Origin of the sequence: Lysobacter sp. Hz25 (genome assembly GCF_046097045.1) — a bacterium.
Lineage (GTDB): Bacteria > Pseudomonadota > Gammaproteobacteria > Xanthomonadales > Xanthomonadaceae > Lysobacter > Lysobacter antibioticus_B.
Map to the genome: position 1 here is coordinate 4,224,707 of NZ_CP175666.1, position 111,008 is coordinate 4,335,714.

Annotated in this window: 106 protein-coding genes and 1 pseudogene; 44 read left to right on the forward strand and 63 right to left on the reverse strand. The window is 67.6% G+C overall.

Features of this window, described 5'->3' with window-relative positions:
- Positions 1-303: 303 nt before the first annotated feature.
- Positions 304-2,013 carry a LysM peptidoglycan-binding domain-containing protein gene (locus tag ACKN61_RS17275; protein WP_408950561.1) on the forward strand — a complete coding sequence of 570 codons (1,710 nt, stop codon included), beginning with the start codon at positions 304-306 and terminating at the stop codon, positions 2,011-2,013.
- A 94-nt stretch (positions 2,014-2,107) separates the two neighbouring features.
- On the opposite strand, the gene ACKN61_RS17280 is transcribed toward ACKN61_RS17275, so the two are convergent.
- The 4 genes from ACKN61_RS17280 to ACKN61_RS17295 all read right to left on the reverse strand — a co-directional run bounded on the left by ACKN61_RS17280 (position 2,108) and on the right by ACKN61_RS17295 (position 6,032).
- Positions 2,108-3,094, reverse strand: a complete 987-nt coding sequence (locus tag ACKN61_RS17280; RefSeq protein WP_408950562.1) for a hypothetical protein — start codon at positions 3,092-3,094, stop codon at positions 2,108-2,110.
- 214 nt (positions 3,095-3,308) lie between these two features.
- A complete protein-coding gene (locus ACKN61_RS17285; protein ID WP_408950563.1) occupies positions 3,309-3,758 on the reverse strand; it encodes a hypothetical protein in 450 nt (149 codons plus the stop codon).
- Between the two features lie 197 nt (positions 3,759-3,955).
- Positions 3,956-4,549 (reverse strand): class I SAM-dependent methyltransferase, encoded by a 594-nt coding sequence (locus tag ACKN61_RS17290; protein ID WP_408950564.1) that lies wholly within the window; start codon positions 4,547-4,549, stop codon positions 3,956-3,958.
- Entirely contained in the window at positions 4,518-6,032 is a 1,515-nt protein-coding gene (locus tag ACKN61_RS17295; RefSeq protein WP_408950565.1) for a PLP-dependent aminotransferase family protein, read from the reverse strand. The genes ACKN61_RS17290 and ACKN61_RS17295 overlap by 32 nt, the downstream gene beginning before the upstream one ends.
- Positions 6,033-6,303: 271 nt before the next feature.
- Between ACKN61_RS17295 and ACKN61_RS17300 the strand changes: the two genes are divergently transcribed.
- From ACKN61_RS17300 to ACKN61_RS17315, 4 genes are all read left to right on the forward strand, one after another.
- Positions 6,304-6,912 (forward strand): hypothetical protein, encoded by a 609-nt coding sequence (locus tag ACKN61_RS17300; RefSeq protein ID WP_408950566.1) that lies wholly within the window; start codon positions 6,304-6,306, stop codon positions 6,910-6,912.
- Positions 6,913-7,094: 182 nt separating this feature from the next.
- The gene (locus ACKN61_RS17305) at positions 7,095-7,886 is read left to right on the forward strand and encodes a helix-turn-helix domain-containing protein (RefSeq protein WP_408950567.1); all 792 of its coding nucleotides are present in this window, start codon (positions 7,095-7,097) and stop codon (positions 7,884-7,886) included.
- A gap of 173 nt (positions 7,887-8,059) precedes the next feature.
- Positions 8,060-8,419 (forward strand): hypothetical protein, encoded by a 360-nt coding sequence (locus ACKN61_RS17310; protein ID WP_408950568.1) that lies wholly within the window; start codon positions 8,060-8,062, stop codon positions 8,417-8,419.
- A 160-nt stretch (positions 8,420-8,579) separates the two neighbouring features.
- Entirely contained in the window at positions 8,580-9,086 is a 507-nt protein-coding gene (locus tag ACKN61_RS17315; protein ID WP_408950569.1) for a hypothetical protein, read from the forward strand.
- A gap of 458 nt (positions 9,087-9,544) precedes the next feature.
- On the opposite strand, the gene ACKN61_RS17320 is transcribed toward ACKN61_RS17315, so the two are convergent.
- Positions 9,545-10,462, reverse strand: coding sequence for a LysR substrate-binding domain-containing protein (locus ACKN61_RS17320; protein WP_408950570.1), 918 nt, complete (start codon positions 10,460-10,462; stop codon positions 9,545-9,547).
- 99 nt (positions 10,463-10,561) lie between these two features.
- Here ACKN61_RS17320 and ACKN61_RS17325 point away from each other — a divergent pair, with 99 nt between their 5' ends.
- The 3 genes from ACKN61_RS17325 to ACKN61_RS17335 all read left to right on the forward strand — a co-directional run bounded on the left by ACKN61_RS17325 (position 10,562) and on the right by ACKN61_RS17335 (position 12,795).
- Positions 10,562-11,269: a type 1 glutamine amidotransferase domain-containing protein gene (locus tag ACKN61_RS17325; protein ID WP_408950571.1), complete on the forward strand. Its 708-nt coding sequence runs from the start codon at positions 10,562-10,564 to the stop codon at positions 11,267-11,269.
- 23 nt (positions 11,270-11,292) lie between these two features.
- Complete coding sequence (locus ACKN61_RS17330) at positions 11,293-12,135, forward strand: type 1 glutamine amidotransferase domain-containing protein (RefSeq protein WP_408950572.1); 843 nt, start codon at positions 11,293-11,295, stop codon at positions 12,133-12,135.
- A 195-nt stretch (positions 12,136-12,330) separates the two neighbouring features.
- Positions 12,331-12,795 carry a carboxymuconolactone decarboxylase family protein gene (locus tag ACKN61_RS17335; protein ID WP_408950573.1) on the forward strand — a complete coding sequence of 155 codons (465 nt, stop codon included), beginning with the start codon at positions 12,331-12,333 and terminating at the stop codon, positions 12,793-12,795.
- Between the two features lie 72 nt (positions 12,796-12,867).
- Here ACKN61_RS17335 and ACKN61_RS17340 read toward each other — a convergent pair whose 3' ends face one another.
- From ACKN61_RS17340 to ACKN61_RS17360, 5 genes are all read right to left on the reverse strand, one after another.
- Complete coding sequence (locus tag ACKN61_RS17340) at positions 12,868-14,079, reverse strand: XVIPCD domain-containing protein (protein ID WP_408950574.1); 1,212 nt, start codon at positions 14,077-14,079, stop codon at positions 12,868-12,870.
- Between the two features lie 113 nt (positions 14,080-14,192).
- Positions 14,193-14,855 (reverse strand): ankyrin repeat domain-containing protein, encoded by a 663-nt coding sequence (locus ACKN61_RS17345; RefSeq protein ID WP_408950575.1) that lies wholly within the window; start codon positions 14,853-14,855, stop codon positions 14,193-14,195.
- 286 nt (positions 14,856-15,141) lie between these two features.
- Positions 15,142-16,089 (reverse strand): hypothetical protein, encoded by a 948-nt coding sequence (locus ACKN61_RS17350; RefSeq protein WP_408950576.1) that lies wholly within the window; start codon positions 16,087-16,089, stop codon positions 15,142-15,144.
- Positions 16,090-16,182: 93 nt separating this feature from the next.
- On the reverse strand, positions 16,183-17,043 hold the full coding sequence (locus tag ACKN61_RS17355; RefSeq protein WP_408950577.1) for an NAD(P)H-dependent oxidoreductase: 861 nt from the start codon (positions 17,041-17,043) through the stop codon (positions 16,183-16,185).
- A gap of 203 nt (positions 17,044-17,246) precedes the next feature.
- On the reverse strand, positions 17,247-18,539 hold the full coding sequence (locus ACKN61_RS17360; protein WP_031374330.1) for an adenylosuccinate synthase: 1,293 nt from the start codon (positions 18,537-18,539) through the stop codon (positions 17,247-17,249).
- Positions 18,540-19,513: 974 nt separating this feature from the next.
- On the opposite strand from ACKN61_RS17360, the gene ACKN61_RS17365 reads away from it, so the two are divergent.
- From ACKN61_RS17365 to ACKN61_RS17385, 5 genes are all read left to right on the forward strand, one after another.
- Complete coding sequence (locus tag ACKN61_RS17365; RefSeq protein ID WP_408950578.1) at positions 19,514-20,488, forward strand: MBL fold metallo-hydrolase; 975 nt, start codon at positions 19,514-19,516, stop codon at positions 20,486-20,488.
- Between the two features lie 864 nt (positions 20,489-21,352).
- Positions 21,353-21,823, forward strand: coding sequence for a group II truncated hemoglobin (locus ACKN61_RS17370; RefSeq protein ID WP_408950579.1), 471 nt, complete (start codon positions 21,353-21,355; stop codon positions 21,821-21,823).
- A gap of 109 nt (positions 21,824-21,932) precedes the next feature.
- Positions 21,933-22,406: a DUF6714 family protein gene (locus ACKN61_RS17375; protein ID WP_408950580.1), complete on the forward strand. Its 474-nt coding sequence runs from the start codon at positions 21,933-21,935 to the stop codon at positions 22,404-22,406.
- A gap of 104 nt (positions 22,407-22,510) precedes the next feature.
- Entirely contained in the window at positions 22,511-22,999 is a 489-nt protein-coding gene (locus ACKN61_RS17380) for a YcxB family protein (protein WP_408950581.1), read from the forward strand.
- 55 nt (positions 23,000-23,054) lie between these two features.
- Complete coding sequence (locus ACKN61_RS17385) at positions 23,055-23,576, forward strand: hypothetical protein (RefSeq protein ID WP_408950582.1); 522 nt, start codon at positions 23,055-23,057, stop codon at positions 23,574-23,576.
- Between the two features lie 142 nt (positions 23,577-23,718).
- Here the strand turns inward: ACKN61_RS17385 and ACKN61_RS17390 are convergent, their stop codons facing one another.
- The 6 genes from ACKN61_RS17390 to miaA form a co-directional block, all read right to left on the reverse strand.
- Positions 23,719-23,907 (reverse strand): DUF2065 domain-containing protein, encoded by a 189-nt coding sequence (locus tag ACKN61_RS17390; RefSeq protein WP_408950583.1) that lies wholly within the window; start codon positions 23,905-23,907, stop codon positions 23,719-23,721.
- 6 nt (positions 23,908-23,913) lie between these two features.
- On the reverse strand, positions 23,914-24,777 hold the full coding sequence (gene hflC, locus ACKN61_RS17395) for a protease modulator HflC (RefSeq protein WP_408950584.1): 864 nt from the start codon (positions 24,775-24,777) through the stop codon (positions 23,914-23,916).
- Positions 24,774-25,889, reverse strand: coding sequence for an FtsH protease activity modulator HflK (gene hflK, locus ACKN61_RS17400; protein WP_031374340.1), 1,116 nt, complete (start codon positions 25,887-25,889; stop codon positions 24,774-24,776). The genes hflC and hflK overlap by 4 nt, the downstream gene beginning before the upstream one ends.
- A 145-nt stretch (positions 25,890-26,034) precedes the next feature.
- Complete coding sequence (gene hflX, locus ACKN61_RS17405; protein ID WP_408950585.1) at positions 26,035-27,333, reverse strand: ribosome rescue GTPase HflX; 1,299 nt, start codon at positions 27,331-27,333, stop codon at positions 26,035-26,037.
- Between the two features lie 41 nt (positions 27,334-27,374).
- Positions 27,375-27,656: an RNA chaperone Hfq gene (gene hfq, locus ACKN61_RS17410; RefSeq protein WP_031374342.1), complete on the reverse strand. Its 282-nt coding sequence runs from the start codon at positions 27,654-27,656 to the stop codon at positions 27,375-27,377.
- Positions 27,657-27,837: 181 nt separating this feature from the next.
- On the reverse strand, positions 27,838-28,809 hold the full coding sequence (miaA, locus tag ACKN61_RS17415; protein WP_408950586.1) for a tRNA (adenosine(37)-N6)-dimethylallyltransferase MiaA: 972 nt from the start codon (positions 28,807-28,809) through the stop codon (positions 27,838-27,840).
- A 577-nt stretch (positions 28,810-29,386) separates the two neighbouring features.
- Between miaA and ACKN61_RS17420 the strand changes: the two genes are divergently transcribed.
- Positions 29,387-29,602: a hypothetical protein gene (locus ACKN61_RS17420; protein WP_408950587.1), complete on the forward strand. Its 216-nt coding sequence runs from the start codon at positions 29,387-29,389 to the stop codon at positions 29,600-29,602.
- A gap of 702 nt (positions 29,603-30,304) precedes the next feature.
- Here ACKN61_RS17420 and folP read toward each other — a convergent pair.
- From folP to rlmE, 3 genes are all read right to left on the reverse strand, one after another.
- A complete protein-coding gene (gene folP, locus ACKN61_RS17425; RefSeq protein ID WP_408950588.1) occupies positions 30,305-31,207 on the reverse strand; it encodes a dihydropteroate synthase in 903 nt (300 codons plus the stop codon).
- 337 nt (positions 31,208-31,544) lie between these two features.
- On the reverse strand, positions 31,545-33,452 hold the full coding sequence (ftsH, locus tag ACKN61_RS17430) for an ATP-dependent zinc metalloprotease FtsH (protein ID WP_031374345.1): 1,908 nt from the start codon (positions 33,450-33,452) through the stop codon (positions 31,545-31,547).
- A gap of 147 nt (positions 33,453-33,599) precedes the next feature.
- On the reverse strand, positions 33,600-34,247 hold the full coding sequence (gene rlmE, locus ACKN61_RS17435; protein ID WP_031374346.1) for a 23S rRNA (uridine(2552)-2'-O)-methyltransferase RlmE: 648 nt from the start codon (positions 34,245-34,247) through the stop codon (positions 33,600-33,602).
- A gap of 78 nt (positions 34,248-34,325) precedes the next feature.
- On the opposite strand from rlmE, the gene yhbY reads away from it, so the two are divergent.
- The 3 genes from yhbY (at position 34,326) to ACKN61_RS17450 (ending at position 35,755) form a co-directional block, all read left to right on the forward strand.
- Positions 34,326-34,631 (forward strand): ribosome assembly RNA-binding protein YhbY, encoded by a 306-nt coding sequence (yhbY, locus tag ACKN61_RS17440; RefSeq protein WP_408950589.1) that lies wholly within the window; start codon positions 34,326-34,328, stop codon positions 34,629-34,631.
- A gap of 105 nt (positions 34,632-34,736) precedes the next feature.
- Entirely contained in the window at positions 34,737-35,111 is a 375-nt protein-coding gene (locus tag ACKN61_RS17445) for an Mth938-like domain-containing protein (RefSeq protein ID WP_408950590.1), read from the forward strand.
- Between the two features lie 47 nt (positions 35,112-35,158).
- Positions 35,159-35,755, forward strand: a complete 597-nt coding sequence (locus tag ACKN61_RS17450) for a D-Ala-D-Ala carboxypeptidase family metallohydrolase (protein WP_408950591.1) — start codon at positions 35,159-35,161, stop codon at positions 35,753-35,755.
- 158 nt (positions 35,756-35,913) lie between these two features.
- Here the strand turns inward: ACKN61_RS17450 and ACKN61_RS17455 are convergent, their stop codons facing one another.
- The 6 genes from ACKN61_RS17455 to surE form a co-directional block, all read right to left on the reverse strand.
- Entirely contained in the window at positions 35,914-37,125 is a 1,212-nt protein-coding gene (locus tag ACKN61_RS17455) for a hypothetical protein (protein WP_408950592.1), read from the reverse strand.
- A 137-nt stretch (positions 37,126-37,262) separates the two neighbouring features.
- A complete protein-coding gene (locus ACKN61_RS17460; protein WP_408950593.1) occupies positions 37,263-37,556 on the reverse strand; it encodes a hypothetical protein in 294 nt (97 codons plus the stop codon).
- A 42-nt stretch (positions 37,557-37,598) separates the two neighbouring features.
- A complete protein-coding gene (locus ACKN61_RS17465) occupies positions 37,599-38,393 on the reverse strand; it encodes a peptidoglycan DD-metalloendopeptidase family protein (protein WP_408950594.1) in 795 nt (264 codons plus the stop codon).
- Between the two features lie 59 nt (positions 38,394-38,452).
- Entirely contained in the window at positions 38,453-39,067 is a 615-nt protein-coding gene (locus ACKN61_RS17470) for a YqaA family protein (protein ID WP_057918754.1), read from the reverse strand.
- 25 nt (positions 39,068-39,092) lie between these two features.
- Positions 39,093-39,773, reverse strand: coding sequence for a protein-L-isoaspartate(D-aspartate) O-methyltransferase (locus ACKN61_RS17475; RefSeq protein ID WP_031374354.1), 681 nt, complete (start codon positions 39,771-39,773; stop codon positions 39,093-39,095).
- On the reverse strand, positions 39,770-40,573 hold the full coding sequence (surE, locus tag ACKN61_RS17480) for a 5'/3'-nucleotidase SurE (RefSeq protein ID WP_408950595.1): 804 nt from the start codon (positions 40,571-40,573) through the stop codon (positions 39,770-39,772). Before surE ends, ACKN61_RS17475 begins: the two co-directional genes overlap by 4 nt.
- A gap of 105 nt (positions 40,574-40,678) precedes the next feature.
- On the opposite strand from surE, the gene ACKN61_RS17485 reads away from it, so the two are divergent.
- Complete coding sequence (locus ACKN61_RS17485; protein ID WP_408950596.1) at positions 40,679-41,446, forward strand: LuxR C-terminal-related transcriptional regulator; 768 nt, start codon at positions 40,679-40,681, stop codon at positions 41,444-41,446.
- Between the two features lie 305 nt (positions 41,447-41,751).
- The gene (locus ACKN61_RS17490; protein WP_408950597.1) at positions 41,752-42,333 is read left to right on the forward strand and encodes a Smr/MutS family protein; all 582 of its coding nucleotides are present in this window, start codon (positions 41,752-41,754) and stop codon (positions 42,331-42,333) included.
- 51 nt (positions 42,334-42,384) lie between these two features.
- Here the strand turns inward: ACKN61_RS17490 and ACKN61_RS17495 are convergent, their stop codons facing one another.
- The 11 genes and pseudogenes from ACKN61_RS17495 to ACKN61_RS17545 form a co-directional block, all read right to left on the reverse strand.
- Positions 42,385-42,627 carry a hypothetical protein gene (locus ACKN61_RS17495; RefSeq protein WP_408950598.1) on the reverse strand — a complete coding sequence of 81 codons (243 nt, stop codon included), beginning with the start codon at positions 42,625-42,627 and terminating at the stop codon, positions 42,385-42,387.
- Positions 42,628-42,868: 241 nt separating this feature from the next.
- The gene (gene truD / locus ACKN61_RS17500; protein WP_408950599.1) at positions 42,869-43,960 is read right to left on the reverse strand and encodes a tRNA pseudouridine(13) synthase TruD; all 1,092 of its coding nucleotides are present in this window, start codon (positions 43,958-43,960) and stop codon (positions 42,869-42,871) included.
- A complete protein-coding gene (gene ispF, locus ACKN61_RS17505; RefSeq protein WP_408950600.1) occupies positions 43,957-44,436 on the reverse strand; it encodes a 2-C-methyl-D-erythritol 2,4-cyclodiphosphate synthase in 480 nt (159 codons plus the stop codon). The genes truD and ispF overlap by 4 nt, the downstream gene beginning before the upstream one ends.
- A gap of 121 nt (positions 44,437-44,557) precedes the next feature.
- Positions 44,558-45,247: a 2-C-methyl-D-erythritol 4-phosphate cytidylyltransferase gene (gene ispD, locus ACKN61_RS17510; RefSeq protein WP_408953851.1), complete on the reverse strand. Its 690-nt coding sequence runs from the start codon at positions 45,245-45,247 to the stop codon at positions 44,558-44,560.
- A gap of 259 nt (positions 45,248-45,506) precedes the next feature.
- Positions 45,507-45,878: pseudogene (ftsB, locus tag ACKN61_RS17515) on the reverse strand (cell division protein FtsB); the annotation flags it as partial.
- 16 nt (positions 45,879-45,894) lie between these two features.
- Positions 45,895-47,181 carry a phosphopyruvate hydratase gene (gene eno / locus ACKN61_RS17520; RefSeq protein ID WP_408950601.1) on the reverse strand — a complete coding sequence of 429 codons (1,287 nt, stop codon included), beginning with the start codon at positions 47,179-47,181 and terminating at the stop codon, positions 45,895-45,897.
- Between the two features lie 268 nt (positions 47,182-47,449).
- Complete coding sequence (gene kdsA / locus ACKN61_RS17525) at positions 47,450-48,283, reverse strand: 3-deoxy-8-phosphooctulonate synthase (RefSeq protein WP_031374364.1); 834 nt, start codon at positions 48,281-48,283, stop codon at positions 47,450-47,452.
- Between the two features lie 91 nt (positions 48,284-48,374).
- Positions 48,375-48,686, reverse strand: a complete 312-nt coding sequence (locus tag ACKN61_RS17530; protein ID WP_408950602.1) for a hypothetical protein — start codon at positions 48,684-48,686, stop codon at positions 48,375-48,377.
- Positions 48,683-50,341, reverse strand: coding sequence for a CTP synthase (locus ACKN61_RS17535; protein WP_223620443.1), 1,659 nt, complete (start codon positions 50,339-50,341; stop codon positions 48,683-48,685). The genes ACKN61_RS17530 and ACKN61_RS17535 overlap by 4 nt, the downstream gene beginning before the upstream one ends.
- A 304-nt stretch (positions 50,342-50,645) precedes the next feature.
- Positions 50,646-51,032 (reverse strand): DUF488 domain-containing protein, encoded by a 387-nt coding sequence (locus tag ACKN61_RS17540; RefSeq protein ID WP_408950603.1) that lies wholly within the window; start codon positions 51,030-51,032, stop codon positions 50,646-50,648.
- 120 nt (positions 51,033-51,152) lie between these two features.
- Complete coding sequence (locus tag ACKN61_RS17545; protein WP_031374369.1) at positions 51,153-51,380, reverse strand: hypothetical protein; 228 nt, start codon at positions 51,378-51,380, stop codon at positions 51,153-51,155.
- 332 nt (positions 51,381-51,712) lie between these two features.
- Between ACKN61_RS17545 and parE the strand changes: the two genes are divergently transcribed.
- Entirely contained in the window at positions 51,713-53,632 is a 1,920-nt protein-coding gene (gene parE, locus ACKN61_RS17550; protein WP_408950604.1) for a DNA topoisomerase IV subunit B, read from the forward strand.
- Between the two features lie 557 nt (positions 53,633-54,189).
- A complete protein-coding gene (locus ACKN61_RS17555; RefSeq protein WP_408950605.1) occupies positions 54,190-54,582 on the forward strand; it encodes a hypothetical protein in 393 nt (130 codons plus the stop codon).
- 33 nt (positions 54,583-54,615) lie between these two features.
- Here the strand turns inward: ACKN61_RS17555 and ACKN61_RS17560 are convergent, their stop codons facing one another.
- Genes ACKN61_RS17560 through ACKN61_RS17580 form a run of 5 tightly spaced genes read right to left on the reverse strand, consistent with a single transcriptional unit; the run spans position 54,616 to position 61,553 of the window.
- Complete coding sequence (locus tag ACKN61_RS17560; RefSeq protein WP_408950606.1) at positions 54,616-55,878, reverse strand: winged helix-turn-helix domain-containing protein; 1,263 nt, start codon at positions 55,876-55,878, stop codon at positions 54,616-54,618.
- Positions 55,875-56,681, reverse strand: a complete 807-nt coding sequence (gene hutG, locus ACKN61_RS17565; protein ID WP_408950607.1) for an N-formylglutamate deformylase — start codon at positions 56,679-56,681, stop codon at positions 55,875-55,877. Before hutG ends, ACKN61_RS17560 begins: the two co-directional genes overlap by 4 nt.
- A 10-nt stretch (positions 56,682-56,691) precedes the next feature.
- Complete coding sequence (locus ACKN61_RS17570) at positions 56,692-58,821, reverse strand: prolyl oligopeptidase family serine peptidase (RefSeq protein WP_408950608.1); 2,130 nt, start codon at positions 58,819-58,821, stop codon at positions 56,692-56,694.
- Between the two features lie 60 nt (positions 58,822-58,881).
- A complete protein-coding gene (gorA, locus tag ACKN61_RS17575; protein ID WP_408950609.1) occupies positions 58,882-60,282 on the reverse strand; it encodes a glutathione-disulfide reductase in 1,401 nt (466 codons plus the stop codon).
- Entirely contained in the window at positions 60,279-61,553 is a 1,275-nt protein-coding gene (locus tag ACKN61_RS17580) for an NAD(P)/FAD-dependent oxidoreductase (protein ID WP_408950610.1), read from the reverse strand. The genes gorA and ACKN61_RS17580 overlap by 4 nt, the downstream gene beginning before the upstream one ends.
- 645 nt (positions 61,554-62,198) lie before the next feature.
- Between ACKN61_RS17580 and ACKN61_RS17585 the strand changes: the two genes are divergently transcribed.
- Positions 62,199-63,995, forward strand: a complete 1,797-nt coding sequence (locus ACKN61_RS17585; RefSeq protein WP_408950611.1) for a M4 family metallopeptidase — start codon at positions 62,199-62,201, stop codon at positions 63,993-63,995.
- A gap of 1,204 nt (positions 63,996-65,199) precedes the next feature.
- Here ACKN61_RS17585 and ACKN61_RS17590 read toward each other — a convergent pair.
- Together ACKN61_RS17590 and ACKN61_RS17595 are read right to left on the reverse strand one after the other, a co-directional pair.
- A complete protein-coding gene (locus tag ACKN61_RS17590) occupies positions 65,200-66,435 on the reverse strand; it encodes a DUF418 domain-containing protein (RefSeq protein WP_408950612.1) in 1,236 nt (411 codons plus the stop codon).
- Positions 66,436-66,605: 170 nt separating this feature from the next.
- Positions 66,606-67,085 carry a peptidylprolyl isomerase gene (locus ACKN61_RS17595; RefSeq protein WP_031374224.1) on the reverse strand — a complete coding sequence of 160 codons (480 nt, stop codon included), beginning with the start codon at positions 67,083-67,085 and terminating at the stop codon, positions 66,606-66,608.
- A gap of 182 nt (positions 67,086-67,267) precedes the next feature.
- Here ACKN61_RS17595 and ACKN61_RS17600 point away from each other — a divergent pair, with 182 nt between their 5' ends.
- On the forward strand, positions 67,268-67,792 hold the full coding sequence (locus ACKN61_RS17600; protein WP_031374225.1) for a C40 family peptidase: 525 nt from the start codon (positions 67,268-67,270) through the stop codon (positions 67,790-67,792).
- Positions 67,793-67,974: 182 nt separating this feature from the next.
- Entirely contained in the window at positions 67,975-68,688 is a 714-nt protein-coding gene (locus tag ACKN61_RS17605; RefSeq protein WP_051885445.1) for a C40 family peptidase, read from the forward strand.
- A 1,148-nt stretch (positions 68,689-69,836) separates the two neighbouring features.
- Here ACKN61_RS17605 and ACKN61_RS17610 read toward each other — a convergent pair.
- Complete coding sequence (locus ACKN61_RS17610; RefSeq protein ID WP_031372917.1) at positions 69,837-70,334, reverse strand: acyl-CoA thioesterase; 498 nt, start codon at positions 70,332-70,334, stop codon at positions 69,837-69,839.
- Positions 70,331-70,939 (reverse strand): NADPH-dependent FMN reductase, encoded by a 609-nt coding sequence (locus ACKN61_RS17615; protein ID WP_408950613.1) that lies wholly within the window; start codon positions 70,937-70,939, stop codon positions 70,331-70,333. Before ACKN61_RS17615 ends, ACKN61_RS17610 begins: the two co-directional genes overlap by 4 nt.
- 115 nt (positions 70,940-71,054) lie before the next feature.
- On the opposite strand from ACKN61_RS17615, the gene ACKN61_RS17620 reads away from it, so the two are divergent.
- Positions 71,055-71,468 (forward strand): hypothetical protein, encoded by a 414-nt coding sequence (locus tag ACKN61_RS17620; protein WP_408950614.1) that lies wholly within the window; start codon positions 71,055-71,057, stop codon positions 71,466-71,468.
- Positions 71,465-71,908 (forward strand): hypothetical protein, encoded by a 444-nt coding sequence (locus tag ACKN61_RS17625; RefSeq protein WP_408950615.1) that lies wholly within the window; start codon positions 71,465-71,467, stop codon positions 71,906-71,908. Before ACKN61_RS17620 ends, ACKN61_RS17625 begins: the two co-directional genes overlap by 4 nt.
- A 96-nt stretch (positions 71,909-72,004) precedes the next feature.
- Here the strand turns inward: ACKN61_RS17625 and ACKN61_RS17630 are convergent, their stop codons facing one another.
- Both ACKN61_RS17630 and ACKN61_RS17635 read right to left on the reverse strand, forming a co-directional pair.
- Entirely contained in the window at positions 72,005-73,429 is a 1,425-nt protein-coding gene (locus ACKN61_RS17630) for a M16 family metallopeptidase (protein ID WP_408950616.1), read from the reverse strand.
- 12 nt (positions 73,430-73,441) lie between these two features.
- Positions 73,442-74,854: a M16 family metallopeptidase gene (locus ACKN61_RS17635; protein ID WP_408950617.1), complete on the reverse strand. Its 1,413-nt coding sequence runs from the start codon at positions 74,852-74,854 to the stop codon at positions 73,442-73,444.
- A 204-nt stretch (positions 74,855-75,058) separates the two neighbouring features.
- Here ACKN61_RS17635 and ACKN61_RS17640 point away from each other — a divergent pair, with 204 nt between their 5' ends.
- Complete coding sequence (locus tag ACKN61_RS17640) at positions 75,059-75,547, forward strand: NUDIX hydrolase (RefSeq protein WP_408950618.1); 489 nt, start codon at positions 75,059-75,061, stop codon at positions 75,545-75,547.
- 15 nt (positions 75,548-75,562) lie between these two features.
- On the opposite strand, the gene ACKN61_RS17645 is transcribed toward ACKN61_RS17640, so the two are convergent.
- The 5 genes from ACKN61_RS17645 to ACKN61_RS17665 all read right to left on the reverse strand — a co-directional run bounded on the left by ACKN61_RS17645 (position 75,563) and on the right by ACKN61_RS17665 (position 79,395).
- On the reverse strand, positions 75,563-76,276 hold the full coding sequence (locus ACKN61_RS17645) for a hypothetical protein (protein ID WP_408950619.1): 714 nt from the start codon (positions 76,274-76,276) through the stop codon (positions 75,563-75,565).
- A 56-nt stretch (positions 76,277-76,332) separates the two neighbouring features.
- Positions 76,333-76,770 carry a GNAT family N-acetyltransferase gene (locus ACKN61_RS17650; RefSeq protein ID WP_408950620.1) on the reverse strand — a complete coding sequence of 146 codons (438 nt, stop codon included), beginning with the start codon at positions 76,768-76,770 and terminating at the stop codon, positions 76,333-76,335.
- A gap of 61 nt (positions 76,771-76,831) precedes the next feature.
- Complete coding sequence (locus tag ACKN61_RS17655; RefSeq protein ID WP_408950621.1) at positions 76,832-77,362, reverse strand: hypothetical protein; 531 nt, start codon at positions 77,360-77,362, stop codon at positions 76,832-76,834.
- A gap of 105 nt (positions 77,363-77,467) precedes the next feature.
- Complete coding sequence (locus ACKN61_RS17660; protein WP_408950622.1) at positions 77,468-78,793, reverse strand: dicarboxylate/amino acid:cation symporter; 1,326 nt, start codon at positions 78,791-78,793, stop codon at positions 77,468-77,470.
- 176 nt (positions 78,794-78,969) lie between these two features.
- Positions 78,970-79,395, reverse strand: a complete 426-nt coding sequence (locus ACKN61_RS17665; RefSeq protein WP_408950623.1) for an ArsR/SmtB family transcription factor — start codon at positions 79,393-79,395, stop codon at positions 78,970-78,972.
- 105 nt (positions 79,396-79,500) lie between these two features.
- On the opposite strand from ACKN61_RS17665, the gene ACKN61_RS17670 reads away from it, so the two are divergent.
- The 3 genes from ACKN61_RS17670 (at position 79,501) to ACKN61_RS17680 (ending at position 83,597) form a co-directional block, all read left to right on the forward strand.
- A complete protein-coding gene (locus ACKN61_RS17670; RefSeq protein WP_408950624.1) occupies positions 79,501-80,277 on the forward strand; it encodes an SDR family oxidoreductase in 777 nt (258 codons plus the stop codon).
- Between the two features lie 129 nt (positions 80,278-80,406).
- Positions 80,407-81,579: an MFS transporter gene (locus ACKN61_RS17675; protein WP_408950625.1), complete on the forward strand. Its 1,173-nt coding sequence runs from the start codon at positions 80,407-80,409 to the stop codon at positions 81,577-81,579.
- 308 nt (positions 81,580-81,887) lie between these two features.
- Positions 81,888-83,597, forward strand: coding sequence for an alkaline phosphatase (locus tag ACKN61_RS17680; protein ID WP_408950626.1), 1,710 nt, complete (start codon positions 81,888-81,890; stop codon positions 83,595-83,597).
- A gap of 315 nt (positions 83,598-83,912) precedes the next feature.
- Here the strand turns inward: ACKN61_RS17680 and ACKN61_RS17685 are convergent, their stop codons facing one another.
- Positions 83,913-84,335, reverse strand: a complete 423-nt coding sequence (locus ACKN61_RS17685; protein ID WP_408950627.1) for a CopD family protein — start codon at positions 84,333-84,335, stop codon at positions 83,913-83,915.
- A 147-nt stretch (positions 84,336-84,482) separates the two neighbouring features.
- Between ACKN61_RS17685 and ACKN61_RS17690 the strand changes: the two genes are divergently transcribed.
- From ACKN61_RS17690 to ACKN61_RS17700, 3 genes are all read left to right on the forward strand, one after another.
- Entirely contained in the window at positions 84,483-85,091 is a 609-nt protein-coding gene (locus ACKN61_RS17690; RefSeq protein WP_408950628.1) for a class I SAM-dependent DNA methyltransferase, read from the forward strand.
- Positions 85,092-85,420: 329 nt separating this feature from the next.
- Positions 85,421-86,665, forward strand: a complete 1,245-nt coding sequence (locus tag ACKN61_RS17695) for a polyhydroxyalkanoate depolymerase (RefSeq protein ID WP_408953852.1) — start codon at positions 85,421-85,423, stop codon at positions 86,663-86,665.
- A 533-nt stretch (positions 86,666-87,198) separates the two neighbouring features.
- The gene (locus tag ACKN61_RS17700; protein ID WP_408950629.1) at positions 87,199-87,591 is read left to right on the forward strand and encodes a hypothetical protein; all 393 of its coding nucleotides are present in this window, start codon (positions 87,199-87,201) and stop codon (positions 87,589-87,591) included.
- 455 nt (positions 87,592-88,046) lie between these two features.
- On the opposite strand, the gene ACKN61_RS17705 is transcribed toward ACKN61_RS17700, so the two are convergent.
- Both ACKN61_RS17705 and ACKN61_RS17710 read right to left on the reverse strand, forming a co-directional pair.
- Positions 88,047-88,979 carry a sensor domain-containing protein gene (locus tag ACKN61_RS17705; RefSeq protein ID WP_408950630.1) on the reverse strand — a complete coding sequence of 311 codons (933 nt, stop codon included), beginning with the start codon at positions 88,977-88,979 and terminating at the stop codon, positions 88,047-88,049.
- Positions 88,976-89,341 carry a PadR family transcriptional regulator gene (locus ACKN61_RS17710; RefSeq protein WP_031372897.1) on the reverse strand — a complete coding sequence of 122 codons (366 nt, stop codon included), beginning with the start codon at positions 89,339-89,341 and terminating at the stop codon, positions 88,976-88,978. The genes ACKN61_RS17705 and ACKN61_RS17710 overlap by 4 nt, the downstream gene beginning before the upstream one ends.
- A gap of 176 nt (positions 89,342-89,517) precedes the next feature.
- Between ACKN61_RS17710 and ACKN61_RS17715 the strand changes: the two genes are divergently transcribed.
- Both ACKN61_RS17715 and ACKN61_RS17720 read left to right on the forward strand, forming a co-directional pair.
- Positions 89,518-89,979 (forward strand): DUF1579 family protein, encoded by a 462-nt coding sequence (locus tag ACKN61_RS17715; protein WP_408950631.1) that lies wholly within the window; start codon positions 89,518-89,520, stop codon positions 89,977-89,979.
- Positions 89,980-89,993: 14 nt separating this feature from the next.
- The gene (locus ACKN61_RS17720) at positions 89,994-90,956 is read left to right on the forward strand and encodes a peptidylprolyl isomerase (protein ID WP_408950632.1); all 963 of its coding nucleotides are present in this window, start codon (positions 89,994-89,996) and stop codon (positions 90,954-90,956) included.
- Between the two features lie 123 nt (positions 90,957-91,079).
- Here ACKN61_RS17720 and speG read toward each other — a convergent pair whose 3' ends face one another.
- Positions 91,080-91,664, reverse strand: a complete 585-nt coding sequence (speG, locus tag ACKN61_RS17725) for a spermidine N1-acetyltransferase (RefSeq protein ID WP_408950633.1) — start codon at positions 91,662-91,664, stop codon at positions 91,080-91,082.
- Between the two features lie 148 nt (positions 91,665-91,812).
- Here speG and ACKN61_RS17730 point away from each other — a divergent pair, with 148 nt between their 5' ends.
- Positions 91,813-92,109, forward strand: coding sequence for a hypothetical protein (locus tag ACKN61_RS17730; RefSeq protein WP_031372893.1), 297 nt, complete (start codon positions 91,813-91,815; stop codon positions 92,107-92,109).
- 62 nt (positions 92,110-92,171) lie between these two features.
- On the opposite strand, the gene ACKN61_RS17735 is transcribed toward ACKN61_RS17730, so the two are convergent.
- The gene (locus ACKN61_RS17735) at positions 92,172-93,026 is read right to left on the reverse strand and encodes a DUF4349 domain-containing protein (protein ID WP_408950634.1); all 855 of its coding nucleotides are present in this window, start codon (positions 93,024-93,026) and stop codon (positions 92,172-92,174) included.
- Positions 93,027-93,648: 622 nt separating this feature from the next.
- Positions 93,649-96,306 (reverse strand): TonB-dependent receptor, encoded by a 2,658-nt coding sequence (locus tag ACKN61_RS17740; RefSeq protein ID WP_408950635.1) that lies wholly within the window; start codon positions 96,304-96,306, stop codon positions 93,649-93,651.
- 969 nt (positions 96,307-97,275) lie between these two features.
- On the opposite strand from ACKN61_RS17740, the gene ACKN61_RS17745 reads away from it, so the two are divergent.
- The 4 genes from ACKN61_RS17745 (at position 97,276) to ACKN61_RS17760 (ending at position 103,074) form a co-directional block, all read left to right on the forward strand.
- A complete protein-coding gene (locus ACKN61_RS17745; RefSeq protein ID WP_408950636.1) occupies positions 97,276-99,117 on the forward strand; it encodes a DUF885 domain-containing protein in 1,842 nt (613 codons plus the stop codon).
- 453 nt (positions 99,118-99,570) lie between these two features.
- Entirely contained in the window at positions 99,571-100,488 is a 918-nt protein-coding gene (fdhD, locus tag ACKN61_RS17750) for a formate dehydrogenase accessory sulfurtransferase FdhD (RefSeq protein ID WP_408950637.1), read from the forward strand.
- Positions 100,485-102,836 (forward strand): FdhF/YdeP family oxidoreductase, encoded by a 2,352-nt coding sequence (locus ACKN61_RS17755; RefSeq protein ID WP_408950638.1) that lies wholly within the window; start codon positions 100,485-100,487, stop codon positions 102,834-102,836. The genes fdhD and ACKN61_RS17755 overlap by 4 nt, the downstream gene beginning before the upstream one ends.
- On the forward strand, positions 102,772-103,074 hold the full coding sequence (locus tag ACKN61_RS17760) for a hypothetical protein (RefSeq protein ID WP_408950639.1): 303 nt from the start codon (positions 102,772-102,774) through the stop codon (positions 103,072-103,074). The genes ACKN61_RS17755 and ACKN61_RS17760 overlap by 65 nt, the downstream gene beginning before the upstream one ends.
- Before the next feature lie 106 nt (positions 103,075-103,180).
- Here the strand turns inward: ACKN61_RS17760 and ACKN61_RS17765 are convergent, their stop codons facing one another.
- Positions 103,181-103,531, reverse strand: coding sequence for a GFA family protein (locus ACKN61_RS17765; protein WP_031372886.1), 351 nt, complete (start codon positions 103,529-103,531; stop codon positions 103,181-103,183).
- Between the two features lie 133 nt (positions 103,532-103,664).
- Here ACKN61_RS17765 and ACKN61_RS17770 point away from each other — a divergent pair, with 133 nt between their 5' ends.
- The 3 genes from ACKN61_RS17770 to ACKN61_RS17780 all read left to right on the forward strand — a co-directional run bounded on the left by ACKN61_RS17770 (position 103,665) and on the right by ACKN61_RS17780 (position 106,244).
- Entirely contained in the window at positions 103,665-104,084 is a 420-nt protein-coding gene (locus tag ACKN61_RS17770) for a VOC family protein (RefSeq protein ID WP_408950640.1), read from the forward strand.
- Positions 104,081-104,983 carry a DUF72 domain-containing protein gene (locus ACKN61_RS17775; protein WP_408950641.1) on the forward strand — a complete coding sequence of 301 codons (903 nt, stop codon included), beginning with the start codon at positions 104,081-104,083 and terminating at the stop codon, positions 104,981-104,983. The genes ACKN61_RS17770 and ACKN61_RS17775 overlap by 4 nt, the downstream gene beginning before the upstream one ends.
- Before the next feature lie 289 nt (positions 104,984-105,272).
- Positions 105,273-106,244, forward strand: a complete 972-nt coding sequence (locus tag ACKN61_RS17780) for an aldo/keto reductase (protein WP_408950642.1) — start codon at positions 105,273-105,275, stop codon at positions 106,242-106,244.
- A 152-nt stretch (positions 106,245-106,396) separates the two neighbouring features.
- On the opposite strand, the gene ACKN61_RS17785 is transcribed toward ACKN61_RS17780, so the two are convergent.
- The gene (locus tag ACKN61_RS17785) at positions 106,397-107,053 is read right to left on the reverse strand and encodes an NAD(P)-dependent oxidoreductase (RefSeq protein ID WP_408950643.1); all 657 of its coding nucleotides are present in this window, start codon (positions 107,051-107,053) and stop codon (positions 106,397-106,399) included.
- 83 nt (positions 107,054-107,136) lie between these two features.
- Between ACKN61_RS17785 and ACKN61_RS17790 the strand changes: the two genes are divergently transcribed.
- Entirely contained in the window at positions 107,137-108,045 is a 909-nt protein-coding gene (locus ACKN61_RS17790) for a LysR family transcriptional regulator (RefSeq protein WP_408950644.1), read from the forward strand.
- A 67-nt stretch (positions 108,046-108,112) separates the two neighbouring features.
- Here ACKN61_RS17790 and ACKN61_RS17795 read toward each other — a convergent pair whose 3' ends face one another.
- The 3 genes from ACKN61_RS17795 to ACKN61_RS17805 form a co-directional block, all read right to left on the reverse strand.
- Positions 108,113-109,009 carry a cyclase family protein gene (locus ACKN61_RS17795; protein WP_408950645.1) on the reverse strand — a complete coding sequence of 299 codons (897 nt, stop codon included), beginning with the start codon at positions 109,007-109,009 and terminating at the stop codon, positions 108,113-108,115.
- A gap of 357 nt (positions 109,010-109,366) precedes the next feature.
- On the reverse strand, positions 109,367-110,305 hold the full coding sequence (locus tag ACKN61_RS17800) for a DMT family transporter (protein WP_408950646.1): 939 nt from the start codon (positions 110,303-110,305) through the stop codon (positions 109,367-109,369).
- Positions 110,306-110,618: 313 nt separating this feature from the next.
- Positions 110,619-110,915 (reverse strand): cupin domain-containing protein, encoded by a 297-nt coding sequence (locus ACKN61_RS17805; RefSeq protein WP_408950647.1) that lies wholly within the window; start codon positions 110,913-110,915, stop codon positions 110,619-110,621.
- Positions 110,916-111,008: the final 93 nt, after the last annotated feature.

Genomic DNA, 111,008 nt, shown 5'->3' on the forward strand with positions numbered 1-111,008 from the left:
CGCCGGGATTTTCCGATAAGACGTCCCTGTCTTATCGGAAAACGCCGCACGTCCTGTGCGGCGCCCTCCGGGTCTCCACTTGACCGGTAAAGCGGCAAAGCAGATCAAAATCTCGCCAACGGCAACGGCAACGGCAAAGGCAAAGGCAAAGCAACTGCCTCAACAGGCCACCTACGCCCCCAACCCACGAATTGTTTCATTACTGCACAAATCCGCCCCGAATCCTGGGGTCACCCCTAGTCCCCCGCAAGCCAGCGCAACTGTAAAGTCGCGACCATCCTCACAGTTGCGCCCAAGCCACTCATGACCGGTGTCTACGCCACCCAGGGCCCGTCGCCCACCCTGCCCCAACCGCAGAACCAACCCCAGACCCATACCGTCGTCAACGACCAGAGCGTCGTCGAGATCGCCGCCCTCTACGGCATTACCCCGCAGGCGCTGCGCCAGGCCAACCCGGAACTGTTCCAGGACAAGGAACGGCGGATGGAAGCCAGCATGACCGGCAAGGGCGATCCGATCTTTCACGGCGACGAGCTCAAGATCCCCGCGGCGACGATGAGCGTCACCGAAGAGACCATCGTCACCGATTTCGACCCGACCCACCCCACCGCCTCCAGCGAGTACGGCGTGGAGGTCAGCGACGGCAGCCAGCGCGGCGGCATTTCCTGGAGCCCCGGCAACGGCAGCGTCAAGCTGACCCAGGGCAGCACCGTGCCCGGCCCCGGCGGCATCGAGATGCGCCAGGATTCGGAGATCGAGGTCAAGCAGCAAAACAAGGACGGCAAGACCGAGTTCGAAGTCACCGCCGTGTTCTCGGTATCCAGCGCTGCCGGCGCCGGCAACAAGAGCGTCGATGTCGAAGGCAGCGCAGGCGCAGGTCATCGCCTGCGCTACAAGGTCGTACTGCCGGGCGAGAACCAGAACCCGCAGACCGCCGCCAAGATCAATCCCTTCGACCCCACCACGATCCCGGTCGGCGCCACCGTAACCCTGGACTCGCAGAACTTCACCCAGACCCAATTCTCCGCGGCGTTCCAGAAGCTCTTCGACGACGCCTTCCCGAAGGGCCCACGCCTGGGCGTGACCACCGACGGCGAGAACAAAGTCGCTACCGGTTCGGCCTACAGCGTCACCCGCACCAGCGAAACCAGCGTGCGCGTCGATATCGGCGCACTGCAGGCAATCGAGCAAAAGAGCGGCGTGCTGCCGTCGATCAACTTCGGCCCGCTCAGCCTCGATCTCGGCCCGGGCATCCAGGCCAACAAGGGGCATTCGGTGCTGCGCACGGCCGAGTTCGACCTGTCCAAGCCCGACGGCCAGGCCGCCTACGCCCATTTCACCGCCACCGGCGAAGTCGCCGCCCAGAACGACGGCGTCAGCAACGTCGCTACGCTCGAGCGCTACAACTTCTCCGACCAGTTGCGTTTGAACGGCGAAGTCTCCTACGAGCAGGGCGACACCATGGCCCGCGCCTACGCCTCGTTCGGCGGCCCGCAAACCACCTACGGTTACGTCAAGACCAGCTATCCGGACGGGTCTTACAGTTACACGATCACCCCGCCGATGCGCGGCAACGACGACCCGCCCCTTCAGGTCGTCTGCCACTACGACGCCCAAGGCAACGAGATCGCCTCCGAACGTACCTACGAGTACAACCTCAAGGTGCCCACCGACGCCGACGCCAAGACCTGGAACTACATGCTGACCGGCGACATCAAGGGCAATGGCCCGGTGCAGGTCGGCAAGGACGCCAAGGTGACGTTCACCGAAGCGCAGATGCAGGCCTTGATGAAGCAGACCAACACCACGGCCCATGCCGAAGGCACCCTGCCCGGCAACAGCGCCGAGAGACTCGGCGAGTACAAGGACCCGTTCCAGTTCGGCATGACCCTGGGCCGCATCCTCGACTCCGATCCGCACCGTCTGACGATGGACCTGTTCTTCGTTTCCGACGGCGCCGACGGCAGCATCGCCAACAACGACCGGGCGCGGATCGACATGACCATCGAGTGAGGCTTGCAGCCGACGCTGCGAACCGTCGATCGCGCGCTCCCAGGAAAGGCCCCGCCGATGCGGGGCCTTTCTCGTGCTCGATAACCTGTTGCGATCACAATGCAGGCAGCGTCTCGCATTGCACCGCAGCGGTCTGCATCGCCGCCGGCGCGGACAACGCCCTGGATTTCGGCGCCGATACCGGCACGCTGACGCCGGGCGTCGGTGCGCACGCGGTCAGCGGCGGTGCGAGCGGCCAGGATCGCGTCTGCGCAACGGTCGACGAAGCAGACGGCAGGCTCCGCATGAAGTCGACGGTCTCGGTAATCCAGCCGCGGTTCTCACCGACGTTGTGCGAACACATCACCGGGCTCCAGACGATGAAACCCGAAGCCTTCGCGCCCAGTTGATCCAATTGCCGACGCCAGCGATCCGCGGGCAGGTACGTCGGCTCGGGATCGCCGCCGCAGGTCGCCTCTTCCTGCGGCCGGATATAGGGAATCAGCGGCTTGCTGGAGTTGACGTTGCGAGCGGAAACCACGCGGTTGTCGAGCCGGCGCTCCCAGGTCGCCTGAGTCAGCGTGGGAGCCGTGTACAAATGCGGGAAGAAGCCGTCCTGGTATTGCGACAGATCGCGTGCGCAATCGAGGTACTGATCGGTGTTCGGCCCGAGCAAGTCGTAGGCGCCGATCATATGGCCGGGCGCTGCTTCCTTGGCCCAGAGGAACAACTGGCGCCAGAGTTTGTAGCGCCGATGCGCTTGTGCGGCATCGACGTTCTTGATCCAGATGTTTTCGAAGTCGAGCACGATCGGTCCGCGGTGCACCGCGGCGGCCTGTACCGCGGCCTGGAACTCGGCCTTCGGCGGCAGCTTGTCGTCGGCGGTGCAGGCGATCCACTCCTGTCGCTGGTACAGGATATTCGCCTTGACCAACCCGGCCTCGCCGACCAGATCGACATCCTGGTAGTGAGTATTGTCGTAGGCATGGAACGGTGCGGCCGCCGACTGCTGCGCGTTCGCGGTGAGCTGCGGCGCCGCGAACATCGTCGTAGCGGTCAGTAAAGCCAATGCGCTGGCCAGCGAGTGTCGCCGTATCTTCATTGCGGATCGTCCTTTGCGGGCTCTCGCGCAACCGTCGTGGCGATGCGCGCGAAAGCGATGGGGGATCCGAATTCTAGTCACGCGCCCGAGCGCAGGCCGCGCGCCGCTTCACAGTGCGCAACGAGCGCAGCCCGGCACGGCCAAAAGAAAGGCCCCGCGATCGGTCGCGGGGCCTTCGCCTTGCAGATTCGACTATAGCGGTGGACCCGGCCGATCAGTTATCCGGATCGTTCGCGAGTTGGCGGATCACGACGCTGCCTTGGTACAGCGCCAGGAAATCGCCTTGGTCGGTGATGTACCAGGCCATGCCCGGATACGGTGCGCCGATGACGCCGCCGCGGCTGGTCCACAGCACCGCATCGTCGGAGATGCGCAGGACATTGAACACGGCGAAGGGCTCGAAGACGGTCTTGTAACCGCCGCTGCCGTGGGTCTGGCTGTTCCACAGCGGGCGCGAGTCGGCGACGCGGTAGAACACCAGGTTGCCGTCGCCCTGCATGGTCAGCCGGTATTGCAGGTTGTTCGAATAGATCGATTGTCCGACCCACAGGGTCGTACCCTCGGGGATCTTTTTCAGCGCCGACTGGGCCAAGACCGATTGCGACACCGTCAACAGCAGGCACAAAGCCAACATATGCAGGAAACCTGCGGCCACCTTTTTCATCGATACGCTCCACTCCATGGGGAGGCTCGACTTCAGCGAACCACGCGCGCACGATCAAGCATGCGAGCCACGAATCGGCTGCATGCAGATGCCAATCGTGACGGATTCGGGATCGCGTCCGTGATCGGCACTCGCCACGAACGACGCGGGCCGATCCCCCATCGCATGCATTTCCAGGCACGGCCTTCGACCAGGGATTATCGCTCGCCCCGCAGGGCATGCACGCATACCGCCGAGCCGCTCTCGAACCTGTCGCGGACCGTTCGGACCGCGACGAAACCCTGCGCGGCCAGCCGCTCGGCGCATGCCGTAGCGATCGAATCGAGCTGCGACTCGTTCGGCGGCTGAAAAGCCAGGCACAGCGCGCCACCGGGCTTGAGCACGCGCGCCAACACCCGCAACTCGGCCGTCGGCCGCAGCCAGAAGACATTGACGTTGACGGCGAATGCCTTGTCGAAGCTGTGCGCCGACGATTCGAAGCAAGCCAGTTCGGTGCCGAGAAACACGGCCTTACCGGATGCGATATGAGCGGCGTTGCGCTTGGTCGCGGTCGCGATGGCGGTGGCCGAACGGTCGATCGCGGTGATCCGCCCGCATTCGAGGCGTGGACAGATCAACGCCACGGCTGCGCCGTTGCCGCAACCGATTTCGAGCAATTCGTCGGCGGCGGCCGGATCGAGCCGCTCGACAGCCCAGCCGATTCGATCCGGGGTTCTGGCTTGCATCCGAGGCCTCCGTGCGTAGCGAACAAGCTTGCAATCAGGGACTGGCACCAGCGTCGATGGAACCAACCGCAGCGATGGCCTGGCCCACGATCTCCAGGCCGGAACGGGTCGCCGTGTGCGATGCGCCGGCGAACCCGAACACGAGGCCGCCACGCTCGCTCGCCCCGTACTTCGACAAGGGGTGCACCACCACGCCGGCGCGCGCGCACTCGGCGGCGACGGCGCGATCGTCGATCGCCAGGCCCGGCTTGAACAAGGCGGCGACATGCATACCGGCAGTGGCGGGGCCGAACTCCAGCACCGCGGCCAACGCGCGGGCTTGATCGAGGAAGTCCAAACGGCGCTCGTCGTAGATCGTGCGGGTCTTGCGCAGGTGGCTGGCCAGATGTCCTTCGTGAATGAAGGCCGCCAACACGCCCTGCGTCAGCAAGGCGGTGTGGCCGTCGGCGACATGTTTGGCATCGACGAAGGCCGCGACCAAGGGCTCGGGCACGATGGCGTAGGCGATACGCAGCGCCGGAAACAGGATCTTGTTGAAACTGCCGACGTAGATGACGCGTCCGTCGTCGTCCATGCCCTGCAGGGAAGCGATCGGCCGGCCTTCGTAGCGATAGTCGCCGTCGTAATCGTCTTCGATGACATAGGCGTCGTGTTGCCGAGTCCAGTCGAGCAAGGCCTGGCGCCGCTCCAGCGACATTTCGTAGCCCATCGGATACTGGTGCGCGGGTGTGACGTAAGCCAGGCGCGCATCCGGCGCCAACCTGCGGCCCGCGGCGACATCGAGCCCCTGTTCGTCGACCGGCACCGGCACGACTTGCAGGCCGGCCGCACGCAGACAGTGCTGCACCGGCTGGTAGCCCGGCGTTTCCGCCCAGGCGAGGTCGCCCGTATCGGCCAGTACTTTTCCGGCCAGTTCCACCGCCTGCTGCGTGCTGGTGACCACGATCACCTGCTCGGGCGAACAGCGCGTGGCGCGCATCGCCGAGGCGTGCGCGGCGATGGCCTCGCGCAACGCGGGCAAGCCGTTGCTGGCGCCGTAAGCCCAGTACGCGGTACCGGCCCGGGTGGCCTCGCGCTGCAGCAGACGATTCCACACCGCGCGCGGAAACAGGTCGATCGGCGGCAGCGAAGGCGTGAACGGAATCGCCGACGCCGGCTGGTAATGGCCGGGATAACTCCGCAGCGCAGTCGCTCGCCGCGACAATCGACGCTCGCCCTCGGCAGCCGCGGCCTGCGTGCTGCGCTTGGCTGCGAGCGGGCGCGTATCGCGTTCGGGCAGGCTTGCGGCGACGAAACTGCCGGCGCCGCGGCGGCGCACGATATAGCCGTCGGCAACCAACTGCCCCAGTGCCCAATCGACGGTGTTGCGGGCGACGCCGAGGTCCTGGGCCAGGACCCGGCTCGACGGCAGGCGCGCATTCGGTGCCAGCGCGCCGCTGACGATGGCGCTGCGTATGCGCTCGCAAATACGTGCGTACGCAGGCTGGCCCTGTCCCGTCTCGAGACCGGTGACGTCGACGGAGAATACCGAACCGGCATGCTTGGCCATGCCGCGCATACTAGCCCTTGATGCGCGCGTGCTCCATCGCCCAGCTGGTTTGCCGACGACGGCCGCCGTCCTGCGAGAACGCCTGCTCCCAGTGCGCGGCGCTTCCAGCGGAAACCGACCGCGCACTTGCCGACCCGACACCTCGACATCGACACGGCACCGACGCGGTGGCATCGCCGCCGATGCCAGAATGGCCCTTGCTGCGCCGCAGGCGCCATCGCATGGTGCGGTCACCGCTCGCAGGTCGAGCCCGCCGACACCGAGCCGAACGATGATCGCCGCCCCCCTCCTTCGCATCGGCCGGTTGGCCGCCAGCCTCGCCGTCCTGCTCGCATTCGATGCCCGCGCCGCTCAAGCCGCGCCTACGCCCGCGAAGAACGACGCCAGCACCACAGCGCCGGATGGACAGCACGACTTCGACTGGGAGATCGGCGCCTGGAAAACCCGGGTGTCGCGGCTGCAGAGCCCGCTGAGCGGCAGCGAGGCCTGGGTCGAACTGAAGGGCACCACCGTGGTGCGCAAGCTGTTCGACGGCCGCGCCAACCTCGCCGAGCTCGACATCGCCGGCCCCTCCGGTCGCATCCAAGGCATTTCGTTGCGCCTGTACGAACCGCAGGCGCGGCAATGGAGCATCAACTACGCCAGCCTGCGCTCGGGCACGCTGACCGCGCCGATCGCCGGCGCCTTCAAGAATGGGCGCGGCGAATTCTTCGGACGCGATAGCTTCGACGGCCGGCCGATCCTGGTCCGCTTCGTCATCGAATGCGCGACGGGCGACGTCTGCCGTTTCGAGCAGGCTTTCTCCGCCGACGACGGCAAGAGTTGGGAACTGAACTGGATCGCGACCGATACCCGCATCGCCGACTCTGCGTCCCGTTGAAGAGCTAGGCCCCATTGAAGAGCGAGGTCCCATTGAAGAGCGAGGCCCCACCGAAGAACGACGCCCCATTAAAGAACAAGGCCCACCGAAGAGCCGTTGCCGGCATTCGCTCCTTGCCGTAGCGTTGCCGCTCTGAAGCGGCGGACGATCCGCCGCCTTCGTTGCCCGACGGCACAAGGCGCATGGCCCGCAACCCGCATCGCCACATGCAATGGTTCCAGCAAGCGCCGTGCCCGGCGCTGCGGCCGTTCGTGCGGCGTTTCATGGTGGTGGAGTTCGCCGCCGACCACGCCGATACGCACCTGCCCGATACCGGTAGCGTGGCCGCGTTTACGTTTCGCGGCCGCTGTCGCATCGACGGCGGGCGCTGGGTGCCGCAAGCGGCATTCACCGGCTTGCGCGACACCTTGCGCGCGCACGACCACCACGCCGGGCATTCGGTGCTGCTGGCCGCGTTCACCCCGGTCGGTGCGGCCGCGTTCCTGCGGCCGTCGCAGGAAGCGTTCAGCGGCGCCACGACCGACCTGAGCGAGTTGCTCGATCGCGCCGACGAACTCGAACGCCTGCACGAACAACTCGCCAGCGCATCCGATCATCGCCAGCGCGTCGCGCAGTTGCAGCACTTCCTGTTGGCGCGCTTGCGCGAAAGCGCACCCGACCCGCTGATGGCGGCCGCGGTGAACTGGCTCGAACGCCGGCCCGCCGGCCATCGCATCGACGCGCTGACGCGCCACATCGGCCTGAGCCAAAGCGCGCTGGAACGGCGCTTCCGCCGCGTGGTCGGGGTGACCCCGAAGAAATTCGCCTCGATGCTGCGGCTGCAACACGCGGTGCGCCTGCAGGCGACGGGCCTGGATCTGACCGAGGTCGCACTGGCCGCCGGTTATTACGACCAGGCCCATTTCAACCACGACTTCCGCCGTGCGACCGGCAGCGCACCGGCCGCCTTCTTCGCTGCACGCGAACCGGCCTGAGCGCCGATTTTTTACAAGCCGGCGCACCGGCTTCGCGGCAGCATGCGCGCATGGTCGCCGTCCGCCCTCACCGCCTCGCCCGATTGCGCGCCGCGCTGCTTTCCGCCGCGCTATGGCCCGCGCTCGCGCTGGCCGCATCGGCGGCGACCGTCCCTCTACCAGCGAGTCCCTCCATGACTGCCATGAACACCTTCGTCATCCTGTTCCGTCGCGATGGCGGCCCCTTGTCCGAAGCCGAACAACTCAGCCTGGGCCGCGACATCGGCGCCTGGGCACGTCTGCACAACGAGGCCGGGCACAAACTTGCCCCGCGTATCCTCGCGCCCGAAAGCCGGCACATCGGCCCGCACCGCGACGCCGTCCAGGCCGAGCCCCTGCCGATCACCGCCCTGCTGTTCCTGGACGCGCGCGACCTCGACGAAGCCGTGCGCATCGCCGAGTCCCACCCCGGCATGCGCCACGGCTTCACCGTCGAGGTGCGTGCGTGGTCGGCGCCGAATCCCGCCGCGGCTGCGGCCAACGCGACGCCGTAAGCGCCGCAGCTGCGGGCCCGGAGGCGCGAACTGACTTAGTGCGGACCGTCTTAATTCTGCAACACGACTGCCACACACTGCCGCAGGTCCGGTTCCGCGCGCGCGGGCCCGGGCATTGAAGCGGCCGATCGACGGTCCGCAATGAGGCGAGACGAGAACGATGGCGAGACCCTGGATCCGCGGCCTGATGCTGGCCCTGCTGCTCGCCCCGTTCACGGTCCTCGCGCAGTCCGCCTACATCGATATCGAGCAACGCCTCAGCGCGGAACAACTCAGCGAAGTCGGCCTGTCGCCCGCGCAACTGCAGTTGCTCAACCGCATGTTGCGCGAAGCCAGTGCGAAAGACCCCACCCCGGCCGTCGCCGCGACGTCCGCGGCGCCCACCGCATCGGCAGTGGCGGGAACCGGCCAGCGCAGCGCCGTGCAATACATCGGCCTCGACGACCAACCGATCAAGAGCCGCCTCAAGGGCGACGTGGCGGGCTGGGAACCCGGCACCGTGTTCGAGCTCGACAACGGCCAGCAGTGGAAAGTGCTCAAGGGCAGCATGAAATTGCGCAAGCCGCTGGTCGCGCCCAAGATCCTGGTCGTCCCCGGCGTGGCCGGCCGCTGGTTCCTGCAGGTCGACGAGGACATGCCGAAGGCGCGGGTATATCGGATCGATTGATGAGGGTTGCGCGAGTTCGATCATGCGCCGTTCGGCCTTTGTAGGAGCGACCTGAGTCGCGACCTCTGGATGCACAGAGGCAACAAGGCCAGCAGCATTCATCGAATGCGGCGCGCCTTCGCCTGGGCAGGACGCCGTTCCTACCCTGGCGGAAGCACATCGCTTCGATAAGCGACGTCAGTCTTGTCGCCTCTGCGCGGCCCGTGGTCGCGACTTACGTCGCTCCTACAGAGGGGAGTGCTCTTACGCCGCAAGACCGCCGTAACGCGGTCGCGACTTGTGGCCGAAGGAAATCCAGCAGGACGTCGCTCCTGCCCTGGCGGAAGCAAGCTACTTCGATGAGTGACGTCAGCCCTGTCGCCTCTGCACGATCCGCGGTCCCGACTCGTGCCACTCGTGCATAGCCATCAGCGAAAATTCCGACGCGGCGTTCCAGTACCGGCCAAACATCCGTCGCTTCACGCCCCCTCCGCCAACATATCGATCAATGCCCGCGACGCCGCCGACAAACGGCGATGCGGGGCGTAGATCACCGAGAACGGCCGCGAGCGGCCGCGCAACTGCGGCAACAATTCGACCAGGCGGCCGCGCCGTAGCCGGTCTTCGACGATGAAGTCGTAGCTCTGGCAAATGCCGATGCCCTGCTCGGCCAACGACACCACGCCCAGCACGTCGTCGGATACAAGCATCTGCGATGCCGGCGTCCAGTCGATATCGCTGCGCTCGCTGCCGGCGCCCTGCCCGCTGCGGAACAGCCAGTTCGCGACACGGCCGGTGCTCGGCATCACGAACGGAATGCAGACGTGCCGCCGCAGGTCTTCCAGGGTGCGCGGCAAACCTGCGCGTTCCAGGTAGGCCGGCGACGCGACCAGGCACAAGGCCGCGTCTTCGAGTTTGCGCGCGACCAGGCCGCTGTCGGGCAGTTGGCCGAGGCGTATCGCCAGGTCGAAGCCCTCGGCGACCAGGTCGACGTTGCGGTTGGCAATGTTGAGCTCGATCTGCACCTGCGGGTACCGAACGGCGAAACGCTGCAACAACGCCGGCAACCGGTAGTGACCGTAGGTGGTCGGCACGCTGAGGCGCACGCGCCCGCTCAGTTCGCCGTCCTGGCCCTGGATCGCACGCTCGGCGTCGTCGATCAGGGCGAAGGCGGCGCGCGAATGCTCCAGGTACACACGACCGGCCTCGGTCAGGCTCTGGCGGCGGGTGGTCCGGCGCAGCAATTGGCTGCCCAGACGGGTTTCGAGCCGGCCGATGGCGCGGCTGATCACCGACGGCGTGGTCGCCAGCGCTACTGCGGCTGCGGTCAGGGAGCCGTGCTCGACCACGGCAACGAAGGCTTCCACATCCCCGAGGTGGTCGAATCGCCGGCTCATTCTTGCCTCTAAAGAACAAATCATTTCTCGATGGAGGATTTTATCGCCGCCAGGAGACGCAATACAGTGCCCATCACCTACTTCCCCTCAGGAACGCGCATGTCCCCGAACCCTGCCGCCGGCCTCAAGCCGGTCTTGTTCGTCCTCACCAGCCACGGCCGTAAAGGCGACAGCGGCCAGTCGACCGGCTACTACCTCGGCGAGGTCACTCATCCATTGGCCGAACTCGAGGCCGCCGGCATCGCGGTCGAGTTCGCCTCGATCCAGGGCGGCGAACCGCCGGTGGACGGCGCCGACGTCGACGACGCCATCAACGCACGCTATTGGAACGACCCGCGCTTTCGCGAAGCCGTGCGCCAGACCTTGCCGCTGCACGCCGCCGACGCGTCCCGCTATTCGGCGATCTTCTTCGCCGGCGGCCACGGCGCGATGTGGGACTTCCCGAACAGCCCGGCGGTGCAGCGGGTCACGCGCGAGATTTACGAGGCAGGCGGCGTGGTCGGCGCGGTCTGTCATGGCCCGGCCGCGCTGGTCGAGGTGACCTTGAGCGACGGCGCCTATCTGGTCGCCGGCAAACGCGTAAGCGCGTTCACCGACGATGAGGAGCGCGCCGTGAAGCTGGAAGGCGTGGTGCCGTTCCTGCTCGCCAGCCGGCTGAGCGCTCGCGGCGCGCAGCATCAGCCGGCGCCCGACTGGACCTCGCAGGTCGTCGTCGACGGCCGCCTCGTCACCGGCCAGAACCCGCAATCGGCCAGCGCCGTCGGTGCGGCGATGCGCGAGCTGCTACTCGCCCCGGCCTCCGCCTGACTCTCCTCATACGGACTACTTCGATGAAACCGATGCAAAAACTCGTGGCTGCGATCGCTCTCGCGCTCAGCGTCGGCAGCGCCCACGCCGGCAATGTCCTGGTGGTGCTGTCCGATGCCGATCGCCTCGACCTCAGGGACGGCAAGACCTTCGCCACCGGCTTCTATCTCAACGAACTGATGCAGCCGGTGAAGCTGTTGCTCGATGCCGGCCACCAGGTCACCTTTGCCACGCCGCAAGGCCGGGCGCCGACGGTGGACCGCTCGTCGATCGACCCGATGTACTTCGGCGGCGACACCGAGGCCTTGAAGACGCACCAAGCCCTGCTCGATCGCCTGGCGATCACCGCGAAAGATTCATCGCCGGTACTCAGCCTCGCCCGCATCGAACAGATCGGCTACGGCCGATTCGACGCGGTCTACATCCCCGGCGGCCACGCGCCGATGCAGGACCTGCTGCACAACCCGGCGCTCGGTCGTCTGCTCGGCGATTTCCATCAGCGCGGCAAGACCACCGCCCTGGTCTGCCACGGTCCGATCGCCCTGCTCTCGACCCTGCCGCAGGCTCAACAGTTCACGGCGCAGTTGGCGGACTCCGGCAAGGCCACCGCGCCGACGCAGTGGATCTATGCCGGCTACCAAGTCACCGTGATCAGCAACCAGGAAGAAGAGCTGGCCAAGGCCGCGCTCGGCGGCGGGGCGATGAAGTTCTATCCGCAGACCGCGCTGCAACAGGCCGGCATGGTTTATCGCAGTAATACCGCACCGTGGAGCGCGAACGTCGTGGTCGATCGCGAGTTGATCACCGGGCAGAACCCGGCCTCGGCGGTCGGTGTGGCGAAGGAACTGCTGTCGCGCTTGAAGTAAGCCGCGGAGCAAGGCCGCCGTCGGGTCCGGCGTCGGCCCTGAGAATCCCGGCACCGAGAATCAACGCCTCCCAATCGCCGCAGCGAATGCGCCCGCACTGACGGCTATTTCTTCTCCCGACATGTCACGTTCCCGGTGGCTGGTTCGTCAGACCCATGACGATGCAACACACACCCAGCCACGAGGAACGACGACATGCACACGCAAGCACGAATGAACAACCCGGCCCTGATCCACGCGGACACGATGAAAGCGCTGTGGGCGCTGAAAGCCTCGACCGAGAACAAGGGCGTAGCGGCTCGGACGCTGATCCTGATCGAGCTGCGCGCCAGCCAGATCAACGGCTGCAGCGTCTGCGTCGACATGCACGCGCGCGAGGGCAAGAAGGCCGGCGAGAGCGACGAGCGTTTGTTCGCGGTGTCGGCTTGGCGCGAGGCGCCCTATTTCAACGAGGCCGAGCGCGCCGCGCTGGCGCTGACCGAGGCGTTGACGCGGATCAGCGACCGTCCCGATGCGGTCTCCGACGAGATCTGGAACGAAGCCGCCAGGCACTACGACGAAGCTTCGCTGGCCGCGCTGGTCGTGTCGATCGCCAACATCAACGTGTGGAACCGGCTCAACGTCGCGGTGAAGCAGCCGGTCGGCGCCTGGAAGGCTTGAGCCGACGCCTGCCGCGGATAGACGAACGGCGGCCCGAGGCCGCCGTTCGTCGAAGCCGATGAGGATCGAAGCTCAGCCCATCACGGCGCGGCGCGACTCGGTCTGTACCGGCGCTTCGGTCTGCGCGACCTGGGCCACGACCGGCTGTTCGGCCGGCTGCGACAAGGCGCGCGATTGATCGAGGAACACGCGACGGTTGCCCGGATCGTCGAGCCCGCCCTGGACGACGAAGAAGCCGGCGCCGTTGTTGCTCGCCACCACGTGATCGATCCGGTCCATGCCGTGCGCGCGCGCATCATGGGCGGCATGGGTCGCGGCGTTGCGATAGCCCTGCTCGCCCTGGAAATCCAGGGCGCGGCTGTCGATGCCCTGCAGGCCGCGCAAGGCCTGGCCGTACAAGGCGTGGTTCGGGTGATCCGGATTCGCCGGCGACGTCGCCGGGTGCGCGTCGCGGCCGGAGTGCAGCGGCGTCACCGCGGCGGTGCCTTGCGGATACAAGGTCGGCGACGCCATCTCCTGCGCCTTGATCACCGCATCGATGTAATGCACGTCGATGCCGTGCTTGATGCCGTTGCCCGGGATCATCCGCCGCCAGAACGATTGCGGGTCGGGATCAGGCAGTTCGATCTTGTGACCGACCGCGTCCGGCATCGCCCACTTCAGCGGAATGCTGTGCTCCTGCAGGTCGGTCAGGATTTCGTTCTTGACCGCATAACGCCGGACCTGGCCGCTGTCGGTCACCTCTTCCTTGGCGCGGTCGGCATCGATGCCGATGCGTTCGAGGGTCTTGTCGTGCACGCCCGCCGAGTTGAAGGTCACCGCCGGAATGCCGCTGCTGATCGAAGCCGCGCCGGCCAGGCCGCCGCCGAGCGAGTGGCCGGTGATGACGACTTCGTTGCCGAAGGCGACGCGCGCTTCGCGGGCGAGCGCGATGGCCTGGTTGTATTGGGCGTCTTCCAGACCCACGCCCTGGCGCAGATTGGTCAACCAGTCCTTGCCTTCGTCGGTGCCGGAATAGGCGAGAACGTAATGGCCCTTGTCGTCGCCGTAGATGCGCGCCAGGAAACCGCTGTCTTCGTTCTTCAGCGTGGCCGGGTCGATGCCGGCGTCGCGCAGCTGCTCGGCATTCAACGGCTTGAAGCCATCGATGCCGGGACCTTCGTCGTACAGGTCGGCCATCAGCCGCGCCAACGTCTTGTCGATCGGCTTGGCGTCCTGGCCTCGGACTTGCTCGGCAAACGACGGTTCACCGCCGCTGGCGGGACGCGCGGACTGCTCGCTCATGATTCGATCTCCCTGAAATCCCTGGAATCCTTGAAACCCCTGACTACCCAGTGCGGCGCGGCGGCGATCACTCCCCTGATCCGCGCGCCACGCGCTGCCCGTTGCGGCAGCGCTCAGCCGCCGCTTTCCACCGCGACGCCGTGCTCGCGCAACCAGGCCACCAGCGCCTCGCGATCCTGGCGGGTCTGCGCGTTCAACAGGCTCGGCGGGGTCATGAACAGATAGCGCTGGAAGGTAACGTTCTGGCGATTGCGCGCATCGGCCTCGGCGCCGGCCTTGAGCAAGTCCAGCGCGCGATTGGGCTGGTTGATCTTGCCGGCCACGTGCAGGGCGGTATTGCCCAGGCGGTCGACGTGATTCGGGTTGGCGCCGGCTTCGAGCAAGCGATGGAACTGCGCCGAGCGCTCGCCCATCAAGGCCGCGCTGAGCGGGGCCGAGCCGTTTTCGCCGTGCGGGGTGTCCGGCGCTGCGCCGTGCGCGAGCAGGACGTCGAGATACGCCGGATCGTTGGCCATCGCCGCCATGTGCACCACCGTGCCGCCGTCGATGCCCGGTTCGGCCGGATCGGCCCCGGCTTCGAGCAAGGTCTTCAGGCCGTCGAGGCTTTGATTGAGCACCGCCCATTCGAGCAGGGTGACGTTCTTGTCGCCATGCGTACGCAGGTCCACGCCCGCGGCCAAACGCCGGATGTCCGCGCTGTCGCCGGCGGCGACCGCCTCGGCCAGTTCGGCCACGGCCGGATCGGCGAACACCTCATGAATATCGACTACTGCCATCTTGCACTCCTCCTGAGCACTGCCTACCCCATAGGCCCGCTGCGTGGCGGGACGTCGAACGACGCGCACGGAACGTATCCCCTACCGTAGCGTCTTGCGACATACGGTGTCGTACCGTGGCTGGGCCAGCCTAGCAAGAACCGTGAGAGCCCGCAGCCGAGGCGGACCGCGGTCACAAAACAGGGCCGGATCGTTCGCGCACGACGATCCTGGCACTGCGGTATGCCGTCGGCATGACAAGGCCTTACAGGCCATCGCGACCGCTGCGGCCGAAGCGAACCGCGCCTCAGCGCGAATAGGCTTCGGCGCAGGCCTGCAGGCGCGCTACGCCGCCCCATTGTTCGAAGCGGCGCTGCGCCGCCTCGTCGATGCGTTGCGGGGTCATGAAGGGGTTCGCGGTGTCGCGGGTGCCCGGAAAGATCAACACGATCGCCCGCGGCACGGTCCAGCCGCGGCCGCTGAACTCGCCGCGGCCGCGCACCTCGCGATAGTTGGCCGGCAAGGCGCTGCGACCTAGCAGGCGTCCGTTGAGCGCGATCGAGGCCTCGCCGAGTTCGCGCGAAGGGCCGCTGTCGCCGACCACCGCGAACACCGGCTGATCGCTGCCCGGCTTCATTGCCACCGCCAGGTCGCCGACCTTGGCCCGGCTGGAAAACGGCGACGGGCTCTTGGGAATCACCAGCGCCGGCGTCACCAGTGCATCGACATAGGTCTGGATGTCGCAGGCGTCGCCGCCGCCCGGCTTGCGCAACGAGGTCGCCGAGACCAGGAAGCCGTCCACCGCCGGACAGGGCTTGCCGTCGCGGAACGGAATGATCGCCGCCGAGATCTTGGTGCGCCGCAACGGCTCCGCCGGCCAGCCGGCCGCGGCGGCCTGTTGCGTGGCGATACGGCGCGCTTTCAGCCCGGCGCTGGACAGACCGGCGCAGGCATCGCTCATCGCATTGCACAGATTGTTGAGCGCACGGGTCTCGCCCCAGAAATCCTCGACGCTGTAGGAACGGCGGGTGCCGTCGGTGTTGACGTTGAGGCCTTCGACGAACAACAGCGCCGAACCCTCAGGATCGGACCAGACCGCGGTCTGGCCGCCGGGCGCATTGCCGTCGGGCTGCAGGAAGGAACGGCTCATCGCGCATTCGGCCGCTCGCGCCGGCCCGGCGACGAGCAGCAGACCGCAGGCCGCCGCGGTCGCGATCAGCAGTTTCTTGATGAACAGGTGCGAGTGCGTGGCCATGGCCGTCTCCTGTGCCGACCACGAGGAAAACGGCCCCCACGACGCGGCGCGGCCAAAAGCGCCGCGCCTGCTACGGCCGTCGCGGCAGCCCGCTCAGTCGGCGACCACGCTGCGATGATCGAGATGCAGAGCGAAGCCGCGCGCGCCCACCGATTCGAGCCCGGGCTTGAGCGTCATCGACGGCACCTCGTAGTCGCCCGCATTCTGTTTGCGGTACGGAATCGGCGCCTGCGTCCATAAGCCATCCATGCGTTGGCGCAGCTCGGCTTGCGCAACCGCGAAACGTTCGGCATTGAGGCCGTCGCTGCGATAGACCACGAACGGCGGCAGCACGTCGAAGCCCGGGTAATACAGCACGCCGTGGTTGATCGGAAACAGCAGGTCGTCGATGTTGCCGTTGATGCCGCGCGGGCCGTAGTGGTCGGCCCAACCGCCGGCGGTGACCGACAACATCGCGCGCTTGCCGGCGAATTGGCCTTCGCCGTAACGGTCGCCCCAGCGCGTGTCGGAATGCTCGCCGACGCCGTAGGCGAAACCATAGGCGTAGACGCGATCGATCCAGCCCTTGAGGATCGCCGGCATGGTGAACCACCACAGCGGAAACTGCAGGATCACCGCATCGGCCCAGCGCAGTTTCTCCTGTTCGCGCACGACGTCTTCGGTCAGCGCATTGGAGGCATACGCGCGCTTGGAACTGCTGACTACAGTGAGGCGTTCGCGCGGATCGTGTTCGGGAAAGTCCCCGGCATCGACGGTGGCCTTCCAGCCTTGCGCATACAGGTCGGTCACCTGCACCTCGTGCCCGCTTGCGAGCAGATGCGCCTGCATCGTGTCCTTGAGCGAACCGCTCAACGAGGCCGGCTCGGGGTGGGCGTAGACGATCAGCACCCGCTTGGGGCGCTGCGGATTTTCGGACTCGGGCTTCGATGCTGCGTTGATCGTGATCGTGGACATGGGGGACGCCTCGGGAAGAGATGACCTACCTTATCCAATCCAAATGTTCCGCAGTGACGCATTTTTATCGACTCTGCGCATCGTAACAGGCACCAATCCAGATCGCGGCAGCGCCGCCGGCCACGGCGACGGCGCCACGAAAAAGCCCCGCTTTCGCGGGGCTTCGTCGTACATCGCTCAGGCAAGCGCCGATCGGTGGGCGTTTACGCCCAGGGATCGCGCAGCACCATGGTGTGGGCGCGGTCCGGACCGGTCGAGACGATGGCCAACTGGCAACCGGCCAGTTCTTCCAGCGCGCGCAGGTAGGCGCGGGCCGCGGCCGGCAGCTTGTCCCACTCGGTGATGCCGTGGGTGTTCTCTTCCCAACCCGGGAACTCCAGGTAGACCGGCGTGCACTCGTCCCAGCCGGCGGCGTCGAGCGGCGCGTATTCGGTGCGCTTGCCGCGGTATTCGTAGGCGATGCAGATCTTCAGCGTCTTCATGCCGTCGAGCACGTCGAGCTTGGTGATGCACAGGCCGGTGATGCCGTTGATCGCCACCGCACGCTTCAGCGCGACGATGTCGATCCAGCCGCAGCGGCGCGGACGGCCGGTGGTGGCGCCGTATTCCTGGCCGCGGTCGCGGATGCCCTGGCCGACTTCGTCGTCGAGCTCGGTCGGGAACGGGCCGCCGCCGACGCGGGTCGCGTAGGCCTTGGCGATGCCGAGCACGTAGTCGATCGAGTCCGCGCCGACGCCGGTGCCGGCGAGCGCGCCGCCGACGGTGGTGTTGGACGAGGTGACGTAGGGATAGGTGCCGTGGTCGATGTCGAGCAGCGAACCCTGCGCGCCTTCGAACAGCACGCGCTTGCCCTGCTTGCGCAGGTCGTGAAGGATGCCGGCGACGTCGGACTTCATCGGCTCGACGTATTCGCCGAAGGCCAGCGCCTCGTCCAGGGTCTGCTGGTAGTCGACCGCGTCGACGCCCAGGTACTTGGTCAGGACGAAGTTGTGATAGTCGAGCGCGGTGCGCAGCTGCTCGGCGAGCTGGGTCGGGTAATGCAGGTCGGCGACGCGGATGCCGCGGCGCGCCACCTTGTCTTCGTACGCAGGGCCGATGCCGCGGCCGGTGGTGCCGATGGCCTTGCCGCCGGCGGCCTTCTCGCGGGCCTGATCCAGGGCGATGTGGTACGGCATGATCAGCGGCGTGGCCGGGCTGATCTTGAGGCGCGAACGCACTTCCACGCCGGTCTCCTCGAGCTCGCCGATTTCCTTGCGCAGCGCGGCCGGGCTCAACACGACGCCGTTGCCGATCAGGCACAACGCATCGTCGCGCAGGATGCCCGACGGAATCAGGTGGAGGACGGTCTTCTTGCCGCCGATGACGAGGGTGTGGCCGGCGTTGTGGCCGCCCTGGAACCGCACGACGGCGCCGATCTGCTCGGTCAGCAGGTCGACGATTTTGCCCTTGCCTTCATCGCCCCATTGGGCACCGAGAACGACGACTGACTGACCCATGACCTTGTAACTCCTGCGCTTGCTGTGAAAGCGGCATTGGCCGCGAGGCGACCGCCCCGACCCAGTCGCAGCCGATGCCGCGCCACAGGGCCATGAACGGAAAAAAGCCGGCGGGGATGTCCCCGGCCGGCTTTTGTGCATTATCCGGGTTTCGATAGGCCAAGGCCACCCCAAATCGGTCCGGATCGGGCGGTTGGGGGCAATTGGGGCGATTCGTTCATGGAAGGGGCCGGGAAATCCCTCGCCCGGCCCCGCCCCACGCCTCCCTCTGGCCTCCTCCTCCGGGCCTCTCCCCTGCAGGTCAAAACGCGGGCCCGGCCTTGCACCGGGCCCGCATGCCCCCGGGCGGTCCGACGCGCCCGGCGACTTCAACCGCTCAAGACTTCGCCTGCCCCGCGCGATCGGTAGCCCAGCCTGGATTCGGCCTGCCCACGAAGGCCGCCTGCATCAACCGAAGCGGCGGGGCTGCAGCCTGGCTGCAACTGCCGGTTGGCGCATTGATTCGTCGCCCCGGTTGTAGACGCATATCCACCGCCGCGACAGGACGAAACCGGGTCGGAACCGGGACGGTGCGGGAAGGATTCGCAACGCGATGGGCGAACCGCGCTCAACGGTGATGCGGTTCTCTCGGCAGAGTTGATGCGCGTCGTGTAGGCGATAGATTGGGTGAGTCGCGAAGCGAAGCCTTGCCGACGCGTTGCAATGGCCGGTTCCGGAACGCAACTGCGTCCGCCGCAGGACGCAGAAATCGGACGCTCTCTTCGAGCTGCGTCGCCACTGTCCATTGCGGACCGAGCATTAATCCAAAAGAGTCCACCACGCGATTCACATCGTTTCATACCTCATGTCCATAAATGCCTGCTGGTCAGCGATGATGAGCATCGCCTTGTTGGCGGACATCGCCGTATATAAGCTCGTCGAATCGCGATGCCGGTCATCGGCAAACACCACCGCCCCTTCTCGAGAGCACCCTGATGACTCGCACCTACCGCTCTGTATTCGCTATCGCGTCCCTGGCCAGTGCGCTCCTCGCCGGCGCGATGCTATCCGGATGCTCGCAACCCCAGTCTGTCGCGACCGACACGCCGACGCCGACCACGCCCTCGGCACCGCAGCAAGCGAGCAACCCCGACGTGCTGCGCTTCCGCATCGGCACGCTCGAGGCGGCAGCATTGAAAGACGGCGACATCGAAGCCGCCAACGACGGCAAGACCTTCGCCATCGGCCAGCCCGCCGATCAGGTGAACGCGCTGCTTACCGCCGCGGGTGCGCCGACCGACGTACTGCACCTCAGCATCCAGCCCTTGCTGGTCCGCAGCGGGGCGCGCACCCTGCTGTTCGACACCGGCGCGGCGGATGCTTCGTTCGCGCGCGCCGGGCGCTTGCCCGCTTCGCTGCGCGCGGCCGGCGTCGAGCCCTCGCAGGTCACCGACATCTTCATCACGCACCAGCACCAGGATCATGTGGGCGGCCTGCTGACGCGCGAAGGCTCGTTGGCCTTCCCCAACGCGGCCATCCATCTCTCGGCGCCCGAATGGGAATCCCTGAAAGGCGACCGCGACGCCGCCGCACTGGTCGCCGCGATCGCGCCGAAGGTCGCGACCTTCCAGCCCGGCGCGGCGATCGTTCCCGGCGTGGTCACCGCCGTGGCCGTCGACGGGCACACGCCCGGGCACAGCGCCTACGAGATCGCATCGGGCGACGAACGCCTGCTCTATATCGGCGACACCGCGCATCATTACGTGATCTCGGTGCAGCGCCCGGAATGGACGGTGCAGTACGACATGAACGCACCGCTGGCCCAGACCAGCCGGCGCGCGCTCCTGCAACGTGCCGCCGACGGCAAACTACGCGTGTACTCGGTGCATTTCCCCTTCCCCGGGCTGGGGCACATCAAGGCCCAGGGCGACAGCTTCGTCTGGGAACCCGAGCAGGACGCCGCTCGCTGATTCGCCAAGGACGCAGCGCGCGCGTCGCGGTTGTCCGCGCTGCGCGCGCATGGCGCCCTCCACTGGAAAAAGCGCATGCCCAACGTCGTTTACACGAACAGCTGGCGGTTCGATGGTCGCAGATTGTTGAAAGTAGCTCGCCTTTACTTCGGCGGCGCAAAACGCTACAGATCGCACTCATCACGACGGCATACGAAAGAATTTTCGATCGCATTTGCAATCTTGCTGGCCCTCACCGCTTGCGGCAAGCCATCATCCGATGAAGGAACCACCCAGCCGCCGCCACCACCGCCGCCGGCCGACTTCTCATTTCTGGACGGGCCCAGCAAGCATTGTTCGGCCCGGCTTCGACCAGCTCAGAACGTTTCCGCCGCCGAGCGCTGCTGGATCGAGATTCTGTCCGCCCGGTGCAATGTCGGAGACGATTGCCTGGTGTCCTGCCTCGCCAGCGGCAAGGCTCAGAACATAGGCGGGGGTTGCGGGCATATCTGCTGGCAGCCTCCATCGAGACTCGTCGACTGGCAAGAGCCATCCGGCGCAGACCGGTGCCGTGCAATGGGACATGCGAGAGGCATTTGACAGGCCTCCCGAGCCGCCCCCTAAGCATCATTGCGACAATCAACTACCAGGGATCGCGACGGCCGCGAGTCGTTTCTTTCGCACTATGGCAGACACCTGAGTAGCGTGCGTGATTAAGCTTTTGGCTGACTTCAAAGCTCGGCACTACTAGGATGTGTCATTTGGTATTTCGTTGAACGGGTTACCGGTCGCATCACGCCATGGCGACGATAAGTTCCATGCAGCGATCTCGTTGAGCCTGTAATCCCACCTGCCCCAGCCACTGCACCGAATCCACACGACACCATGCCCGAACAAAGCATCCCCTCCCTCTACGAGTGGCTCGGCGGCATCGATGCGCTGAACCGGCTGACCGATCGTTTCTACGAGCACGTCAAGGCCGACGCGTTGTTGGGGCCTGTGTTCGAGCACATGGGCGCGGACCATCCGGGTCATGTCGCGAGCTTTCTTGCCGAGGTGCTCGGCGGGCCGGACGACTACAGCAAGCGGCACGGCGGGCACCCGCATATGGTCCAGCAGCACCTCAACCGTCACTTGAACCAGGAGAAGCGGCGGCGCTGGGTCGGTCTGCTGCTGGAAACGGCGGACGAGCTCGGCATGCCCGACGACCCGGAGTTCCGCTCGGCGCTGGTCGGCTATCTGGAGTGGGGCTCGCGCCTGGCGGTGATCAATTCGCAGCCGGGCGTCACAGTCGATCCGCAGGCGCCGATGCCGCGCTGGGGCTGGGGCGAGGTCAAGGGGCCGTACACAGGCTGAATGCCGCAAGACGAGAGAGCCTTGCTGCCGTTCGCCGCATCGCTCAGGATCGCCTTCAGGGCTTGATTGCACCGAACGCTCCGCGACCGCTCGACGAGGCAGTAGAACAGTGGACAGCATTCTGGGCGCTATCGATCGGGCATTCGGCGACGGCACCGCGGCGCCTTCGATGTCGCTGCGTGGCGGCAATGCCCTCGACAACCACCACGCGCCTGCGCCGTTCGACGCCGAACTCGACCGTCCGGTCGCTGCGTATTTCGAAGCCCATCATTGGGGCGTCGCGCATCTCGACCCCATCTCGTGGCGCCACTACCTGCCGCTGCTTCTGCGATACGCCTTGGCCAAGCTGGACCAGGCGGATTCGATGGCGATCGACGCGTTATTGAGTTCGCTGCGCCCACCGGACCGCGATCCACCGCGCTTCGCCTTGCTCACCCAACAACAGGAGCAAGCCGTGATTGCGGTGCTGGACGCCCTCGCCTTCGAGGAAGCCTCAGCCTGGAAGGATGAGGCCATCGTCGCTCTTGAGGAGTATTGGGCGCCGGGCGCCCACTATCGCAACGGCCTCGCCGCGCAAGAGTGACTCAGGCAGGGAGCACTGGCACCATCCGGGTCATTCGATCGCCGCGGTCTGGACGAGCCAGGCGGCCTCGACCGCATTTGCGAACCCTCCCGATCAGGCGCCCCATGCATTCCTTGACCCTCACCTATGACGAATCCTTGCTGCGCCGAGCCGTACTCGGGTTCTGGTGGCGGGTGGTCGGGCTGCGCTTCCTGATCGTGATGGCGCTCAATGCCATTGCCCTGGGCGTGTTGCTGCTGCAAAGGGACGGCTCCTGGCTGACCGGCCTGATGGCGACCACGTTCGCACTCGGCCTGGGCTTCGTGGTCTCGCTTTACCTCATCCACTACCGCAACTCGCTGCGCAAGCTCAGGGCGATGCGCAACCCGCAGGCGACCCTGGCAATTACCGAAGCCGGTTTCAGCCTTTCCGCCGACAGCGGCTCCAGCACCCTGCCCTGGTCGGCCGTCGCCGAACTATGGAAGTTCGAAACCTGCTGGCTGCTGCTGTTCTCGAAGGCCCAGTTCGCCACCTTGCCGTTGAGCGATGTTCCGTACGACGCTCAGGCGTTCATTCTTGAGCATGTGGCCGCGGCGGGCGGCAAAGTCAGCTGACGGTCCGATCATTTCCTGCACGCCATCCGTTTCGCCCACAGAGTAGATCCCACCGATGCGCAAGATCATCGTCTTCGTCATCGCCGTGCTGGCCTCGACCGCGGCAGCGGCCTGCCAGTGCGCGGGGCCGCCCCTGGACACCGTGTCCGCGCGACGGGCAAAGCACGTCTTCGTCTTCCGGCTGTTGAGTTCAGAGCTGCAAACAGAAGGCTCGGACCAGCCGTGGACGACGCAGGTGATCGGCAGGATCCAGGTCGTCGACACCCTGCGCGGAACCGCGAACACCAAGACCATTCGCTATTCCACGCAGCAGTGCTGTGGCGTTCGTCTTGACGTGGGCAAGTATTACGCGGCCTTCGCCTCGGACGCCGGCCCCCAGCTGTCGGGCGATCTCGGCAATTTGCTGGAGCTGGGCGAAATGTCACCCGGCAGCGGCGACCGCGCTCGAATCGAGTCCGTGCTCTCGGGAAAGAGCAGCCTCGAAAAAGCATTCTCCGAATACACGCTCGACCGGCTGCATCAGATCCCACGCCCGCCCAAGCCTTGCCCTTCAAATAACCAGAAAAGCCGGCCCTAGACCGGGCCGATCGTTCGCGCCATACGGCGACGCGGCTCAAGCCGCAGGGCAGTTCAAACAGTGGGCTTGATGCCCCAGCGAGCAACCGGGCTCGCGTGGCGCCGACGATAATCGCCGGGGGCACGGCCGCGACAGCGCATGCTCAGCCCCGCAACACCCACAGCGAAACCACTCCGATCGCGACCACGACGCCGCCTACGATGCGCAGGTGGCGGTCGGGCAATGCCTGCAGTTGCTCGGCTGCGCGTTTCCAGCCGTTCGGGGCGACGAACAGGAACAGGCCTTCGAGCACTGCGACGAGGCACAGTGCCCGGATCAACTCACCGACCATGCGCGATCAGCGGTCGGACTTGAGGTATTGCAGGAACGGATCGTCGCGGTCGAGCACGATCACGCTCTGGCCGTCGGCGAAGGACTTGCGATAGCTCTCCAGGCTGCGCTGGAAGGTGAAGAACGCCGGGTCCTTGCTGGCGGCCTCGCCGTACAGGCGGGTGGCTTCGGCGTCGCCTTCGCCGCGCAGGCGCTGGGCGTCGCGTTCGGCTTCGGCCAGGATCACGGTCTTGTCGCGGTCGGCGGTGGCGCGGATCGCCTGCGACTGTTCGACGCCTTCGGCGCGCAGCTGGCTCGCGACCTGCAGGCGCTGCGAACGCATCTGGTTGTAGACCGAGGCCAGCACGTTGCTGTCCTGCGGCAGGTCGATGCGCTTGATGCGGATGTCCTTGATGCGGATACCCAGGGTCGCGGCGCCCTTGTTGATGGTTTCGAGCTGCTTGCCGATCACCGCTTCGCGATCGCCCTTGACCACGTCGAGCAGGTTCAGCGAGTTGATCTCGTTGCGCAGCGAATCGCGGATGATCGGCGCCAGGCGCTCGACCGCGACGGTCTCGTCGCCGCCGGTGGCCTGGAAGAAGCGGCGCATATCGTCGATCTGGCCGAGAGCGAAGAAGTCGACGCTGACGTCGAGCTTGTCGGCGGTCAGGTAACGCTCCGGCGGCGATTCGAGGATCTGCAGGCGGCGGTCGAACACGCGCGCGGTCTCGATCAGCGGCCACTTGAAGCGCAGGCCGGGACCGATGTCCTCGCGCACCACGGTGCCGAGGCGGAACACGATCGCGCTGTGGCCTTCGCTGACCACGAACACCGAACCGAGCAAGGCGAGCAGCAAGGCGATGCCCGCGGCAATCAGGGCGGGAACTCTCATCGGATCACCTCGTCGCGGGACTTCGGACGCGCGGGGCGGCCGACATAGGGCACGGTGGACTGCGATTCGGTCGCGGTGACCGGGCTCAGCATTTCCGGCTGGGTCACCAGCGGCACGCTGACCGGGCCCGGAGTGGTCGGCACGTTGCGATCCATCGGCACGTACAGCACCTGGCGCGAATCGCCGCCGACGATCTTGCGGTTCTGGCTCAACACGTCTTGCACGGTGTCGAGCCACAGGCGCTTACGGGTGACGTCGGGCGCGCTCTTGTACTGGTCGACCAGCAGCGAGAAACGGGTCGCGTCGCCCTGGGCGCGGGCGACGGTCGAGGTCTTGTAGCCCTCGGCCGTGGTGCGCACGCGCTGGGCCTCGCCTCGCGCTTCCGGAACGATCTGCTTGGCGTAGGCCTGGGCCTGGTTGATCGAGGTGGTCTTGTCGGCGTTGGCGCGCTGGGCTTCGTCGAACGCGTCCTTGACCTCGTCCGGCGGGCGGGCGTTGGGCAGGTTGAGCTCGGTCAGGATCAGTCCGGTCTCGTAGTCCTTGAGCGAGGCCTGCAGGCGCTGGCGCACCTGCGTGGTCAGCACGCTGCGCGCGCCGAGCACGGTGTCGAGGTCGGAGCGGCCGATCTGCTCGCGCACGGCGCTTTGGGCGGCCTGCTTGAGCACGTCGTCGGGCTTGCGCGAGCCGAACAGGAACAGGCGCGGCGATTCGATCCGGTACTGGGCGTTGATCTCGACGTTGACCATGTTGCCGTCGCGGGTCAGCACCGGGATGGTCTCGGTGTAGGCCTGGCTCTGGGTCGCGTTGAGCTTGGTCACGCGCTCGATCGGCCACGGCGCCTTGAAGTGCGGACCGGGCTGTAGCACGCGCGAGAACACGCCGAAGCGCAGGACCACGCCGCGTTCCTGCTCGGTGACGAGCACGAAGCAGTTGAACACCAGCCACAGGCCGATCAGCAACGCGACCCAGCGCAGGATCCCGCCGCCTCCGTTGCCGAACAAGCCGCGCAAGGGCTCGATCACAGCATCGAGACCGCGACCTTGCGGTTTGCGTTGTCGCGGCGGACGCGGGTTGTCGCCGGAATTGTCACTGCCAGGGGTGTTCCAGGCCATGCCTGCTCCTAAAGATGTGGGCGCCGGGCGGGACGTCCTGTGTCCAGCCCGCTGCACCGGCCTCGGCCTGCGCCGCGACCGGTCCACGGCGCCGGTTGCGCCGCGGGAGTCCGCACGCAGTCACCCGCGCACGAACCCGTCGATTCTAGGTGGGGGCCTGAACGGCCTCAAGCAAGGGGCGCAATGCTTCGCCGTTGGCCTGGGCGAACAGGCGCTGGGCGTCGGCCACGGCCAGGTCGACCTCGACCAGCCAGCCGTGCTCGTCGGCCAGCTCCGAACGCACCGCGCCGAGCTCGTGCAGGCGTGCGCGCAGGCGCGCGTCCTGCGGCGCGATCCGCACGCTGCCGGCGACGTGGCGCAGCTGCAGGGCCTCGCCCAGCGCGCTGCGCAGCAGGTCCAGGCCCTGGCCGTCGCGGGCCGACACCCAGACCCGGCTGCTGTCTTCGCCGGGCCGGTCGATGCGCGGCTCGACCCCGTCGAGGCGGTCGATCTTGTTGAACACCAGCACCTGCGGCAGATCGCCGGCGCCGATTTCGTTCAGGACCGCGTCGACCTGGGCGATGCGCTCGTCGCGCAGCGGGTCGGCGGCGTCGATCACGTGCAGCAGCAGGTCGGCCTCGCGCGCTTCCGACAGGGTCGAGCGGAACGCGGCGACCAGCTCATGCGGCAGGTCGCGGACGAAACCGACCGTGTCGGCCAGCACCGCGGCGCCGCCGGAGAGCTCGATCCGGCGTACGGTCGGGTCGAGGGTCGCGAACAACTGGTCGGCGGCGTAGGCCTCGGCACCGGTCATCGCATTGAACAGGGTGGATTTGCCGGCGTTGGTGTAGCCGACCAGGGCCACGCGCGGCAGCTCGCTGCGCAGGCGCGCGCGGCGCATCTGAGTGCGCTGCACTTCGACCTTGTCGAGCCGGCGCTGCAATTGCTCCAGGCGTTTCTGCAGCAGGCGGCGGTCGGTTTCGAGCTGGGTTTCGCCGGGGCCGCGCAGGCCGATGGAGCCGCCGCGCTGGCGCTCCAGGTGGGTCCAGCCGCGCACCAGGCGCGTCGCCATGTGCTTGAGCTGGGCCAGTTCGACCTGCAGCTTGCCTTCCGAGCTCTTCGCGCGCTGCGAGAAGATGTCGAGGATCAGGCCGGTGCGGTCGACCACGCGCCGTTCGAGGAAACGCTCGAGATTGCGCTCCTGGCCCGGCGACAAGGGGTGATTGACCAGGATCAGGTCGGCGCCGCTGGCCTCGGCCGCGGCCTTGACCTCGTCGAGCTTGCCGCTGCCGATCAGGGTCGCCGCGTTCGGGCGGTCGATGCGCGCGGTCAGGACCGCGGCCACGCTCGCGCCCGCCGACCGGGCCAGGTCGGCGAACTCTTCCAGCAAGTCCTCATCCGGCGGGCCGCCGGCATGAGGCTGGATCAACAGCGCGTGCTCGCCTTTGCGCGAACGTTCAAACACAGGTCCGCACCGTCGGCGCGAGCGCCGCCATCGTCATCGGATTACTCAGTTTCGTCGCCGCCGTCGCCATTGTCGCTGCCATCGGCGGACTGCACATAGCCGCCGCCCGGACCGACGCGGACATTGCGCGCGGGAACGACGGTGGAAATGGCGTGCTTGTAGACCATCTGACTCACGGTATTGCGCAACAGCACCACGAATTGGTCGAAGGATTCGATCGTGCCCTGCAGCTTGATGCCGTTGACCAGGTAGACCGAGACCGGTACGCGTTCGCGACGCAGCGCATTCAGGAAAGGATCCTGTAGGGATTGCCCCTTAGACATCTTCTAATTCCCCAGCATGTTCTAGTTATTAGGACGGCACGCCCGGCACCGATGGTGCGGAGCACGGCCGTATCGCCGGCTGTTGTCCCCACAGGGCGACCGGCCGATGTTAACGCAAGTGATAGCAAACATTGCGACCCGGTTCCGGGTTTACGCGCCTCATTCTAAGCGCCGAATGTGTCTATAGCGGGCCGGCGCCCATAAACAGGGCCAGGGCCCCCTCCAGTTCGGCCGCATCGCGCAAAGGATCGAACCAGCGGGCGTCAAGCTCGCCGCGCAGCCAGGTCAACTGGCGCTTGGCGAGCTGGCGGGTGGCGTAAACGCCGCGATCGTGGAATTCCCGGGCGTCGTAGTCGCCGTCGAGGTGCTCCCAGGCCTGGCGGTAGCCGACCGCGCGGATCGCCGGCAAGTCCTGCGGCCGCGGGTGCGCCTGCAGCGCCGGTAACGCGCGCAGGCCGCGGACTTCATCGAGGAACCCCTTGGCGAGCATCTGCTCGAAGCGGCGCTCGATGCGGGCATGCAGCACGGCGCGCTCGGCCGGCGCCAGCACCAGCTTGAGCACGCGGTACGGCAGGCGCGGCGCGGCGAGCGAGTCGCGGCGCCACTCGCTCATGCTGCGCCCGGACAGGCGGAACACTTCCAGCGCGCGCTGGATGCGCTGGGCGTCGGTGGCGTGGATGCGCGCCGCGGCCTCGGGGTCGACCTGCGCCAGTTGCGCGTGCAGGGCCGCCCAGCCGAGCGTCTCGGCTTCGGCGGCGAGTTGCGCGCGCGTGGCCGGATCGGCCTCGGGCATGGCCGACAGGCCGTGCAGCAAGGCGTGGAAGTACAGGCCGGTGCCGCCGGCGAGGATCGGCAGGCGCCCGCGGCCGGCGATGTCGTCGAGCGCGCGGCGGGCGTCGAGCGCGAACTCGGCGGCCGAATACGGCTGCCAGGGCTCGCGCACGTCGATCAAGTGATGGCGCACGCTAGCCAATTCGGCGGCGCTCGGTTTGGCCGCGCCGATGTCGAGGCCGCGATAGACCAGGGCCGAATCGACGCTGACGATCTCGCCGCCGAAGCGCCGCGCCCACTCCAGGGCGAGCGCGGTCTTACCCGACGCAGTCGGGCCCATCAGGGCGATGGCGAGCGGGCGGGGATCGGCGGAAGCGTTCATGCGGGACGGCGGCACGGCGGTGGAGCGAGCCGGCAGCCTCGCACAGGCGCGGGCATCGAGGAAGCGGCGGTTCGGCCCGGCTCGGCCCGAGCCGCGGTCTGAGCGGCGCGGCGCCGGCGCTCTCCACAGAGGTTGTGGAGAAGCACAGGGGCAAGCCTGTGGACAAGCCCATCGCGCCCAGGCCTGGTAAGGGATCGCGCTTGTTTGTCGCTTTTTTGACCAGGCCATGACGTTTGTCCACACAGCCTGTGGACAAGCCTGCGGACAGTCTGTCGCGGAGCAAGCGCAATCCGTTGCGGCGTAACGCTCGCGATAAGTTTGATCATTTATTGATCACTTATTTTTCTTGACTTGCATCTCATAGTCGGCATCCCCGACCGATCCGAATCGCCGCACGACCACGGCGCGCGCAAGCGACGCGAAGCGCTGTCCACAATCGCTGTGGACAAACCTGCGGACAGACACCGTGCAACCGTGTTTCACGCCTTATGTGACAAGGCCGCGACAAGTTTGATCAATTTTTCGCCACGCGTCCGCCGCGAGGAAATCCGCGGGAATTCGTCGCCGAAGACTTGACATGGAAGGCGATGCGGCACTCGACGAACGCCCGTCGCCGCTATGGACACAAACGGCATGGTGTCGTATCGCCTCGCAACAAACAGGCGGCCGCATCGCCCGCGGCATGCACGCGGCGATGTCCACAAAGCCTGTGGACAAACCTGCGGACAGCGGCGATGCAATCGGGTTTCACGCCTTATGCCGCAAGGCCGAAGCAACTATGGCGAAATTTTGACCACACACGAAAAGGCCTGAAATCGCCTGGCCGCCCATCGGTCCCACCTGGCGCGAACGAGGCTCGAACGCGCATCGCAGGCTCCGCTCCCGCCCGGGATCGCGCAAATCTTCCCACCGATGCACAAGCGCAGACCGCTCATTGCGCGAAACGGCTTGCGCAATGTCCACAATCGCTGTGGACAAAGCTGCGGACACACACGATGGAATCGGGTTTCACGCTTTGTGCGGCAAGGGCGCACGGATTATGGCGAAACTTTGACCACCGCTCCCGCACCGAAGAACAAGCCTTGCCTACTTCGTCAAACGCTTGACTTCGCGAGCGCTCGCCCAGGGCTGGATCGAAGGCATCGACACGCCTCGATGCTTGTGTGCCCGAAACTCAGGAGGGGCGGCACCGCAGCTTCGAGCGCATCGAAGCGAGCGCATCGCGCTGCCCACGATGCCTGTGGACAAGCCTGCGGACAATCTTCATGCAAGGTGTTTCACGCCTTGCGCGGCAAGGCTTTCGCGATCGTGGCGATTGTTGAGGACGAGATGGCACTAAGCGGGCGACAGATCGCTCGCAACGATCTGCCGCTGAACGCACTGCGCCGCAGACCCTGCGCTGCGGCGACTGCGGTTTTCCGCGCTCAAGTCGCGGGCCGCCGCTTCCGTTCCGGTAATCAAGGCTACGCACCGGGCATCGCAACGGCGAAGGGACTTACTCGTCGTCGGGCCACTTCAGGCCCGGCGCCGACGCGGCCGCGCGCCGCGGCATCGGCTGCGCCGCGACCGCTTCCCAGACCTTGATCGCGTCGACGGTGGCGGCGACGTCGTGCACGCGCAACAGCTTCGCGCCGCGCTGGGCCGCGATCAGGTGCGCGGCCACCGAACCGTGGACGCGCTCGTGCGCGTCGTCGCGGCCGGTAAGCTCGCCGATGCTTCGCTTGCGCGACAGCCCCGCAAGCACCGGCACGCCGAGTTCGCCGAAACGCTGCAACTGCGCAAGCAAGGCCAGGTTGTGGGTGAGGGTCTTGCCGAAGCCGAAGCCTGGATCGACGACGATCCGTTTCTTGGCGATGCCGGCCATCTCGGCGGCGAACAGGCGCTCGACCAGGAAACGATGCACTTCGGCGACGACGTCGTCGTAGACCGGGTCGGCCTGCATCGAACGTGGCTCGCCCTGCATGTGCATCAGCACCACCGGCACGCCGAGTTCGGCGGCGGCATCGAGCGCGCCCTCGCGGCGCAGCGCGTAGACATCGTTGATCAGGCCGGCGCCGGCCGCGACCGCGGCGCGCATGACCTCCGGCTTGGAGGTGTCGATGCTGATCGGCAGCCCGGTCTCGCGGGCTAGACGTTCGATCACCGGGATCGTGCGCCGCAGCTCTTCCTCCAGCGGCACCTCGGCGGCGCCGGGGCGGGTCGATTCGCCGCCGATGTCGAGCAGGTCGGCGCCCTCCCCGGCCAGCTTCAGACCGTGCGCCACGGCAGCCTCGAGGCTGTCGTGAGCGCCGCCGTCGGAGAAGGAATCGGGCGTCACGTTGACGATGCCCATGATCCGCGGGCGGTCGAGGACGAGGCGGCGGCCGTTGCAGTCGAGGGTGGTGGCGAGATCGAACATGGGATTGGGGACCGGAATCGGGAATCGGGAATCGGGAATCGGGAATCGGGAATCGGGAATCGGGAATCGGGAATCGGGAATCGGGAATCGGGAATCGGGAATCGGGAATCGGGAATCGGGAAGAGTTTTCGCGCTGCCTCTAACTTACGCAAGCGTCCTGGGGCTTTCATCTCCGGTCGGAAGCAAAGATATCCGCCTGACCTGGATGTCCTTCCAGGCTCTGGCCTTTGCCAATCCCTAATCCCGAATCCCAAATCCCGGCCCAAACAAAACGGCGCCCGATTTCTCAGGCGCCGTTCGCTTTGCTTTACCGATTTCGAATCCCGAATCCCGACCTTCAGGTCTGCGCCGCAGGCCCGCCGATCTGGCTGCCGGGGCGGCCCGGACCCGGGTCGTCCTTGGAGATGCGGCCCGACTTGGCCCAATCGGCCGGCGGACCCGGCTCGCGGCCGGCCATGATCTCGTCGATCTGCGCGGCGTCGATGGTTTCGTACTGCAGCAGGGCCTCGGCCATCATGTGCAGCTTGTCCAGGTTGTCCTTGAGGATCTGCGAGGTGCGGCCGTAGGCCTTGTCGAGGATGCCGCGCACGACTTCGTCGATCCGGCGCGCGGTCTCGTTGGACACGTTCTTGTGCTGGGTGACCGAACGGCCGAGGAAGACTTCGTCTTCTTCTTCGCCGTAGGCGATCGGGCCCATCTCGTCGCTGAGGCCCCACTTGGTGACCATGTTGCGGGCCATCTTGGTGGCGCGCTCGATGTCGTTGGACGCGCCGGTGGTGACCTTGTCGACGCCGAAGATCAGCTCTTCGGCGACGCGGCCGCCGTACAGCGAGCACAGCATCGATTCGATGGCCACGCGGTTCATCGAGTACTTGTCGCCTTCCGGCAGGTACATGGTCACGCCGAGGGCGCGGCCGCGCGGAATGATGGTGACCTTGTAGACCGGATCGTGCTCGGGCACGACGCGGCCGACGATGGCGTGGCCGGCCTCGTGGTAGGCGGTCAGCTTCTTCTCGTCCTCGCTCATGGCCATCGAGCGGCGCTCGGCGCCCATCAGGATCTTGTCGCGCGCCTTGTCGAAGTGCTCCATGCGCACGTCCTTGCCGTTCTCGCGCGCGGCGAACAATGCCGCCTCGTTGCAGAGGTTGGCCAGGTCGGCGCCGCTGAAACCCGGGGTGCCGCGGGCGATGGTCATCGGCTCGACGTCGTCGTGCAGCGGCAGCTTGCGCATGTGCACGCGCAGGATCTGCTCGCGGCCCTTCACGTCCGGCAGGCCGACCACGACCTGACGGTCGAAACGGCCCGGACGCAGCAGCGCCGGGTCGAGCACGTCGGGGCGGTTGGTCGCGGCGATCACGATCACGCCTTCGCCGCCTTCGAAACCGTCCATCTCGACCAGCAACTGGTTGAGGGTCTGCTCGCGCTCGTCATGACCGCCGCCGAGACCGGCGCCGCGATGACGGCCGACCGCGTCGATTTCGTCGATGAAGATGATGCACGGAGCGTGCTTCTTGGCCTGCTCGAACATGTCGCGCACGCGGCTGGCGCCGACGCCGACGAACATCTCGACGAAGTCGGAACCGGAAATGCTGAAGAACGGCACCTTGGCTTCGCCGGCGATGGCGCGCGCGAGCAGGGTCTTGCCGGTGCCCGGCGGGCCGACCATCAGCACGCCGCGCGGGATCTTGCCGCCGAGCTTCTGGAACTTGGACGGATCGCGCAGGAACTCGACCAGCTCGCCGACCTCTTCCTTGGCCTCGTCGCAGCCGGCGACGTCGGCCAGGGTCACCTTGACCTGGTCCTCGCCCTGCAGCTTGGCGCGCGAACGGCCGAAGCTCATCGCACCCTTGCTGCCGCCCTGCTGCATCTGGCGCATGAAATAGACCCAGATGCCGATGAACAGCAACCAGGGCAGGACGTTGATCAGGATCACCACCAGCGACGGGCTGCTCGACTGCGGCGTCTGCACGGTCTCGACCTTGTGATTGAGCAGGTCGTTGATCAGGTAAGGGTCTTGCGCGGCGTAGGTGGTGAACTTGGTGTCGTCCTTGCGCGTGCCGGTGATCGTGGTGCGATCGTCGGAGAATTTGATCTCCTTGACCCGGTCGCTCTGGACCTGGGCGATGAACTGATCGTAGGAGATCGCATCGGTGCCCGCCGCACGCGGGCCGAACGCCTGGAACACCACCATCAGTACGACGGCGACGATTACCCAAAGCAGCAGATTCTTGGCCAAATCGTTCATGTATTTCCTAGCCTGCGGCCCTGTGGGGCCTCGTGTCCTCCGACGCCTCTTGCGCCGGCGGTACCGCTCAGATTGTCACACCACCCGCCGCCGGACACCTGCCAAAAGCAGCTGGGTCGGCCGGCCGCCGGCCCGACGCCTTGGCGTTCAGGTCGGCGTGGCCCGCTTGCCCTGCGCCAGCGCGTACACCTCCGGGGATCGCTTGCGCGAGGCCGCCGGCTTGCGGATCGAGACCTTGGCGTAGCGACGGCGCAGTTCCCGCACGTAATCGTCGAAGCCCACACCCTGGAACAGCTTGATCAGGAAGGTGCCGTCGACCCTTAGGTGCCGGTCGGCGAAATCCATCGCCAGCTCGGAAAGGTGCATCGCCCGCGGCAGGTCCACCGCGTCCACACCGCTCATATTGGGGGCCATGTCCGACAGCACAAGGTCCACGGTCTGCCCGGCCAGGGCCTGCTCGAGCTGGGTTAAGACCTGGTCCTCGCGGAAATCGCCGAGGATGAACTCGACCCCGGCCAGGCCGGGCATCTCCAGGATGTCCAGGGCGATGATCCGGCCCGGCTTGGCGGCGTTGAGGCGGTCCAGCTCCTGGCGGACCCATTGCGACCAGCCGCCCGGGGCGGCGCCGAGGTCCACCACGACCATGCCCGGCTTGAGCAGCCGGTCGCGCTCGACCAGCTCCTCGAGTTTGTAGGCGGCGCGCGAACGCAAGCCTTCGGCCTTGGCCTTCTTTACGAAGGGGTCCGAGAAGTGTTCCTTGAGCCAGCGTTGGCTGCTTTTGCTGCGGGTCGCCATGTGCGGGCGGCCGTCCCGGCGGGGGTTGGGGACGCCATGATACCCTGAGCGCCCCTCCCGCTCCGTTCGTGTGACCCAATGCCCACCCTGTTGACCTCCGCCCAGACCCGTTTCCTGCGCGGACAGGCCCACGATCTCAAGGCCATGCTCCAGGTCGGTGGCAAGGGCATCACCGATGCGCTGGTCGCCGAGGTCGATAGCGCCCTCGAGCACCACGAACTGATCAAGATCAAGGTCGGCGCCGAAGACCGCGACACTCGCGACGCAGCCATCGCTGAGATTGCCGAGCGCACCGACGCCGCCCTGGTCCAACGCATCGGCCATACCGCCGTGCTGTACCGCCCGAGCAAGGAAAAGCGCCAGATCGTCCTGCCGCGGACTTGATGGTGCCGGGAATGGAGAATCGGGAATAGGGAATCGGAACGTCCGGCCCTGCTCCACTCCGCTTCTTGCCATTCCCTACTCCCACTCCCGATTCCCGATCGCCCCATGCTGCTGACCCTGGAACGTCCCGATCACGAGTTCTTCCTGCGCGGCGCCGACGGCCAGGTCGCCCTGGTCAACGATCGCCGCCTGGAACGCAGCTTCATCCTCGCGCCGAACCGGCTGATCGAGGACTGGCCGGTGCTGGACGTGAAGACCCTGACCATCGAAGACCTGGCGCCGGTGTTCGCCCTGGAGCCGGAATTGATCGTGCTCGGTTGCGGCGCGACCCAGGCGTTTCCGCCGGCGGCGACCCTGGCCGCCTGCCTCGGCCGCGGCGTCGGCCTGGAAACCATGACCAATCCCGCCGCCGCGCGCACCTTCAACGTGCTGGCCGGCGAAGGCCGGCGCATCGTCATGGGGTTCGTGCTCGGGGCATGAGCTCGGCTGGGCCGCGCTTGCGCTGGCCGGCGCTTGGCCTCGTCCTGATGCCGGCAATCCTGCTCGCCGCCTGCGCCCTGCCTACGCCGGCGGAACGCTACCAGCGCTGGCTCGGCGACGGCCACCACGCCGCGGTCGAGGAATACCGCCGTTATCTGCACGCTCACGGCGCTGGCGAGTCCGCACCGATGATGCAGTTGCTGCGCAGCGGCCGCCGCTGGCGCCTCTGCGGTGCGCCCGAGTTCGCGTTGCCGCCGAAACCGGCCTGGCCGGACACGGTGCGCAGCCTGCGCCTGATCGCCGAGCTGCGCCGCGCCGGGCTGCTCGACGGCGCCGAGATCACGTCCGGATACCGCGACGAAGCCCTCAATCGCTGCGAAGGCGGCAGCTCGCGCAGCCGGCACATGAGCGGCGGCGCCTACGATTTCGATCTCGCCACCGACGCCCCGACACGCGAGCTGTGCGCGTTCTGGCGCCGGCGCGGACCGGCGAGCGGCTTCGGCCTCGGGTTTTACGATGCTCGCCATCTGCACATCGACACCACCGGGTTCCGCACCTGGGGGCACGACTACAGCTACCGGACATCGCAGTGCGTACCCGGCACTCGCCTGAAACATGAGGCAAACCGACCCGCCGCGCTTTAAAGAGCGGCATCGCTCCGCGCGCCGCCATCGCCGCAGTCGAACTGCCGCGTCGAAATCGCTATCGATCCGACCTCCGATATCGATGCCGCCCCGTCGTCGCGGCCGAGCTTCGCCGCCCCTCGGCTTGTCATCACTCGATCGAGCGCCGCCGATCGCGGTCAATCCGGTTCCAGGCGCAACGAGTAGCTGTACGAGTCGGTCCGCAGATGCAGAAGGGTCTTGCTCGCCGGGACGTAGACGATGCGCACCGCATCCTCCGGTAGCAGCGCATGGAACAAGCGGCTTTCCACCAGGAACACGATCGTCCGCGGCGGCGGCTCATTGACCTTCACCGTGATGAAGCAATAAGGGCTGCCGCCTCCTTCGGAACTCTCGGTATGCATGTGGCTGATGCGGCCGGAAACGCTGACCTTGACCCCCATGTCCAGGTCGGACTGCAACTTATCGTCTTCGTTCGACACGACGAAAGCCACCACGGTCGCCGCCAGGAGAACCGCAACCACCATGGCCGCGGTCGCTCCTTCGTCGATGCCGCTCACGCTGGCCACCATGCATATCGCCGCTAAAACCAGGCCCAGGATGCAGAGGGAAGCGACGATTCCGCAGCCACTCACTCGCCTCGCAGCCAATCTGTCCCGGTCGTGGCCGTTGAGGGGCCCGGTTACGCGTGGCTTCGCCGCTTGCGGCGCGTCACCGCTGCTCGCCGTCGCTTCCAAGCGAAGCTGATCAGGCTCGTCCCGGAGATCGAGATCCGCTTGTGTGGACGGCGCCATCCGCCGCAGTTTTCGTGCGGCGTCGCGCTGAGCCCTGCGCAGTTGCAGACGCGCGTCGGCCGAATCGTCGTGCTCCGGTGCGGCCTGCGAAGCAGTGTCCTGCGCACCCAGCTCGTACTCGCATCCCACCGCGACGACGCTGATGACGGTCTTGCTGAACGGCGTATAGGCGATGCGGACTTGCTCGCCGTATTCGACCTCGAAGAACACGCGGTCCGGCGGGATAAATTCGAGCGTGCACGGTGGGGTTTCCTCGGTCCGCAGTTGGATGCGGTAGCGAGACGGCTCGCCGTCATGGGCAACTTTCACCACCGTCGCCACGGCGAGCCGCTTGATGCCGCCGTCCATGTCGGCCTGAAGATTCGCGTTGGCGCCGGAACGGCCCAGCACCGTCATCGCCGCCATTGCGAGGCCGAGGAGCAACTCCACCGCGGTCCAGAAAGCGTCGTAACGTTCCCATGTCATCAACACCACCACGAGCGTCACCACGACGATCAATATCGCAGCCGGCACGCCGTCGGACTTGAGCGCATCCAGGCGAGCGATCTCGTCCAGGCTCAGCGGCCGGGTCCTGTCTTCATCGGGCGATGCCGTCATGCTGATCCTTCAGGCTGCTTTTCGCGGCTTACTCTGCATCGATCCGGCCCACGCTCGCGCGCGGGTGCTTCTGCGGTCGAATCCCGGGGCACGGCGCATCGGCAAACGGCAGGCGCGGTGGCGATGCGTGGCCGCGCCTAAGGCGGCGCCAGGCCCAACTGCGACAGTTTCCGCGCCATGCCTTCGGGCGTATTGAGCGTGTGCAGGCAGCTCCCGTCGGCCCGTCGATAGGAAATCAGGCCGCCATCGATCAGCCGCGCGACCAGAATCGCGTCGCGCGCCCAAGCGCTGCGGTGTTCGGACACGGGAATATCGGAACCGAGCAGGTCCGCGGGCATCAGCGCGGGATCGGCACCCTTGAGCACGAACCGGCCCGGACAGTCGGCGATGCCGATCCATGGCCAGGCCGCTTTCAAGGTCGCGAAATCCATGGGCTGCTCGGCGCCCCGCCGCGACGGCGGGTACGCAGCCGATTATTTCGCCGGCAGGTACAACAAGGGGTCGACCGGCTTGGCGTTGTAGCGCACCTCGAAGTGCAGCATGTCGCGCGCGGCGCCGCTGCGCCCCATCTCGGCGATCTGTTCGCCGGACTTGACCACCTGGCCCTCGTTGACCAGGCGCTTGCGGTTGTGGCCGTAGGCCGACAGCCATTGTTCGTTGTGCTTGACGATGATCAGCTCGCCGTAGCCCACCAGGCCGGTGCCCGAATACACCACCACGCCGTCGGCGGCCGCGCGGACCGCGGCGCCGCTGGAGCCGGCGATATCGACACCCTGCTTGGTCGGCTCGTTGGCGACGTAGCGGCTCAGCAAGGGGCCGTCGGCCGGCCAACGCCAGCGGATGCCGCTGTTGATCGGCGCGGCGACCGGCGCCGCCGGCACGGGGCGCGGCGCGCTGGTGCCCGCGCTCGACGGTGTCCCCGCCGATGGGCGAGTGCCGCCGCTGGACGGGTACAGGCGCAGACGCTGGCCCGGGTAAAGGGTGTAAGGCGGCGAGAGGCCGTTCCAGGCGGCGAGGTCGGCGACCTGGATGCCGTTGTTGGTGGCGATGCGGTACAAGCCTTCGCCGCGCTGCACGACGACCGTGGCGCCGGGCTTGGGCCTGGACGGACGCGGCGGCGCCGGACGCGAGGAGGGGCGCGAGGTGCCGCGACCGGAATGACCGCGCGAGGGTTCGCGGACCACCGTGCTCGAACAGCCGATCAGGGCAAGCGCGGCCAGAACGCAGGCGGCCATCGCCAGGGTCGGGGTCCGGGTCGTCTTGATCATGCGCATCCTCTTGCAGCGTCCATGTACCGGTGTTTCGTCATTGCGGGGTTCGCAGCGGCTCAGCCCTGCTGCGAGCGCCATATCAGCCAGACTACGGCGGCCGCGATGATGGCCGTGGCAATCCAGCCGATCGGCTCGATGTAGCGTCGCAGCGTCGCCTCGGCGCGTTCGCCGCCGATGCGGATCGCCAGCGCCAGCAGGAACACGCGCTTGCCGCGGCCGATCAACATGCTCAGCACGTATTGCAGCATAGGCACGCCGACGATACCCGACGCCCAGGTGAACACCTTCATCGGGATCGGCATGAAACCGCCGAGGACCAGGAAGGTGAACACCGCCCACGGCGATTCGGCCATCTTGGCCTGGACCGTGGCGATGCCGGACTCGATGCCGGCGAGCATGCCCATCGCCGCGAACACCGGCTTGAGCGCCTCGAAGGCGTAATGGCCCAGGGCATAGCCGACCAGGGCGCCGGCCATCGAGCCGATCAGGCTCAGGGTGGCGAACCAGAACGCGCGCCGCGGCGCGCCGACGCACATCGGCGCCAGCATCACCTCGGGCATGATCGGAAAAATGATGGCTTCCACGAAGCTCAAGCCGGTGAGATAGGCCGGCGCGTGGCGATGCCGGGCCCAGGTCAACGCGCGCTCGTAGAGCGGTCCGAAGATCTTCAAAAGCGAACCCCTGTCGGGTGAGGTGTCAGTCGATCATGCCCGACAGCAATGGCACGAAGACCACCGGCGCGAGCGTGTGTTGGCTGATGTTGCCGTCGGCGTCCTTGCGCAGCTTCAACAGCGACTGCGACGAGGACGCGCCGACCGGCGCGATCAGGGTGCCGCCGACGGCGAGCTGGTCGGTCAAGGCATCGACCAGCGCAGGCGCGGCCGCGGTGACGATGATCGCGTCGAAGGGACCATTTTCGGGCCAACCGATGCGGCCGTCGTCGTGCTTGCTGCGCACGTTGAGACCGAGTTGGCGGAATCGCTTGCGCGCGGTGCGCAGCAACTCGCCGATGCGTTCGACGGTATGCACTTCCAGGCCGAGCGCGGCGAGGATCGCGGCCTGGTAGCCCGAGCCGGTGCCGATCTCCAGCACTTTGCCGGGTATGCCGTCTTCGAGCAGGGCCTCGGTCATCTTGGCCACCACCCAGGGTTGGGAAATGGTCTGGCCGTGGCCGATCGGCAAGGCGGTGTCTTCGTAGGCGCGCATCGCCAATGCTTCGTCGACGAACAGGTGGCGCGGCACGGTGCGGATCGCGTTGAGCACGCGCTCGTCGCGGATGCCGGCCTCGCGCAGGCGCTCGACCAGGCGGTCGCGCACGCGCTGCGAGGTCAGGCCGCTGCCGATCGCTTCGGGCTGCAGGCGCATGCGCTGGATCATGCGGTCGACTCCGGCGCCCGTGGCTCCGGCTGCGCGAGCGCGTCGGCCAGGCCGCCGACCCAGCTGGCGACCTGTTCGAGCGCCTGATAGCGGGTCAGGTCGACGTGGATCGGGGTGATCGAGATGTTGCCAGTGCGCACGGCCTGGAAATCGGTGCCCGGGCCTGCGTCCTGCTCGGCGCCGGCCGCGCCGATCCACCACCACTGGCGGCCGCGCGGGTCTTGTTGCGGCGTGCAGGCTTCGGCGCGGTGGCGGTTGCCCAGGCGGGTGACTTCGAAACCGGCGATCTCGCCCCAGGGCAGATCGGGCACGTTGACGTTGAGAATGGTGTCGGCCGGCAGCGGATCGGTGCGCAGGCGGGCGATGATCTCCACCGCCGCGCGCGCCGCGGTCTCGTAGTGATGGCCGACGTGGTCGGCGGTCGCCAGCGACATGGCCACGGCCGGCAGGCCGAGGAAACGGCCTTCCATCGCCGCGGCGACGGTGCCCGAATAGATCACGTCGTCGCCGAGGTTGGCGGTGTTGTTGATGCCGGACACGACGATGTCGGGCTCGGCTTCGAGCATGCCGGTGATCGCCACGTGCACGCAGTCGGTCGGGGTGCCGGACACGCGCCAGGTCGACTCGTCGAGCTTGTGCACGCGGATCGGCATGTCCAGCGTCAGCGAATTGCTGGCGCCGGAGCGGTCGCGATCGGGAGCAACCACCAGCACCTCGTGACCGGCCTCGCGCAGCCCCTGAGCGAGAATGCGAATGCCGGGTGCGTCGACGCCGTCGTCGTTGCTGACCAATACGCGCATGAGGATTCCGCAATCAAAGGCAGGATGATACCCGATCTGGCCGGGGGGTTCGGACGGGCGCCTGGCGTTAAGATGGGCTCCGTACCGACTGAATGCAGGTAAGGCATGCAGTATTGGGAGCATATCGATCGCGTGTTTCGGGCCCAGTCGCTCGACGAAGTGAAGTCGGCCACGTCCGCCTATACCAGGGCGCTCGGGTTTCAGCATCATGGCTATGCGATGAAACTGCAGGAGCCGACGCTGCAGCCCGGCCACGGCAGCGGGCCGTCCAAGGATTTCTTCTACTTCGAGGATTTCGCCAGCGACTGGTCCAAGACCTATCCCGGCCTCGCCTCGGCCCAGGCCGAACGCTCCGACCCGCGCATCATCCAGGCCCGCGAGGGCCTGCCGGCGGCGTCATGGAACTGTCGCGGCCAGACCAGCTACGAGCTCGGCCAACGCGTCTACCTGATGCAGCGCACGCGACGCACGCTGGAAATCGCCGGCGAACACGGCCTGCGCGGCGGTATCACCGTGCCGAGCTGGTCGCAGGGCATGCGCTGGTCGTTCATGACCTTCACCCACACCGCGATCGTCGACCCGCGCGAGATGGTCCCGACGGTCGCCTCGGCGGTGTATTTCGTCAATTGCATGCAGGCCACCCTCGACCGCCTGATGCGCCAGCGCCAACCGCTGCCGACGCTCAGCGAACGCGAGCGCGAAGTGCTGCGCTGGTCGGCGGTCGGCAAGACCTCGTGGGAGATCTCGGTGATCCTGCGGATCAGCGAGCGCACGGTGAACTTCCACCTGCAGCAGGTCTCGCGCAAGCTCGGCGTCAAGGGCCGGCGCGCCGCCTGCGCGCGTGCGGTGGCGTTGGGGCTGATCTTCCTGTAACCGCAGTCTGTCCCGCTGCCTGTCATCGCTGCGGCCGCCTGCGGGCCCACGGCGATTCGGCCCTGGCACTCGCCCGGGCCGCGCCTGCCCTGCCCGGCCCCCACCTGTCTGTTCTTACAGTCCGGCCCACGCATCGCCCGCCGTCCATGCTGAACTGAATGCTCGCGGTGTTCGCCGACGCATGCGCGCCGAACGGCGCGAGGGGACTTCTTGGCGCGCACCGCTCTTTCGTTTTTCCCCGGTGCCGGCCCGATACCGACGGGTCGCAGGTCCCAAGGATGGGCCGGGGCTTTTATGCTGTGGCCATGACGCCCCCACCCGACCGTCCCGACGACGACGATGACAGCGACGACGCGGCCCTGTTCCGTGCCGCGATCGGCGAGGTCCGCCGCCTGCCCGATGCGCCGCTGCCGCCGACCTCGCCGAAGCCGCGCCCGCGCGCGCGCATGGCCGAACGCGACGAGGCCGAGGCCCGCGACGAGTTCCGCCATGCCCTGGAAGAAAATCTGCTCGAAGCCGGCGATGCGCTGAGCTATCGCCGCGACGAACTGCCGCCGCGGGTGTTCGCGCGCCTGAAACGCGGCGAGATTTCGGCGCAGGAAGAGCTGGACCTGCATGGCAGCCCGGTGCGCGAGGCCGAGGCGCTGCTGCGCGCTTTTCTCAACGACGCCCGCGAGCACGGCGTGGGTTGCGTACGGGTGATCCACGGCAAAGGCCGCGGCGGCGGCAACGACTTCGTCGACAGCCGCGGCCTGCCCGTGCTCAAGAATCTGGTCGACCGGATGCTGCGCCAACGCGCCGACACCCTGGCCTTCCACTCCGCACCGCCCGCGCAGGGCGGCACCGGAGCGGTGCTGGTACTGCTGGCGCCGCGCAAACGGCGCTGAGCCCCGGAGCCGAGTTCGAACCCGACCTTCGGGACGGGCCCGTCGGCGGTGTCACTCTTCCTGATGCCCGCCCATCGTGCGGCGGTCCGGCGGATTGACCCAGACCACTTCGATGCCGCGGCGCTGGGCGAGGCGCTCGACCGCGCTGACGTAATGATCGTCGCGCGACATGCCGGCGACGGCATGTCTGGAAACCGACGGCTCGGCATAGCTGCTCTTGGTCTGGGTGCCGGCGCACGCCGCCAGGCCCAGCACCGACAACGACAGGACGGCAATACGCAACGTAGCGTTCATGACCCGACTCCCTGACGCGGTGGAGTCCGGCGGCGGCTTGGCGCGACCGAACGGCAACCGGCACCTGCCGGCTGTCACCTTCGGCTTATACGCCGGCCGGAATCGTGAACCAGTGCCACCGCGTCGCACCCGACGAACGGTCGTTTACGAGGGCCGAAAGCGGCGAGAACGCGGACGAATCCGTTGGTTTGCGGCAAGCGCCGCCCGGGTTGGCGAGAATCGCGCGAACGCGGATCCGACCTCAGCCCGGGCCGGAACGGATCTCGCCGAGCTCGGCCAGAACCACGGTCGCGTAGGCGCCGGCCGGCAAGGCGAACGACACTTCCAGGGCACCGTCGTCGAGCCAGCGCCAGGCCAGGCCATCCGGGCGCAGACGCAGCGCACGGCGCTCCTGATCGAGTCCGGCCGCTTCCAGGCCCGCGCGCAGGGCCAGCGCCTGCTCGCCTTCGAGCGCGGCCAGCTCCAACGCCCGCACCGCCTCGGTGCTGCGCAGTTCGCCGCGCCCCCACAAGGGACCGCTGGGATGGATGTCGAAAGCGGCCAGGCGTTGCGCGAGCGTTTCGCTCCAGGCTTCGGGGCCGAACACGCTGCGGCTGCCGGCCAGGGCCCAGACCTCGCCGGCGAGCGACGCGCCGTCGCGCAAACCGTCCCAGCTGCCGTCGGCCACGCGCACCGCAAGGGCGCGATTGAACAGTTCCGAGCGCGCCGCCGACAGCAACAGGCTGCGTTGCTCGCGGCGCACCCGGCGCCCGCCGAACATCGCCAGGGCGTTGGCGACGTTGTCGCCGTCGCGGCCGAAGCGCTGTTCGCCGAAATAGTTCGGCACGCCGCGTGCGGCGATGTGGGCCAGGCGCGCATCGATCGCCTCGCGCTCGCCTTCGATCTCGCGCAAGGTCAGCACGAAGCGGTTGCCGGCCAAGGCGCCGCGCGGCAGTTTCTTCGCATGCCATTGGCTGTCGAGCACGCGCAGTTCGTCGTCCTGCAGGCCGGCCAGGTCCGGCGCGATGCGCTTGGGCAGGTGCACACTGAAGCGCTGCACGGTGACCGCATGCCGGTCCTTGAGCCCGGCGTAGCCGATTCCGACCTCGCCGATGCCGGCCCAGGCGGCGATGCGCTTGGCCGCGAAGGCGGTGTTCATGCCGCGCTTTTCCACCGTCAGCAGTAAATGCTCGCCGCTGCCGCTGGCGGCGAAACCGGGCAGTTCCTCGACCCGGAAGTCCTCGGACGAAGTGCGGATGCGCGCGCTGAGCACGGCCGCACCGTGGGCGCGAGCGAGCGCGGCGTCCTGCGCGGCGCCGACCGGCGCCATGCCGTCCTGCGAATCCTCGCTCATGCCGACACCAGCAGGCACACCGCCATCGCCGCGATGCCTTCGCGGCGGCCGGTGAAACCGAGTTGTTCGCTGGTGGTGGCCTTGATGCTGATCGCATCGAGCTCGACGCCGAGATCGGCGGCCAGCGCCTCGCGCATCGCCTGCGCGTGCGGGCCGACCTTGGGCCGTTCGCAGACCACGGTGACGTCGGCGTTGCCGAGCCTGTAGCCGCGCTCGGCGATCAGCACCTGGCAATGGCGCAGGAACTGGCGGCTGTCGGCATCGCGCCAACGCTCGTCGCTGGGCGGGAAATGCTGGCCGATGTCGCCGAGCGCGAGCGCGCCGAGCAGCGCATCGCACAGCGCGTGGATGACCACGTCGCCGTCGGAATGCGCGACCACGCCGCGGTCGTGCGGCACCCGCACCCCGCCGAGCATGATGTGGTCGCCGTCGCCGAATGCGTGGACGTCGTAGCCTTGGCCGATGCGATTGTTCATGAGGGACCTGCGGTAAAAGAGTGAGCGAAGAGGAGTGATGAGTGAGTTGAAGCGGGAGCCGGAGCGCTGGGCGCCAGCATGCCGCGCCTTCGCTCACTCCTCTCCACTCGCTTGCATTTCCTCAGATTTTGTCTAGCAGGTATTCCGCCAACGCCAGGTCCGCCGGCGTGGTCACCTTGAGATTGTCCTCGCGGCCTTCGACCAGGTGCGGTTTCGCACCCATGCGCTCCATCGCCGAGGCCTCGTCGGTCACGATCACGCCGGCCTGCGCCGCCGCATCCAGTGCCGCGGTCAAGACGCCGCGACGGAAGGCCTGCGGCGTGAATGCGCGCCACAGACCGTCGCGCGGCTCGGTGGCGGCAATGCGGCCGTCGGCGGCGCGCTTCAAGGTGTCGCGCAAGGGCGCGCCGAGAATCGCGCCGTCGGCGCTGGCTTCGGCCGCCGCGATCAGCAGATCGATATCGCCGCGACGCAGGTTCGGCCGCGCCGCATCGTGCACCAGGACCAAGGCCTCGTCGCCGACCTCGTCGGGCAGCGCGCGCAAGGCCGCCAACACCGAATCGGCGCGCTCGCCGCCGCCCACGCAACGCAGCACCGGCTTGTCCTGCAATCGGGTCCACCCGGGCCACAGCGTGTCGCCGGGCGACAGCGCGACCATCGCCCCGGCCACCCGCGGGTGCGCAAGCAAGGCGTTCAGAGCGTGCTCGATCAGCGGCTTGCCGGCCGCATGCAGATACTGTTTCGGCGTCGGCCCGCCGAAGCGCTGGCCGCGTCCGGCAGCAGGAATCACGGCCCAGATCATGCGTCGTATCCGTTGAAAAATCCGATGCCCGAGGACGATGCAGTAGTCGCGACCGCGTTTCGCGCGCAACTCGCCATGCCGCTATCCGGATCACCCTGTTTCATGCAGGCCGGCGCCATCGCCGGCCTCAATGCCCCGGCCGCTCGCGTACCGGTGCCGGCATCTCCGACGGCGCCCGGGACGGAATCGGTTCCGGCGCCGGCGGCGGCAGTTCGCTGGGCGGTTCGTCGACCTGTTCTTCCAGGCTCGATTCTTCCGGCGCGGCCTGCTCGCCCGGCACGGCGCCGTTCTGCACCGCGCTGACCGCCGCGGCCGCATTCGCACCCGGCGCCTGCGGCTTGGCTTCGACCACGCGATAGAACGTCTCGCCCGGCTTGATCATGCCCAGCTCGCTGCGCGCGCGCTCCTCGACCGCTGCCTCACCGGACTTGAGGTCCTCGACCTCGGCGGCGAGCGCGTCGTTGCGTTGCTGCAGCCCCTGGTTCTCGCGGGTCTGGCCGTCGACCTGGGCCTGCAGCGCGGCGACGCTGCCGCCGCTGCCGCCGCCGGCCCACCACAGCCGATACTGCAAAAAGGCGAGCAGCGCCAGCAACGCCAATACCAGCACGCTCAGCCAGCGCTTGCCCGTCTTCTCGACCATCGCGACTCAGCCGCGCTCAGCGACGCAGCGACACGAACGCATCGCGTCCGGCGTACTTCGCCGCGGCACCGAGCTGCTCTTCGATGCGCAGCAGCTGGTTGTACTTGGCGACGCGGTCGCTGCGGCACAGCGAACCGGTCTTGATCTGGGTCGCGGTGGTCGCCACCGAGATGTCGGCGATGGTGGTGTCCTCGGTTTCGCCCGAACGGTGCGAGACCACGGCCGCGTACTTGGCCGCGTCGGCCATCGCGATCGCTTCCAGGGTCTCGGTCAGGGTGCCGATCTGGTTGACCTTGATCAGGATCGAGTTGGCCACGCCCTTGTCGATGCCTTCCTTGAAGATCTTCGGGTTGGTCACGAACAGGTCGTCGCCGACCAACTGCACCTTGCTGCCGATCTTGTCGGTCAGCAGCTTCCAGCCGGCCCAATCGTCCTCGGCCATGCCGTCTTCGATGGTCACGATCGGGTATTGCGCGGCCCAGCCGGCGAGGAAATCGACGAACTGCTCGCTGGTCAGGCGCTTGCCTTCGCCGACGAGGTGGTACTTGCCGTTGTCGTAGAACTCGGTGGACGCCACATCCAGGCCCAGCAGGATGTCTTCGCCGGCCTTGTAGCCGGCCTTGCCGATCGCTTCGAGGATGGTTTCCAGCGCTTCCTCGTTGCTACGCAGGTCGGGGGCAAAACCGCCCTCGTCGCCGACCGCGGTGCTGAGGCCGCGGCCCTTGAGCACCGACTTCAGCGCATGGAACACCTCGGCGCCGGCGCGCAGCGCCTCGGCGAAGGTCGGCACGCCCACCGGCAGGATCATGAATTCCTGCAGGTCGACGTTGTTGTCGGCATGGGCGCCGCCGTTGATGATGTTCATCATCGGCACCGGCAGCACCGCGGCGCGGTCGCCGGCCAGATGCTTCCACAACGGCAGCTTGCGCGAGGCGGCGACCGCATGCGCATTGGCCAGGGAAACGCCGAGCAGCGCGTTCGCGCCCAGGCGGCCTTTGTTCTCGGTGCCGTCCAGATCGATCATGCGGCGGTCGAGGCCGGCCTGGTCGGTCGCGTCCAGGCCCTTGAGCGCCTGGGCGATGGTGGTGTTGACGTTCTCGACGGCTTTGCGCACGCCCTTGCCGAGGTAACGGGTCTTGTCGCCGTCGCGCAGTTCGACCGCTTCCTTGCTGCCGGTGGATGCGCCGGAGGGGACCAGGGCGCGGCCGAAGCTGCCGTCGGCCAAGGTGACCTCGGCTTCCAGGGTCGGGTTGCCTCGGCTGTCGAGGATTTCGCGGGCGTGGATCTGGGTGATCGTGCTCATGTCGGAGGAGTCGGGGTTCAGTGGGAAAGGGGTCGGGACGAACGATAGCCGAGATCGCGGCCGGCCCGGGTGGGCGCCGTCGAAATTGGCGACATTCGGTGGCGGATCGAATCGATCCGGAGGGGCCGCACGGACACGCTGCAGGCAGCGCGGCAGAACCGCTCCGGCCAGCCCGATAGGTGCTTGCCGGAATGCGGGCCGGACGACGCGCGCCCCGGCCCAGCGACGGCCGCGCTGCGGCCGGGTTCGAACCGCAACGCGGGCGGCATCAGAAATCTTGTTCCAGGAAGCCGTTCTTCTTGGTGATGCGGTCCAGTTCGACCATGGTCTCGAGCAGCGCGCGCATCTTCGGCAGCGGCACCGCGTTGGGGCCGTCGGACAGGGCTTCCTCGGGGCGCGGATGGGTTTCCATGAACACACCCGAGACGCCGACCGCGATCGCCGCGCGCGCCAGCACCGGCACGAATTCGCGCTGACCGCCGGACTTGCCGTCCATGCCGCCGGGCAACTGCACCGAGTGGGTCGCGTCGAACACCACGGGGCAACCGGTGTCGCGCATCACCGACAGCGAGCGCATGTCGCTGACCAGATTGTTGTAGCCGAAGCTCGCGCCGCGCTCGCAGGCCATGATCTGCTGGTTGCCGGTGGCCTGGGCCTTGGCGGTGACGTGCTTCATCTCCCAGGGCGAGAGGAACTGGCCCTTCTTGATGTTGACCGGCTTGCCGGCGCGCGCCACCTTCTGGATGAAGTCGGTCTGGCGGCACAGGAAGGCCGGGGTTTGCAGCACGTCGACGACCGAGGCGACCTCGTCCATCGGCGTGTACTCGTGCACGTCGGTCAGCACCGGCACGCCGATCTGGCGCTTGACCTCGGCCAGGACCTTGAGCCCCTCCTCCATGCCCGGGCCGCGGAAGCTCGTCGCCGAGGTGCGGTTGGCCTTGTCGAAGCTCGACTTGAAGATGAAGGGAATGCCGAGCGAGGAGGTGATTTCCTTGAGCTGGCCGGCGACGTCGAGCTGCAATTGCATCGACTCGATCACGCAGGGACCGGCGATCAGAAAGAAAGGCTGGTCGAGGCCGACGTCAAAGCCGCAGAGTTTCATCGCTTGCTTCCTGAATTCATGAGTACGAAGGAATCTTCATCAGTGGATGCCGCGCCCGCCGCAGACAAGCCCGGCGATCGCGGCCCGGCGATCATGCCCCGGGCTCGCTTAAGCGTTTCGAACGCGCCGAACGCGCCACGCCGACCAGCCACAGTACGCCCCCGATCAAGCCCAAAGGTCCGGCGATGGCCACGGTGATGGTGAATACGGTCGCGCCCAGCAGGCCGAGACCGTCGGCGGCCTCGCCGAGGATCGCCCGATACGTGACGTATCCGGCGACCATCACAGCCGCGGCCAGCCACATCAGCCAGCGGCCGGCACCGCGAAAATCGTTGCGTGCAGGCCGGCCGACGCTCGCCCGCGCTTGCGCGCCCGGGTCCGAATCGGCCGGAGCCGGATTCAACCGGTGACCTCACGCAGCAGCTTGCCGCCGGCCTTGGCCTCGCGCGCGGCGCGCACGAAACCGATGAACAGCGGATGGCCGTCACGCGGCGTCGACAGGAATTCCGGGTGCGCCTGGCAAGCCAGGTACCAGGGGTGCTCGCTGCGCGGCAGTTCGACCATCTCCACCAGCAGATCGTCCATCGACTTGGCCGAGATCACCAGGCCGGCGTCCTCGAGCTGGCTGCGATAGCGGTTGTTGAACTCGTAGCGGTGGCGGTGACGCTCGCCGACCACGTCCTTGCCGTACAGCTCGCGCGCCAGGGTGCCGGGCTTGATGCGCTGGTCCTGCAGGCCCAGGCGCATGGTGCCGCCGAGGTCGCTGGTTTCGCTGCGGCGTTCGACTTCGCCGGTGGCGGTGCGCCACTCGGTGATCAGGCCGATGACCGGATGCGGGCTGTTCTTGTCGTTCTCGGTGCTGTTGGCGTTGTCCAGGCCGGCGACGTGACGCGCGTAATCGACCACCGCGGCCTGCATGCCGTAGCAGATGCCGAAGTACGGAATCTTCTGCTCGCGTGCGTAGTTCGCGGTCGCGACCTTGCCCTCGAAGCCGCGGTCGCCGAAGCCGCCCGGCACCAGGATGCCGTCGACGCCCTTCAGCGATTCCACGCCGTCGCGCTCGATCTCGCTGGATTCCAGCCACTTCAGCTTGACCTTGGTGCGCTGGCGCAAACCGCCGTGCTTGAGCGCTTCCGACAGCGACTTGTAGGCGTCCTGATGGTCGATGTACTTGCCGACCACGGCGATGGTCACCTCGTCGACCGGATGCTCGGTGGCATCGACGACTTCGTTCCATTCGCGCAGTTCGGCCGGGCCGGCCTGGATGCGCAGGCGGTCGAGGACGATCGCGTCCAGGCCCTGCTCGTGGAACCACTGCGGCAGCTTGTAGATGTTGTCGAGGTCGACGGCCGAGATGACGGCCTTCTCCGGCACGTTGGTGAACAAGGCGATCTTGCGGCGGTCGCTGTCGGGCAGCGGCTGTTCGCTGCGGCACAGCAGCACGTCGGGCTGGATACCGATCGAACGCAGTTCCTTGACCGAGTGCTGGGTCGGCTTGGTCTTCAGCTCGCCCGCGGCGGCGATGAACGGCACCAGGGTCAGGTGCATGAACAACGCGTGCTCGGGACCGCGCTCGGTGCGCAACTGGCGGATCGCTTCCAGGAACGGCAGCGACTCGATGTCACCGACCGTGCCGCCGACCTCGACCAGGGCGACGTCGAAGCCTTCGGTGGCCTCGACGATGCAGCGCTTGATCTCGTCGGTGATGTGCGGGATGACCTGGACGGTGCCGCCGAGGTAATCGCCGCGGCGTTCCTTGCGGATCACGTTCTCGTAGATCCGGCCGGTCGTGATCGAATTCTTGCGGCTCAGACGCGTGCGCAGGTAGCGCTCGTAATGGCCGAGGTCGAGGTCGGTCTCGGCACCGTCGTCGGTGACGTAGACCTCGCCGTGCTGAAACGGGCTCATCGTGCCCGGATCGACGTTGATATAGGGGTCGAGCTTCATCATCGTCACGCGCAGCCCGCGCGCTTCGAGGATGGCCGCCAACGAGGCTGCCGCGATGCCCTTACCCAAGGAGGACACCACGCCGCCGGTGACGAAAATCAGGGGAGTCATGGATTTTGCTGCCGCTGGAAAGCCGTAGTTTACCGACTGACGGCTTGGCCCGCGACTGCTTGACAGCGCCGGCGATCGCCCGGACGCCCCGCAAAGCCAGCTGCGGCAAGGCCTGCGGCCAAATCGGCGTTATCGGGCCGGACCGTTCCGGCCCCGGAGATTGCGGCCCACCCCCTGCCGCAAGTGCGCTCTCCGAGCGCGGGCCCCGCCTTGGGGCAGGAGCGGCGCAAGCCGCGACCTGCGCTGGCGATCGAAGCTGCGCGGCGCGGCTTGCGCCGCTCCTACCCTGGGCAGTCCGGGCCGCTCAGGCCAGCTCGGCGCCCTTCTCGGCCAACAGCTCGCGCAGGACCGAACGATGGCAATGCGCCTCGTCCTCGCAATAGCAGCCGACCGAGAAATCGCTGTGCCGGGACAGGGTCGCGAGCAGTTGCAGGGTGTGGCCGGCGTCCGGGGTGGCCATCTCGGCGCGGTACTTGCGCACGAACGCATTCCATTGCGCCGGGGTCTGCGCTTCCTGCCCGAGCTTGATCGTGTCCGCGCTCGGCGCCAGGTTCGGGAACCACACGTCGTACCAATCCTGGGTCGCGAATTCGCCCTTCGGCACCCCGCGCGGCGGACGCCGCACGGTGCCGATGCGGGTGCCCTCGCCCTGCAGGCGCGGGCTGCCGAGTTTTACGATGCGTATCGCCATGACGGTCTCCTGGCTGACGGCCCTTCGATGCTAGCGGCTTCGTCAACGAAAACGCCCCGGCAAGCCGGGGCGTTCGTGGAAAGGTCGGGGCATGCCGCGACCGGGATTACGCGACCGGGATTACTTGTCGCCTTCCTCTTCCGGCTCGACACCGCGGTCGCCGGACTGCTTCTTGTCGGCCTTGGCCTTCTTCTGGGCTTCGGCCTTCTTCGCATCCTCGGCTTTCTTGGCCTCTTCGGCCTTCTTGGCGTCGGCCTGCGGGTCCTGCTGCGCGAAGGCGGCAGGCGCGGCCAGCATGGCCAGGGCGGCGGCGATGGCGGCGGGGAGCACGAGCTTGCGGATGTTCATGGTGTGGCCTCCTGACGGAATGGGGACCGGCGCGTCGGGCTGCGCCGTGTGTCGTGGGCGATGAGCCGTTCGGCGCACCGCTTCCCAGAGCGACGCGGCGGACCCTAACCCCTACCCCCATGCTGGTGGCTGAATCGACCGATATCAACCCGCCCCGCCTCGCCGCCGCGGCCTCCGCTCCAACAGGCCGGGCCGCCGTCTCAGCCGGTCTCGCCGGGCGAGACGCACGTGGGCCAAGCTTCTTGACCACTCTTCACGTCGTGCGGCTTGACCACCTAGCCCGCCGTCGCCATTCTCGCCGCTCCGAACACCACGGCCACGCCCTTCAGTTAATGAGCAGTCGCTATAACGCCGCCGACATCGAAGTCCTCTCCGGGCTGGACCCCGTCAAACGACGCCCGGGCATGTACACCGACACCACCCGCCCGAACCATCTGGCGCAGGAGGTCATCGACAACGCGGTCGACGAGGCGCTGGCCGGCCACGCCCGCAGCATCGAGGTCACCCTGCACGCCGACGGCAGTTGCGAGGTCGCCGACGACGGCCGCGGCATGCCGGTCGACATCCACCCCGAGGAAGGCATCCCCGGCGTCGAGCTGATCCTCACGCGCCTGCACGCGGGCGGCAAGTTCAGCAACAAGAACTACACCTTCTCCGGCGGCCTGCACGGCGTCGGCGTGAGCGTGGTCAATGCGCTGTCCAAGCTGGTCGAAGTGCACATCAAGCGCGACGGCAACGAATACCGCATGACCTTCCAGAACGGCGACCGCGCCACCCCGCTGGAAGTGGTCAACACGGTCGGCAAGAAGAACACCGGCACCCGCGTGCGCTTCTGGCCGGACGCGAAGTATTTCGACACGCCCAAGTTCAACCTGCGCTCGATCAAGCACGTGCTGCGCGCCAAGGCGGTGCTGTGCCCGGGCCTCAACGTCAAGCTGTTCGACGAGGCCAGCGGCGAGCGTATCGAGTGGTACTACGAAGACGGCCTGCGCGACTACCTGTCGGGCGAGCTGCGCGAGGGCCAGCCGCAGCGCGAACTGCTGCCGCCGGACCTGTTCGTCGGCCAGCTCAAGAAAGACACCGAAGTGGTCGACTGGGCGGTGGCCTGGGTGCCCGACGGCGAGCTGGTCCAGGAAAGCTACGTCAACCTGATCCCGACCGCCCAGCACGGCACCCACGTCAACGGCCTGCGCACCGGCTTCACCGACGCGCTGCGCGAGTTCTGCGACTTCCGCAACCTGCTGCCGCGTGGGGTCAAGCTGGCTCCGGAAGACGTCTGGGACCGGGTCGCCTTCGTGCTCAGCATCAAGATGACCGACCCGCAGTTCAGCGGCCAGACCAAGGAACGCCTGTCCTCGCGCCAGGCCGCCGGCTTCGTCGAGGGCGCCGCCCACGACGCGTTCTCGCTGTGGCTGAACCAACATACCGAGCTCGGCGAGCGCATTGCCCAGCTCGCGATCGAGCGCGCCGCCGCGCGCCTGAAGACCGAAAAGCAGATCACCCGCAAGAAGATCACCCAGGGCCCGGCCCTGCCCGGCAAGCTCGCCGACTGCAGCTCGCAGGATCTCTCGCGCACTGAGCTGTTCCTGGTGGAAGGCGATTCGGCCGGCGGCAGCGCGCGTCAGGCCCGCGATAAAGACTTCCAGGCGATCCTGCCGCTGCGCGGCAAGATCCTCAACACCTGGGAAGTCGCCTCCGGCAGCGTGCTGGGTTCGCAGGAAGTGCACGACCTGGCGGTCGCGATCGGCTGCGACCCCGGCAAGGAAGACATCAGCGGCCTGCGCTACGGCAAGGTCGTGATCCTCGCCGACGCCGACTCCGACGGCCTGCACATCGCCACCCTGCTCAGCGCCCTGTTCCTGCGCCACTTCCCGGCCTTGGTCGCCAGCGGCCACATCTTCGTGGCGATGCCGCCGCTGTTCCGCGTCGACGTGGGCAAGACCGTGTTCTACGCCCTCGACGAGGAGGAAAAACGCATCCTCCTGGAAAAGATCGAGCGCGAAAAAGGCGACCGCAAGAAGGGCCTCAGCGGCGCGGTCAACGTCACCCGCTTCAAGGGCCTGGGCGAGATGAACGCCTCGCAGCTGCGCGAGTCGACCATCCACCCCGACACCCGCCGCCTGGTCCAGCTGACCATCGACGACAACGCCCAGACCCATTCGCTGATGGACATGCTGCTGGCCAAGAAGCGCGCCAGCGACCGCAAGTCCTGGCTGGAAACCAAGGGCGACCTGGCGACCCTGGAAGTCTGAGCGCCGCCCTGCCCCGATGGTTACAGACGAACGCCGCCTTGTGCGGCGTTTGTTTTTGGGATGTCGCCGCCTTGTGCGGCGTTTGTTTTTGGGGTGTCGCTGCCGTGCGCGGCGTCGGTTTTTGGGGTGCCGTCGCCTTGCGCGGCGTCGGTTTTTGCCGTCCAGGCGCGGCACGCACTCCAGCCCAAGCTTGGCCAGCACCGGCTCGGCGTCGCGTTCGACTGCGCCTTGGCCCATAGCGAGCCACCGAGCCCGCCCCGTCCGATCCTGATGGCGTGGCGATGTCGACGTTCTACACGACTCCGGCGCCGTTCGCGGCAGCCGCGCTCCTGGACGATCTTCGCCGAAAACCGCGTCTATCCCGAGGAATCCGGGCTCGCCGCACGAGGCGTTTCTTTTTCGCAACAACCGCCTTGCGGCGTTGCCTCCGGCATCACGCCGTCATGCCGCGGCATGCGGCAGCTTGAGCGCATCGCCGGGCCTGGAGATCGATATGCCGCTGTATCCCGGCCACCCACTGCCCGCCCTGGGCGGGCGTCCTACGGAGGGATCGCGCCATGGCCGTTGAACGGGTCGAGGGCGCCTTGAGCGAGCGCGACGCCGATGCTTACGCCGAGACGCTGGCCGACGCCTTTCCCACCGGCTTCGAAAACCCGCGCGGGCGTTTGTTCGGCGTGCTGGCCTGGTTTGCCCTGTTGCTCGGTCCGGTCCTGGCCTGGCTGTTCGTATTCGGGCTGACCTCGGACGAGCAATGCGGCTCCTGGAGCCTGCAATGCACCGGTCGCGCGATCCTGTTCACCGCGGCGAGCTGGTTGTTCGGCAGCCTGCTCGCGGGCACCGCGCTGCTGTGCCGCGAACGCCGCAGCATCGCAGTGCCGGCGCTGGTGCTGAACCTGGTCGCGTTGGCGGGGCTGATCGGCGCGGTCGTGCTGATTTCGAAGTTCACCTGATCGACTGAGCCGGCGACGCAACGCCGTCGTCGTTCAAGCCGCCGCTGCGGCGCTCAGCGCACGCCTCAGCAAGGGCGCGAATGCCGCCGGCCGGCAACGCGTCAATCGCACCGTCGGCGTTTCGTGCCAGCGCGCGCAGTCGTCGATCGCGCGGGCGATGTCCGAGGCAAGCGCTTCGTCGGCCACGACGTCCTCTTCCAGATACAAGGCCTTGACCTCGAACTCGCCGTGGGCGCGATGCGCTTTCGCGTCGAGCCGCCCGACCAGGCGCCCGCGCACCAGGACCGGCAGAACGAAATAGCCGTAGCGGCGCTTCGGCTCCGGCGTATAGCACTCCAGGGTGTAGTCGAAGCCGAACAATTCGCTGGCGCGTTCGCGATCCCAGACCACCGGGTCGAACGGCGACAGCAAGGTCGAGTGGGTCGCGCGCAGACGCCCGCCTGCGGCCAGCGCGAGCGAGTCGGCGTGATCGCGATGGACATAGCCCGGCGACTGCCAACCCTTGACCTCGACCCGCAGCAAGTCGCCGGCCTCGACCAGTTCGGCCAGGTCGGCATCGCGCAGGCGCGGACGCAAGCGGTAGTAATCGGCGATCCAGCGCGCCTGGGCGATGCCGAGCGCGCGCACCGACTTGAGGATGGTGTCGCGCCGCACCGCCGCGGCCTCGATCGGCGTGCTGTCCCAACCCGGCACGGCCACGCCGGCGACGCGTTCGGCCAGGTCGTAAACGCGATGGAAATTGTCGCGCCGCGCGACCATCAGCTCGCCGAGGGCGAAGCCGGCTTCGAGCCAGCGCTTCTCGTCTTTCCAGCCCCACCAACCGCCGCCGGCGGAACCCGCCTCGCGTTCGAAGTCCGAAGACTTGACCGCGCCGAGCTCGCGGATGTGTCCGAGCAGGCGGTCGATCTTGGCGCCGCTGCTCTGGCGATGACGCTGGGCACTGCGGATCGCCCAGTGATGGGCGCGTTGCGGCAAACCATTGCGGTGCAGCAGGTAGTCGCTCATCGGCGCGAAGCAGGCTTCGTGGGCCCAGACTTCGAAGATCTCGCGCTCGGCCAACAACTCTTCCAGCCAGCGCGCGCGATAACCGCCCACCCGCGAAAACAACACCAGGTAGGGGCTGCGCGCGACCACGTGGATGGTGTCGATCTGCAGCAACTGCATGCGCTCGATCGCGGCGAGCAGATCGGGCCTTCGCGCGCGCCGGCGCGGCCGGGCCAGCAGGCCTTGTGCGGCCAGATGCAAGGCGCGCGCCTGACCCACGGTCAACCGCGGCGCCGCGGGCGCCTGGGTCATGCGTCGTCCGCGTCCAGGGTCGCGCGCAGCAAGGCCTCGATCACGACCTGCAGGCGCACCGCCTTGCTTTCGTCGTAGGCGAACGAGGCCTCGTCCATGTAGTTGCGCTGGCTGATCTCCAACTGCACCGCCTGCACGCCGATCTCGGGGTCGCCGTAGTGGCGGGTGATGTAGCCGCCCTTGAAGCGGCCGTTGGCCACCCACTCGTAATCGCTCTGCGCGCCCAGGATGCGTTCGAGCCGCGCCTGCAGTTCGGGCAGGCAGCTCTTGCCGGCGGCCGTGCCGAGGTTGAGGTCCGGCAGGCGGCCCTCGAACAGGAACGGCACTTCGCCGCGGATCGAATGGCCTTCCCACAGCACCGCACGGCCGTGCTCGCCGCGGATGCGGTCGAGCTCGCCGACCAGGGTGTCGTGATACGGGCGCCAGTACAGTTCGACGCGCTCGGCGACTTCCTCCGGGGTCGGCGCTTGGCCCTCGAGATACACCGCTTCGCCGCTGAACTGCACCGCCGGACACAGGCCGGTGGTGTTCTGCCCGGGATACAGCGAGGTGTCGTCGGGCGGACGGTTCAGATCGACCACATAGCGCGAATAGCTCGGCACGATGATGGAAGCGCCGAACGCGCGGGCGAGCGCGTACAGGCGCGACACGTGCCAGTCGGTGTCCGGCGCGCGTCGCGCCGATTCGACCATGCGCGCGGCCAGCGCCTCGGGGATCAGCGCGCCGTCGTGCGGCAAGCTGATCAGCAAGGGCGCGGTGCCGCGATGCAGTCGGTAGACGGGTTCGGTCGGGTGCGGCGTCATGCGTTCGGACTCAATCGGCGCCGGGCTTCAGCTGCCGGCGGAAGAAGTCCATGGTACTGCGATGGACCTGAAGCCAGGTCGCGTGGCGCAGGAAGAAATGGTCCTCGTCGGGCAGGACCAGGGTCTCGACCGGCACGCCGCGCGCGCGCAGGCGCTCGACCAGGTCGACGCTCTGGGCGAACTTCACCGCGCGGTCGTCGTCGCCATGCACGAACAGCACCGGCGAGCGCCAGGTGTCGACGTGCGCCATCGGCGAGGATTGCCAGGCCAGTTCCAGCTCGTCCGGCCCCAGCCCCCACAGGCCGCTGTTGTCGCCGCCCTTGGCGCTCTCGCGCCAATCGTGGACGCCGTGGCGATCGAGCCCGGCCGCGAACAGGTCCGAATTGCGCGCCAGGGCCGAGGCGGTCAGGAAGCCGCCGTAGGAACCGCCGTAGATGCCGATCCTGCGCGCATCGACGTCGTCGCGCTTGGCCAGATAGGCATGTGCGGCCAGCACGTCCTGATACTCGCTGAAGCCGCGCGGCCCTTGTTTCTCGGCGCGGCGGAAGGCCTGGCCGTAATTGGTGCCGGCGCGGAAATTCAGGGCCAGCACCACGAAGCCCTGGCTCGCCAGCCACTGATTGCTGGCGTAGTCGGCGTAGTAATAGCTGCCGTAATGCCAGCCCGGCAGCATCTGCCGGACCGGGCCGCCGTGCACGTAGACCAGCGCCGGGCGCTTGCCCTTGAACGAGGCCGGCGGCTCGAACACGGTGGCATGCGAGACCACGCCGTCGCTGGCGCGCAGGCTCAACGTCTTGGGCTCGACCAGGCGCTCGATCGGAAAACGCGCCGGCAACTGCGCCGGGAAGATCCGCCGCACTTCGCCGCCGTTGCGCGGCATCACCGCGATCGCGCTGGGCCGGCGCGCATCGGCATGACGGAAGGCCAACCACTGCCCGCCGGCGACCGCGACCGGCTCGGTCGCGATCTCGTGTTTGCCGGTCAACAGTTTCTGCGCGGCGCCCTTGGCGTCGACCGCGAACATCTGCCGGTAATCGAGGTCGGCGCAGTTGCCGCTGAAGAAGAAGCTGCCGTCCTCGGCCAGCACGCTGGTTTCGGCCTCGCACTCGCCGCGGCTCAGGGCGACCGGCTCGCCGCCGTCGGGCGACAGCGCATACCAATGCAGCCAGCCGCTCTGTTCGGAGCTGAACACCAGGCGGTTGTCGCGGCTCCACTGCAGCGGGTCGGGCTCGGCGAACTGGGCGTAACCGCCGGCGTGGTCGTTGGAACGGAACACGCGCGTGGCCTGGCCCGTCGCTGCATCGGCGACCCAGATCTCGAATACGTTGGCCCGGGTCAGGTTGAACTGCTCGCCGTTGCGCGCGGCGGCCATGCGCAGGAAGGCGATGCGGCGGCCGTCCGGCGACCAGGCCGGATTGCTGTCGCGATTGAAGTCCGCGCCCATCCAGCGCACCGTGCGCGCGGCCAGGTCGAGCACGCCGATGAAGCTGTGGTCGCCGCGGTCGCTGGTGAAACTCAGGAACTTGCCGTCCGGCGAGAACGCCGCCGCGCTGTTGCTGCCGCGGGTCTTGATCAGGGCTTCCTTGCACCACTGCGGCGCTTTGCCCCCGGGCACCGCGTAGCAGCCGAGCGTGCGCCCCTGCACCAGCAGCGCGTCGCCCTGCGGCGCGAACTGCATGCCGCGGCCGGCACCGATGCGTTGCGGCTGGCCCGAACCGTCGCTGGCGACGACCCACACCGCCTGCTCCTGGCCATCGGGATCGCTGGTCGGATTGCTGTTGTTGCCGGCCGCATCCGGCCCGCTGCCGCGCACGTAGGCCAGCCAGCGACCGTCGTGGCTGAGCTGCAGAGGGCCGATGGCCTGGCCGTCGTCTTCGTCGTAGGCGGTGAGCTTGTGCGGCGCGAAGCCGGGCGCGCGCGCCACCCAGACATTGCGCACGCCTTGATCGTTCGACACCCAGGCCAGCACCGGCGCATCGGTCGCGCCGATCATCTGGTCGGGCCGCGGCACGCTGAGCAGGTCGGCGATGTCGATCGCCGGTTGCGCAGGGGCGGCCACGGCCGCGGCGATCGTGCCCCACGAGAGCGCAACGCCGATCGCGCCGGCCTTGATCCAATGACGTCCCTTGCCCTGATTCATCGCTGCCCCTGCTCGGATCGCCTGCCTGGCGCGCGCTACGCGGCGACGGTCGCCGGGACGTTAGCGCATCAGCACCACTTCCTCGGCGCTGGTCGGATGGATGGCGACCGTGTCGCGCAGGTCGTCGAGGGTGATGCCGCGCTTGAGCGCGACCGCGAAGCCTTGCAGCATCTCGTCGGCGGCCTCGCCGAGCAGATGGATGCCGACCACACGGCGCTCCTGGCCGACGCAGACCAGCTTGAACAGGCTGCGCTGCGGCGACTCGGCCAGGGCGTACAGCATCGGCCGAAACCCGGCGCGATAGATGTGCAGGTTGTCACCATGTCGTGCCCGCGCCTCCTCCTCGGTCAGGCCGACCCGGCCGATCGGCGGGTGCGCGAACACCACGGTCGGGATGTCGTTCTGGTCGAGCCGGCCCTCGCGGCCGCCATAGACGCGGTCCATGAGCCGGCGCGCGGCGGCGATCGCGACCGGGGTCAGTTGGGCGTCGGTGGTGACGTCGCCGACCGCGTGCAGATTCGCGACATTGGTCGCATGCAGGTCGTCGACGACGATGTGGCCGCGCGCATCCAGCGCCACGCCGACGCGGTCGAGCCCGATGCGCTCGCTGTTGGGCCGGCGTCCGGTCGCGAACAGCACCTGGTCGAAGGCCTCGCTGAGCGCACCGTCGGCACCGCGCAGGCGCACGCGCGCGCCGTCGGCTTCGAGCGCCGCGACCGCGTGGCCGAAATGCAGGCGCACGCCGTTCTGGCGGTAGTCCTCGGCCAGCTGGGTGGTCAGTTCGGCGTCGAAAGCTTCCAGCAGGCGCGTGCCGCGCACGAACAATTCGACCTGGCTGCCGAGCGCCTGCAGCACGCCGGCGAGCTCGACCGCGATATAACCCGCGCCGACGATGGCGACGCGCTCGGGCGCGGCGCACCACTGGAAGAAATCGTCCGAAGTCGCACCCAGTTCGGCGCCGGGGATCTGCGGCTTGACCGCGTGGCCGCCGGTGGCGATCAGGATGCGCGGCGCGCTCAGGCGCGCGCCGTTCTCGCATTCGACCGTCGTTGCGTCGAGCAACTGCGCGCGCATCGGCAACACCACGATGCCGGAGGCATCGAGGCGGCGCCGATAACTTTCGTGGATGTTGGCGATGTAGCGCTGGCGGTGGACGATGAAGGTCGGCCAGTCGAGCGCGCAGGGCCGTTTCGGATCGGCGTCGATCGAGAACCCCAGCGACTGCGCCATGCGCAGCTTGCCGGCGATGTCGGCGGCCAGCCACATGGCTTTCTTCGGCACGCAGCCGACGTTGACGCAAGTGCCGCCGAGCAGCGACGGCTCGAGCAAGGCCACGCGCGCGCCGTGCTCGGCGGCGCGGAAGGCGCCGGCCAGGCCGCCGGAACCGCCGCCGATCACGATCAGGTCGAACTGGGTGCGGCTGTCGTCCTGGCCATTGGCGGCTTCGATATTCGTGCTCATGCGAAGCGCTCCGGTCGATAGGGATGCGGATCGATCGCGGTCTCGCGCCCGGCGATCAGGTCGGCGACGAGTTGGCCGGTGCCCGCGCTCATGCTCACGCCCATCATGCCGTGGCCGGTCGCCAGCCACAGCCCTTCGCAACCGGGCACGCGGCCGATCAGCGGCACGTCGTCGACGCTCATCGGCCGCCAGCCGTACCAGCGCTCGCGTTCGACCGGGCCGACCGGATGGTGCAGGTATTCGGCCGCGCCGCGTTCCAGGGCCGCGAGCCGGCGCGGGTTGAGGCTCTCGTCGTAGCCGGAGAATTCCATGGTGCTTCCGAGGCGGAAACCGCTGTCCCACATGGTCACGCAGACCTTGCGCTCGCGCAGCACCACCGGCCGGCGCGGCATCAACGGCGGGCGGTCGTAAGTGATCGAATAGCCCTTGCCCGGCTGCATCGCGCGCTGCAGCGACGGCAGGCCGATAGCGTCGGACAGCTTCGGCGTCCAGGCGCCGACCGCGACGACCACGTCGCGTGCGCGCAGCAGGCCCAGGCTGGTGTCGAGTTCGATGCCCGCGCCCTCGCTACGCAAGTCGCGCAGCGCGCATTGCTCGGTGAAACGGCCGCCGCGCTCGCGCACGGTGCGCGCGAGCTCGGCGACGTAACGGTCGGGCCGCAGCACGGCGTCGTGGTCGAAACGGATCGCGCCGGCGACCCCGGGCTTGAAGGCCGGGTCCTGCGCCTCGTATGCGGCGCCGTCCAGCAGGCTCACGCCGATGCCGAACTCGCGCAGCAGATCGAGTTCGAGCTGGCCGCTGGCGAAGGCCTTGGCATCGCGGAACACGTAGTCGACGCCGGCGGTGTCGAACTCGCACACCAGGCCATAGCGCCCGACCCAGCTTTCCAGGCGTTCGCGCGAATCGTTGAGCAGGGCCGACTTGGCCTGTGCGCTCGCCCGCCAATCGCGGTCGTTGCAGCGCGCGGCGAAGCGCAACAGCCAGCCCCACAGCTGCGGATCGAGCTTGGGATGCACGTACAGCGGCGCATCCGGGGTCAGCATCCAGCGCAGGGCCTGGGCGATCACCCCCGGCGCGGCCAGCGGCGTCGCATGGCTCGGGGTGATGGTGCCGCAATTGCCGTGCGAGCTGCCGCCGCCGATGCGTCCGGCGTCGATGACCCGTACCGAGCGTCCGCTTTCCAGCAGGGCCAGGGCGCAGGTCAGGCCGATCACGCCCGCTCCGATCACGATCACGTCTTCGCCGCCCGTGGCGGCCGTCCGCTGTTCCACCCCACCCACCTGTGCTTCGCGCATTTGCCCTGTCAGCCAGTCCGGTTCGTTGTCGCGTGGCCGGGCCGCAGCGCTGCCGCAGCGGCCCCGGGTGCCGCCGGGAACCGCTCGGCACGTTCCGCATAGTACTAAGACTGGGCCGCGGCGAGCGCCGCCGGTTTTGCGGCTTGGGGCGGACCGCGCCTCGTTGCGCCTCGGTTGAGGCGGCTGCACAGCGAACGGAACGCTGCGATCCATCGATGCCGACCGCATCGCCGGGCCGATCCCGTACAGCGGCGCATGCACGGCCGCGGCGCAACGATGCGCCGGCACCGCCGCCGCTGCGCATCGAGCCGGAAATCCGCGACCGCTCCGGTTGCGTTTGGGCCCATCGCGCCGGTTCTGTGACCAAGCGCGAAATGCGCCTCGCCGTTACGTGACCGCTCGCACCGATTTTCCATTCAAGCACGGCGGGCCGGCAGCCTAACGTCACTCCAGGCCCACCGTCCGACTCGTGCAGACGCCACCGCCGCACATCGGGTAGGCCGATCCCTCCAAGCCGAACGTCCCTCGTCGCAGCCGACGAAGGGCGCCGCCGGAGGCTGCGGAAAAGCAATGACAGCACCTCACAAAACACGACCGTTACCTTCATTAGGGGATTCACCCATGCAACTGAAGACCGCCGTATTGAGCACCGCCATCGTCGGCGCCATCGCAGTGCTGGCGACCGCCTCTCTGTCGAGCTCGGGTTCGACCACGCTTGCCGCCGCGCCCGCCACCGCGCCTGCGGCCGTCGCCACGACCGCCCACGCCGCTGCCGTCGCCACCGCCCGCGTCGCCACGCCGCATGCGGCGCAGGCGCCGAGCCAGTTCGCCGTCGGCGCGCGCCCGGGCAGCGACCTCGTCGCCGCTTCGACCTCGCCCGAACAGGCCGCCGCTTCGCCGGCCGCGCAACGCGCGCGCGGCCTGCTGGAGACCGTCGCCGCCGATGAAGTGCATCGCGCCAAGGCCGACGGCTTCGTCGCCCGCGACGTCATGATCGACCGCGACGGCACCGAGCACGTGCGCATGGAGCGCACCTATCGCGGCCTGCCCGTGGTCGGCGGCGACCTGGTCGTGCATTCGCGCAACGGCGAGCTGAAGTCGATCAGCCAGGGCGACAATATGCGCAGCTTCGGGCGCCCCGCGATCGAGCCGAAGATCAGCGCCGAACAGGCCAAGGTCGAAGCCGGCGCCGCATTCGACGGCACGGTCACGGCGATGACGCCGGCCGCCCTGGTGATCTTCGCCCGCGGCACCGAGCCGACCCTCGCCTATCAGGTCGACGTCACCGGCGAGCGCCGCAACGACCCGGCGCCGGGCCTGATCAGCTACTACCTCGACGCCGCCACCGGCAAGCTGCTGCAGGAAGACGACCGCGTCCATTCCGCCGCCGCCAACGGCACCGGCAAGACCCTGACCCTCGGCAACGTCGGTCTGGTCAGCAATTCGATCAGCGGTGGCTACACCCTGACCGACCCGACCCGCGGCAACGGCCAGACCCTGGATGCGCGCAACCAGTCCGGCACCTCGGGCGCGGTCGCCTTCAACGACAGCGACAACGTCTGGGGCAACAACACCACCTCCGACCGCGCATCGGCCGCGGCCGACGCCCACTACGGCGTCGCCGCCACCTTCGACTACTTCAAGAACGTGCACGGCCGCAGCGGCATCTTCAACAACGGCCAGGGCGTGAAGAGTTATGTCCACTACGGCCCGACCAACCTGGTCAACGCCTACTGGACCGGCAGCGCGATGGTCTACGGCGACGGCGACGGCGTGACCTATCGTCCGCTGGTGGCGCTCGACGTCGCCGGCCACGAAATGGCCCACGGCGTGACCGGCGCCACCGCGCGCCTGGGCTACTACAACATCAAGGACAGCGGCGGCCTCAACGAAGCCACCTCCGACATCTTCGGCACCCTGGTCGAATTCAGCGTCGGCAACGCCAACGATCCGGGCGACTACTTGTTGGGCGAAGAGGTGTTCATCAACAACCCGGGCGACACCAAGGCCTTGCGCCTGATGTTCAAGCAGGACGCCGACGGCCGCTCGTTCTCGTGCTATCCCGTCGGCGGCTTCACCGCCTCGCAGACCGGCCAGAACGGCAAGTACGACCCGCACCTGAGCTCGGGCGTGGGCAACCGTTTCTTCTATCTGCTCGCCGAAGGCGCGGTGAAGCCGGCCGGCTTCAACTACACCCCCTCGCAACTGGTCTGCAACGGCGACACCGCCATCGCCGGCATCGGCCGCGCCAAGGCCGGTGCGATCTGGTACCGCGCGCTGACCCGTTACTTCGTTTCCAGCACCACCTACCCGCAGGCGCGCACCGCCACCCTGCAGGCAGCGACCGATCTCTACGGCAGCACCTCGAACGAGTACAAGGCCGTCGCCCGCGCCTGGAGCGCGGTGTCGGTGAATTGAGCCTGCGGCCTCGATGAATTGAGCGTATCGGCAGGCCGCCCTCGGGCGGCCTGTCTTCGTTGTGGGGTGGCGAATCCCTTTTCGACGGCGACACCTTCCCCTTTGGACTGCCACCTTCCCTGTAGGAGCGGCGTGAGCCGCGACCGCGGGATGCGCAGCGATGGCATCGCCGTCGTCATCGATCGATGCGGCGTGCTTTCGCCGGGGTAGGAGCGGCGCGAGCCGCGACCGCGCTGCAATGGTCTCGCAGCGCTTCTCTCAAGCAAGATCAAACGCCAAAAGCTTCCGCCACTAAAGCGGCGGGTTACTTTCTTTTGTCTAAAGCAACAAAAGTCCGTCTGGATTCCCTTCGGTCAAAGGTAACCAAAGAAAAATGCTTTCCTTTGAATCACAAGCCCGCACGAGCGGCGCATCCGCAGGGATTTTTCATACGGGACATCCTTGTCCCGATGAAAAACGGCGCGCATCCCTGCGCGCCGCCCTCTGGGTCTTCTTCTGTCTTCGCGAGTGCGAAGCGGCGCATGGCAACGGCCAATGCCAATGCCAATGCCAATGCCAATGCCAATGCCAATGCCAATGCTAAAAAGCCAGCCGAAGCCACGCCAACGCCGAGGAAGGGATCTGGGGTCTTCTGCGGAAGAATCGTCGTCTACTGCAGTTCGTGGTCGCGGCTCACGCCGCTCCTACAGGTCGTCGATTGCCGTTGCCGTTGCCGTTGCCGTTGCCGTTGCCGTGAAGAGCTTGGCGCAGCGCCGACCTTGCGAGAACGATCGTAGACCCGGAGGGCGGCGCACAGGACGTGCGCCGTTTTTCGATAGGACAAGGATGTCCTATCGAAAAATCCCGGCGCTAGCTACGCACTCGTGGCCTGTGCCCTTGCAAGGAGAGCCCTTTTCTTTGGTTACCTTTCTTTTGGGCTTAGCAAAAGAAAGTAACCCGGCCGCGTTAGCGGACGGAAGCCTTGCTCTAGCTCTAGCTCTAGCTGCAGCTGTAGCCTTGGCCTCACCGCTCTGCGGCAAGAGGCACCGTAACGACAAGCAACGCGGTCGCGACTTGCGTCGCTCCTACTCTTGAAGCAGCAACCACTACGCCTCAACCTCGCGCCGCTTCCGGCTGGAGTCCAGGATAGGAGCAACGCAAGCGGCAACCGCAGTACTTCAATCCTGCGACGCACCGATCCCGCAAGATCAAACGCAAACGCGCGTTACGACGCCCGAATCCGCATCGGCGGCCAACGCCAATACGTGAAAGCGCGCCACAGCCATTCAACCGGGCCGAAACGGTAATGCCGCAACCACGCCGCGCTGAGCAGCATCTGCAATGCGAACACGACGAAGGCCGCGGCGATCAGCGCCGCCAGCGGTACCTGCCCCCACAACCCAAAGCCATAGCCGTAGAAGGCCAGGGTGCCGATCAGCGATTGGGCGAGGTAGTTGCTCAAGGCCATGCGCCCGGCCGGCGCGAAGCGCAGCGGCCAGCGCGCGCCACCCTGCACGACCAGCACGACCCAGGCGATCAGGGCCAGGGCCAACGGCAAGGCGCCGAGCATGTGCAGGGTGCTCGCCGCGATCGCGGCGGCGCTGACCGGAGTGAATGTGGGCGAGCTGTCGATGAGCAGGCTCAAACCAGTGATGGCCACGCCGGCCGGCACGCCGAAGCCGATGAGCGCGCGCAGACGGTGACGATGCGCGCCCGGATCGGCAAGCGCTCCGCTGCGCACGAACCAGGAGCCGATCAGGAACAGGCCCAGCACCATCGGCACCATGCTGAACCAGCCCGACATGGCTCCGTCGACGAAGAAGGCCAGACGCTGCGCCGTCGCTTGCGCGTAGTCGCCGTGCGCATAGGCGGCGATTTCGGCGGCGCGCGCGGCACGGTCGGCGGCCATATCGGCGGGCGTCGACTGCGCCACGCCGGGGATCGCCAGCAGCGCGGCGATCATCAGGAAGAAACCGAGCACGCTCAGGTACAGGCTCAGACCGATCCGCCACAAGGCGCCCGGCGACAGCGAACGCATCGCGAACAGCGCGAATGCCGCCAGCGCGTAGGTGACCAGGATGTCGCCAGCCCAGATCAGCCAGGCATGGATCAGGCCGACGATCAACAGACCGACGCTGCGGCGCAGGTATAGCGGGCGGAAATCGCGCCCGGCCTGGCGCGAGCGTTCGGACATGACCGCGAAGCTCATGCCGAACAGCAGCGAGAACAAGGTCCAGAACTTGCTGCGTATCAGCACGTAGACGAAGGCCGAAGCGGCGTGATCGAGGCCCCGCAGGTGCGTATCGATGCCGTCGGAAATATCCGCCAGCGGCCGGGTGAACATCTCGGCGTTGCTCAGGAAGATCCCGAGCAGGGCCAGACCACGCAGCGCGTCGAGTGCGGGCAGGCGTTCGTGGACGGGAATGGGGGCCAAGCCGGAGGCCGCGGCGCTTGCGCTCATGCTCTCGCTGTCGTCGATAGGGGCCGTGGCGCTACGGCGCTTGCGGCGCAACCGGACCCGCCACTGCCGCGATTCTACGGCCGCCTGCCGGATCGCGACCGCATCCTGCGGCGGCCCAAAAAGAAACGGCCCGCGCAGGCGGGCCGTCGCTCATCGAAGGGGCGCCGCGCTCAGTGCGCGTGGCCGCCGTCGCCGTGCACGTGGCCGTGCTCGATCTCTTCCTTGCTGGCTTCGCGCACTTCGACGATCTCGATGGCGAAATGCAGGTCCTTGCCGGCCATCGGGTGGTTCAGGTCGACGTCGACCACGCTCATGCCGACCTTGAGGATCGTCACCGCGCGCGGGCCGAAGCTGGTCGGCAGCACGGCCTGCATGCCCGGGAACAGCTTGGCGTCCTTGAAGTACTTCTTCGGCACGCGCTGGGTCAGGCCTTCCTGATGCGCGCCGTAGGCTTCCGCGGCGACCACGTCGACTTCGAACTTGTCGCCGGCTTCGCGGCCGTCCATCGCCTTTTCCAGGCCCGGGATGATGTTGTTGTGGCCGATCAGGATCGCCAGCGCGTCGCGGCCTTCCGAGGTCTCGAGCGGCTCGCTGCCCTGCTCGGAGACGGTGTAGTGGAAACGGACGACGCGATCTTTCTCGATTTTCATTGCAGGACCCGACTGGAGACCGCCATCGGGCGATCAGGAAAGGAAACGGCGGCTCGTCTTTGAGCGGGCCGCCACAAAACGACACGTGGACTGTCTTGTCGTCTCGGCGCTTAGCCGCCAAGCTATCGGCCGTGACGAAGGCCGCGCATTATCCCGGCAACACCGCTCCCGCGCCAGCGCGGGTGCGCAAGCCGTGGCCGGCGCTCGCCGTGGCCGTGGCCCTGTGCGCCCTGCTCAGCGCCTGCGGCGGCGGTCGCGAGGTCGTCCGCCGCCCGCCCCCGCCCAAGCCCGTCCGCGAATGGCCCCGGACCGAGCCGGAGAACCCCGGCGCCGCCAACGCCGTCCTGATGCGGGCGATCAGCCTGGTCGGCACGCCTTACCGCTATGGCGGCAACACCCCCGACAGCGGCTTCGACTGCAGCGGACTGGTCAACTACGTCTATCGGGACATGCTGGCCTTGAGCCTGCCCCGGACCTCGCGCGACCTGGCGTCCTACCAGGGGCCCAGGATCGAGCCGATGCGCCTGGCGGCCGGCGACCTGGTCTTCTTCGGCAGCAAGGGCAACGTCTCCCACGTCGGCATCTACGTCGGCGAGGGCCGCTTCGTCCACGCCCCGAGCACCGGCGGCACGGTCCGCCTGGACCACCTCGACGGCCCTTACTGGGTCAGCCATTACAGCGGCGCGAAGCGGGTTCTCAGGAAGTAACAAGACTTTCATGAATGCGCGCCGGGCCTGGGGTCTGGCGAAATTTGTGAATCAAATCACAGTCTTATTAACGACCTGCTAACGAAATTTGAACCTATGTCTCCCACATGACGGGCATCATCCCCCATCGGTGACGACTTCGTGATTAATACGTGACGACCCAATTGACTCGCCACGGCCGCCTGGCTGCCACCCCCCAAGCACCTTGCGCCACCGCTCGCACGACTACCGTCGTCCGGGCCAGCCAACGAATCCTGCTGACCGCCGCACTCGCGGTCTGCGCCCTGCCCGCCTTCGCCCAGCAGTCCTCTGCGCTGGGTTCCAGCCTCGGCAGTTCCCTCCCGGGCGGCACCTCGCTGCGCAACGACTCGGCCGATGCGCCGGAGCCGACCGCCAGCAACATGCTGCCGGAGGCCATGACCCTGTCCGACCGCGCCCTGCTCCTGGCGACCGACCTCAACCGCCTGCTGGGCCCGAACGTGAATCTCGGCAAGGCCGACATCCCGGTCGCCGAGCAGAGCCGCATCAAGAGCATGCTGCAGCGCGCCCTGGGCCTGCTGGGCACCCCCTACCGTTGGGGCGGCAGCTCCCCGGACCAGGGCTTCGACTGCAGCGGCCTGGTCGGCTACGTGTTCCGCAACGCCCTGGGCATCGAACTGCCGCGCGTCTCGCGCGAGATGGCCAAGACCGGCGCGGTGATCGACCGCGACGCGATGACCGAAGGCGACCTGGTGTTCTTCGGCCGCCGCGGCCGCGTCGACCACGTCGGCATTTACCTTGGCGAAGGCCGCTTCGTGCACGCCCCGCGCACCGGCAAGGACGTGACCGTCTCCAGCCTGGACACCGGCTATTGGAGCGGCAAGTTCATGGAAGCCCGTCGCGTCGACGGCATCTGAGCGCCCGCTTCCTGGTCCATATCGACAGGCCGCCTTCGGGCGGCCTGTTGCGTTGTGGAGTGGCGAATCTCTTTTGGGCTGCGACACCGTCCCTGTAGGAGCGGCGTGAGCCGCGACCACGGGACGCGCAGAATCCACAACGCCGAAGTCGTTCGCCGAAGCGGCGTGCTGACGCAGGGTAGGAGCGGCGCGAGCCGCGACCGCGCTGTTTCGGTCTCGCGGCGTATCGCTCAAGCAAGATCAAGATCAAGATCAGGGTCAAACGCTAAAAGCTTCCGCCACTAAAGCGGCGGGTTACTTTCTTTTGTCATAAGCAACAAAAGAAAGGTAACCAAAGAAAAATGCTTTTCTTTGAATCAAGGGCCCGCACGAGCGTTGCCTCCGCGGGGATTTTTCATACGGGACATCCCTGTCCCGATGAAAAACGGCGCGCATCCCTGCGCGCCGCCCTCCGGGTCTTCCATTGCCTTCGCTAATGCGAAGCTGCGCACAGCAACAGCAGCAGCAGCAGCAGCAATCCTGCAGCTACGACGGCTCAAAGGGTAGGAGCGGCGCGAGCCGCGACCACGCAGCAACGATCGCCCGCGCCGGCAGCCGTAAGGTCGCGGTCGCGGCTCGCGCCGCTCCTACCCTTAGAAGCCGAGCCGAGCCGTTGCCGTTGCTGTAAAGAGCCTGGCGCAGTGTCGAACTTGCGATGCAACCGTAGACCCGGAGGGCGGCGCACAGGACGTGCGCCGTTTTTCGATAAGACATGGACGTCTTATCGAAAAATCCCGGCGACAGCACCGCACTCGTGGCTTGTGCCCTTGCAAGGAGAGCCCTTTTCTTTGGTTACCTTTCTTTTGGGCTTAGCAAAAGAAAGTAACCCGGCCGCTTTAGCGGACGGAAGCTTTGCACTGCACTGCACTGCACTGCACTGCTCTGCTCTGCTCTGCTCCAAAGATACGCCGACAGCCGCCGGGTCGCGGTCGCGACTTGTGACCGAAGGAAATCCAGGAGGACGTCGCTCCTACCCTGCGACAGTTCGTGGCTTCAATCGGCAACGACGGCGATGGAAATTCTGCGCGTCCCTCGGTCGCGACTCACGTCGCTCCTACACAAGCCCAGCGCTCCTGCACAAGCCCGGACCCGAGCGCAGCGGGCGAACCTCACCCCTCATGTACGTACCGCTCCACTGTCGCCTCGATCCCCTTGCTCAACTCCATCACCTTGAGCGCGTACTCGGCCAGACGCTTGTCGTCCTCGGTCACCGGGGTCCACGACGGCACCGGGGTCGGTTTGCCTTCGACCTGGTCCATGGCGACGAACACGATCACGCAGTGAGTGCACAGGCGCTCTTCGGGCTCGCCGTCGTCCAGGCCCGGGTCGCGGGCCTTCACGTCGACCGCGAAGTGCATGCTGCTGGTGCCGGTGTGGATCAGCTTGGTGTGCACGGTGACCAGGTCGCTGATCCGGATCGGGGCGACGAAGCGGATGCCGCCGACCGCGACGGTCACGCTGTACTTGCCGCTCCAGCCGACCGCGGCGGCGTAACCGGCCTGGTCGATCCATTTCATGACCATGCCGCCGTGGACCTTGCCGCCATAGTTGACGTCGGTCGGCTGCGCCAGGAAGCGCAGGTTCAATTCGCGTTGCTGGCCTTTCATGCCGGAGCTCCCTGGTAAACCTTGAGATGGCGCACCACGGCGGCGCCGACGCGGTGCACGGCGTCGCGCTGGCGCTCGTCGTTCAACTGGCCGAAATCGATGAGCTTGTCGGCGGCCTGGCCGACCGCGACCTGCTGCGGCACCACGATCAGGCCGAGCTTGGCCAGGGCGTCGCGCAGCACGAGCAACGAGCGCAACCCGCCGAGCGGGCCCGGCGAGGCCGAAACGATGCCGGCGACCTTGTCGGCGAACAGGGCGGTGCCGGAACGGCCGTCGGCGAGCGGACGCGAGATCCAGTCGAGGGTGTTCTTGACCAGGGCCGGCATCGAGCCGTTGTACTCGGGCGTGCTGATCAGCAGGCCGTCGTGTTCGGCCAGCAAGGCCTGCAGGCGGCGCGCCTGCTCGGGCATGGCCTCGGCTTCGATGTCGCCGTCGTAGATCGGCAAGGGGTAGTCGCGCAGCTCGATCAGGGTGACTTCGGCGCCGGCGGCGCGCGCGCCTTCGGCCAGCACCGGGATCAGGCGGCGGTTGTAGGAGCCCGCGCGCAGGCTGCCGGCGAAGGCGAGCAGACGCACCGGCGAAACGGCGGGATGGGCTGGGGGCATGGGGGGCTCCGTGGCGAGGCGCCGATTATGCGCGACGCGCCGCAACGACGGGAGCTTGAAACCCGGCGTCCGTGGGGCGATGCTCCGCGCATCCGATCCGGGGAGGGACGGAATCATGATTCGCACGATTTTGGCGGTGATCGTCGGCCTGCTGGCGGCGATGGCGACCATGCACCTGTTCGAGTTCGGCTCGGCCCGCCTGTATCCGTTCGCGCCCGGCACCGATCCGCGCGATCCGGTCGCGCTGGCCGCGCACGTAGCGGCCGCGCCGCTCTCGGCCATGGCCCTGGTCGTGGCCGGCTGGGTCGTGGGCGCTTTCGATGGCGGCCTGGTCGCGGCGCTGATCGCGCGCCGCCACCGCCGCGGCGCCGCGCTCACAGTGGGCGCCCTGATCGTCGCCAGCGTGATCGCGGTGTCGATGATGTTCGCGCATCCGCTGTGGATGACCGTCGCCGGACTGCTGTTGCCCTTGCCGGCCAGCTGGCTCGGCGCCTTTTTGATCGCAAGACCTGAACGGGCGACCGCATGAAACAAGTGTTCTATGGCTTCGGCGTCTTCGTCGTCGCCTTCCTGATCGGCGCCGGCCTCGCCCGCTTCGGCGCGCCCGGCGACGACACCGCCATGCTGATCGGCGGCGGCATGCTCGCGGTCGGCCTGGTGCTCGGCTACAAGGCGCTGGAAGCGGTTGCGCTGCTGTTCGCGCCGGTCGTGCTCGCGCGCATGGCGGTGCGCTGGGCCGCCACCGGCAGCCCCGTCCCTCGCGACCAGCGCGGCGAGCGCGGGGTGTGGCTGGCGCGGCTGATCTTCATCCCCTTGTACGGGGCGTATTCGCTGGTCACCGGCGCCATCGTCGGCGCGTTTCCGGGTGGCTACGGCCTGTTCCTTACCGGCTTGCTGTACGGCGTGGTCGGGCTGGTCTTCGCCGGCCTCGCCATCGGCGTGGTGCTGAAGTGGTTCGGCGAGAACTGAGCGCCGTCGGCTCGACATCCGAACCACAAGGCTCCAAAACGACGAAGCCCCGGCCGCGAACGGCCGGGGCTAGTTGTTGACGACGCGCGGCCGGGCTTACTTCTCCAGCTTGAACTCGCCGTATTCCTTGAGCTGGCCTTCGACCGCCTTGTAATCGCCGACCACGACGATCGACTGGTCCTTGGAGGCGTAGTACTTCTTGGCCATCGCCTGGACCTGCTCGGCGCTGATCGCGCGGATCTTCGGCACGTACTCGCCGAGGAATTCCGGCGGCAGGCCGTACAGCCAATTGCTCGCCAGCGAGGCTGCGACCGAGCTCTGCAGCTGGTTGCCGATCAGATAACCGCCGGCGACGTAGCGCTTGGTGTCTTCGAGCTCCTGCGCCGGCACCGGGTAGTCGTTGAGGCGGCCGAATTCGTAGATGAATTCGCTGATTGCCTTGCCGGTGACTTCGTTGCGGACGTCGGCCGAAGCCTGGATGCTGCCGCCATCGCGCAAGGCGTTGAGGCCGCCGCGCGCGCCGTAGGTATAGCCCTTGTCTTCGCGCAGGTTCTGCATCAGGCGGCTGCTGAAACCGCCGCCGAGCACGATGCCGGCCAACTGCGCCGGCAGGTAGTCGGCATCGGTCGCGGCGATCGCCGGACGCCCCAAGCGCACCGCCGACTGCACGCTGCCGTCGCGTTGCACGAAGATGCGCTGCGGGTCGGCGCTGGCGCGCGCCGGCGCGGCGTCGGCGATGGCTTCGCCGCTGGCCTTCCATTGGCCGAAGGCGGCTTCGGCGAGCTTGAAGCCTTCCTCCGCGCCGATCCGGCCGGTGACGATCAACAAGGCGCGGTCCGGGCGGAAACGGCGCACGTGTTCGGCGCGCACTTTCTCGGCGGTGACCGCGCCGATCGCCGCCTCGGTGGGCTGGCTGCGCGCATAAGGGTGATCGCCGTAGGTCGCCTTCAGCAAGGCGCGCGTGGCCTTGAAGCTAGGTTGCGCCTGCGACACCTTCAAGCCTTGCAGGGCGTTGGCCTGGGCGAGCTTGACCTCGGCATCGGGGAAGTTCGCCTGCTGCGCCACTTCCGACAGCAACCGGATCATCGGCTCGGCCTGCGAGGGCAAGGCGTTGGCGCTGAGCAGCACGCCGTCGTTGAGTGCGTTCGCGCCGATCGCGCCGCCGTAGCCCTGCGCGGCCTCGGCGATCGCCTTGGCGTTGCGCTTGGCCGTGCCCTGGGTCAGCAGGCCGGCATACAACGAAGCGAAGCCCGAGGCGTCGGGGCCGTCGCTGGCATAGCCGGCGCTGCGCACGGCGAGTGCGTAGTCGACGCGCGGCAGGCCCTTGCGCGGCACCACCCAGACTTGCAGGCCGTTGGCGAGGTTCTTCTGGGCGATCTGCGGCACCGGCAGCGCCTTGTCGGCGGCCAGCGGCGGCAGTTGCTTGGGCAGTTTGGCGGCGGGGCCGGCGACGGCGCTACCGACCGCGCAGACCAGGGCCAACGAGGTCGACAGGGCGAGCAGATTGTTGTGGATTCTCATGTCGTCTCCTCCTCAGTTCGTCGCCGACGGCGCGGCCGCGGCGGGCTTCGCGGCCGGCGCCGCCATCGCGACCGGCTTGCGGTCGATCACGGTGCGGTTGGCGCGGGTCAGATAGGTCTTGGCGACGCGCTGCAGGTCGGCCGAGGTCACGCCTTCGATCCAGCCGGGGATCTTGTTGACCACGTTGGCATCGCCCCACAAGGTCTGCATGCGCGCGACGGTGTCGGCGCGTTCGATGAAGCTTTCCAGGCCGTTGTACCAATCGGCGAGCATGTGGGTCTTGACCCGCTTCAGGGTGGCCGCATCCACGCCGTCGCGGGCGACCTTCGCCACTTCCTCGTCGATCGCGGCGAGCACCGCATCGGCGTTGGTGTCGGGCTTGTACAACGCGAACAGGGTGAACAAGGTCGGGCCGTTGTAGGTCCAGGGGTCGGTCAGGCCATACAGCGCGTCGATGTTGAGCGCGATCTGGCGCTGCTTGACCAGGCCCTGATACAGGCGCGAAGCCTCGTCGCCGGCGAGCAGGCTGCCGAGCACCGCCATCGGCGCGTGGTCGCGGCTGCCGCGGGTCGGCATCTTCCAGGCGGCGGCGATCGCCGGCACCTGCGCCAGCGCATCGGCCTGTTCGATGCGCTTTTCCTTGGTATTGAGGCCTTCGGCGAAATCCGGCGGCGGCGGGGTCGGACGCCCCGGAATCGCGCCGAAATACTTGTCGGCGAGCTTGAAGGCGTCTTCCGGGCTGATGTCGCCGGCGATGCCGAGCACGGCGTTGTTGGGGCCGTAGTAATCGCGGTGGAAAGAGCGCACGTCCTCGAGGCTGGCGTTCTCCAGGTCCTGGAAGCTGCCGTAGCCGTCGTGATTGTTTTCCCACTTCTGGAACGCGTGCTGGCCGATGTCGATCCACATGAAGCCGCCGTAGGGCTGGTTCTTCACGTTGACCCGGATCTCTTCCTTGACCACGTCCTGCTGGTTCTTCAGCGTGGTCGGATTGAAGTCCAGGGTCTTCATGCGGTCGGCTTCGAGCCACAGAATGCGGTCGAGGGCCGAGACCGGCGCGACTTCGATGTAATTGGTGAAATCGGCTCGGGTGGAACCGTTGTTGCGCCCGCCGCCGCCGCTGATGACCTGGTCGAACACGCCCTTCGGCGCGACCGGCGTGCCCTGGAACATCAGGTGCTCGAACAGGTGGGCGAAGCCGGTGCGGTTCTTCGGCTCCAGCCGCATGCCGACGTGATAGACCACGCTGACGCCGACGGTCGGCGAGCTGTGGTCTTGCGAGACGACCACGGTCAATCCGTTGTCGAGTTTCTTGACTGCGACCGGCAACTGCCAGCGATCGCTCTCGGCCGCGTGCGCAGTGGCGAACGCGGCGGTCGTGATCGTGGTCAGACCGGCCAGCAGCACGCAGAGGTGAGGCTTGCGCATGGGAATCTCCCTGTCCTGTCGAATGAGTCCGTCGGCCGTCGCGGGACCGCTGCGGCGACGCGCCAAAGGCTCCGGCACCCTAACCCGGGACGGGCTTGCCGATACGGGTCGAAAGTCACGTAGGGGGATCGACGGCGCTGGTCGTTGCGGGGCGAATCGCCGACACTGTGCGGCCCGCGCCCCTGCTCCGCCGAACCCCCGCCGATGCCGTATACGCCTATCGTGGCCACCCTGGGCTACGTGATTTCGCCCGATGGCCGCCAAGTCCTGATGGTCCACCGCAACGCGCGCCCCGACGACCATCAGCTGGGCAAGTACAACGGCCTGGGCGGCAAGCTGGAAGCCGACGAGGACGTGGTCGCCGGCATGCGCCGCGAGATCTTCGAGGAAGCCGGGATCGACTGCACCGCGATGAACCTGCGCGGCACCATCAGCTGGCCCGGCTTCGGCAAGCACGGCGAGGATTGGCTGGGCTTCGTCTTCACCATCACCGCCTTCGAGGGCACGCCGTTCGCGAGCAATGCCGAAGGCGCGCTGGACTGGGTGCCGATCGAGCGCCTGCACGAGCTGCCGATGTGGGAAGGCGACCGCGAGTTCCTGCCGCTGGTGTTCGACGCCGACCCGCGCCCCTTCCACGGGGTGATGCCGTACCGGGACGGGCGCATGCAGTCGTGGAAGTACTCGCGGGTTTGAGCTTGGCCGGCTGACTCAGGCGCCGTCGAGCCGCCGCTCGATCTCGTTCCACGGCACTTCCCAGACCTCGCCGTGCTCCGGCCAACACTCCACCTGCGCGGGCAGTTCGCCCTGCGGGCTCTTATCGAAGGGCTCACCATCGAACTCGAACGAAAACACGTGCGCCGACACCGGCGCGCGGCGCAGCGTCGCGCGGCGGCTGGGTGTCATCTGGCTGCTCGAGGGATCGCCGTCGTCCATGGCGATGCGCAGACTGTCGTAGTCGTAGACTGCCAGGCAACGACCGGCATCGATCTTGAGCAGGTAGACCAGGCCGCCGCCGTGCTCGGGCTCGGCCAGCGACTTGCATTCGCTGAACTCGTAGTGCTCCTCGTTCACCGTCCCCGCCCGCATATCGGCCCGATAACGCTCGCGGGACACGCCACGCGTGCGGCTCAGCCTGCGGCCGTGGCGCCAGGCGTACACCGCGCAGCCCAGCGCGATCGCGACTGCACAAGCCAGAATGGCGAAGGAAGCGTAGTCTTCGATCCAGGCCCCGGCGCCGAACAACCTCCGCGCCACCCAGCCTGCGCCCATGACGAGCAAGGCCATTGCCAAGCTCAGTGACGCCGTCGCGACCACCCAGCTCTCGAACGCAGTCTTGACCGGAGTGGGTCCGGCCCGGCTCAGCGACGCCAGCGCGCTCAGCTCCGCGTCCGTCATCGGCCGCGACACGATTTCCATCGACATCCACTCCTCCTGAGACGCCTTGTCCGGCGCTGGTCCCGAACGCTTGCAGTCGACGCTCAGCCTGCACTGCGTGCGCCGACCACATATTCCATGTTCACCGCATGCGGTGCGCTCTCGGCGAAACCGTACTTGGCGTAGAGATGCCGGGCGTCGCCGTCGGCGACCAGGGTCACGAACGCGGAAGGCTCGGCGTTGGCGCGCAACCAGGCGTCGAGCGCGTCGAGGATGCGCCGGCCCAATCCGCGCCCTTGCAGGTCCGGCGTCACCGCGATGTCGACCACGCTGTAGAAACAACCGCCGTCGCCGATGATGCGGCCCATGCCGACCACCTGCCCTTCGCGCAACAGACTCACGCCGTACAAGGTGTTCGGCAGGCCGCGCGCCGCTGCTTGCGGCGTGCGCGGCGACATGCCGGCGAGGATGCGCAAGCGGCAGTAGTCCTCGACCTGCGGGAAGATTTCGACCAGTTCGATCGCGGGTAATTCGAAGGTCATGCCGAACTCCTTCGCTGTGCAGGCCGCCAGTATCTTCGATCCGGCCGACGAACGCGCCGGCTTATCCGCCGACCCGCACCGAGCCTTTGCCGTCTTCCTGCTCGAACACGAAGCTGAAGGCCAGGCTCACCGCGACCGCTTCTTCGCGGCCGCTGACGCAGCCTTGCTCGTCGATCGGTCGCGCACCGGGATAGACGCAGCGGAACGCCGGGTCGAAACGCCACTGCGCCACCGCATTGCGCGCGGCTTCGACGAAGCGCGGGTCGGTCTGGGCCGGGCGCGGGCAGCCGCTGGCGGCATCGTCGATCGGTTGGCTGTCCATGACCTTGCCGTCCTCGCCGATGGCCACGCGCAGGCAGATGGTCTGCGGCGGCAGGCGCTGGGCGAGCAGCACCGGCGGATACAGCGGACTGGGGTTGCCGTATTCGGCCAGGGGCATCTGGAAGGTTTCATTGTCGGCCAGTTGCATGCGTTCGCTGGCCGGCATCAGCTTGTCGATCGAACGCACGCCGACCTGGCCGCTGCGACCGGTCTGTTCGGCCTCGGGCGGGTTCGGGTGCGTCGCGCACGCCGCCAGCAGGCTGGAAGCCAACAGCAGCGATGGCCACCGGAATGCGCTCGCGAACCGCAAGGCCGCTACCGCTCCGCCTACACGCTTGTATCGACGCCTCGCACTCTGCATGGCCTTCGTCCTCGCTCAGGCTTTGCTTTCTTCCTCGATCCCGACATTGGTCGGCGCCGCGTCGTAGACCGCCTTGTCGAGCAGGCCGGTCTCCTTGGCCACCAGCACCGGCACCAGCATCTGCCCGGTCACGTTGGTCATGGTCCGCATCATGTCGAGCACGCGGTCGATCGCATACAGATAGCCGATGGTCTCCAACGGCAGGCCGGCGGCGCTGAGCACCACGGTGGCCATGATCACCGCGGTGCCGGGCACGCCGGCGGTGCCGAAGCTGCCGAGCACCGAAGCGATCATGACGATGAAGTACTGGTCGGCGGTCAGCGGCGTGCCGGTGTATTGGGCGATGAACACCGCGCACAGCGCCGGATAGATCGCGCCGCAGCCGTCCATCTTGATGCTGGCGCCGAGCGGCGAAGCGAACGCCGCATAGTCTTTATTGACGCCGAGGTTGTGGGTGATCGAACGCATCGCCACCGGCATCGCCGCGAAGCTCGACGAACTCACGAACGCCACTTGCATGCCGGGCGCGGCGCCGCGGAAGAACTTCAAGGGGTTCAGCCCGTGCGCGAGCAGCAGGCCGCTGTAGACCACGACGATGTGCAGGGCGCAGGCCAGGTACAGGGCGAACACGAAGTTGCCGAGCGGCAGCAGCTTCTCGAAACCGTAGGCGCCGACCAGCGCGGCGATCAGGCCGAAGGTGCCGATCGGGGTGACTTCGAGCACGAAGCGGGTGACCTGGATCATCAGGTCGCTGGTCTCGCCGACCAGCTTGCGCACCCCGGCGACCTTCTCGCCTAGCTTGACCATCGCAAAGCCGAGCAGGCCGGCGAAGAAGATCACCGGCAGGATCGAGCCTTTGCCGGCCGCGAGCACGGTCTCGCCGGCGGCGTTCTTGGTCGCGCCGATGCCGGTCAGGGCGTAGAACGGATTGCTCGGCACCACGTCGAGCAGCACCTTGGTCACGCTGGGCACGTCGCGCGGCTTGTAGCCGCTGTCGATCGCCAGCCCCATCACGCCGCTGCCGGGCTGCAGCACGGTGCCGACCGCCAGGCCGATGCCGACGGCGAGGACCGCGGTGACCGCGAACCACAGGAAGGTGCGTCCGCCGAGCGCGGCGATCGACTTCTGCCCGTGCAGCGAGGCCACCGCGTTGATCACCGCGAAGAACACCAGCGGCACCGCGATCATCTTGATCAGGGTGACGTAGAGATCGCCGAGCGGGCCGAACCAGGTTTCGGCGGCCGGCCCGAAAGCCCAGCCGGCGAGCGCGCCGAGCGCGAAGCCGCCGACCACGCGCTGCCAGAACGGAATGCGGAACCACGCGGAGAGCAAGGCGGTCATGACGGACTATCCAGAAGATTCGTCGGAAGACTCCGGCCGGACCAGCCCGGCGCGGAGCGAGCGGCACACCATAAACAGGTTCGATACGCCGCCGGCAAACCCTAGCGCATAAGCCGGCAACGAAATTTCATGAAGAGCGACCGCTTCGGCAAAACAGCGCGACGCAGTCCGCGCTTTCATGCGCGGGCCTTCGCCGGCGGCGTGCGCGAAGCCTCGGCGCGGCGTCCGCGCGCAGGCACCTTGGCCACCGGCTTCGTTGCAAGTTTCGCAGGCGACTTTCTGGCCGGCTGCGATCCGCCGGCACCGGCCAGGATCGCCCGCAGCAGGCCGGGGAAACGCCGTTCGAGATCGTCGCAGCGCAGGGTGTTGAGATACTGCGTTCCGGATTTGACCGTGTTGACCAGGCCGGCCGAACGCAGCACGTCGAAGTGCCGCGACAAGGTCGCGCGCGGCAGTTCCTCGTCGATACAGGCGCCGACGCAGGACACCGGATGGTCGCGGCTCAGCGAGCGGACGATGCCCAGGCGCACCGGATCGGCCAGCGCGTACAGCACGCTGGTCATCTCGATGTCGTCGATGGCGGGGTGATGCAAGGGTCTCATGGCGACAGCTTGCAACAAGCCGAGGCCTGCTGCTATGGTTTCCATAGTTCCGAATATCGGAACAACAGAATAACACATCGTCCTCCCCCCACTCGGACACCCATCGTGAGCACGCTTTCCAGCAACCCCCTGCACGGCAAGACCGCGTTCGTGACCGGCGCCAGCCGCGGCATCGGCCGCGCCATCGCCCTGCGCCTGGCCCGCGACGGCGCCCACGTCGCGATCAACTATGGCGCCTCGCGCGACGAGGCCGAAGCGGTGGCCGCCGAGATCCGCGCCCTGGGCGTGAAATCGGTCGCCATCGGCGCCGACCTCGGCTCGGTCGCGTCGATCGCCCAGGCCTACGTCGAACTCGATGCGTTCCTGCTCGACGCCACCGGCCGGCCCGGCCTCGACATCCTGGTCAACAACGCCGGCGTCGCCGTGGTCGCCACGCCCGCCGACACCACCGAGGCGCAGTTCGACCGTCTGTTCGACGTCAACGTCAAAGGCGTGTTCTTCGCCATCCAGCAGGCCGCGCCGCGCCTCAACGAAGGCGGCCGCATCGTCAACATCTCCTCGCTGTCGACCCGCGTCGCCACCCCGGGCCTGGCCGCCTACGCCGCCAGCAAGGGCGCGCTGGAAACCCTGACCCTGCAACTCGCGCCCGAGTTCGCCGCGCGCGGCATCACCGTCAACAACGTCTCGCCCGGCGCCATCGAAACGGTCATGAACACCTTCCTGCAGGAAGACGCCGGCCGCACCGCGATTTTGCAGAGCCAGGCGATCCAACGGGTGGGCCAACCGGAGGACATCGCCGATGCGGTAGCCTTCGTCGCCTCGCACGACGGCCGCTGGCTCACCGGCACCACGCTCGATGCCAGCGGCGGCAGTCATTTGTAAGCCGCCGGGAATGGGGAATCGGGAATAGGGAATCGCAGAAGCGGTTCCGCAACGATCCGTACTTTCGCCCCGTCTTTCTCGCTTTCGCTGTTCTTGCCCTTCCCATTCTCGATTCTCGATTCCTGCCCCATGAATAAACCCCTGTTTTCTCTCCTGCTCGGCGCCTTCGCGCTCGGCTCGGCCGAATTCGGCACGGTCGGGCTGATTCCGTCGCTGAGCCATCAACTGCACCGCAGCAGCGACGAGCTCGGGTGGCTGGTGGCGATCTACGCCATCGGCGTGACCATCGGCGCGCCGCTGCTGACTCGGTTGCTGCAGCGTTACGACGCCCGCCTGACCCTGGCGGTGTCGATGGCCCTGGCCGGCGTGTTGACCGTGCTCGCTTCGGCCAGCGAGCACTTCGGCCTGCTGCTGGTCGCGCGGCTGTTGCTCGGCGCCAACCACGGCCTGTTCTTCTCGCTGGCGATGCCGCTGGCCGGCAAGCTCAGCACTCGCTCGACCATCGAAGGCATGTCCCAGGTCGTGTCCGGCCTGACCATCGCCATCGTGTTGAGCATTCCGATCATGGGATTCGTCAGCGATCACTACCACTGGCAGGCGACGTTCTGGCTGCTCGGCGCCAGCTATTTCGTCGCTGCCGCGGCGATGTGGCGGTGGATCCCGGCACGCGCCGGCGCCCGCGAGGCCGCTGCGCAACCGGTCGGTTTCGTCGAAGTGATCTCTAACCCGCGCGTGCTGTCGGCGCTGATGAAGATCGTGCTGCTGTTCGGCGGTTACTTCATCGCCTACACCTATTTGCCCAAGCTCATCATCGATTCGCTCGGCTACAGCCAGGACACCGCCAATCTGCTGCTGTTGCTGTTCGGCATCGGCGTGGTGCTGGGCAATCACGTCGGCGGCATCGCCGCGGCGCGCTTCGGGGTGTCGCGCACGATCGGCTTCAACTACGCCCTGATCGCGGCGCTGTTCCTGGCGATCTATTTCCTGATCGGCCTGCCCTCGGCGGCCTACGCCGGCATCCTGGTGCTTGGTTTGTTCGCGATGAGCGCGACGCCGTCGCTCGGCCACTACGGCATCGAAGTGTCGCGCCGGCTGATTCCGGGTTCGGCCGAGATCGCCTCCAGCCTGACCGTGTCGGGCTACAACATCGGCATCGCCCTGGGTTCGCTGATCGGCGGCGTGGTGCTGCGCCAGGTCGGCCTCAACCAGATCCTGGTGGTCGCCGCGTTCGTGATCGGGCTCGGGTTGGTGGTGAATTTCCTCGAACATCGCGCGGATCGTCGCCTCGACATGGCGATCTGATCGCGGCGGTTGCGCAGGCCGGTGTCGGCGCGGCCTGCGGGTCGGCAGCGTCGTCGCCGAAGGGTCGCGGTCGCGGCTCGCGCCGCTCCTACCCATAAGCGACGCCGGCCTAGTGCAGGAGCTGCGCAAGCCGCGACCACGCCGCCGCAGCCACGACGCCATCGTCCGCAACCGCCGCGCCAACCTCGCCTCCAGGCGGACCGCCACGACCGGCAAAGGCGATCCCCCCAGGGCATCTCCCCGCGATCGTTATAGCCGTCACAGACCCGGGGCATAATCGCCGGCTAGTCATCCCAAGCCGGCCGTCCATGTCCAAGCTGCGTACCGCTTCCGTCCTTCTCGTTCCCGCGCTGCTCAGCGCCTGCGCCGCGTCGGCGCCCACGCGCGGCGATGCGCCCGCGGCGCACGGCGTCGCCATCGAGGTCCCCGCGATCCAGCATCCGCAGGGCGAGACGCCGGCCTGGTGGTATCGCGACGGCGCCGCCCAGGCCGCGCAACGCGGCGCCAGCGGCGGCAAGGCCAAGAACGTCATCCTGTTCGTCGGCGACGGCATGAGCCTGACCACGGTCGCCGCCGCGCGCATCCTCGCCGGCCAGCTCAAGGGCGCGCCGGGCGAAGAGAACCGCTTGAGTTGGGAACGCTTCCCCGCGACCGCGCTCAGCAAGACCTACAACACCGATTCGCAGACGCCGGACTCGGCCGGCACCATGAGCGCGATGGCGACCGGGGTGAAGACCCGCGCCGGCGTGCTCAGCATCGGCCAACAGGCCGCGCGTGGCGATTGCGCCGGCGCGCTGGCGGCGCCGATGCTGACCCTGTGGGAGCTCGCCGCGAGCAGCGGCCTGGCGACCGGCGTGGTCACCACCACCCGCGTTACCCATGCCACCCCCGGCGCGACCTTCAGCCATTCGGCCGATCGCAACTGGGAAAACGACATGGACCTGCCGGAGAAAGCCAAGGCCGAAGGCTGCGCCGACATCGCCCGGCAGATGATCGAATCGCCCTACGGCACCGGCCCGGACGTGCTGCTCGGCGGCGGCCGCGGAAACTTCATGACCGTCGAACAGCGCGACCCCGAGTACGACGACAAAGTCGGCCAGCGCCTCGACGGCCGCGACCTGATCGCGACCTGGAAGCAGCGCCACCCCGGCGGCAGTTATGTCTGGAACGCCAAGCAATTCGCCGCGGCGCCGAAGGACCAGCCGCTGTTCGGCCTGTTCGAACCCGACCATATGCAGTTCTCGCACGACCGCCCGCAGGACGGCGCCGGCGAACCCTCGCTGGCGGAGATGACCACCGCGGCGATCGAGCGCCTCAAGCGCATCAAGGGCGACAACGGCTTCGTGCTGCTGGTCGAGGGCGGACGCATCGACCACGCCCATCACCTCGGCAACGCCTACCGCGCCCTCACCGACACCATCGCCCTGAGCGAAGCGGTGGAGGCTGCCAACCAGGCGACCTCGGCCGACGACACCTTGATCCTGGTCACCGCCGACCACTCGCATACCTTGAGCTTCGTCGGCTACCCGGTGCGCGGCAACCCGATGCTCGGCAAGGTGCGCGGCAGCAGCGGCGAAGAAGGCGACCCGAGCGACTACGCCCGCGACGCGCTCGGCATGCCCTACACCACCCTCAACTACAGCAACGGCCCCGGTTACGTCGGCGCCAGCGCGCAGCAGCCGGAAGGCCCGCACCGCTACCCGCACACCGTCAGCGGCACGCAGATGGCCGAGAAGGGCCGCCCGGACCTGAGCAAGGTCGATACCGAGCATCCGGACTACATGCAGGAAGCCTTGGTCCCGACCAATGCCGAGACCCACGGCGGCGACGACGTCGGCATCTGGGCGCGCGGCCCCGGCAGCGACGCCGTGCGCGGCAGCGTCGAGCAGAACACGATCTACCACTTCATGCTGCAGAGCATGCCGAAGCTGCGCGCGGCGTTGTGCGCGAAGGGCGATTGCGACGCGAACGCGATTCCGCTGGCGCTGCCGAAGGCGGACGATTTCAAGAATCGTTGAAGCCTTCGCGTTAGAGCAAATCCCCCCTGCCCCCCCTTTTCCAAAGGGGGGAACAGCAAAAGCAAAGGGGGCAGCGCATTCCCATCGCCCCCTTTGACGAAGGGGGCGAGCGCCCGACCTGAGCACGAAGCCCGATGCAAGTTTCGGCGCGGGGGATTTGCCCTTCGGCGCACTGGCGAACAACGAAACGCGCCCAGCCCCTTCTTCAGGGCGAACAACAAAACGGCGACCTGCCAGCAGGTCGCCGTTTTTCGTTACTCGGCCGTCAGCGCGATCCCGCTCACGACTCCCGATTCTCGACTCCCCATTCCCGGTTCAAAACGGCTTGGCCAACACCAGCCACACGATCGCGATCAGGGCGAACACCGGGATCTCGTTGAAGATGCGCAAGCTGCGCGAGGACGGCAGCGCGCGACCCTGGTCGACACCCTTGAGCCAGCGGCCGGTGAGGATGTAGAAGGCCAGCATCGCCGCGACCACGGTCAGCTTGGCGTGCAGCCAGCCGCCGCTCATGTGGAACACGAACCACAGCACACCGCCCAGGATCGCGGCGACGCCGAACATGATGTGGCCGAAGCGGTACAGGCGCCGGCCCATCAGCACCAGGCGCGCACGCACCGCCGGCTCGTCGCCGGCTTCGGCCAGGTTGACCAGGATCCGCGGCAGGTAGAACACCGAGCCCATCCAGGCCATCACGAACACGAGATGGAAGGTTTTGGTCCACAGATAGGCATTCATGCGCGGGCGTCCTGAAGTCGGCTGGCGGTGTCGGCGGGCGGAACCGATGAGCGATCATCCGACAAAGCGCGGGCGCGCATCGCGCCGCACCCTGTCCGCCGGCCGGGCGCGATAGGATGCCACGCTCCACGCAACGCCGATGATCCCATGAGCAAACAGTACGACCGCGACTACTTCCAGCGCTGGTACCGCGACCCGGCCCTCAAGGACCAGGCCATCGGCGGCAGCGCCCGCCTGGCGCGCAAGGTCGCGCTGGCCGTGGCCACCGCCGAGTACCACCTGGAGCGCCCGCTGCGCAGCGTGCTCGACATCGGCTGCGGCGAAGGGCCGTGGCGGGCGCCGCTGTTGAAGCTGCGGCCGCGCGCGAGCTATCTGGGCTTCGACAGCAGCGAGTACGCGATCGGCCGTTACGGCCGCAGTCGCAACCTGCATCTGGCGCGCTTCGGCGACTTCGAGTTCCTGCGCCCCTGCGCCCCAGTCGACCTGTTGATCTGCAGCGACGTGTTGCACTACCTGGACACCCGCGAACTCGACCGCGGCCTGTCCGGCCTGGCCGAACTCTGCGGCGGCGTCGCCTTCCTGGAGACCTTCAGCCGCGAGGACGGCATCGAGGGCGACACGGTCGGCTTCAAGCGCCGCCCGGCCAAGTTCTATCGCGAACGCTTCGCCGCCCAGGGCTTCGCCAGCCTGGGCTCGCACCTGTGGCTGGCGCCCGGGCTGCGCGACGGTACCGCGGCCTTGGAAACCGCCGAGTAAGTCTTCTCTGTAGGAGCGGCGTAAGCCGCGACCGCCGAAGCGACTGACGCCAACGCTGCTGTCGCAGCCTGGCCTGGGGCAGATGCGTGGTATCGCATCTCTACGGTGGTCGCGGCTCACGCCGCTCCTAAAGACAGCCCCAGAGCCGCGACGCCGCGGCGTCTTAGCGCATCCTGGAACGCGGGTCGCACTCGCCAAGGCCATTCACGCGACCGCCGTCCCAATCCGCTATGCTGCGGCGCAGCAAACCACCCGGACCGGAGCCCTCGACGCTCCGGCCTCAGGCCGTACCGCCACAGTCGTAACGTCACAGAGAGTCCCATCCGATGCTGCTTTATCAGATGCATGAACTCGGCCGTGCCTGGATGGCGCCGATGACCTACTGGGCCGAAGCCGGCGCGAAGATGTTCGCCGCGCCCGGCAGCTGGCTTTCGGCCGTGCCCGGCGCCTCGCGCCTGGCCGCCGGTTACGAACTGCTGTACCGGGTCGGCAAGGACTACGAGAAGCCCGAGTTCGGCATCCACTCGATCCAGATCGACGGCAACGCCTATCCGGTGATCGAGCGCGAGATGCAGCGCAAGCCGTTCTGCCGGCTGCTGCGCTTCAAGCGCTATGCCGACGACGCCGACAACATCGCCGAGCTCAAGGACGATCCGCCGGTACTGGTGGTCGCGCCCTTGTCGGGCCACCACAGCACCCTGCTGCGCGACACGGTCAAGACCCTGCTGCGCGATCACAAGGTCTACATCACCGACTGGGTCGACGCGCGCATGGTGCCGGCCGAGGACGGCGCCTTCACCCTCGACGACTACGTCGCCTACATCCAGGATTTCATCCGCCTGATCGGCGCCGACACCCTGCACGTGATCAGCGTGTGCCAGCCGACCGTGCCGGTGCTCGCCGCGGTCTCGCTGATGGCCGCGCGCGGCGAAGCCACGCCGCGTTCGCTGGTGATGATGGGCGGCCCGATCGACACCCGCGAAAGCCCGACCCAGGTCAACGACCTCGCCGTGCACAAGCCGCTGTGGTGGTTCGAGGGCAACCTGATCCATCACGTGCCGGCCAATTTCCCCGGCCGCGGCCGCCGCGTCTACCCCGGCTTCCTGCAGCACGGCGGTTTCGTCGCGATGAACCCGGAGCGGCATTTCCAGTCGCACTGGGATTTCTACCAGGACCTGGTCAAGGGCGACCTCGAAGACGCCGACTCGCACCGCCGTTTCTACGACGAATACAACGCCGTGCTCGACATGCCGGCCGAGTACTACCTCGACACCATCCGCGTGGTGTTCCAGGAGCACCTGTTGCCGCGCGGCCTGTGGGACGTCGCCGGCGAACGGGTGAATCCGGGCGCGATCAAGAACACCGCCCTGCTGACCATCGAAGGCGAACTCGACGATATTTCCGGCCAGGGCCAGACCCGCGCCGCGCACACGCTGTGCACCGGCGTGGCCGAAGCCGACCGCGAGCACCTGACTATCCTCGGCGCCGGCCATTACGGCATCTTCAGCGGCCGCCGCTGGCGCGAGCAGGTCTATCCGCAGGTGCGCAAGTTCATCGCCAAGTACTCGGCCTGAGCTTTCCCGCGCCATAGCGCGCACCGCCGCCGCAACCCGGGCCCGATGCCATGCATCGGGCTTTTTTTTGCACGCCCCCCGCCGATTGGCACGGAAAACTGTCGACTGCGTTGCAAACGCGGCTGTCCCCGCGAGGACCCGGCGATTTTTGCGGATAGAGTCGGCGGTGAGGCCCGCTGAAGGATCGCCGCGCCCCACCGAACGCTGCCTGTGCCGTCGCCCTCGCTTCGAGGCCGCATCGAATCAGCCCGGCGAATCAGCTCGAACTGATCAGGACCACGCGAACCGGCGACGCCGTTCGCGACATGCCAGGAAGGCCCAATGCCGCATCGCATCGTTTCCTCGCCATCGCCCGCCGCAACGCCGACGCACCGCATTGCGCCATCCCGCGCGCTCGCGGCAAGCGCAAACGCCGACTGCGATCGCGCGCCCCTACGTCCTGTCGCAAGCCACCGGCGCTCTGCCCGCGCCCTTGCCTCGGGTCGTGCTTCATCCTCCCGTCGTTCCACTGCCCCAGATTCAAGGAGAACCGCATGAAACTCGCCACCGTTTCCGCCGTCCTGTCCGCCCTGCTGCTGTGCTCGGGTGCGGCCTCCGCCGCCACCGCGGCTTGCCAGTCCGCGCGCATCCAAGTCGAAATCAGTCATATCCAGCGCGTCCAGGCCTGCACTGCGCAAGGCCCGAACAGCCCGATCTGCCAGCAGCGCCAGCAGGTCGAGAACGTCTATTGGCAGCTGATGGATGCGCAATGCCCGGCACCGACGCCGCAGTGCTCGGTCAACCGACAGATGTACAACATCGTTTCCCAGCAACGCGCGATGAAGTGCCAGCAGGCCGGCTCGTCGACCGACCCGGTCTGCCAGGCCGCGATGCAGCAGGAACAAGCCAGCTTCCTGCAGGTCAAGGTCAGCTGCTTCCTGCAGTGATGCGTAGCCTGCTTTGCGCGCCGCAACGGCAAACGAATCGCAACAACGACGCTTGAGCAGCGCTCTCCGGACACGCCTCTCACATCGCCCCCTTTGAATAGGGGGCGAGCGCCCGGCGCAAGCACGAAGCCCGATGCCGGTTTCGGCGCGGGGGATTTGCTGTTCGGTGCGATGCGCGAAGGCAAGCAAAAGCAAATCCCCCCTGCCCCCCCTTTTTCAAAAGAGGGACAACAGCAACGGCTACCGCAGCAACGGCAGCGATGAAGGCAGCAGCAGTAACGGCAGCAGCAAAGACAAAAGCACAGGCAAAAAAGCAAAAACGAAAGCAAAGGCGAAAGCGAACCGGCCGAAACGAATTCGGCGGCTGACGGACGCCCGAACGCAACGAAGCCGGCCTCGGGCCGGCTTCGTTGCGTTCGGGGACCACGGCATCGGCCGCGACACGCGCCGGGTTATCAGCCCAAGCGCACCAGCAGGTGCTTGGCGATCTGGCCGTGGAACTTGCCGACGAAGCGTGCGACGTGCAGGGTCGCGAACAGCAATGCCACGCCGATCAACATCGCCACCGGCCACGACCACGGCTCCCAGGCCATGAACACGTCGTAGCCATCGAACTGCACCGTGCCGATGCCCAACAGCCGCAGCAGCGGGAAGAAGATCAGCGACAACGACACGCTCAGGCCGGTCACCGCGACGGTGAAGTAGGCGATGCCGAGCGGCAGCATCAGCAGCATGTAGATCAGCGTGGTCCAGGTGCGCGGGTCGGCGAACATGTCCTTGATGCGTTCCAGGAGCGGCCGTTCGCGGTTGTGGTACAGCGGCCGGCGCGGCATGCGTTCGCCGAGCATGACCTCGACCAGGCGGCCTTCGACCAGCGACAGGATCCGCACCGAGCCCAGGAACAGAATCAGCAGCGGCACGCCGATGATCAGGACCAGCAGGCCCAGCGACAGCGACACGCCGACATTGACCCAGGTGAAGTAGAAGATGCCGGTCGCCAGCGAAAACAGCATGTAGAACAGCGCGGCGTAGGTGCGCGGCTCGGCGGCGACGCCGAAGAAACGCCCGAGCAGCGACTTGCGCGGCTTCGGTGCCGGCGGGCGCAGCGCGGTCTGCACTTTGACCTCGGTGTCGCGGTAGATCTCGGCGACCTCGTCGGGCGCGCCGTAGCTGCCGGCGACCGCGGCGATCACCTCGGCCTCGCTCTGGCCCGGGTTCTCGGCCATCTCCGAGCGCAGGTATTCCTCGGCGTCGTACAGCGCGTCCTGGATCAGCGCCTTGTCGGCGCCGGCCAGGGCCGCACGCAGGCGATCGAGGTAGTCCGGTATCGACTGCGGCAGTGCGCTGTCGGGGCGGGCGAAGGAGCCGGTGGCGGCGGTGGTGTTCATAGTGCTAGCCCCTGAAGGACGGAATCGACGGAGTCGCGGGTGGCGCGCCAGGCCATGACCCATTCGCGCAGCACGGACAGTCCGGTTTCGGTGATGCGGTAGTAACGGCGCGGCGGGCCGGTCACCGAGGGCTCGACGTGGCTGTCGAGCAGGCCGCCGGCGCCGAGATTGCGCAACACCGGGTACAGCGCGCTCTGCTTGCCGCTCAGCACGCCCTCGCCTTCGCGCTCGAGGCGCTTGGCGATCTGGTAGCCGTACATCGGCTCGGCGGCCGAGGCCAATACCGCCAACAGGGCCAGCGAGACGGTGCCGGCGCTGAGCTCTTTCTGGAACTTTCGCAGCTGGTTATCGAAGTCGGTCATGTCGCTCTCCGCTATCGTTGAGGTCAGACTAGTGCGAAGTTCGGTATAGCGAATGTGCCGATAGTCACCAGGACGAGGCGCAGGGCCGCTTTCGGCTCGTGGGGCTGGGGTACGCTGCGGCGACCCGGCCGCACCGCCCGGCCCGACGACATCACCGAAGAGGTCATGCAGACGCCATGGAATCGCCCCGCCCCGACCCCACCCAGCTCGCCCTATTGCACCGCCTCGCCGGAGCCTGGTCAGGGCCCGAGCGCAATGCCGACGCAGCAGGCGCGACGGCCGCCTCGGTCGGCCATGGCCACTACCGGATCGCCCTGGACGGCGGCGCGCTGATCCACGACTACCGCCAAGACCGCGACGGCAAGACCGTGTTCCGTGGTCATGGCGTGTTCCTGGTCGAGCCCGGCAGCGATCAGGTGCTGTGGTGGTGGTTCGACTCGCTGGGCTATCCGGCCGCGCCGGCACGCGGGCGCTGGCACGGCGACTGCCTGCACTTCGACCAGGTCACCCCGCGCGGCGAATCGCGCTATCGCTACGAACTCGACGGCGAGCGCCACCGCTTCGTCATCGAGAACCGCTTCCCGGGCGAAACCGACTTCGCCGAATTCATGCGCGGCGACTACACTCGCCAGCCCTGACAGGAGATCGCCCGATGCGTTCGATGCCGCAAACCGCCCTGCTGAGCCTGTTGACCCTCGCCGCATTGCAGACCGCCGCGGCGCAGACGCCGGCGCGCCCGATGCAGGAGATCCTCGACGCCAGCCAGCCCGCCGACTGGCGCGCGCTGGACCCGAAGAACACCTTGTACGTCGAACTGCCGCGCGGCCGCGTGGTGATCGAGCTGGCGCCGCAGTTCGCGCCGGCGCACGTCGCCAACATCCGCGCCCTGGCCACCAATCAGTACTGGAACGGCCTCAGCATCAACCGCTCGCAGGACAACTACGTCGTGCAATGGGGCGACGCGAACGCCGAGGACGCGGCCAAGCGCAAGCCCTACGGCCGCGGCGTCAAGCCGAAGCTGCCGGCGGAATTCGCCCGCAAGAGCCAGGGCCTGGCGATGACCGTGCTGCCCGACGCCGACGGTTGGGCGGCCGAGGCCGGCTTCGTCGCCGGCTTCCCGGCCGCACGCGATTCGGCCACCGGTTCGAGCTGGCTCGCCCATTGCTACGGCACCGTCGGCGCCGGTCGCGACATGGCCGCCGATTCCAGCAACGGCACCGAGCTGTACGTGGTGACCGGGCAATCGCCGCGCCACCTCGACCGCAACATCACCACGGTCGGGCGCGTGGTCAAGGGCATCGAGCTGCTGTCGTCGCTGCCGCGCGGCACCGGCAACCTGGGTTTCTACGAGACCCCGGCCGAGCGCACGCCGATCCGCGCGATCCGCCTGGCCGCCGACGTGCCGAAGGCCGAACGCGCCAACCTGGAAGTGCTGCGCACCGATACGCCGCTGTTCGCCGAGTTGGTCGAATCGCGCCGCAACCGCCGCGACGATTGGTACAAGCAACCGGCCGGCCACATCAACATCTGCAACGTGCCGCTGCCGGTGCGCGAGCAGGCCGCGCAAGCCGCGGCGCAGCCGTCCAAGGCGAAGGCCAAGGGTAAGAAGCGCTGAAAGTAACGTTGCATCGCCGGCGCCGGGCCTTGCATGGCCGGCGCCGTTCGGCGCCGGCCTCAGTCGTGTTCGGTGCCGATCGGCATCGGCCTCAGTCCCGTTCGGCGCCGCCCGGCGCCGGACTCAATCCCGCTCCGGCCCGCGCGACAGCGGCTTGGCGCTGGCACCGCGCTCCAGCGCCTGCGGCTGGAACAGGCACATCCGCACCACGTCGTGGTAGCGCCCGTCGCTGAAGAATTCGTCGATCAACACGCCTTCGCGCTGGAACCCGGCCTGCTCGTAGATCGAGATCGCGCGCGAATTGTCGACGTCGACCAGCAGATAGAGTTTGTACAGATTCAGCACGCGGAAGGCGTAGTTGATCGCCATGTCGGTGGCCGCGCGCGCGTAACCGCGGCGCTGCTGTTCGGGCGAGATCATGATCAGGAATTCGGCGCGCCGGTGCAGGTGGTCGATCTCGACCAACTCGACCAGCCCGACCCGCTCTTGCGAGCCGTCCTGGACGATGAAGCGGCGCTCGGACTGGTCGTGGATATGCTTGCGGTACAGCTCTTCGAGTTCGACGAAGGACTCGTAGGGCTCCTCGAACCAATAACCCATCACGCTGCGGTTGTTGTTGAGCACGTGGACGAAATGCAGGTCGCCGCGCTCCAGCGGACGCAGGGTGACGCTCGGCACGGGATGCTCGTCGGCGGAGGTCGTAGTCATGGCCGTTACCCTACTCCACCGGCATGCAGCCGGTGTGACGTTTTACCCACGTTGCGCATCGCAATAGACGGACCGGCGGCGGCGCTTCACATCGCCTTAGCCGTCGGCTGCCTAGCCTGCGGACTCCCCACTGCGCGAAGGTTCCGCCATGCCCCTGCTCAGATTGCGCATCACCGGCAACGAGAACGACGCGCGCGCCATCGGCAACCTGCTGTCGAGCCTGGAAGGCATCGAACACGTCGAGGAAGTCGCCGACCTGATGCCGCATATGGACGACTCCGATTCCAGTTCCGCCGGCCTGCCGGACGACGCCGGCCCCGGCGTGCACGAGCTGGAAGTCGACGCGCCCAACGCCTCCACCGCGAACAAGGTCCGCGAAGCGGTCGAAGCGCTGGCCTTCGACCTGGACGTGCTGGTCGAGTTCGAAACCGACGAAGAACGCTGAGCCGGCGACTGCGCCCATCACGGGCGCAGCGCCGGCCCGCAGGCCGGCGGCGCGCGGCGCTATCAGCCGCCTCGGGCCTTGCGGCGATTGCGGATCGTGCGGCGGATCAGCCACACCAGCGGCAGCAATACCGCCAGCACCGGCAACAACACCGCGAAGGCGCGGATCAGGAACGCGACCACCGCCGCCACGATGCCGCCGAAATCGCGGAAGGCTTCGCCGATCTCGCTGCGGCTGGCCTGGGCGCGGGTGGTCTCGAAGTTGAAGGTCACCAACTGGGTGGCGATGCGCCGCTGCTGTTGTGCGGCCTCCTGCTGCGCGCCCTGCAACTGCGCCTCGATCTCGGCGATGCGGTTCGACAGGGTCAGCACGTCGGCGACCTTGAGGTCCTTGCGGTCCTGGAACTCGAGCAAGCGCGCGTGCTCTTTCTGCAAGCGGTCCTGCAACATCGTGTTGCTGCGCACCGCGGTGGCCAGGTCGTCGGCCTGGATGCTGCGTTCGCTGATCTCATCGCCCTTGCCGGCCAATGCGATCAGAGGCTCGACGCCCTCGGGCACGATGCGCACCTGCAGGGTCGCACTCGGCTCGTCGCCGCCGCTCTGGTTCATGCCGAGCACCGCGCAGGCGCCGAGCTTGCCGCCGTTGCAGGCCGCCTGCACGGCCTGGGCCTGGACGGCGATGCGCTCGCCCGGCAAGCGGATCCGCAGTCGGTGCTCGTAGGCCAGCAACACGCCGAGATCGGCCTTGTCCGGCGACGGCGCCGAGCCGCCGGCATCGGGCTTGCCGAGCTCGGCCATCGGCACTGAGGGCGCGGCGACCGACTCTTCCATCGTCGCGGCGTTGTGCTTGCTGCACGCGCCGAGCAGCCCCACCGCCAACGTCGCGGCCAGCAGCCGCTTCGCGAATCCATACCCCATGATCTTTCTCCTTGGCCTGTTGTGATCCCTTCGGCCCGCGCACTATGCCACCGCGGCCGGGCACGCAGCGGGTTTCCGCTGGGCGCCGTCACGATGACTAACGTCGGGCCGCCTCCTTCGGGGTTGAACACCCCTCGGAAACACAGCAAAGACCGGAGAGCGGTGCCGCGGTGAAGCACTGGATTTCCGTCTTCACGGGAACGACCGTGGGTAGATCTCGCTACAACTCTCCAACTGTCATCCCCGCGAAGGCGGGGGTGAATGGATGCGCTTGCGAGCCACTGGCTCGCGCAGCCATGAACGCCAGGGCGCCAAGCGCCCTGGCCGTGCCGTAGAGACTTCAGAGCGATGCCTCAATGAAGCCCTGGGTGTTCGGCTCCGCCGAAGTAAAGCGGAGCCCGCCTTCGCGGGAACGACGACGTATAGATTTCGCTGCGTCTCACCCCGCCGCCTTCCCCGCATAGGCGGGGATCCAGAGACTTCAGAGCGATGCCTCGGTAAAGCCCTGGGTTCCCGCCTACGCGGGAACGACGTTAGGTAAGTTGCGCCGCGCTCGTATGAGCCGTCATCCCCGCGAAAGCGGGGATCCAGAGACTTCACAGTCGTGCATGGGATCGCGCGATCAGAACTTGTGCTTGAACCCCACCGTGACGAACCGGCCCAAGGCGTCGTACTGGCTGATGTCGTAGGGCAGCGCGCCGCCGGCCGGATCGAACGGCGGGTCCTTGTCGGCGAGGTTCTGCACCGACAAATACAGCGTGGTATCGCGCAGGCCTTCGTAGCCCAGGTACAGGTCGAACTGGTGGTGGTCGTCGACCTTGGCGTCCAGGCCCGGGTTGCTGCGCGCATCGACGACCTGCTGCCGGTAACCGCCGATGTAGCGCCACGACAGCTGTGCGTTCCAGTCGCCGCGGCCGTACGCCAGCGAGGTGATGCCGCGCCACTTCGGCAGCGCGCCGAAGCGGTTGCCGCCGGCGCCTTCCAGCGCGCCCTGGCCAGCGACTTGCGGCTGCTCGTAGCTCAGCAGGCGGGTCCAGGTGCCGTCGAGGATCCAGTCGGCCTCGCCGGCATGCCAGACCTTGCGGCCTTCGATGTCGAAGCCGGTCGTGGTCAGCGTGCCCTGGTTGGCGTAGCGGTTTTCGACCAGTTGCAAGCGGCCCTGCGCATCGCGGGTGACTCGGCCGGGATTGGTCTGCGGGTTGGAGACCACGAACTGGACGTTGTCCGGCGCGATCAGGTCGTCCTGGCGGATCCGGTACAGGTCCACGCCGAGGCTGGTGTCGGCGTCCGGCGCCCACAACACGCCGAGGTTGATGTTGCTGGAACGCTCGGCCTTGAGGTCGGGATTACCGGCGCGCAGGATGGTCACCCCGCGCGAGGCCCCCGGCTGCACCGGGTCGTACGGGTCGATCACGCTGCCGTAGCTGATCGTGGTGCTCTGCGCGATCTCCGGCAACGACGGCGCGCGGAAGCCGCGCGACGCGTTCAAGCGCAACAGCCAATCGTCGCTGGCCTGCCAGCGGATGCCTAGCTTGGGCGAGAACGCGCTGCCGAAATCGTCGTAGTGGTCGCCGCGGCCGGCCAACTGCACTTCGACCTGCTGCCAGGGCTTGAGGCTGAGCTCGAAGAACGCCGCCGACACGCGGCGGCTGCCGTCGATCAGGTTGATCGCAGGGCGCAGCTCGGTGCCCGACAGCACCTGCGGGCTGGTGCGTGCGTCCTGGGCCTCGTCGCGGAACTCCACGCCCGCGGCGACGCCGACATCGCCCGCGCGCCACTGCCACGGGAAACCGGAGACCTTGCCGCTGACCGTGCTCAGGCGATAGGTGCCCGGGCGCCGCGTCGACAGACGCAGCGCATCGAGCGCGCCCGGCGTGCGCGAGGGGTTGAGGAAGTCGTAACTGCCGCTGGCCAGGGTCTGTTCGAACGCGTAGCGGTTGAGGAAGTTGCGCACGTATTCGCGCTGGCGGCTCTCCGAATGGCTGGCGGCGACTTCCCAGTCCCAGGTCTCGCCGTGGCCGCGCAAACCGACCAGGGTGCGCTGGAATTGCGACTTGTTGATCTTGTAGCGCGCGCCCAGGTCGAGGAAGGAATACTCGAACGGGGTCGGCACCGCATTGGGATTGTTCGGATGCCCGACCGGCAACACCGCCGGAATGTCGACCAGGCGACCAGTGCCACGGTCGTAGGCGCGCAGACCGGCGCCGACCGACATCGGCGCGCTGAAATAGGTGCCGTTGTGGCTGGTGCTGTAGAGGATCTCGGCGAAGCCCTGCAGCGAATCGTTGAACCACACGTCGCCGGCGACCAGCGCCTGGTAGCGCTCGACGTCCGGCACCAGGGTGCGGTAGGGCTGGGTATTGAACGCGCAAGCGTTGCCCGGCAACGGGCTGCCGAAGTCGGCGTAGGGCCGCGACTGGGTGCCGGGCTGGCACGCAAACGCCACCGGCGCGCGCGGGTTGGACAAGTAGGCGCCGCCCTGGGTCGACCAACCGGCGAGGCGTCCGCCGGGCTGGTCGCGATAGTCGCCGTCGCGGGTCAGGTCGCGCTCGTCGGCGTCGAGACGGCCGCGCTTGAACACGTCCAGGCTGAAACGCAGGCTGTAGCCGTCCTTGGCCGAATCGCCGTGGCCGGCGCGCAGGCCGAGGCTGCTCTGATCGATGCCGCCCTCGGTCGCCGCGCCATAGGCCGCATCGACTTCCAGGCCTTCGATCTTGCGGCGCAGGATCAGGTTGACCACGCCGGCGATCGCGTCGGAACCGTACAGCGCCGACGCGCCGTCCTTGAGGATTTCCACGCGCTCGATCGCGCCCAACGGCAAGGCGTTGAGGTCGACGAAATTGTCCTGGGTGTTCTGGGCGAAACCATACGAGGCCACGCGATAACCGTTGACCAGCACCAGAGTGTTCTTCTGGCTGAGGCCGCGCAGCGACACGCCGGCCGAGCCGTTGGCGAAGCTGCCGGTGTACTGCTCGTTGAAGCTGTTGCCGCTGTTGACGGTAAGGCTGCGCAGCAGGTCGGACACGGTGACCTTGCCGCTCTTCTCGATCTGCGCGCGATCGATCACCAACACCGGGTTGACCCCGGCCTCGTCGCTGCGCTTGAGGTTGGTGCCGGTCACCTGGACCGCGTCGAGGGTGACGCCGGCCGCGGCGTCGGCTGCGGTCGCGGCTGCAGCATCGTCGGCCTGCGCCAGCGGCGCGGCCAGCGCGATCGAAAGCGCAAGAGCGAGGCGTCGGTAGCGCACGCCGGGGCGGGACGAAACAAGAGCGAGGGACATGGGGCTTCCTGGGGACGAGTCGAAGGGAAAGACGAAAAACAAACAAGAACGCCCGCCCGGAACGGCACGCAGCCGCCGGCGCTGCGCAAGCGCAGTGCGGTCACGAGAAGGAGAGGGAATCGCGGGACGGCGTTGCCGCGCGGCCGCGTACCGATCCGGGACGGGCGAAAAACCTTGCTGGCAGGATCAACCCGTCGCGGGCATCACCTGCCGGCTACAGCGACAGCGCATCGGCATTCGCGCGATGGCCCGGAGCTGCAGCGAAGCGAACATGGTCGCGAGCGGAGATTTCAGGATCGAAGCGGACATGGCGGCAAAGACGAACGTGAAGAGCGAGCGGACGGACGGAGACGAAGCGATGCGCGATTCAGCGGCAACACTCGCGACAGCGACAGGCGCGCATGGAACGGCGCGATGCGGCATGGGGTTTCGTCGGTCCTGCAGGATGCACGGTGAAGTCTTCGGCAGCGGAGAAAGGGCCGCCGAGGCCGGCGACGAGAGATATGTTGCATCGCGATAAAGCGACGTCAATCGACGCGGACGGCCGACTCGCCGGCTTCGCCGCCATGGGCCGCTGCGATCCTGAACCGGGCGATGCGCCGGCGAATCGGGCGAATCGCACGCAAGCCCCGCAGGCCAAGGCTTGCACGCGATCGCGCCAGTGCGGCCCGGTGTTCATTATTCAGGTCGCCTCATGCCGCGGGGCGCATGAGCGCATTGCCGATGGTTATGTCGCCAGCGCCCGCGGAAACCGCGAAATCCGACGCCGGACACGGCCGTTGCGCAGAGGACAGGATCGGAAAAGTCGCATTCGGTTGTGGCACACGGCCGGCGGCCGACCGCCGCAGCTTGCCCATATCGGCCCGCAGCCCCGCTCCCCGCCCGGACCTATGACCCATGCGCACCCCATCGCCTTCGCATATCCTCCGCGCATTGCGGCCCGGCCGCCCCCCTCGACCGAGATCGGATATGCGCCTGTTGCGTCCCTCGCAGCTCTCTTTCGTCCTCACTCCGGCCCTGTTGGCCCTCGCGTTGTCGGCCTGCGGGCCGCACGAAACCGGCGCGCCCACCGCCACGGCCAAGACCGCCGCCGCGCCCGCGGCGAGCTCCGACCCGGCCGTCGATGCCGCCTTCGCCGCGCTGTCCAAGCGCTGGCTCGATGGCGTCATGCGGATCAACCCGGTCAGCGCCACCCAGATCGGCGACCACCGTTTCGATGGCGAGATCGACGACCTCAGCGCCGCCGGCCGCCAGCGCCAACTCGACTTCAACCGCAAGCTGCTGGCCGAACTCGATGCCGTCGACGCCACCCGCTTGTCGCGCGAGAACCAGGTCGATGCGGCGATCCTGCGCAACCGCCTGCGTTCGGAAGTGTGGTCGATCGAAACCCTGCAGAACTGGGCCTGGGACCCGATGGTCTACAGCGGCCTGGCCGGCGACGCGATCTACAACCTGATGGCGCGCGAATTCGCGCCGATGCCGCAGCGCCTGAAGTCGGCGACCGCGCGCATGGAGAAGATCCCTTCGATCTTCGCCCAGGCCCGCGCCAACCTCGACCCGGCGCGGGTGCCGAAGATCCACGCCGAGACCGTCGCCAAGCAGAACGCCGGCGTGCTGAGCCTGATCGACACCTTCATCGTGCCCAACGCCGGCCAGCTCAAGGGCGCCGAGCGCAAGCGCCTGGACGCCGCCGTCGCCGGCTTGCGCAAGGCCGTCGCCGAGCAACAGGAATGGCTCGACAAGACCCTGGTGCCGAACGCCAAGGGCAATTTCCGCATCGGCCAGACCCTGTACGACGAAAAGCTGAAGTTCTCGCTCAACTCCTCGCTGTCGCGCGCCGAGATCATGCAGCGCGCGCAATCCGAACTGGCCCGCGTGCGCGCCGAGATGTACGCGATCGCGCAGAAGGAACTGACGGGCAAGCCGGGCGCGCCGGAATTGCCGGACAAGCCGAAGCCGGAACAGCAGCAGAAGGCGATCGAGGCCGCGCTCGAGTTGGCCTATGCCGACAAGCCCGCGCGCGACAAAGTCGTCGACTTCGCCAAGCAGACGCTCGAAGAAGCCACCACCTTCACCCGCGCCAAGAACCTGGTGACCGTGCCCGACGCGCCGGTCAAGATCATCCTGATGCCGGAGTTCCAGCGCGGCGTGGCGCTGGCCTATTGCGATTCGCCGGGCCCGCTCGACAAGGGTCTGGACACTTATTACGCGATCTCGCCGATTCCGGACGACTGGAGCGATGCCCAGGTCGACTCCTTCCTGCGCGAGTACAACACGCGCATGGTGCATCTGCTGTCGATCCACGAAGCGATGCCGGGCCACTACCTGGAAGGCGCGCATTCGGCCAAGGCGCCGTCGACCCTGCGCGCGGTGCTGCGATCGGGCGTGTTCGCCGAAGGCTGGGCGGTCTACACCGAGGACGTGATGGCCGATGCCGGCTATCTCGACAACGACCCGCTGTTCCGCCTGGTCCAGCTGAAGTTCTACCTGCGCAGCATCGGCAACGCGATCCTCGACCAAGGCGTGCAGGTCGAAGACTGGAGCCGCGAACAGGCGATGCAGTTCATGACCCAGCAGACCTTCCAGCAGGAGCGCGAAGCCGCCGGCAAATGGGTCCGCGCTCAGCTGACCTCGGCGCAGTTGCCGACCTATTTCGTCGGCGCGCAGGAACACTTCGACATGCGCAAGGCCGTGGAAGCCAAGCTCGGACCGAAGTTCGACGCCAAGACCTACCACGACCAGGTGCTGTCCTACGGCGCACCGCCGGTGCGGTTCGTGCGCGAGCTGATGCTGGACGAACCGATTCTCTGAGGATCGGTTCGCCGCAACGGGAGCCCGCCGCATGGCGGGCTTTTTGTTGGAGTGCGTTCTTCCACCTGACCTATCGCGCACGCGGCCAGCCGGAGTGACGCCGCCGCTGATCGCCCGCGGTCGCGGCTTGCGCCGCTCCTACTCCTGTTGCGCGGCTCTTGGGTAGGAGCGGCGCAAGCCGCGACCGCGCCGCCTCGGCAGCGACGAAACCACGGCGGACCCGGCTGTCCCAGACGACGAAATGACGCCACAACCGGCCGCGTCGCCCCGGCCTCGGCCTCGGCCCCGTTCCTGGATCGCGGCAAGCGAAGGCGAGAACCGATCGACCGGTGATATACCTCGCCACTCGCCTGGGATAGCCTCGCTCACGCTTCCGGATTGACCCTCGCTTTATGTCCCGGAGCGCATAGTGGCGCAGAGCCAGGCAACAACCTTCGTAATCGGAGAGGTCTCATGTCCAGTGACAACGCCGTGGCGTCGGCAAGCCCGCCATCGGCGACGCCCGACCCGGCACGCGCCGGCGCAGTGTCGCGCCCGGTGCGCCGCCGCCGTGGCGCGCGCGTCGACGACACCGTGGATGCGATCGCCGCCGAAGTGCCGGTCGCGCTGATCTACAACGGCACGCCGTTCGCGGTAATGATGGCCACGCCCGAGGACCTCGCCGATTTCGCCCTGGGTTTCTCGCTCAGCGAAGGCATCGTCGCCCACGCCGACGAGCTGCAGGTCGGGGAAATCGCGACTTCGCTCGAAGGCATCACCCTGCAGCTCGCCATTCCCGAGACCCGCGCCGCCGCGCTCGAACAACGCCGGCGCAACCTGCAAGGCCGCAGCGGTTGCGGCGTATGCGGCACCGAAAGCATCGAAGCGGTGCTGCGGCCGCCGCCGCGCCTGCGCGACAGCGCGCCGATCCGCGTCGGGGCCTTGCACCGCGCCTTGCGCGAGCTGCGCGAACGCCAACCCTTGAACGCCCTGACCGGCGCCACCCATGCCGCCGGCTGGGCCGACCGCGACGGTCGCCTGTTGTTCGTGCGCGAAGACGTCGGCCGCCACAATGCCCTCGACAAGTTGATCGGCGCCTTGGTCGCCGCCGGCCTCGACCCCTTGCAGGGTTTCGCCGTCGTCACCAGCCGCGCCAGTTTCGAGATGGCGATGAAGGCCGCGCAGGCCGGCATCCCACTGTTGGCCGCGATCTCGGCGCCGACCGCGCTGGCGATCGCGCTGGCCGACTCGGCCCACCTCACCCTGATCGGCTTCGCCCGCGACGACGGGCACGCGGTCTACACCCATGCACGGCGCCTGATCGAAAATGGCCCGCGCGATCCGCGTGCCGACGAAGACGGCGACGACGACGCAATGGAAGCGAACTCATGAGCAAGAAAACCATCCGCCCCTACGACGGCCCCGCCGGCGGCTGGGGCGCCTTGCGCAGCGTCGCCCGACACCTGCTCGAACAGGACGTGCCGGTGCACGGCGCGCGCACCCTGCTCTCAGCCAACCAGCCCGACGGCTTCGACTGCCCCGGCTGCGCCTGGCCCGACCGCGACCACACCTCGACCTTCGAGTTCTGCGAGAACGGCGCCAAGGCGGTGGCCGCCGAAGCGACCAAGCACCGCGCGACACCGGAACTGTTCGCCCAGTACACGGTCGCCGAGCTCGCGCGCTACAGCGACCATTGGCTCGAAAACCAGGGCCGCCTGACCCATCCGATGCGCTGGGACGCCGCCAGCGACCGTTACTTGCCGATCGGCTGGGACGAAGCCTTCGCCCGCATCGGCGCACATCTGAACGCGCTGGATTCGCCGAACCAGGCTTTGTTCTACACCTCCGGGCGTTGCAGCAACGAAGCCGCGTTCCTGTATCAGTTGTTCGTGCGCGAGTTCGGCACCAACAACTTCCCCGACTGCTCCAACATGTGCCACGAACCCTCGGGCACGGCGATGAAGGCCCAGCTCGGCGTCGGCAAGGGCACCGTGCTGCTGGACGATTTCGAGGTCGCCGATGCGATCTTCATCTTCGGCCAGAACCCGGGCACCAACCATCCGCGCATGCTCGGCGAGCTGCGCAAGGCGGCCAAGCGCGGCGCCGCGATCGTCTCGTTCAACCCCTTGCGCGAACGCGGCCTGGAGAAGTTCGCCGACCCGCAGGACAAGCTGGAGATGCTGCACAACGGTTCGACCCGGATCTCCTCGGACTATTTCCAGTTGCGCATCGGCGGCGACCTGGCCGCGGTCAAGGGCATCATCAAGCGCACCCTCGAACTCGACGCACAGGCGCAAGGCGAAGGCCGCGAGCGCGTCATCGATATCGCTTTCATCGCCGAGCACACCCGCGGCTTCGAGCGCTTCGCCGCCGACGTCGCCGCGGAAACCTGGGAGACCATCGAAGCCGAATCCGGCCTCAGCCGCGCCGAGCTCGAACGCGCCGGCGACCTGTATGCGCAAGCCGGCAGCGTGATCTGCTGCTGGGGCATGGGCATCACCCAGCACAAGCACTCGGTCGCGACCATCCACATGCTGAGCAACCTGTTGCTGTTGCGCGGCAACATCGGCCGCCCCGGAGCCGGCCCCTGCCCGGTGCGCGGCCACAGCAACGTGCAGGGCGACCGCACCATGGGCATCTACGAAAAGCCGTCACCGGCCTTTCTCGACCGCCTGCACGAAGTGTTCGGTTTCGAACCACCGCGCGAACACGGCCACGACACGGTCGGCGCGATCGAGGCTATGCTCGACGGCCGCTGCAAGACCTTCTTCGGCCTCGGCGGCAACTTCGCCACCGCCACGCCCGACACCGAGGCCACGCATCGCGCCCTGCGCCGCTGCGACCTCACCGTGCACGTCACCACCAAGCTCAACCGCAGCCACCTCGTGCACGGGCGCGACGCCTACATCCTGCCCTGCCTCGGCCGCACCGAGATCGATATCCAGGACAGCGGCGCGCAAGGCGTCACCGTCGAGGATTCGATGAGCATGGTCCACCTGTCGGCCGGCATCAACGCGCCGGCCGCGCCGACCCTGTTGTCGGAACCGGCGATCGTCGCGCGTCTCGCCGCGGCCACCCTCGGCGCCCGCAGCAAGGTGCCTTGGCTGTGGCTGGTCGGCGACTACGACCGCATCCGCGACAAGATCGCCGAGGTGTTCGAAGACTTCCACGATTTCAATCGACGCGTGCGCGTACCCGGCGGTTTCCACCTGCCCAATGCCGCGGCCGAACGGCGCTGGCTCAATGCCGAGGGCAAGGCGTTGTTCAAGACCCATGCGGTGCCGACCGACCTGCCGGTGCACCGCGCGCGCGCCAGCCAGCAGCGGCCGGTGTTCACCTTGGCGACGACCCGCTCGCACGACCAGTACAACACCACCATCTACGGCATGAACGACCGCTATCGCGGCGTGTTCGGCGAGCGTCGGGTGTTGTTCATCCATCGCGACGACATCGCCGTCCTGGGCCTGAGCGCCGGCGACTGGGTCGATCTGGAAAGCCTGTGCGAGGACGGCGTCGAACGCATCGCCCGGCGCTTCCTGTTGGTCGAATACAACATCCCGCGCGGCTGCCTGGCCGCCTACTACCCCGAGACCAACGCGCTGGTGCCGCTGTCGAGCTTCGCCGACGAGGCGCGCACGCCGACCTCGAAATCGATCCCGGTGCTCGTGCACCCGCATGCGCCGCAAGCGGCGCAAAGCTTGCAAGCGTCCAAGGACATCGGCCTTGTCCGAGTCGACTGAGGCCCTGCTGGCGATATTGGCCGACGAAGCCGACGGTGTGTCGCTACCGCGCCTGTGCAAGCGCCTGGGCCTGCGCATGAGTGTGTTACTGCGCGAGCTGGCGTGGATCGGCGAGGACGCCATCGGCGGCCATACCGGTCCGGGTTGGGTGCGGGTGGAGACGCGCGGCGAAACCCAGGTCGCGGTGTTGACCGAGCGCGGGCGCGAACGGCTGCGAGCTGGTGAGGATCGCGCTTAAAACGGTCGCCACTGACTCAGCCCAGAAGGCCGATTTGCGCCGTTGCTGCCCTGGCGCGGTCGCGAACCATCGGCTATGGCGTCACTCGCGCAACGCCGGCCTCGACTCAAAAACTGCGCCCATCCACCGGCACCACCTTGACCGAAGCCAGGTCCACCCCCTCCAGGCAACGCACGTTGATCGCCGTCATCAGCGTGCCGTCCGGCATGCTGCCCTGGCTGAAGGACGAAATGCCGCAGTGCTTGCAGAAATGATGGTCGATGCTGTTCTTGTTGAAGTGATACAGGCCGAGATCGGCCGGATCGGTCTTCAACACGAACGAGGCCCGCGGCACGAACCACAACAGGCCGCCGCGCCGCTGGCACATCGAACAATTGCAATCGATGGCCTGGTCGATCTCGCCTTCCACTTCGTAAGCGACCTTGCCGCAGTGGCAGCCGCCGGAATACTTGGTCATCGCATGCTCCCGCCGCGGCGCGGCGTCCGTGAAGACACGAGGATAACGCCGCCGCGCTATGCTCGTCGCCCTAAATCCGACACTCCTCGCCGCCTACCCGGCCCGCGCCGCCAACACGCCAACGGAGCGCCTCATGGACTCGATCGTCGGCAGCACCATCATTCCGTCCCTGCGTTACCGCGACGCGCCCGCCGCGATCGAATGGCTGTGCCGCGCGTTCGGTTTCGAGAAACACGCCGTCTACGCCGACGGCGATACCGTGCACCATGCCCAGCTGACCTACGGGCCGGGCATGATCATGCTCGGCTCGGTCGACGACAGCAGCGAATGGGGCCAGCGCATCGTCCAACCCGATGAGATCGGCGGGCGCGAGACTCAGGCCTGCTCGGTGGTCGTCAGCGACGCCGACGAGCACTATGCGCAGGCGCGCGCGGCCGGCGCCGAGATCGTGGTCGAGATCGCCGACCAGGACTACGGTGGACGCGCCTACACCTGCCGCGACCTCGAAGGCCGACTGTGGTGGTTCGGCACCTACAACCCGTGGAACTTATGAATCGCAAACGCAGCAGCGACTCCGCACCCGGCGACCTGTTCGCCGCTCCCGCCGCCCCGGCTTCGACCGCGGCCGGCGATTTCGGCGCCGGCCCCGGCCCGGTCGAGGGCATCCGCGCCGGCATCGGCGGCTGGACCTTCGTGCCCTGGCGCAACAACTTCTATCCGGACAAGCTGGTGCAGCGGCGCGAACTCGAGTTCGCCAGCCGCCAGCTCAGCAGCATCGAGATCAACGGCACCTACTACAGCGCGCAGAAGCCAGCCACCTACGCCAAGTGGGCGGCGGAAACGCCGGAGCATTTCGTGTTCTCGCTGAAGGCGCCCGGCCGCATCACCCAGGGCGGCGCCCTGGCCAAGGCCGGCAACGGCGCGAAGGCCTTCATCGATGGCGGCTTGAGCGAATTCGGCCAGCGGCTCGGGCCGATCCTGTGGCAGCTGACGCCTAACCGCGTGTTCGACCGCGACGACGTCGCGGCGTTTCTGGACAACCTGCCGCGCACGCTCGACGGCCGCGCCCTCAAGCACGTGCTGGAAGTCCGCCATCCGAGCTTCCTCGACGAGGCCTATGTGCGGCTGGCGCGCGAGCGCCGCATCGCCACGGTATTCACCGACTCCGACGAATACCCCTCCTTGGCCGACGTCACCGGCGATTTCGTCTACGCCCGGCTGATGCGTTCGCGCAGCGAAGTGGCGACAGGCTATCCCGAGTCCGAGCTGGATGACTGGAAGCAACGCGCGCAGGCCTGGGCGCAAGGTCGGGATCGCCCCGAGCTGCCGCATGTCGCCGCGCCCGTCGAGGGCGGCAAGCCGCGCGAGGTCTTCGTCTATTTCATCAGCGCCGCGAAGGAACGCAACCCGGCCGCGGCGATGCGTTTGCTGGAGAAGCTGGGCGCACGATGAGGGGTTTTCGTTGTGCCCTCGTCGTAGCGGCGCCGGCCTGCGGGAGGTCGCGCCGGCGTACGTAACATCGCGGTCGCGGCTCGCGCCGCTCCTACCCCAGTGCACGGCTTTAAGGGGTAGGAGCGACGCAAGTCGCGACCGCATTCGTTCCGATCGCGCCGATACCCACCCCCGCTGATTTCCCGCCCGTCACGCAACGCTTCGCCGCCCCCGATTCGGTGCCACAATCGCCCAACGGTCGCCCGCCACGCAGGCGAACACCGCACCGATCCCACAGCGAGCCTCCGCCATGGCCAGTCGTCGCGATTTCCTCGGCACCGTCTCCCTCGCCGCTACCGGCCTCGCACTCGCGCCGCTGGCCGCATGCAGCCACGAATCGCCGCCGTCATCGGTCGACGTCCCGGCGCCAGCGGCGGTCGAGGCGCCGTTCTCCGGCACCCTGCTCAAGCGCACGATTCCCGCGACCGGCGAATCCATCCCGGTGATCGGCATGGGCACCTCGGGCAGCTTCGAGGTCGGCACGGACGCGGCATCGCGTGCGCCCCTGCGCGAGGTGCTGAAACGTTTCGTCGATGCCGGCGCCCGCGTCATCGACACCGCGCCGACCTATTCCAGCGCCGAGGACGTGCTCGGCGATCTCGTGGCCGAAGCCAAGCTGCGCGAGCGCCTGTTCCTCGCCACCAAGCTGTCCGGCGTCAGCGGCCGCGACGAAGGCCTGGCGCAGTTCGAAGCCTCGCTGCGGCGCCTGCGCACCGATCGCATCGACCTGCTGCAGGTGCACAACCTGGGCGACACCCGCACCCAACTCGCGCTTGCGCGCGAACTGAAGCAGCAAGGCAAGGTGCGCCTGGTCGGCCTGACCCACTACCGCGAACAAGCGCAGGCGCAACTCGCGCAAGACATGCGCGCGTTCAAGCCCGACTTCGTCCAGATCAATTATTCGCCGGTCTCGCGCGCGGCCGAACGCACGGTGTTTCCGCTCGCGCGCGAGTTGGGCATCGCGGTGATGATCAACCGCGCCTTCGAGGACGGGCGTTTGTTTTCCCAGGTCAAGGGCAAACCGTTGCCGTCTTGGGCTGCCGAGGTCGGCGCCGATTCCTGGGCGCAGTTGTTCCTCAAGTTCGCCCTCGGCGAGGCGGCGGTGACGGTGGTGATCCCGGCGACGTCCAAGCCAAAGAACCAGACCGACAACCTCAAGGCCGGCATCGGCCCTGTGCTCGATGCGAAACAACGCGAGGCCTTGGTCGCGGCGATCGGGTGACAGCTTGTCGCCATCTTGCCCCTGTAGGAGCGGCGTAAGCCGCGACCGCAGGGTCAGGCACTCGCGCCGCAGCGACACGTTGAAGCGCCCCCGCACGCACGAAGGGCGCGACAGCCTCGCTATCGCGCCCTTCGTTCCATCCCACGCAACGATCAGTAAGCGACGGTGAAGCGCTTGCGCGAATGCGCCGGCTGCTCCAGTTCGTCGATCAGCGCGACCGCATAATCCTGCACCGAGATGCTGCTCTCGCCCTTGTCGTCGACCAGCAACTGATCGCCGCCGACGCGGTAACGGCCGCTGCGCTCGCCCGGCACCAAGTGCGCGGCCGGCGACAGAAAGCTCCAGTCCAGGCTCTTCTCCTCGCGCAGCGTGTTGAGCACCGTACGCATGGCTTCGGCGCCGTCGCGGTACTCGGCCGGGAAGCCCGGCTGGTCGAGCACCTGCTGGCCCGGCGCGATCTCCAGGCTGCCGGCGCCGCCGACCACGAGCAAACGCGGCACCCCGGCCTGCTTCAGGCCTTCGACGATCCGGGTATAGCCGGCGACGGTGTCGCGGCCGACGTTCGGGTTCTTCCAGCCGCCGGCGTTGTACGAGGCGATCACCGCGTCGTGGCCGCGGCTGAGTTCGGCAACGGTCGCGGACGCCGTCGCGTCGCCGTCGATGCTGGCCGGCTTGGCGGTCAGGCCGTCGTGCGCCTGCAGCGACGAGGTGTCGCGGGCGACCGCGGTGACGCGGTGGCCGCGCTGCAGGGCTTCTTGGAGCAGGGCGCGGCCGACGTAACCGGTGGCGCCGATCAGGACGATGTTCATGGGGGACTCCCGTAGTGGATTGGACGGGATATAGTTTGCTGACTTACAGACCCCGCGATAATCCGGCCAATGACGCTATCACCATGAAGCTGGACTTCACGATAGACCGACTCAAACGCATGGCCTTGTTCGCCCGGGTGGTCGAGCTGGGCTCGATGAGCGCGGCCGCCCGCGAGCTCGACATGACCCCCTCGGCGGTCAGTCAGCAGTTGCGCCAGCTCGAAGCCGAGACCGGCGTGGTCCTGCTGCATCGCTCGACCCGCAAGCTGACCACGACCGAGATCGGCCAGGCTTATTACGAAGACTGCGCGGCGATGCTGCACGCCGCGCGCAGCGCCGACGGCCGCCTGGGCGATCTGCGCGACGAACCGCGCGGCGAGTTGCGCATCGCCGCGCCGATCGGCTTCGCCGCGCATCTGGCGCCCGCTCTCGCACCGTTGATGCGCGCCTATCCCGAACTGTCGCTGCGGATCTTCGCCGACGACCGCCAGATCGACCTGATCGCCGAGCGCATCGACTTGGCGATCCGGGTCGGCCGGCTCGCCGACTCCAACCTGATCGCGCGGCGCATGGCCGAATGGCGGCATCTGCTGCTGGCCTCGCCGGCCTATGCGCAGACCCACGGCCTGCCGCGCACGCCGGAGGAACTCGCCGGCCACTCGATGCTGATCCTCAGCGTGATGAACCAACCCGAGTACGTCGAGATGCATCGCGACGGCGAACCCTCGCGGCGGGTGCGGATCGGCGGGCGCATCGTCGGCAACAACGCCGAGACCCTCAAGCAGATGATGTTGCAGGGGCTCGGCATCGTCCGCCTGCCCGAGCCCGATGCCGCGCCGGTGTTGGCCGATGGCCGCGCCGTGCATGTATTGCCGGAATGGACGATGGCGCCGCTCGGCGTCTACGCGGTGACCGCGCAGCGCGATTCGCAGCCGGCCAAGGTGCGCATGGCGATCGCGGCCTTGCAGGACTATCTGGGGTCGCAGCGGTAGCGAGCGCGTGCCCCCAGGCGCTCTCCTTCTCCCGCACGCGGGAGAAGGAGAGCGAAGCCCGGGCCGCTTAGCCGACGATCTTCGCCAAGGCCCGCACCGGAAAGGTGCCCATGCCCTTCACCTTCGGCGGCACCGCGCTGAAGCTGAAGCCTTCGTCGGGCAGCGCGGCGAGGTTGCGCAGGTGCTCGACGATCAGGATGCCGGCGCCGAGCAGGGTCGAATGCACCGGACGCGTATTGCCGCGTGTGTCGTCGATGTTCATCGAGTCGATGCCGACCAGCTTCACCCCGCAATCGCGCAGCCACACCGCCGCGTCTTCGGTCAGGAAGGGATGGCCGTCGGCATAGGCCGGCGTGGCGAAGTGCCGGTCCCAGCCGGTATGCACCAACACCGCGCGGCTGCGCAGTTCCAGGTCGCGGAAATAACCGATGTCGATCGCCTTTACCGACGGGTCGATACGCACCACGATCGCGTCGAGGTCGGCGCAGTCTTCCGCGCGGATCTGCGACAGGTCGGCGCCGTGCTCGTAACGGTGCGAGGGGCAGTCGATGTAGGTGCCGGTGTTGGCGACCATGTCGATGCGGCCGATATGGAATTGCGTGCCCTCGGCGTAGATCTCGCGCGAGGCTTCGCGGCTGAGGTAATCGCAGATGTACGCGGCCGGCATGCCCGGATAGGTGACCAGACCGTCCTCGATGGTGTGGCTGAGGTCGACATAACGCGTCGCTCCATGCTCCAGAGCGCCGGCCTTGCGCTTGTGCGCTTCGATCAGGATTTGCTTGTTGAGGATGCGCGCCGGCCCGACCATCAGCAGGCGCAAGTCGCGCACGATGTAGTCGACCAGTTCGGCATCGCTGATGTCGTCGCCCTCGATGTCGAGGCGAAACCCCTGGCCCTGCAGGCCGCCGCCGTTGCTGAACTCGATTTCGAAATCGAACTGGACGCGATACTGGATGGAATTCAAGCGAATCTCCGAGGGGCGGGTGTGATGGAAGACTGCGATGGGGGAAGCGACGAGGATTTGCTGCAATGGATGGGTGATGCGAACGGATGATGCGACGGCGGCTCATGCGACCGATTCATCCACGGCAGCGCCCTGCCACGCTCTTGCTCGTCATCCCCGCGAAGGCGGGGATCCAGGGCTTTATCGCGACGGAACGCTGAAGTTTCTCGATCTCCGCCTTCGCGGGGATGACGGCTTGGAGTCTAGCGACCGACGAAAAGCCCGTGGCGACCGATCGCCGGGTTCCACGATAGGCACATGAAGTCTCGCGAAAACGAGGCTCCGAGGCAGCCCCATCCGCCGGCCGTTCCTCACTGCTTACTTAGCGGCCCTTTGGCTCAGCGCAACGCTGCCGAGGATCAACAGCGCCGCGATCAGCATGGTGCCGGTCAGCGGCTCGCCGAGCAGCATCCAGCCCCAGGCCACGCCGAACAGCGGCACCAGGTAGGTCACCGCGACCGCGCGGCCGGCGCCGATACGCTGGATCAGGCGGTAGTACATGACGAAGGCGATGCCGGTGCAGAGCACGCCGAGCAAGGCCGCCGACAGCCAGGACTTGGCCGGGATCGCGTGGGTCGGCCACTGCGCGATCGCGAACGGCAGGGTCAGCAGCGCCGAAGTGCCCAAGGTCGCCGCGGCGACCGCTGCGGCCGGCAGGCCGGTGAGTTGGCGGCGCACCAGGTTGGCGCCGATGCCGTACAGGAAGGCGGCGGTACAACCGGCCGCGACCGCCCAGCCGATGCTCGCGCCGGCGGTCTTGCCGCTGGCCAGCACCACCACACCGGCGAAACCGGCGAACAAGGCGACCGCGCGTTGCATGCCGATCTTCTCGCCGAAGAACAGGAACCCGACCAGCGCGGTGAACAGCACCGCCATCGAATTGGTGATCGCGCCGATGCCGGCCGGCGCGCGTTGCGCGGCCCAGGCGAACAGCACGAACGGCACCGCCGAATTGATCACGCCGATCAAGGCGAGCTTGGCCCAGATCGCGCCCTTGAACGATTCGCGCGCCTTCCACAGGAACGGCAACAGGATCAGCGCGCCGAGGCCCAGCCGCATTTCCACCAACGGCAGCGCGCCGAAGTCCTTCGCCGCCACGCGCATGAACAGGAACGACGAACCCCAGATCGCGCCGAGCACGGTGAGCTCCAGCGGCGTGCGCCAGGCGGCGCGCTCGGAGTCCGAAGGGGTGGCCACGGCAGGCGGGGCTGCGGGGCAGTTGCAAGCTACGTTGGCGGCGAGTTCGGGGGAACGCATGCGCTAAGTCCTCGAAAACGGCGACCGCGCGATGCGGGCGCCTGCGGGGGAACACGGCCGCACCCGGCCTCGCGGCGGCGCGGTGGGCGCAGCGGCGACGGACGCCATTGCGCGGTACGGACAACCGAGGCCGGCCATGGCCAAGCGCCATCGAGCGCAGGGCCCGATCGCAGTATCGGTACGCGGCCCAGATGCGGATCCGGATCGGATCAGCCGGATCCGACCAACCTGATCCGATCAAGAGCGGGCCCAATCAAGAGCCGATCCGATCAAGAGCGGATCGGGTGTTGCGCCGGCTCCGCCGGCAGCTCGCTCAGACGTCCAGAATCACCAGCGTGCCGCGGCTGCCCGGCGCGACCGCGTGGGCCACACCCGCGGGCACCACATAGAGCTGCCCGGCCCCGACTTCGACGATCGCACCGCCAATGCTCAGACGCATCTCGCCGTCGAGCACCAGCAGGCCCTCGGCGAAATCGTGCGTCTCTTCCTCGTAAGCGCCGGCATCCATCCGCACCAGCTTGAAGTTGGCGCCGCCGAAACGTCCGACCACGGTCGAGCGCCAGGCGGCGGGCAGTTCGGCGGAGGTCGCAAGCAGGTCGATAAGGCTCATACGCAGGCACTGGCTGGTGGGTCGCGGCGGGTCGTGACAACAATCTGGCTCTTCCCTGGCGCCTATTTTGACTGGCCCGCCAGCCAAGACAAG

What these genes read in the sequence shown, in the direction of transcription:
- ACKN61_RS17710 (WP_031372897.1), bottom strand. Translation starts at nt 89,341, where the DNA reads ATGACCGACTTCGATAACCAGCTGCGAAAGTTCCAGAAAGAGCTCAGC.
- ACKN61_RS17490 (WP_408950597.1), top strand. Translation starts at nt 41,752, where the DNA reads ATGACGCCCCCACCCGACCGTCCCGACGACGACGATGACAGCGACGAC.
- ACKN61_RS17775 (WP_408950641.1), top strand. Translation starts at nt 104,081, where the DNA reads ATGAATCGCAAACGCAGCAGCGACTCCGCACCCGGCGACCTGTTCGCC.
- ACKN61_RS17280 (WP_408950562.1), bottom strand. Translation starts at nt 3,094, where the DNA reads ATGAAGATACGGCGACACTCGCTGGCCAGCGCATTGGCTTTACTGACC.
- eno (WP_408950601.1), bottom strand. Translation starts at nt 47,181, where the DNA reads ATGAGCACGATCACCCAGATCCACGCCCGCGAAATCCTCGACAGCCGA.
- ACKN61_RS17540 (WP_408950603.1), bottom strand. Translation starts at nt 51,032, where the DNA reads ATGGCGATACGCATCGTAAAACTCGGCAGCCCGCGCCTGCAGGGCGAG.
- ACKN61_RS17665 (WP_408950623.1), bottom strand. Translation starts at nt 79,395, where the DNA reads ATGAGACCCTTGCATCACCCCGCCATCGACGACATCGAGATGACCAGC.
- ACKN61_RS17705 (WP_408950630.1), bottom strand. Translation starts at nt 88,979, where the DNA reads ATGAACACCACCGCCGCCACCGGCTCCTTCGCCCGCCCCGACAGCGCA.
- ACKN61_RS17615 (WP_408950613.1), bottom strand. Translation starts at nt 70,939, where the DNA reads ATGCCCCCAGCCCATCCCGCCGTTTCGCCGGTGCGTCTGCTCGCCTTC.
- ACKN61_RS17760 (WP_408950639.1), top strand. Translation starts at nt 102,772, where the DNA reads ATGCGCCGCAAGCGGCGCAAAGCTTGCAAGCGTCCAAGGACATCGGCC.
- ACKN61_RS17460 (WP_408950593.1), bottom strand. Translation starts at nt 37,556, where the DNA reads ATGGATTTCGCGACCTTGAAAGCGGCCTGGCCATGGATCGGCATCGCC.
- ACKN61_RS17305 (WP_408950567.1), top strand. Translation starts at nt 7,095, where the DNA reads ATGGCCCGCAACCCGCATCGCCACATGCAATGGTTCCAGCAAGCGCCG.
- ACKN61_RS17535 (WP_223620443.1), bottom strand. Translation starts at nt 50,341, where the DNA reads ATGACTCCCCTGATTTTCGTCACCGGCGGCGTGGTGTCCTCCTTGGGT.
- ACKN61_RS17320 (WP_408950570.1), bottom strand. Translation starts at nt 10,462, where the DNA reads ATGAGCCGGCGATTCGACCACCTCGGGGATGTGGAAGCCTTCGTTGCC.
- ACKN61_RS17365 (WP_408950578.1), top strand. Translation starts at nt 19,514, where the DNA reads ATGACTCGCACCTACCGCTCTGTATTCGCTATCGCGTCCCTGGCCAGT.
- fdhD (WP_408950637.1), top strand. Translation starts at nt 99,571, where the DNA reads ATGTCCAGTGACAACGCCGTGGCGTCGGCAAGCCCGCCATCGGCGACG.
- kdsA (WP_031374364.1), bottom strand. Translation starts at nt 48,283, where the DNA reads ATGAAACTCTGCGGCTTTGACGTCGGCCTCGACCAGCCTTTCTTTCTG.
- ACKN61_RS17625 (WP_408950615.1), top strand. Translation starts at nt 71,465, where the DNA reads ATGAAACAAGTGTTCTATGGCTTCGGCGTCTTCGTCGTCGCCTTCCTG.
- ACKN61_RS17780 (WP_408950642.1), top strand. Translation starts at nt 105,273, where the DNA reads ATGGCCAGTCGTCGCGATTTCCTCGGCACCGTCTCCCTCGCCGCTACC.
- ACKN61_RS17420 (WP_408950587.1), top strand. Translation starts at nt 29,387, where the DNA reads ATGGAAGGCGATGCGGCACTCGACGAACGCCCGTCGCCGCTATGGACA.
- ACKN61_RS17485 (WP_408950596.1), top strand. Translation starts at nt 40,679, where the DNA reads ATGCAGTATTGGGAGCATATCGATCGCGTGTTTCGGGCCCAGTCGCTC.
- ACKN61_RS17635 (WP_408950617.1), bottom strand. Translation starts at nt 74,854, where the DNA reads ATGCGCAAGCCTCACCTCTGCGTGCTGCTGGCCGGTCTGACCACGATC.
- ACKN61_RS17370 (WP_408950579.1), top strand. Translation starts at nt 21,353, where the DNA reads ATGCCCGAACAAAGCATCCCCTCCCTCTACGAGTGGCTCGGCGGCATC.
- ACKN61_RS17800 (WP_408950646.1), bottom strand. Translation starts at nt 110,305, where the DNA reads ATGCGTTCCCCCGAACTCGCCGCCAACGTAGCTTGCAACTGCCCCGCA.
- surE (WP_408950595.1), bottom strand. Translation starts at nt 40,573, where the DNA reads ATGCGCGTATTGGTCAGCAACGACGACGGCGTCGACGCACCCGGCATT.
- ACKN61_RS17645 (WP_408950619.1), bottom strand. Translation starts at nt 76,276, where the DNA reads ATGTCGATGGAAATCGTGTCGCGGCCGATGACGGACGCGGAGCTGAGC.
- gorA (WP_408950609.1), bottom strand. Translation starts at nt 60,282, where the DNA reads ATGAGCACGAATATCGAAGCCGCCAATGGCCAGGACGACAGCCGCACC.
- ACKN61_RS17475 (WP_031374354.1), bottom strand. Translation starts at nt 39,773, where the DNA reads ATGATCCAGCGCATGCGCCTGCAGCCCGAAGCGATCGGCAGCGGCCTG.
- ACKN61_RS17660 (WP_408950622.1), bottom strand. Translation starts at nt 78,793, where the DNA reads ATGACCGCCTTGCTCTCCGCGTGGTTCCGCATTCCGTTCTGGCAGCGC.
- ACKN61_RS17355 (WP_408950577.1), bottom strand. Translation starts at nt 17,043, where the DNA reads ATGTCCACGATCACGATCAACGCAGCATCGAAGCCCGAGTCCGAAAAT.
- ACKN61_RS17685 (WP_408950627.1), bottom strand. Translation starts at nt 84,335, where the DNA reads ATGAATGCCTATCTGTGGACCAAAACCTTCCATCTCGTGTTCGTGATG.
- ACKN61_RS17545 (WP_031374369.1), bottom strand. Translation starts at nt 51,380, where the DNA reads ATGAACATCCGCAAGCTCGTGCTCCCCGCCGCCATCGCCGCCGCCCTG.
- hfq (WP_031374342.1), bottom strand. Translation starts at nt 27,656, where the DNA reads ATGTCTAAGGGGCAATCCCTACAGGATCCTTTCCTGAATGCGCTGCGT.
- ACKN61_RS17275 (WP_408950561.1), top strand. Translation starts at nt 304, where the DNA reads ATGACCGGTGTCTACGCCACCCAGGGCCCGTCGCCCACCCTGCCCCAA.
- ACKN61_RS17720 (WP_408950632.1), top strand. Translation starts at nt 89,994, where the DNA reads ATGCGTTCGATGCCGCAAACCGCCCTGCTGAGCCTGTTGACCCTCGCC.
- folP (WP_408950588.1), bottom strand. Translation starts at nt 31,207, where the DNA reads ATGTTCGATCTCGCCACCACCCTCGACTGCAACGGCCGCCGCCTCGTC.
- ACKN61_RS17345 (WP_408950575.1), bottom strand. Translation starts at nt 14,855, where the DNA reads ATGGCAGTAGTCGATATTCATGAGGTGTTCGCCGATCCGGCCGTGGCC.
- ACKN61_RS17560 (WP_408950606.1), bottom strand. Translation starts at nt 55,878, where the DNA reads ATGACCCAGGCGCCCGCGGCGCCGCGGTTGACCGTGGGTCAGGCGCGC.
- ACKN61_RS17285 (WP_408950563.1), bottom strand. Translation starts at nt 3,758, where the DNA reads ATGAAAAAGGTGGCCGCAGGTTTCCTGCATATGTTGGCTTTGTGCCTG.
- ftsH (WP_031374345.1), bottom strand. Translation starts at nt 33,452, where the DNA reads ATGAACGATTTGGCCAAGAATCTGCTGCTTTGGGTAATCGTCGCCGTC.
- ACKN61_RS17330 (WP_408950572.1), top strand. Translation starts at nt 11,293, where the DNA reads ATGAAACCGATGCAAAAACTCGTGGCTGCGATCGCTCTCGCGCTCAGC.
- hflC (WP_408950584.1), bottom strand. Translation starts at nt 24,777, where the DNA reads ATGAGAGTTCCCGCCCTGATTGCCGCGGGCATCGCCTTGCTGCTCGCC.
- miaA (WP_408950586.1), bottom strand. Translation starts at nt 28,809, where the DNA reads ATGAACGCTTCCGCCGATCCCCGCCCGCTCGCCATCGCCCTGATGGGC.
- ACKN61_RS17730 (WP_031372893.1), top strand. Translation starts at nt 91,813, where the DNA reads ATGCCCCTGCTCAGATTGCGCATCACCGGCAACGAGAACGACGCGCGC.
- ACKN61_RS17620 (WP_408950614.1), top strand. Translation starts at nt 71,055, where the DNA reads ATGATTCGCACGATTTTGGCGGTGATCGTCGGCCTGCTGGCGGCGATG.
- parE (WP_408950604.1), top strand. Translation starts at nt 51,713, where the DNA reads ATGAGCAGTCGCTATAACGCCGCCGACATCGAAGTCCTCTCCGGGCTG.
- ACKN61_RS17450 (WP_408950591.1), top strand. Translation starts at nt 35,159, where the DNA reads ATGCCGGCAATCCTGCTCGCCGCCTGCGCCCTGCCTACGCCGGCGGAA.
- ACKN61_RS17360 (WP_031374330.1), bottom strand. Translation starts at nt 18,539, where the DNA reads ATGGGTCAGTCAGTCGTCGTTCTCGGTGCCCAATGGGGCGATGAAGGC.
- ACKN61_RS17325 (WP_408950571.1), top strand. Translation starts at nt 10,562, where the DNA reads ATGTCCCCGAACCCTGCCGCCGGCCTCAAGCCGGTCTTGTTCGTCCTC.
- speG (WP_408950633.1), bottom strand. Translation starts at nt 91,664, where the DNA reads ATGACTACGACCTCCGCCGACGAGCATCCCGTGCCGAGCGTCACCCTG.
- ACKN61_RS17390 (WP_408950583.1), bottom strand. Translation starts at nt 23,907, where the DNA reads ATGGTCGGTGAGTTGATCCGGGCACTGTGCCTCGTCGCAGTGCTCGAA.
- ACKN61_RS17335 (WP_408950573.1), top strand. Translation starts at nt 12,331, where the DNA reads ATGCACACGCAAGCACGAATGAACAACCCGGCCCTGATCCACGCGGAC.
- ACKN61_RS17640 (WP_408950618.1), top strand. Translation starts at nt 75,059, where the DNA reads ATGCCGTATACGCCTATCGTGGCCACCCTGGGCTACGTGATTTCGCCC.
- ACKN61_RS17690 (WP_408950628.1), top strand. Translation starts at nt 84,483, where the DNA reads ATGAGCAAACAGTACGACCGCGACTACTTCCAGCGCTGGTACCGCGAC.
- hutG (WP_408950607.1), bottom strand. Translation starts at nt 56,681, where the DNA reads ATGACGCCGCACCCGACCGAACCCGTCTACCGACTGCATCGCGGCACC.
- ACKN61_RS17465 (WP_408950594.1), bottom strand. Translation starts at nt 38,393, where the DNA reads ATGATCAAGACGACCCGGACCCCGACCCTGGCGATGGCCGCCTGCGTT.
- ACKN61_RS17310 (WP_408950568.1), top strand. Translation starts at nt 8,060, where the DNA reads ATGACTGCCATGAACACCTTCGTCATCCTGTTCCGTCGCGATGGCGGC.
- ACKN61_RS17455 (WP_408950592.1), bottom strand. Translation starts at nt 37,125, where the DNA reads ATGACGGCATCGCCCGATGAAGACAGGACCCGGCCGCTGAGCCTGGAC.
- hflK (WP_031374340.1), bottom strand. Translation starts at nt 25,889, where the DNA reads ATGGCCTGGAACACCCCTGGCAGTGACAATTCCGGCGACAACCCGCGT.
- ACKN61_RS17700 (WP_408950629.1), top strand. Translation starts at nt 87,199, where the DNA reads ATGAAACTCGCCACCGTTTCCGCCGTCCTGTCCGCCCTGCTGCTGTGC.
- ACKN61_RS17650 (WP_408950620.1), bottom strand. Translation starts at nt 76,770, where the DNA reads ATGACCTTCGAATTACCCGCGATCGAACTGGTCGAAATCTTCCCGCAG.
- ACKN61_RS17385 (WP_408950582.1), top strand. Translation starts at nt 23,055, where the DNA reads ATGCGCAAGATCATCGTCTTCGTCATCGCCGTGCTGGCCTCGACCGCG.
- ACKN61_RS17675 (WP_408950625.1), top strand. Translation starts at nt 80,407, where the DNA reads ATGAATAAACCCCTGTTTTCTCTCCTGCTCGGCGCCTTCGCGCTCGGC.
- ACKN61_RS17630 (WP_408950616.1), bottom strand. Translation starts at nt 73,429, where the DNA reads ATGAGAATCCACAACAATCTGCTCGCCCTGTCGACCTCGTTGGCCCTG.
- ACKN61_RS17445 (WP_408950590.1), top strand. Translation starts at nt 34,737, where the DNA reads ATGCTGCTGACCCTGGAACGTCCCGATCACGAGTTCTTCCTGCGCGGC.
- ACKN61_RS17745 (WP_408950636.1), top strand. Translation starts at nt 97,276, where the DNA reads ATGCGCCTGTTGCGTCCCTCGCAGCTCTCTTTCGTCCTCACTCCGGCC.
- ACKN61_RS17740 (WP_408950635.1), bottom strand. Translation starts at nt 96,306, where the DNA reads ATGTCCCTCGCTCTTGTTTCGTCCCGCCCCGGCGTGCGCTACCGACGC.
- ACKN61_RS17555 (WP_408950605.1), top strand. Translation starts at nt 54,190, where the DNA reads ATGGCCGTTGAACGGGTCGAGGGCGCCTTGAGCGAGCGCGACGCCGAT.
- ispF (WP_408950600.1), bottom strand. Translation starts at nt 44,436, where the DNA reads ATGAACAATCGCATCGGCCAAGGCTACGACGTCCACGCATTCGGCGAC.
- ACKN61_RS17715 (WP_408950631.1), top strand. Translation starts at nt 89,518, where the DNA reads ATGGAATCGCCCCGCCCCGACCCCACCCAGCTCGCCCTATTGCACCGC.
- ACKN61_RS17585 (WP_408950611.1), top strand. Translation starts at nt 62,199, where the DNA reads ATGCAACTGAAGACCGCCGTATTGAGCACCGCCATCGTCGGCGCCATC.
- truD (WP_408950599.1), bottom strand. Translation starts at nt 43,960, where the DNA reads ATGAGCGAGGATTCGCAGGACGGCATGGCGCCGGTCGGCGCCGCGCAG.
- ACKN61_RS17570 (WP_408950608.1), bottom strand. Translation starts at nt 58,821, where the DNA reads ATGAATCAGGGCAAGGGACGTCATTGGATCAAGGCCGGCGCGATCGGC.
- yhbY (WP_408950589.1), top strand. Translation starts at nt 34,326, where the DNA reads ATGCCCACCCTGTTGACCTCCGCCCAGACCCGTTTCCTGCGCGGACAG.
- ACKN61_RS17790 (WP_408950644.1), top strand. Translation starts at nt 107,137, where the DNA reads ATGAAGCTGGACTTCACGATAGACCGACTCAAACGCATGGCCTTGTTC.
- ACKN61_RS17610 (WP_031372917.1), bottom strand. Translation starts at nt 70,334, where the DNA reads ATGAAAGGCCAGCAACGCGAATTGAACCTGCGCTTCCTGGCGCAGCCG.
- ACKN61_RS17340 (WP_408950574.1), bottom strand. Translation starts at nt 14,079, where the DNA reads ATGAGCGAGCAGTCCGCGCGTCCCGCCAGCGGCGGTGAACCGTCGTTT.
- ACKN61_RS17755 (WP_408950638.1), top strand. Translation starts at nt 100,485, where the DNA reads ATGAGCAAGAAAACCATCCGCCCCTACGACGGCCCCGCCGGCGGCTGG.
- ACKN61_RS17680 (WP_408950626.1), top strand. Translation starts at nt 81,888, where the DNA reads ATGTCCAAGCTGCGTACCGCTTCCGTCCTTCTCGTTCCCGCGCTGCTC.
- ACKN61_RS17765 (WP_031372886.1), bottom strand. Translation starts at nt 103,531, where the DNA reads ATGACCAAGTATTCCGGCGGCTGCCACTGCGGCAAGGTCGCTTACGAA.
- ACKN61_RS17805 (WP_408950647.1), bottom strand. Translation starts at nt 110,915, where the DNA reads ATGAGCCTTATCGACCTGCTTGCGACCTCCGCCGAACTGCCCGCCGCC.
- ACKN61_RS17315 (WP_408950569.1), top strand. Translation starts at nt 8,580, where the DNA reads ATGGCGAGACCCTGGATCCGCGGCCTGATGCTGGCCCTGCTGCTCGCC.
- ACKN61_RS17595 (WP_031374224.1), bottom strand. Translation starts at nt 67,085, where the DNA reads ATGAAAATCGAGAAAGATCGCGTCGTCCGTTTCCACTACACCGTCTCC.
- ACKN61_RS17770 (WP_408950640.1), top strand. Translation starts at nt 103,665, where the DNA reads ATGGACTCGATCGTCGGCAGCACCATCATTCCGTCCCTGCGTTACCGC.
- ACKN61_RS17785 (WP_408950643.1), bottom strand. Translation starts at nt 107,053, where the DNA reads ATGAACATCGTCCTGATCGGCGCCACCGGTTACGTCGGCCGCGCCCTG.
- ACKN61_RS17735 (WP_408950634.1), bottom strand. Translation starts at nt 93,026, where the DNA reads ATGGGGTATGGATTCGCGAAGCGGCTGCTGGCCGCGACGTTGGCGGTG.
- rlmE (WP_031374346.1), bottom strand. Translation starts at nt 34,247, where the DNA reads ATGGCGACCCGCAGCAAAAGCAGCCAACGCTGGCTCAAGGAACACTTC.
- ACKN61_RS17590 (WP_408950612.1), bottom strand. Translation starts at nt 66,435, where the DNA reads ATGAGCGCAAGCGCCGCGGCCTCCGGCTTGGCCCCCATTCCCGTCCAC.
- ACKN61_RS17300 (WP_408950566.1), top strand. Translation starts at nt 6,304, where the DNA reads ATGATCGCCGCCCCCCTCCTTCGCATCGGCCGGTTGGCCGCCAGCCTC.
- ACKN61_RS17295 (WP_408950565.1), bottom strand. Translation starts at nt 6,032, where the DNA reads ATGGCCAAGCATGCCGGTTCGGTATTCTCCGTCGACGTCACCGGTCTC.
- ACKN61_RS17350 (WP_408950576.1), bottom strand. Translation starts at nt 16,089, where the DNA reads ATGGCCACGCACTCGCACCTGTTCATCAAGAAACTGCTGATCGCGACC.
- ACKN61_RS17495 (WP_408950598.1), bottom strand. Translation starts at nt 42,627, where the DNA reads ATGAACGCTACGTTGCGTATTGCCGTCCTGTCGTTGTCGGTGCTGGGC.
- ACKN61_RS17380 (WP_408950581.1), top strand. Translation starts at nt 22,511, where the DNA reads ATGCATTCCTTGACCCTCACCTATGACGAATCCTTGCTGCGCCGAGCC.